This is a genomic window from Gordonia sp. VNK21, from assembly GCF_046098115.1.
GTDB lineage: Bacteria > Actinomycetota > Actinomycetes > Mycobacteriales > Mycobacteriaceae > Gordonia.
Map to the genome: position 1 here is coordinate 101,899 of NZ_JBJURU010000003.1, position 100,411 is coordinate 202,309.

At 70.4% G+C, this 100,411-nt stretch carries 91 protein-coding genes, 2 tRNA genes and 2 pseudogenes; 49 read left to right on the forward strand and 46 right to left on the reverse strand.

Annotation, left to right across the window (positions count from 1 at the left end; translation table 11 throughout):
• Positions 1-119: 119 nt before the first annotated feature.
• The 5 genes and pseudogenes from ACJMNC_RS05045 to ACJMNC_RS05065 all read left to right on the forward strand — a co-directional run.
• Positions 120-812, forward strand: a pseudogene (locus tag ACJMNC_RS05045) (pseudouridine synthase); the annotation flags it as partial.
• Between the two features lie 11 nt (positions 813-823).
• Positions 824-1,156: a hypothetical protein gene (locus tag ACJMNC_RS05050; RefSeq protein ID WP_408946854.1), complete on the forward strand. Its 333-nt coding sequence runs from the start codon at positions 824-826 to the stop codon at positions 1,154-1,156.
• A 23-nt stretch (positions 1,157-1,179) separates the two neighbouring features.
• On the forward strand, positions 1,180-1,542 hold the full coding sequence (locus ACJMNC_RS05055) for a YbaB/EbfC family nucleoid-associated protein (protein WP_408946855.1): 363 nt from the start codon (positions 1,180-1,182) through the stop codon (positions 1,540-1,542).
• An 18-nt stretch (positions 1,543-1,560) separates the two neighbouring features.
• Positions 1,561-2,172, forward strand: coding sequence for a recombination mediator RecR (gene recR / locus ACJMNC_RS05060; RefSeq protein WP_408946856.1), 612 nt, complete (start codon positions 1,561-1,563; stop codon positions 2,170-2,172).
• Positions 2,172-2,765, forward strand: coding sequence for a hypothetical protein (locus ACJMNC_RS05065; RefSeq protein ID WP_408946857.1), 594 nt, complete (start codon positions 2,172-2,174; stop codon positions 2,763-2,765). The genes recR and ACJMNC_RS05065 overlap by 1 nt, the downstream gene beginning before the upstream one ends.
• A 389-nt stretch (positions 2,766-3,154) precedes the next feature.
• Here ACJMNC_RS05065 and ACJMNC_RS05070 read toward each other — a convergent pair.
• From ACJMNC_RS05070 to ACJMNC_RS05085, 4 genes and pseudogenes are all read right to left on the reverse strand, one after another.
• A pseudogene (locus tag ACJMNC_RS05070) lies at positions 3,155-4,243 on the reverse strand (DUF222 domain-containing protein); the annotation flags it as partial.
• Between the two features lie 682 nt (positions 4,244-4,925).
• A complete protein-coding gene (locus ACJMNC_RS05075) occupies positions 4,926-5,255 on the reverse strand; it encodes a hypothetical protein (RefSeq protein WP_408946858.1) in 330 nt (109 codons plus the stop codon).
• A 142-nt stretch (positions 5,256-5,397) separates the two neighbouring features.
• Entirely contained in the window at positions 5,398-6,111 is a 714-nt protein-coding gene (locus ACJMNC_RS05080; protein ID WP_408946859.1) for a type 1 glutamine amidotransferase, read from the reverse strand.
• Positions 6,108-7,394, reverse strand: a complete 1,287-nt coding sequence (locus ACJMNC_RS05085; RefSeq protein ID WP_408946860.1) for a MurT ligase domain-containing protein — start codon at positions 7,392-7,394, stop codon at positions 6,108-6,110. Before ACJMNC_RS05085 ends, ACJMNC_RS05080 begins: the two co-directional genes overlap by 4 nt.
• 55 nt (positions 7,395-7,449) lie before the next feature.
• Between ACJMNC_RS05085 and ACJMNC_RS05090 the strand changes: the two genes are divergently transcribed.
• Both ACJMNC_RS05090 and ACJMNC_RS05095 read left to right on the forward strand, forming a co-directional pair.
• Entirely contained in the window at positions 7,450-8,517 is a 1,068-nt protein-coding gene (locus ACJMNC_RS05090; protein WP_408946861.1) for an alpha/beta hydrolase, read from the forward strand.
• Positions 8,518-8,552: 35 nt separating this feature from the next.
• Entirely contained in the window at positions 8,553-9,080 is a 528-nt protein-coding gene (locus tag ACJMNC_RS05095; protein ID WP_408946862.1) for a DinB family protein, read from the forward strand.
• 85 nt (positions 9,081-9,165) lie between these two features.
• Here the strand turns inward: ACJMNC_RS05095 and ACJMNC_RS05100 are convergent, their stop codons facing one another.
• From ACJMNC_RS05100 to ACJMNC_RS05125, 6 genes are all read right to left on the reverse strand, one after another.
• Positions 9,166-10,296 carry a thiolase family protein gene (locus ACJMNC_RS05100; RefSeq protein ID WP_408946863.1) on the reverse strand — a complete coding sequence of 377 codons (1,131 nt, stop codon included), beginning with the start codon at positions 10,294-10,296 and terminating at the stop codon, positions 9,166-9,168.
• Between the two features lie 215 nt (positions 10,297-10,511).
• Entirely contained in the window at positions 10,512-12,365 is a 1,854-nt protein-coding gene (gene leuA, locus ACJMNC_RS05105; protein ID WP_408946864.1) for a 2-isopropylmalate synthase, read from the reverse strand.
• A 174-nt stretch (positions 12,366-12,539) separates the two neighbouring features.
• The gene (locus ACJMNC_RS05110; RefSeq protein WP_408946984.1) at positions 12,540-13,106 is read right to left on the reverse strand and encodes a nitroreductase family protein; all 567 of its coding nucleotides are present in this window, start codon (positions 13,104-13,106) and stop codon (positions 12,540-12,542) included.
• Positions 13,107-13,181: 75 nt separating this feature from the next.
• Entirely contained in the window at positions 13,182-13,583 is a 402-nt protein-coding gene (locus tag ACJMNC_RS05115) for a hypothetical protein (protein ID WP_408946865.1), read from the reverse strand.
• A gap of 78 nt (positions 13,584-13,661) precedes the next feature.
• Positions 13,662-15,128 carry an MFS transporter gene (locus tag ACJMNC_RS05120; RefSeq protein ID WP_408946866.1) on the reverse strand — a complete coding sequence of 489 codons (1,467 nt, stop codon included), beginning with the start codon at positions 15,126-15,128 and terminating at the stop codon, positions 13,662-13,664.
• Between the two features lie 48 nt (positions 15,129-15,176).
• Positions 15,177-16,367, reverse strand: coding sequence for a hypothetical protein (locus tag ACJMNC_RS05125; RefSeq protein ID WP_408946867.1), 1,191 nt, complete (start codon positions 16,365-16,367; stop codon positions 15,177-15,179).
• 125 nt (positions 16,368-16,492) lie between these two features.
• Here ACJMNC_RS05125 and ACJMNC_RS05130 point away from each other — a divergent pair, with 125 nt between their 5' ends.
• The 10 genes from ACJMNC_RS05130 to ACJMNC_RS05175 all read left to right on the forward strand — a co-directional run bounded on the left by ACJMNC_RS05130 (position 16,493) and on the right by ACJMNC_RS05175 (position 25,834).
• Complete coding sequence (locus ACJMNC_RS05130; RefSeq protein WP_408946868.1) at positions 16,493-17,758, forward strand: aspartate kinase; 1,266 nt, start codon at positions 16,493-16,495, stop codon at positions 17,756-17,758.
• A gap of 13 nt (positions 17,759-17,771) precedes the next feature.
• The gene (locus ACJMNC_RS05135) at positions 17,772-18,797 is read left to right on the forward strand and encodes an aspartate-semialdehyde dehydrogenase (RefSeq protein WP_408946869.1); all 1,026 of its coding nucleotides are present in this window, start codon (positions 17,772-17,774) and stop codon (positions 18,795-18,797) included.
• Positions 18,798-18,884: 87 nt separating this feature from the next.
• Positions 18,885-19,679 (forward strand): dioxygenase, encoded by a 795-nt coding sequence (locus ACJMNC_RS05140; protein WP_408946870.1) that lies wholly within the window; start codon positions 18,885-18,887, stop codon positions 19,677-19,679.
• Between the two features lie 83 nt (positions 19,680-19,762).
• On the forward strand, positions 19,763-21,058 hold the full coding sequence (locus ACJMNC_RS05145; RefSeq protein WP_408946871.1) for a lipase family protein: 1,296 nt from the start codon (positions 19,763-19,765) through the stop codon (positions 21,056-21,058).
• A 70-nt stretch (positions 21,059-21,128) separates the two neighbouring features.
• On the forward strand, positions 21,129-21,803 hold the full coding sequence (locus ACJMNC_RS05150) for a hypothetical protein (RefSeq protein WP_408946872.1): 675 nt from the start codon (positions 21,129-21,131) through the stop codon (positions 21,801-21,803).
• A gap of 68 nt (positions 21,804-21,871) precedes the next feature.
• Positions 21,872-22,300, forward strand: coding sequence for an Ohr family peroxiredoxin (locus ACJMNC_RS05155; RefSeq protein WP_408946873.1), 429 nt, complete (start codon positions 21,872-21,874; stop codon positions 22,298-22,300).
• Between the two features lie 44 nt (positions 22,301-22,344).
• Positions 22,345-22,815 (forward strand): hypothetical protein, encoded by a 471-nt coding sequence (locus ACJMNC_RS05160; RefSeq protein WP_408946874.1) that lies wholly within the window; start codon positions 22,345-22,347, stop codon positions 22,813-22,815.
• Positions 22,799-24,286, forward strand: coding sequence for a hypothetical protein (locus ACJMNC_RS05165; protein WP_408946875.1), 1,488 nt, complete (start codon positions 22,799-22,801; stop codon positions 24,284-24,286). Before ACJMNC_RS05160 ends, ACJMNC_RS05165 begins: the two co-directional genes overlap by 17 nt.
• Before the next feature lie 52 nt (positions 24,287-24,338).
• On the forward strand, positions 24,339-25,685 hold the full coding sequence (locus ACJMNC_RS05170) for a DUF2252 domain-containing protein (protein WP_408946876.1): 1,347 nt from the start codon (positions 24,339-24,341) through the stop codon (positions 25,683-25,685).
• A gap of 75 nt (positions 25,686-25,760) precedes the next feature.
• Positions 25,761-25,834 (forward strand) — tRNA-Pro (locus tag ACJMNC_RS05175).
• A gap of 221 nt (positions 25,835-26,055) precedes the next feature.
• Here ACJMNC_RS05175 and ACJMNC_RS05180 read toward each other — a convergent pair.
• The 6 genes from ACJMNC_RS05180 to ACJMNC_RS05205 all read right to left on the reverse strand — a co-directional run bounded on the left by ACJMNC_RS05180 (position 26,056) and on the right by ACJMNC_RS05205 (position 31,483).
• Positions 26,056-26,865 carry a thioesterase family protein gene (locus tag ACJMNC_RS05180; protein ID WP_408946877.1) on the reverse strand — a complete coding sequence of 270 codons (810 nt, stop codon included), beginning with the start codon at positions 26,863-26,865 and terminating at the stop codon, positions 26,056-26,058.
• A 100-nt stretch (positions 26,866-26,965) separates the two neighbouring features.
• Positions 26,966-27,625 (reverse strand): PaaI family thioesterase, encoded by a 660-nt coding sequence (locus ACJMNC_RS05185; RefSeq protein ID WP_408946878.1) that lies wholly within the window; start codon positions 27,623-27,625, stop codon positions 26,966-26,968.
• Between the two features lie 11 nt (positions 27,626-27,636).
• Positions 27,637-27,780, reverse strand: coding sequence for a hypothetical protein (locus tag ACJMNC_RS05190; protein WP_408946879.1), 144 nt, complete (start codon positions 27,778-27,780; stop codon positions 27,637-27,639).
• Positions 27,767-28,045 carry a maltose acetyltransferase domain-containing protein gene (locus ACJMNC_RS05195; protein ID WP_408946880.1) on the reverse strand — a complete coding sequence of 93 codons (279 nt, stop codon included), beginning with the start codon at positions 28,043-28,045 and terminating at the stop codon, positions 27,767-27,769. Before ACJMNC_RS05195 ends, ACJMNC_RS05190 begins: the two co-directional genes overlap by 14 nt.
• Before the next feature lie 4 nt (positions 28,046-28,049).
• Positions 28,050-29,039: a metallophosphoesterase gene (locus ACJMNC_RS05200; RefSeq protein ID WP_408946881.1), complete on the reverse strand. Its 990-nt coding sequence runs from the start codon at positions 29,037-29,039 to the stop codon at positions 28,050-28,052.
• 20 nt (positions 29,040-29,059) lie between these two features.
• A complete protein-coding gene (locus ACJMNC_RS05205) occupies positions 29,060-31,483 on the reverse strand; it encodes a penicillin-binding protein (protein ID WP_408946985.1) in 2,424 nt (807 codons plus the stop codon).
• A 311-nt stretch (positions 31,484-31,794) separates the two neighbouring features.
• On the opposite strand from ACJMNC_RS05205, the gene ACJMNC_RS05210 reads away from it, so the two are divergent.
• On the forward strand, positions 31,795-32,136 hold the full coding sequence (locus ACJMNC_RS05210; protein WP_408946882.1) for a WhiB family transcriptional regulator: 342 nt from the start codon (positions 31,795-31,797) through the stop codon (positions 32,134-32,136).
• 75 nt (positions 32,137-32,211) lie between these two features.
• Here the strand turns inward: ACJMNC_RS05210 and ACJMNC_RS05215 are convergent, their stop codons facing one another.
• Together ACJMNC_RS05215 and ACJMNC_RS05220 are read right to left on the reverse strand one after the other, a co-directional pair.
• On the reverse strand, positions 32,212-33,306 hold the full coding sequence (locus tag ACJMNC_RS05215; protein WP_408946883.1) for an ArsA family ATPase: 1,095 nt from the start codon (positions 33,304-33,306) through the stop codon (positions 32,212-32,214).
• Positions 33,307-34,293, reverse strand: coding sequence for an ArsA-related P-loop ATPase (locus ACJMNC_RS05220; protein ID WP_408946986.1), 987 nt, complete (start codon positions 34,291-34,293; stop codon positions 33,307-33,309). It lies immediately after the preceding gene.
• A gap of 88 nt (positions 34,294-34,381) precedes the next feature.
• Here ACJMNC_RS05220 and ACJMNC_RS05225 point away from each other — a divergent pair, with 88 nt between their 5' ends.
• Genes ACJMNC_RS05225 through ACJMNC_RS05235 form a run of 3 tightly spaced genes read left to right on the forward strand, consistent with a single transcriptional unit; the run spans position 34,382 to position 35,863 of the window.
• Positions 34,382-34,546, forward strand: coding sequence for a hypothetical protein (locus ACJMNC_RS05225; protein WP_408946884.1), 165 nt, complete (start codon positions 34,382-34,384; stop codon positions 34,544-34,546).
• 4 nt (positions 34,547-34,550) lie between these two features.
• On the forward strand, positions 34,551-35,033 hold the full coding sequence (locus tag ACJMNC_RS05230) for a RidA family protein (RefSeq protein WP_408946885.1): 483 nt from the start codon (positions 34,551-34,553) through the stop codon (positions 35,031-35,033).
• The gene (locus ACJMNC_RS05235; RefSeq protein ID WP_408946886.1) at positions 35,033-35,863 is read left to right on the forward strand and encodes an MBL fold metallo-hydrolase; all 831 of its coding nucleotides are present in this window, start codon (positions 35,033-35,035) and stop codon (positions 35,861-35,863) included. Before ACJMNC_RS05230 ends, ACJMNC_RS05235 begins: the two co-directional genes overlap by 1 nt.
• Positions 35,864-35,958: 95 nt before the next feature.
• Here ACJMNC_RS05235 and ACJMNC_RS05240 read toward each other — a convergent pair whose 3' ends face one another.
• The gene (locus ACJMNC_RS05240) at positions 35,959-36,633 is read right to left on the reverse strand and encodes a Crp/Fnr family transcriptional regulator (RefSeq protein WP_408946887.1); all 675 of its coding nucleotides are present in this window, start codon (positions 36,631-36,633) and stop codon (positions 35,959-35,961) included.
• Positions 36,634-36,782: 149 nt separating this feature from the next.
• Positions 36,783-36,995 (reverse strand): hypothetical protein, encoded by a 213-nt coding sequence (locus ACJMNC_RS05245; protein ID WP_408946888.1) that lies wholly within the window; start codon positions 36,993-36,995, stop codon positions 36,783-36,785.
• Positions 36,996-37,167: 172 nt separating this feature from the next.
• Here ACJMNC_RS05245 and nth point away from each other — a divergent pair, with 172 nt between their 5' ends.
• The 4 genes from nth to ACJMNC_RS05265 are packed head-to-tail and all read left to right on the forward strand — an operon-like array spanning position 37,168 to position 40,559.
• Positions 37,168-37,854, forward strand: coding sequence for an endonuclease III (gene nth / locus ACJMNC_RS05250; RefSeq protein ID WP_408946987.1), 687 nt, complete (start codon positions 37,168-37,170; stop codon positions 37,852-37,854).
• Positions 37,851-38,546 carry a TlpA disulfide reductase family protein gene (locus ACJMNC_RS05255; protein WP_408946889.1) on the forward strand — a complete coding sequence of 232 codons (696 nt, stop codon included), beginning with the start codon at positions 37,851-37,853 and terminating at the stop codon, positions 38,544-38,546. Before nth ends, ACJMNC_RS05255 begins: the two co-directional genes overlap by 4 nt.
• Positions 38,543-39,349 carry an NUDIX hydrolase gene (locus tag ACJMNC_RS05260; RefSeq protein WP_408946890.1) on the forward strand — a complete coding sequence of 269 codons (807 nt, stop codon included), beginning with the start codon at positions 38,543-38,545 and terminating at the stop codon, positions 39,347-39,349. Before ACJMNC_RS05255 ends, ACJMNC_RS05260 begins: the two co-directional genes overlap by 4 nt.
• Position 39,350: 1 nt before the next feature.
• On the forward strand, positions 39,351-40,559 hold the full coding sequence (locus tag ACJMNC_RS05265) for a MarP family serine protease (RefSeq protein ID WP_408946891.1): 1,209 nt from the start codon (positions 39,351-39,353) through the stop codon (positions 40,557-40,559).
• A 9-nt stretch (positions 40,560-40,568) separates the two neighbouring features.
• Here the strand turns inward: ACJMNC_RS05265 and ACJMNC_RS05270 are convergent, their stop codons facing one another.
• The 3 genes from ACJMNC_RS05270 to acs form a co-directional block, all read right to left on the reverse strand.
• Positions 40,569-41,525: an alpha/beta fold hydrolase gene (locus ACJMNC_RS05270; protein WP_408946892.1), complete on the reverse strand. Its 957-nt coding sequence runs from the start codon at positions 41,523-41,525 to the stop codon at positions 40,569-40,571.
• Between the two features lie 3 nt (positions 41,526-41,528).
• Entirely contained in the window at positions 41,529-42,116 is a 588-nt protein-coding gene (locus tag ACJMNC_RS05275; RefSeq protein WP_408946893.1) for a phage holin family protein, read from the reverse strand.
• 103 nt (positions 42,117-42,219) lie between these two features.
• Positions 42,220-44,166, reverse strand: coding sequence for an acetate--CoA ligase (gene acs, locus ACJMNC_RS05280; protein ID WP_408946894.1), 1,947 nt, complete (start codon positions 44,164-44,166; stop codon positions 42,220-42,222).
• A gap of 233 nt (positions 44,167-44,399) precedes the next feature.
• On the opposite strand from acs, the gene ACJMNC_RS05285 reads away from it, so the two are divergent.
• Positions 44,400-45,155: an oxidoreductase gene (locus ACJMNC_RS05285; protein ID WP_408946895.1), complete on the forward strand. Its 756-nt coding sequence runs from the start codon at positions 44,400-44,402 to the stop codon at positions 45,153-45,155.
• A gap of 362 nt (positions 45,156-45,517) precedes the next feature.
• Here the strand turns inward: ACJMNC_RS05285 and ACJMNC_RS05290 are convergent, their stop codons facing one another.
• Positions 45,518-46,378: an HAD family hydrolase gene (locus tag ACJMNC_RS05290; RefSeq protein WP_408946896.1), complete on the reverse strand. Its 861-nt coding sequence runs from the start codon at positions 46,376-46,378 to the stop codon at positions 45,518-45,520.
• 206 nt (positions 46,379-46,584) lie between these two features.
• On the opposite strand from ACJMNC_RS05290, the gene ACJMNC_RS05295 reads away from it, so the two are divergent.
• The 3 genes from ACJMNC_RS05295 to ACJMNC_RS05305 all read left to right on the forward strand — a co-directional run bounded on the left by ACJMNC_RS05295 (position 46,585) and on the right by ACJMNC_RS05305 (position 50,455).
• Positions 46,585-47,508 carry an esterase/lipase family protein gene (locus tag ACJMNC_RS05295; RefSeq protein ID WP_408946897.1) on the forward strand — a complete coding sequence of 308 codons (924 nt, stop codon included), beginning with the start codon at positions 46,585-46,587 and terminating at the stop codon, positions 47,506-47,508.
• A 71-nt stretch (positions 47,509-47,579) separates the two neighbouring features.
• Positions 47,580-48,524 carry an esterase/lipase family protein gene (locus tag ACJMNC_RS05300; protein WP_408946898.1) on the forward strand — a complete coding sequence of 315 codons (945 nt, stop codon included), beginning with the start codon at positions 47,580-47,582 and terminating at the stop codon, positions 48,522-48,524.
• A gap of 41 nt (positions 48,525-48,565) precedes the next feature.
• Positions 48,566-50,455 (forward strand): FUSC family protein, encoded by a 1,890-nt coding sequence (locus tag ACJMNC_RS05305; RefSeq protein WP_408946899.1) that lies wholly within the window; start codon positions 48,566-48,568, stop codon positions 50,453-50,455.
• A gap of 19 nt (positions 50,456-50,474) precedes the next feature.
• Here ACJMNC_RS05305 and ACJMNC_RS05310 read toward each other — a convergent pair whose 3' ends face one another.
• Positions 50,475-50,873, reverse strand: a complete 399-nt coding sequence (locus tag ACJMNC_RS05310; protein ID WP_408946900.1) for a hypothetical protein — start codon at positions 50,871-50,873, stop codon at positions 50,475-50,477.
• A 225-nt stretch (positions 50,874-51,098) separates the two neighbouring features.
• Between ACJMNC_RS05310 and ssd the strand changes: the two genes are divergently transcribed.
• From ssd to ACJMNC_RS05345, 7 genes are all read left to right on the forward strand, one after another.
• Positions 51,099-52,157, forward strand: a complete 1,059-nt coding sequence (gene ssd, locus ACJMNC_RS05315; protein ID WP_408946901.1) for a septum site-determining protein Ssd — start codon at positions 51,099-51,101, stop codon at positions 52,155-52,157.
• Positions 52,154-53,332 (forward strand): TadA family conjugal transfer-associated ATPase, encoded by a 1,179-nt coding sequence (locus ACJMNC_RS05320; RefSeq protein WP_408946902.1) that lies wholly within the window; start codon positions 52,154-52,156, stop codon positions 53,330-53,332. The genes ssd and ACJMNC_RS05320 overlap by 4 nt, the downstream gene beginning before the upstream one ends.
• A complete protein-coding gene (locus ACJMNC_RS05325; RefSeq protein WP_408946903.1) occupies positions 53,329-54,108 on the forward strand; it encodes a type II secretion system F family protein in 780 nt (259 codons plus the stop codon). Before ACJMNC_RS05320 ends, ACJMNC_RS05325 begins: the two co-directional genes overlap by 4 nt.
• Positions 54,105-54,701 carry a type II secretion system F family protein gene (locus ACJMNC_RS05330; RefSeq protein WP_408946904.1) on the forward strand — a complete coding sequence of 199 codons (597 nt, stop codon included), beginning with the start codon at positions 54,105-54,107 and terminating at the stop codon, positions 54,699-54,701. The genes ACJMNC_RS05325 and ACJMNC_RS05330 overlap by 4 nt, the downstream gene beginning before the upstream one ends.
• A 69-nt stretch (positions 54,702-54,770) precedes the next feature.
• Complete coding sequence (locus ACJMNC_RS05335) at positions 54,771-54,992, forward strand: DUF4244 domain-containing protein (RefSeq protein WP_408946905.1); 222 nt, start codon at positions 54,771-54,773, stop codon at positions 54,990-54,992.
• The gene (locus tag ACJMNC_RS05340) at positions 54,989-55,441 is read left to right on the forward strand and encodes a TadE family type IV pilus minor pilin (protein WP_408946906.1); all 453 of its coding nucleotides are present in this window, start codon (positions 54,989-54,991) and stop codon (positions 55,439-55,441) included. The genes ACJMNC_RS05335 and ACJMNC_RS05340 overlap by 4 nt, the downstream gene beginning before the upstream one ends.
• Positions 55,404-55,784 carry an Rv3654c family TadE-like protein gene (locus ACJMNC_RS05345; protein ID WP_408946988.1) on the forward strand — a complete coding sequence of 127 codons (381 nt, stop codon included), beginning with the start codon at positions 55,404-55,406 and terminating at the stop codon, positions 55,782-55,784. The genes ACJMNC_RS05340 and ACJMNC_RS05345 overlap by 38 nt, the downstream gene beginning before the upstream one ends.
• 111 nt (positions 55,785-55,895) lie before the next feature.
• Here the strand turns inward: ACJMNC_RS05345 and ACJMNC_RS05350 are convergent, their stop codons facing one another.
• The 6 genes from ACJMNC_RS05350 to ACJMNC_RS05375 form a co-directional block, all read right to left on the reverse strand.
• The gene (locus tag ACJMNC_RS05350) at positions 55,896-57,497 is read right to left on the reverse strand and encodes an MDR family MFS transporter (RefSeq protein WP_408946907.1); all 1,602 of its coding nucleotides are present in this window, start codon (positions 57,495-57,497) and stop codon (positions 55,896-55,898) included.
• A 199-nt stretch (positions 57,498-57,696) separates the two neighbouring features.
• Entirely contained in the window at positions 57,697-58,677 is a 981-nt protein-coding gene (locus ACJMNC_RS05355; RefSeq protein WP_408946908.1) for an ABC transporter substrate-binding protein, read from the reverse strand.
• Positions 58,678-58,720: 43 nt separating this feature from the next.
• Complete coding sequence (locus ACJMNC_RS05360; RefSeq protein WP_408946909.1) at positions 58,721-59,605, reverse strand: ABC transporter ATP-binding protein; 885 nt, start codon at positions 59,603-59,605, stop codon at positions 58,721-58,723.
• Positions 59,602-60,702: a FecCD family ABC transporter permease gene (locus tag ACJMNC_RS05365; protein WP_408946910.1), complete on the reverse strand. Its 1,101-nt coding sequence runs from the start codon at positions 60,700-60,702 to the stop codon at positions 59,602-59,604. The genes ACJMNC_RS05360 and ACJMNC_RS05365 overlap by 4 nt, the downstream gene beginning before the upstream one ends.
• Positions 60,699-61,748 carry a FecCD family ABC transporter permease gene (locus ACJMNC_RS05370; protein WP_408946911.1) on the reverse strand — a complete coding sequence of 350 codons (1,050 nt, stop codon included), beginning with the start codon at positions 61,746-61,748 and terminating at the stop codon, positions 60,699-60,701. Before ACJMNC_RS05370 ends, ACJMNC_RS05365 begins: the two co-directional genes overlap by 4 nt.
• Before the next feature lie 216 nt (positions 61,749-61,964).
• The gene (locus ACJMNC_RS05375) at positions 61,965-62,570 is read right to left on the reverse strand and encodes a TetR/AcrR family transcriptional regulator (protein WP_408946912.1); all 606 of its coding nucleotides are present in this window, start codon (positions 62,568-62,570) and stop codon (positions 61,965-61,967) included.
• Positions 62,571-62,992: 422 nt separating this feature from the next.
• On the opposite strand from ACJMNC_RS05375, the gene ACJMNC_RS05380 reads away from it, so the two are divergent.
• Both ACJMNC_RS05380 and ACJMNC_RS05385 read left to right on the forward strand, forming a co-directional pair.
• The gene (locus ACJMNC_RS05380) at positions 62,993-64,267 is read left to right on the forward strand and encodes a hypothetical protein (protein ID WP_408946913.1); all 1,275 of its coding nucleotides are present in this window, start codon (positions 62,993-62,995) and stop codon (positions 64,265-64,267) included.
• Complete coding sequence (locus ACJMNC_RS05385; RefSeq protein WP_408946914.1) at positions 64,264-65,631, forward strand: lipase family protein; 1,368 nt, start codon at positions 64,264-64,266, stop codon at positions 65,629-65,631. The genes ACJMNC_RS05380 and ACJMNC_RS05385 overlap by 4 nt, the downstream gene beginning before the upstream one ends.
• Positions 65,632-65,706: 75 nt before the next feature.
• Here ACJMNC_RS05385 and ACJMNC_RS05390 read toward each other — a convergent pair whose 3' ends face one another.
• The 5 genes from ACJMNC_RS05390 to ACJMNC_RS05410 all read right to left on the reverse strand — a co-directional run bounded on the left by ACJMNC_RS05390 (position 65,707) and on the right by ACJMNC_RS05410 (position 73,253).
• Positions 65,707-67,584: a YhgE/Pip domain-containing protein gene (locus ACJMNC_RS05390; RefSeq protein ID WP_408946915.1), complete on the reverse strand. Its 1,878-nt coding sequence runs from the start codon at positions 67,582-67,584 to the stop codon at positions 65,707-65,709.
• Between the two features lie 84 nt (positions 67,585-67,668).
• Positions 67,669-69,087 (reverse strand): carboxylesterase family protein, encoded by a 1,419-nt coding sequence (locus ACJMNC_RS05395; protein ID WP_408946916.1) that lies wholly within the window; start codon positions 69,085-69,087, stop codon positions 67,669-67,671.
• A gap of 10 nt (positions 69,088-69,097) precedes the next feature.
• Positions 69,098-69,361 carry an alpha/beta hydrolase fold domain-containing protein gene (locus ACJMNC_RS05400; protein WP_408946917.1) on the reverse strand — a complete coding sequence of 88 codons (264 nt, stop codon included), beginning with the start codon at positions 69,359-69,361 and terminating at the stop codon, positions 69,098-69,100.
• Positions 69,362-69,402: 41 nt separating this feature from the next.
• On the reverse strand, positions 69,403-70,746 hold the full coding sequence (locus ACJMNC_RS05405) for a spinster family MFS transporter (protein ID WP_408946918.1): 1,344 nt from the start codon (positions 70,744-70,746) through the stop codon (positions 69,403-69,405).
• Between the two features lie 173 nt (positions 70,747-70,919).
• A complete protein-coding gene (locus ACJMNC_RS05410) occupies positions 70,920-73,253 on the reverse strand; it encodes a DEAD/DEAH box helicase (RefSeq protein ID WP_408946919.1) in 2,334 nt (777 codons plus the stop codon).
• A 337-nt stretch (positions 73,254-73,590) separates the two neighbouring features.
• On the opposite strand from ACJMNC_RS05410, the gene ACJMNC_RS05415 reads away from it, so the two are divergent.
• A complete protein-coding gene (locus tag ACJMNC_RS05415; protein WP_408946920.1) occupies positions 73,591-74,172 on the forward strand; it encodes a hypothetical protein in 582 nt (193 codons plus the stop codon).
• Positions 74,173-74,410: 238 nt separating this feature from the next.
• Positions 74,411-77,482: a type I DNA topoisomerase gene (gene topA / locus ACJMNC_RS05420; RefSeq protein WP_408946921.1), complete on the forward strand. Its 3,072-nt coding sequence runs from the start codon at positions 74,411-74,413 to the stop codon at positions 77,480-77,482.
• Positions 77,483-77,504: 22 nt separating this feature from the next.
• Here the strand turns inward: topA and ACJMNC_RS05425 are convergent, their stop codons facing one another.
• A complete protein-coding gene (locus tag ACJMNC_RS05425) occupies positions 77,505-79,079 on the reverse strand; it encodes an adenylate/guanylate cyclase domain-containing protein (protein WP_408946922.1) in 1,575 nt (524 codons plus the stop codon).
• Positions 79,080-79,184: 105 nt separating this feature from the next.
• Here ACJMNC_RS05425 and ACJMNC_RS05430 point away from each other — a divergent pair, with 105 nt between their 5' ends.
• The gene (locus ACJMNC_RS05430) at positions 79,185-80,456 is read left to right on the forward strand and encodes a DNA polymerase III subunit delta' (protein ID WP_408946923.1); all 1,272 of its coding nucleotides are present in this window, start codon (positions 79,185-79,187) and stop codon (positions 80,454-80,456) included.
• A 21-nt stretch (positions 80,457-80,477) separates the two neighbouring features.
• Here ACJMNC_RS05430 and ACJMNC_RS05435 read toward each other — a convergent pair whose 3' ends face one another.
• Positions 80,478-80,759 carry a response regulator transcription factor gene (locus ACJMNC_RS05435; RefSeq protein ID WP_408946924.1) on the reverse strand — a complete coding sequence of 94 codons (282 nt, stop codon included), beginning with the start codon at positions 80,757-80,759 and terminating at the stop codon, positions 80,478-80,480.
• Positions 80,760-80,920: 161 nt separating this feature from the next.
• On the opposite strand from ACJMNC_RS05435, the gene ACJMNC_RS05440 reads away from it, so the two are divergent.
• Positions 80,921-84,736 (forward strand): helix-turn-helix domain-containing protein, encoded by a 3,816-nt coding sequence (locus ACJMNC_RS05440; RefSeq protein WP_408946925.1) that lies wholly within the window; start codon positions 80,921-80,923, stop codon positions 84,734-84,736.
• A gap of 11 nt (positions 84,737-84,747) precedes the next feature.
• Here the strand turns inward: ACJMNC_RS05440 and ACJMNC_RS05445 are convergent, their stop codons facing one another.
• Positions 84,748-85,677, reverse strand: a complete 930-nt coding sequence (locus tag ACJMNC_RS05445) for an LLM class F420-dependent oxidoreductase (protein WP_408946926.1) — start codon at positions 85,675-85,677, stop codon at positions 84,748-84,750.
• On the opposite strand from ACJMNC_RS05445, the gene ACJMNC_RS05450 reads away from it, so the two are divergent.
• The gene (locus tag ACJMNC_RS05450) at positions 85,676-85,909 is read left to right on the forward strand and encodes a hypothetical protein (RefSeq protein WP_408946927.1); all 234 of its coding nucleotides are present in this window, start codon (positions 85,676-85,678) and stop codon (positions 85,907-85,909) included. The genes ACJMNC_RS05445 and ACJMNC_RS05450 overlap by 2 nt on opposite strands.
• Positions 85,910-86,035: 126 nt before the next feature.
• Here the strand turns inward: ACJMNC_RS05450 and ACJMNC_RS05455 are convergent, their stop codons facing one another.
• Both ACJMNC_RS05455 and ACJMNC_RS05460 read right to left on the reverse strand, forming a co-directional pair.
• Positions 86,036-87,082, reverse strand: coding sequence for an Rv2578c family radical SAM protein (locus ACJMNC_RS05455; RefSeq protein ID WP_408946928.1), 1,047 nt, complete (start codon positions 87,080-87,082; stop codon positions 86,036-86,038).
• Positions 87,083-87,200: 118 nt separating this feature from the next.
• A tRNA-Thr gene (locus ACJMNC_RS05460) sits at positions 87,201-87,276 on the reverse strand.
• A 132-nt stretch (positions 87,277-87,408) separates the two neighbouring features.
• Between ACJMNC_RS05460 and ACJMNC_RS05465 the strand changes: the two genes are divergently transcribed.
• Together ACJMNC_RS05465 and ACJMNC_RS05470 are read left to right on the forward strand one after the other, a co-directional pair.
• On the forward strand, positions 87,409-88,050 hold the full coding sequence (locus ACJMNC_RS05465) for a GntR family transcriptional regulator (protein WP_408946929.1): 642 nt from the start codon (positions 87,409-87,411) through the stop codon (positions 88,048-88,050).
• A 5-nt stretch (positions 88,051-88,055) separates the two neighbouring features.
• Positions 88,056-89,360 (forward strand): MFS transporter, encoded by a 1,305-nt coding sequence (locus ACJMNC_RS05470; protein WP_408946989.1) that lies wholly within the window; start codon positions 88,056-88,058, stop codon positions 89,358-89,360.
• 49 nt (positions 89,361-89,409) lie between these two features.
• Here the strand turns inward: ACJMNC_RS05470 and galE are convergent, their stop codons facing one another.
• Together galE and rfbB are read right to left on the reverse strand one after the other, a co-directional pair.
• Entirely contained in the window at positions 89,410-90,438 is a 1,029-nt protein-coding gene (gene galE / locus ACJMNC_RS05475) for a UDP-glucose 4-epimerase GalE (protein WP_408946930.1), read from the reverse strand.
• A 66-nt stretch (positions 90,439-90,504) separates the two neighbouring features.
• Complete coding sequence (gene rfbB, locus ACJMNC_RS05480) at positions 90,505-91,509, reverse strand: dTDP-glucose 4,6-dehydratase (RefSeq protein WP_408946931.1); 1,005 nt, start codon at positions 91,507-91,509, stop codon at positions 90,505-90,507.
• A 110-nt stretch (positions 91,510-91,619) separates the two neighbouring features.
• Here rfbB and rfbA point away from each other — a divergent pair, with 110 nt between their 5' ends.
• Positions 91,620-92,495, forward strand: coding sequence for a glucose-1-phosphate thymidylyltransferase RfbA (rfbA, locus tag ACJMNC_RS05485; RefSeq protein ID WP_408946932.1), 876 nt, complete (start codon positions 91,620-91,622; stop codon positions 92,493-92,495).
• Positions 92,496-92,530: 35 nt separating this feature from the next.
• On the forward strand, positions 92,531-93,118 hold the full coding sequence (locus tag ACJMNC_RS05490) for a dTDP-4-dehydrorhamnose 3,5-epimerase family protein (RefSeq protein WP_408946933.1): 588 nt from the start codon (positions 92,531-92,533) through the stop codon (positions 93,116-93,118).
• A gap of 6 nt (positions 93,119-93,124) precedes the next feature.
• On the opposite strand, the gene ACJMNC_RS05495 is transcribed toward ACJMNC_RS05490, so the two are convergent.
• Entirely contained in the window at positions 93,125-94,483 is a 1,359-nt protein-coding gene (locus ACJMNC_RS05495) for a M1 family metallopeptidase (RefSeq protein WP_408946934.1), read from the reverse strand.
• A gap of 88 nt (positions 94,484-94,571) precedes the next feature.
• Entirely contained in the window at positions 94,572-95,522 is a 951-nt protein-coding gene (locus ACJMNC_RS05500) for a hypothetical protein (RefSeq protein ID WP_408946935.1), read from the reverse strand.
• A gap of 174 nt (positions 95,523-95,696) precedes the next feature.
• Here ACJMNC_RS05500 and ACJMNC_RS05505 point away from each other — a divergent pair, with 174 nt between their 5' ends.
• A complete protein-coding gene (locus ACJMNC_RS05505; protein ID WP_408946936.1) occupies positions 95,697-96,161 on the forward strand; it encodes a hypothetical protein in 465 nt (154 codons plus the stop codon).
• Positions 96,158-96,847 (forward strand): hypothetical protein, encoded by a 690-nt coding sequence (locus ACJMNC_RS05510; RefSeq protein ID WP_408946937.1) that lies wholly within the window; start codon positions 96,158-96,160, stop codon positions 96,845-96,847. Before ACJMNC_RS05505 ends, ACJMNC_RS05510 begins: the two co-directional genes overlap by 4 nt.
• A 4-nt stretch (positions 96,848-96,851) precedes the next feature.
• Here ACJMNC_RS05510 and ACJMNC_RS05515 read toward each other — a convergent pair.
• Positions 96,852-100,411, reverse strand: a 3,560-nt coding sequence (locus ACJMNC_RS05515; RefSeq protein WP_408946938.1) for a Pls/PosA family non-ribosomal peptide synthetase, incomplete at its 5' end; no start/stop codon positions are given.

Below are 100,411 nucleotides of genomic sequence, written 5' to 3' on the forward strand. Positions count from 1 at the left end.
CGCGTCGACTACCCACGCCGGCCACACGCCGTGGTCGGCCATGAGTGGCTCGGGCAGGCCCGCGTGGGCGAGGTTCCACTACAGCGACTGGCGCAAGCCGCCCGGCGAGTGGTGGACGCTGGCGTCTAGCCGACCTGGTGGTGGTCGACAAGCCGCACTTTCTGGCGACCATGCCGCGCGGTACGCATGTCACGCAGACGGCACTGGTGCGGCTGCGCCGGGAGCTGGGCAACGATCAACTCGCTCCCGCGCACAGGCTGGACCGGCTCACCGCCGGCGTGCTGCTGCTGACCCAGCGTCCGGGCGTGCGTGCCGCCTACCACCAGATCTTCGCCCGCCGCGAGGCGCATAAGGAATACCGGGCGCTGGCACCGGCCGACGAGCGGCTGACCACCACGCTGCGGGTGAGCAACCGGATCGAGAAGGGGCCGGGGGATCTGCGGTCGCAGGTGGTGAGCGGCCCGCCGAACGCGGTCAGCGACATCACCTTGGAGCGGGTGCGCCCGGACGGGCTCGGTGAGTACCGGCTGGTGCCGCACACCGGCCGCACCCATCAGCTGCGCGTGCACATGGCCGGTCTGGGGCTGCCGATCGTCGGCGATCCGCTGTATCCGGAGGTGGATGCGGCGGCGCTGGCGGCGCCCGGAAACGGCGACTTCTCCTCGCCGTTGCACTTGGTGGCGGCAGTGCTCGAGTTCACCGATCCGTGCTCCGGCAACCGCCGCCGTTTCACCTCGGCTCGGGCCGGACGGGAGTTCGGGGCGCAACCGCCGCAGAACGCAGCGCTACTGCGGCCGGGCCCGGACCGGTAACGTCCACAGACATGACGATCGTCGGTTCGTACGAGCGGCACACCGACCTGGGGTGTGAGGCGCTGGTCTTCATGGACTCCGAATCCGACGCCTGCTTCCAGATCCAGCGGGATCTGCCCGGCGGCCCGCGACCGGGTGAATACTGTGTGACCACCGGCGCCGGCGCACCCGTCTACGGCGGAGTGGAGCAGTGGCGGCGGCGCGACGGCGACCGCTTCGAGTTCGCCCTCACCCGGCGCGCGGCGCTGCTCTTCGCCGATGAACTGCTCTCCTTCACGGTGCAGGCGGTCGACGGTCAGACGGTGGACGAGCTGGCCGAGCATGTCGACCGCCTGCTGAGTTGATCGCAGCGACTACCCTGGGTGTCGTGACTGATGCATTCGACCCGTCCGCCCTGTTCGGTGGAGGTTCCGACAATCCGATGGCCGGTCTGCTCGCGCAGGCGCAGGAGATGCAGAGCCAGCTGCTGAAGGCGCAGGACGAGATCGCGGCGAGCGAGATCACCGGTAGCGCCGGCAACGGGCTGATAACCGTCACCGGTAAGGGCACCGGGGAGGTGACCGCGGTGACCATCTCGCCGGATGTGGTGGATCCCTCCGACGTGGAGACGCTGCAGGATCTGGTCGTCGGTGCGCTCGCCGATCTGGCCCGCCAGCGTGACGAGCTGACCTCGCAGAAGATGGGACCGCTCGCCGGTGGCCTCGGCGGCGGCCTGCCCGGGCTGGGCTGAGCAGGCTGACGCGGCCACATGTACGAGGGACCGATCCAGGTACTGATCGACCAGCTGGCGAAATTGCCCGGGCTGGGGCCCAAGGGCGCCCAACGCATCGCGTTCGCGATGCTCGCCGGTGAGACCAGCGAGATCGACCGGCTGGTGGCGGCGTTGATCGAGGTGCGCGACAACGTCAATTTCTGCGCCGAATGCGGCAATGTGGCCGCCGACCGGCTGTGCCGGATCTGCGCGGACTCGCGCCGCGACGCCACCAAGATCTGCGTGGTGGAGGAGCCGAAGGACATCTACGCGATCGAGCGGACCAAGGAGTTCGACGGCCGCTATCACGTGCTCGGCGGGGCTCTGGATCCGCTCAACGGCATCGGCCCCGATCAGCTGCGGATCCGGGAGCTGCTGCAGCGGCTGGGCAATCAGGCCGACGGCGTGGACGTGTCCGAGATCATCATCGCCACCGACCCGAACACCGAGGGCGAGGCGACGGCCACGTATCTGCTGCGCATGCTGAAGGACTTCCCGGGGCTGTCGATGACGCGTCTCGCGTCGGGTCTGCCGATGGGCAGTGACCTGGAGTTCGCCGACGAGGTGACGCTCGGCCGGGCCCTGTCCGGACGTCGCGCCTTGGCCTGATGACGAGTCGGATGCCCGGTGGGGTGGCCGGTCTGGCCCGCCGCGTCGTGGCCGACGACGATCTGCGTGCCGGGATCATCGCGATCGACGGCCCGTCCGGTGCCGGGAAGTCGACCTTCGCCGATGCGCTGGTGGCCGAACTGGACTCCCGGCGCCGACGGTCGCTGCTGATCCGCACCGACCAGTTCGCCACCTGGGATGAGCCGGCCGCCTGGTGGGACGAACTCGAACGGGACGTTCTGGCCCCGTTCGCCCGCAGCCACGACATCGCCATCACGCCGCGCGTATGGACCGCCGGTGTCCCGGAGGTGGGGCCGCCGGTGCGGTACCGGTGGGAGCCTCTGCTGATCATCGAAGGGGTCACCGCCGCCCGGACAGCCGTCGCCGACCGGCTCGATCACGCCTACTGGCTCGACGGACCGGATCGGGCCGAACGGCTCGAGCGCAGCGTGGCGCGCGACGGCGAGGACCAACGGCCACAGCTCGAGGCGTGGCAGGACTTCGAGTACGGCTGGTTCGCCGTCGATGGCACCCGTGAGCGCTGCGTGGTGTTGGACGCTCCGCCGGTCGCAGAACGGCCGTCCGCGGAATGACTGGCCGGCCCGCGGGGGCGGGTCAGGGGTCGGTGGGTGGTGAGTGGGGACTGTGGGTGGTCCGGCGTCCGATGTGGTGCATGGGGTTGACGGTGTAGTCGTGTCTGGTGCCGGTGATGCGCCAGCCGACCCGGCCGGTGTGGGGGCCGTCGGTGATGATGGTGGTTTCCCAGTGGCCGGGGGGCTGTGCTGACGTGGCGGTTGTCGCCGCCGCAGGCGCCGCCGAGTTTGTTGATGTCGGTGGTGCCGCCGTCGGCGTAGTCCAGGTCGGCGTGGTGGGCCTCGCATTGAGCGAACGGTCTCGTACACCCGGGTCTGGTGCAGCCGCGATCCCTTGCGAACAGGGCCAGGCGTTGGGCTTTGTTGGCGAACCGTGACCGGCCCAAGTACAGCACTTCGGCGCTGTGGTGGGCGAACACGGCGAGGTGCCAGGTGGCGTCGGCGGCCATGTCGATCAGGTCGGGGACGGGGATGTGGGTGCCGGTGGCGGTGTACCCGGTCCCGGCCAACTCGGCCAGATCCTGGTGGTCGATGGTGACGACGAATTCGGCCGGCAACCGCGTGGGGTCACCGAGCGCCCCATGCCCGAGCGCGAAGCGGCACAGGGCGACCAGGGCGTCGTGGTTCCGTTGCCCGGCTGAGCGTAGGTCGCGCCGGCGGGCGGCGTCGAGCAACTCCGGATCCAAGCCGTCGGTGTCGACCGGTCCGGTGGGGCTGTCGGGGTCGTCGGGATTGTTCATGCCGGGTGCGGCCCATTTGGTCAGGACTACTTCGAGGAGGCCGCGCAGGGCTGGGGTGATCGCGCCGCGGAGTGTGGTCATCAACTGCTGATCCTGCGGCGACAACGTGACGGACCGGCGGCGTTGGCGGTCGGTGTCGTCGGCGAGTTCGCCGTCGGGGTCGAGGAGGGAGAGCAGACGGTGCCCGACCATCCGCGTCTGCTCCGGCGTCAACGTGACCGCAGACGCGGTCAGATCTGCCTCGGCGCGTGCACGTTGGTCCACATCAACTGAATGCGGCACTTTCTGCATGGTCTTGAAGATCTCGGTGACGTGGTCGGCGCCGATCGTCCCGGCACTCAACGCTTCGGCGGCGGTCGGGCAGCGTGGTGGGAGTGGTTCGCCGGTCATCGACGTGAACTGTCCGACGGCTTCGGCCAGGAGACGGCGTCGGCGGGCTTCGGCGGCGGAGAGGTGCAAGGTGCCGACGAGGTAGCCGCCCAGGCTCGCTCCACCGGCCTGCTGATACGAGCCGCGGTCGCTCATCTCGACGAGGAGGGGTGCGTCGGCGGCGCTGATGAGGCGGCGGGCGCGTTCGCGGTCTTCGGTGAGGTCGGTGAGCTGCCGGTCGGTGCAGCCGGTGTAGTCGGCGCGGGTCAACCGGGCTTGCTTGGCGACGGCGGCGGTGATCAGGGCTTGGAGTGCGATCGGATCGTCGGGCAGCACCATTGTGCTGGTGTCGTCGATGCTGGTCGTCATCGCGTGGTCACCTCCCCCGAAGTGCTGTGCCGACTATCTCGTTGTGCGTTGGTCGTGCTGGTCGGGCTGCGCTGTGCCCTGTCTTACTAGTTCAACGATGGTGTGATGTGTTCTGTTCCCGTATCGCTAAAATGTTCGAACTATTTTCTTGGTTTCAGAGTACGACTGACCTCTGACATCCTTACGGCGGTCGTGGTTCTTTGCGGCGGATGGTCGGAATTCCGCGCGGCGACCGGCCGAGAAGCACTAGAGCTGCAGGTGCAGGATGCTGGGGAGATGGTCGTCGGGCGCCCGTGATAGCCGCAGCGAGGGCGTCGAGTGTGATCGGATCATCGGGCAGCACCATTGTGCTGGTGTCGTCGATGCTGCTCGTCATCGCGTGCTCACCTCCCCCGAAGTGCTGTGTCGACTATCTCGTTGTGCATTCGCCGCTGTATTTCCGGGTATGGAGTTTCCTGCTCTCACCTGGTGAAACAGCCCGATCTGATGTTCTTGAGTTCAGAGTACGACTGCCCTACGACATTCGAGACGGACTCCGCCGAGTGAGATCGAAGCCCCCTTCATGCCATCTGAACGGAACACGTACTTCGCAATCGGTGGGACGTCCGCCGGCAACGGCGAGTGGACTGACTGACGCGGGGTTCCGGTCCGGGCGAGAACCCGGACCGGAACCCGAAGCGGCTCACTGATCCTCGTGATACATCCGGTCGAGCAGAGCCCGGATCCCGGCGGCCTCGGTGTGGTCGCCGCCGCGCAGCCGGATGGTGCCGGACTCGCAGATCCGGGTCCGCATTCCGTGCGGTCGCGGCCTGCGCTTCGGGCGCGGTTCGGCGGTGGCCCGCGGCGGAAGCGCGGCTTCGAGCCGCTCCCGGCTGATTCCGGCCCGGCGGGCGGCCACCAGCACCCAGTGGGCGCACTGTCCGCAACCGCAGCGCTTGTCGCCTGCGGCCCGGTGCGCAGCGGTACGGGCCTGGACCATCGCCACCGCCAGCTGAACTCGTCGATCGGTCATCCTGATCTCCCATCTCCTGTGGATACACCTCTCCTGCGAGGTGTCGTCCGGGAGTGAGATCAGTCAGCGATCGGGCAGCGCGGATTCCTTTCGATGGTGTGCGACGGGCTTGTCGGAAACCCCGTCGGCAACGTTACAGATGCTATCGGGCGGCCGCGAGGCGTTCCCGGCGCAGCTGCTCGACCTCGGGCAGATCGAGCGGGGCCAGCGCGGTGCCGGTGGCCTGCTGCAGCAGATGGTCCGCCAGCTCCGGATTCCGGGCCAGCAGCGGACCGTGCATGTAGGTGCCGATCACGGTGCCCTGCACCACCCCCTCGACGCGGTCGGAGGTGCCGTTGCCGACGCCGTGCCGGACGCTGCCGAGCGGCCGGGCCGAGGCGCCGAGAGCGGTGATGCCGCGGTGATTCTCGAAGCCGGACAGCGGCTGCGTCAACGCCTCCAGCAGCGGCGCGGTCACCAGTTCGCCGATGGAGCGCTCGGGGCCCGGGGAGGTGGTGACGTCGAACATGCCGATGCCGTCGACGCGTTCGCCGGCCGCGGTCTCGTACCAGTGGCCCAGGACCTGGATGGCCGCGCAGATGGCCAGCACCGGGCGGCCGCGTTCGGCGGCCCGCTGCATCCCCGGGTGCTCGGACAGATGCCGGGTGGCCAGCCGCTGGGCGAAGTCCTCCGCGCCGCCGAGCGTGTAGACGTCGAGCGAGTCGGGGACCTCGTCGTCGAGGGTGATGGAGACGATCTCGGCGTCGATGCCGCGCATCCGGGCGCGCTGCCGCAGCACCAGGGCGTTGCCGCCATCGCCGTAGGTGCCCATCACATCGGGCAGCACCAGGCCGATACGGAGAGTCGATTCGCTCATCGGCGGGGCTCCTGCTTCTCCGGGGCGGCCGCCGGATCGAGCGGCTGCGCGCCGGCGCGTTCGAGTGCGGTGTTCAGGTCACGGAAGGCGGTGTAGTTGGCCAGCACCTCCACCCGCCCGGGCGGGCAGGATTCGATCGCGGCGAGCGGATCGGCGACGGTGGTGTGCTCGGCGCCCGCGTACAGCAGCCGCACCCCCAGATCGGCGGCCCGCTCGCCCGACGAGATCACGTGCATCGTCTCGAAGGCCTCGAAGCGCACATCCCACAGCCAGGACAGATCCTCGCCGTCGGGCACCTGCCCGTTCACCGCGATCACCAGTGAGTCGGCGTCCTGATCGATCATCGACAGCGCCTCCTGCCAGCCCGCCGGATTCTTCGCCAGCAGCGTGCGGATCCGATGCTCGCCGAGCTGGTGACTGCCGTAGCGGCCGGCCACCTCGCCGACCGTCCCCACCGCGGTGACCGCGGCCGCCGGGTCGGCGCCCATCGCCACCGCCGCGGCCACCGCCTGGGTGGCGTTGCCGCGGTTCGCGCGGCCGGGCACCGCCAGGGTGAGCCGCGCCCGGAAACCGCCGGGGCCGTAGATGTTCTCGTCGTCGAACCACCACTGCGGGGCCGGTCGCCGGAAGCCCTCGTCGCCGGTCGAATACCAGTCCTCGCCGCGACGGACGATCGGTTCACCCGAGCGCGGGCAGCTCACCGAGTCGCCCACCCAGCCGCTGCCGGCCGCCACCCAGACCACCTCGCGGGCACCGAACGCCGCGGAGGTCACCAGCACGTCGTCGCAGTTGGCGATCACCACCGTCTCCGGGTGTGCCTCGATGCCGGCGCGCAGCCGGCGCTCGATCGCATTGATCTCCCCGACCCGGTCCAGCTGGTCGCGGGACAGGTTCAGCAGCACCAGTGCCTCCGGGGAGGTCGCATCGGCCACATGCGGGACATGCAGTTCGTCCACTTCGAGCGCGGCGATCGGTGCGCTTCGGGCCAGCGACAGCGCGGCGATGATGCCGGCATCCATATTGGCGCCGTCGGCCTGCGTGCACACCTCGCCGAGACCGGCGAGAGCCGCCGCCGCCATCCGGGTGGTGGTGGACTTGCCGTTGGTTCCGGTCACCAGCACGGTGCGCTTGCCGTCGGCCAGCCGAGCCATGATCGACGGGTCGATCTTGGCGGCCACCAGTCCGCCGATCATCGATCCCTTGCCGCGGCCGGCGGCTCGGGAAGCCCAGCGTGCAGCCGTTGCGGCGGCCAGTGCGGTGCGGGTTCGGAGAGGCAGAGGCATGCCAGTGAGTCTGTCATATGAAACATGACACCGGCTGATGGTAACGTCGGCCCCTGTGAGCCGCGCTACCACTGTGAACCTGTCCCTGCCTGATCGTCTGCAGCGGCGGGTGTTCCGTGCCGCCGGACTGCTTCCGCCGCCCGTGCTGCGGGCTGCCGGGAAGCTCGGCCCGGTGAACTCCGACGGCGAGCGGCTGGCAGCGGAGATGCTGCCCGTCACCGTGGCCACCGCCAGGGTGCCCGGCATGGCGCTGCACGACGGTCCGCCGCCGGTGGCGCGCAAACGCATGGACGTCACCGCGGCCGCCATGGCCCAGACCTTCCCGCCGTTCGCCGTGGAAGAGGATCTGACGATCGACGTGGCCGGCGGCACCATCGGCGCCACTCGGTACCGGGCCCAGGACGGCCCCTCGCGAGGGCTCGTCGTCTTCTATCACGGCGGCGGCTTCGTGCTCGGCAGTCGTGCCAGCCACGACTCGGCGGTGCGTGCACTGGCCGTGGCCTCCGGTGCCGACGTGCTGTCGGTGGACTACCGGCTGGCTCCGGAGTTCCCGTTCCCGACGCCGGTCGACGATGCGCTCGCCGCCTGGCGGTTCGCGGTGGACAAAGCGTCCGGATGGGGGCTCGACCGGCACCGGATCGCCGTCGCGGGCGACTCGGCCGGCGGCAATCTGAGCGCCGTGGTCAGTCAGCTGGTGCGCGGTGAGGACGTGACCCCGTGCCTGCAGTTGCTGATCTATCCGGTGACCGACCTGGGCGGCGAGTCGGCCTCCCGCGCCGAGTTCGCCGAGGGCTTCTTCCTCACCCAGGAGGGCATGGACTACTTCACCGACCACTACATCGAGGACCGCGCCTCGCTCACCGACCCGCGGGTCTCGCCGATGCTCACCGAGGACCTCTCGGGTCTGCCGCCGGCCTACGTGGTGGTGGCCGGCTTCGATCCGCTCCGCGACGAGGGCATCGCCTACGCCGAGAAGCTGCGGGCCGCCGGAGTGCCGGTGACCCTGCGGCGGGCGGGAAACCTGATCCACGGCTTCATCAACATGACCCTGATCAGCCCCAGCGCCCGGGAAGAGGTCGCCCGGATGGGTGCGGCGATCGTCGAGGCCATGCCGGTCGAGTGACCGCCTGAGCCGAATGACCGGCTAACCTGGGTGCCATGGCGATCGAGCCCGAGACGAAGGACTGGACCTGGGTGCTCGAGCGTCCGTGCGCCGACTGCGGTTTCGATGCCGCGACGGTCGTCTTCGACGAGATCCCGGCGGCGTTGCGCGCCAACAGTCGTCGATGGCAGCGTGTGCTCGCCGACGGCGGTGAGACGCTCACCCGGCGGCCCGACGAGGCGACCTGGTCACCACTCGAGTACGCCGCACATGTGCGCGACGTCTTCCGGATCATCCTCTCGCGCGTCGAGTTGATGCTGGTGATCGACGATCCACAGGTGCTCGACTGGAGCCAGGATGCGACACAGGTCGAGCAGCGGTACAACGCACAGTCCCCGGCGACGGTGTCCAGGGAACTCGGGGCCGCCGGCGAGGCGCTCGCCGTCGCGCTCGAACTCGTGTCACCGGGGCAGCGTTCGCGCCCCGGCCGGCGCAGCGACGGCGCCGCCTTCACGGTCGAGTCGATCGCGAAGTACTGCCTGCACGATGTGACGCACCACGCCTGGGACGTCGCCGCGCACTGACGCGCCCGCCCGAGTCGGATCGCCCCGACAGACAGCGCGGCCCGGCACCCTCGGGTACCGGGCCGCGACTGCGCGACTGCGACGATCAGAGCAGTTCGAGGATGGTGGCATTGGCCATGCCGCCGGCCTCGCACATGGTCTGCAGGCCGTAGCGGATGCCGTTGTCGCGCATGTGGTGCACCAGACGGGTCATCAGGATGGCGCCGGAGCCGCCGAGCGGGTGTCCCACGGCGATCGCGCCGCCGAGCGGGTTCATCTTCTCGATCGGGGCCCCGGTCTCGGTCTGCCAGGCCAGCGGCACCGGTGCGAAGGCCTCGTTCACCTCGAAGGCGCCGATGTCGTCGATCTTCAGGCCGGACTTGCGCAGGGCCAGCGCGGTGGCCGGGATCGGGCCGGTCAGCATGATCACCGGATCGTCGCCGGCCACCACCGCGGTGTGGATTCGGGCCATCGGCGACCAACCGTTCTGCTCGGCGATCTCGCTGGTGGAGATCAGCAGCGCGCCCGCGCCGTCGGAGATCTGCGAGGCGTTACCGGCGTGGATCACGCCGTCTTCCTTGAAGGCCGGCTTGAGCTTGGCGAGGCTGTCGGCGCTCGAGCCGCGGCGGATGCCCTCGTCGACCTCGAGGCCCGCGATCGGGGCGATCTGCTTGGTGAACGCTCCGGCATCGGTGGCCTGGGCGGCCAGCTCGTGCGAACGGGCCGAGTACTCGTCGAGGAAGGTGCGCGAGAAGCCCCACCGTTCGGCGACCATCTCGGCGCCGAGCCCCTGGTTGAAGCCGTCCACACCGAACCGCTCGAGCACGCTCGGCGGGTTGGCGTCACCGCCCTGCGAGGCCGCGCCCATCGGAACGCGGGTCATCGACTCCACACCGCCGGCGACGATGATGTCCGCCTGGCCGGAGATGACGGTGGCCGCGGCCACCGACACGGCCTGCTGGCTCGAGCCGCAGGCCCGGTTCATGGTGACCGAGGGGACGCTGGTGGGCCAGCCGGCGGCCAGGACGCCGGTGCGGCCGACGTTGATGGCCTGCTCGCCCACATTGCTCACGCAACCCCAGTGCACGTCTTCGACGATGCTCGGGTCGAAGCCGGTGCGCTCGGCCAGCGCCTTGAGGACGTGGCCGGACAGGTCGGCGGGGTGGGTCTCGGCCAGGGAGCCGTTGCGCTTGCCGATCGGGCTGCGGACGGCGTCGACGATGACTGCATCGCGCATGATTCATACCTCATATATGTAGGGACTGTGACGATGCGATCATGCCTCGCCGAACAAGCAATCGGTAGGGCTATCTATGGCCGGCAGGGGTCTTTGTGAGCTAGATCTCGGTGCGGTGGCGGGCCGCAGAGACGGCTGTAGCCCGGATTCCGGCGGTACCGGGATCCGGGCTACAGGATCGTGTGACGCCGAATCAGGCGATCACAGAGGGGCGGTCACGGAGCGTAGGTGCGGGCGCCTTCGGCGGCCTCTTCGACCTCGGCCTCACCGGTCACCCGGTGCGCCCGGTTCACCGCGGAGACCACGGCCCGCAGGCTGGCGACGGTGATCGACGACGCGATACCCACACCCCAGACGGTTTCGCCGTTCACCTCGGCCTCCACGTAGCTCGCGGCGCTGGCGTCGCCGCCGGCGGTCAGGGCGTGCTCGCTGTAGTCGAGGACCCGGACGTCGTAGCCGATGGTGCTCAGCGCGTCGACGAAGGCGGCCAACGGGCCGTTGCCGGAGCCGCTGATCTCCTTCTCCACCCCGTTCACCTTCACGGTGGCGGTGACGGCATCCTCGCCGCTGTCCTCCTCGGCGGCGTCCACCCGCTGCTTGATGCGTTCGATCGGGGTGGTCGGCAGCAGGTACTCCTGCGAGAAGACGTCCCACATCTCCTTCGGGTTGACCTCGCCGCCCTCGCCGTCGGTGATCTTCTGGATCTCCCGGGAGAACTCGATCTGCAGCCGCCGCGGCAGCTCCATGCCGTGGTCGGCCTTCATGATGTAGGCCACGCCGCCCTTCCCGGACTGGCTGTTGACCCGGATGACCGCCTCGTAGTTTCGGCCCACATCGTGCGGGTCGATGGGCAGGTAGGGGACCTGCCACAGGATGTCGTCGACGTCCTTGTCCTGCTCGTCGGCGTCGATCTTCATCTGGTCCAGGCCCTTGTTGATGGCGTCCTGGTGGCTGCCGGAGAAGGCGGTGAACACCAGGTCGCCGCCGTAGGGGTGGCGCTCGGGGACGTTCAGCTGGTTGCAGTACTCCACAGTGCGACGGATCTCGTCGATGTCGGAGAAGTTGATCTGCGGGTCCACGCCGCGGGAGAACATGTTCATGCCCAGGGTCACCAGGCAGACGTTTCCGGTGCGTTCGCCGTTGCCGAACAGGCAGCCCTCGATGCGGTCGGCGCCGGCCATGTAGCCCAGCTCGGCGGCCGCCACACCCTCACCGCGGTCGTTGTGCGGGTGCAGGCTCAGGATGATCGAGTCGCGGCGCGCCAGATTACGGCTCATCCACTCGATGGAGTCGGCGTAGACATTGGGGGTGGCCATCTCCACGGTGGCCGGCAGGTTGATGATCAGCGGCTTCTCCGGGGTGGGCGCGATGATCTCGGAGACCGCATCGCACACCTCCTTGGCGTAGCTCAGCTCGGTGCCGGTGTACGACTCCGGGGAGTACTCGTAGCGCCAGTTGGTGTCGGGGTAGTTCTTCTCGGTCTCCAGACACAGGCGGGCCGCGTCGGTGGCGATGGTGGTGATCGCCTCCGTGTCGGCACGGAAGACCACCCGGCGCTGCAGGATCGACGTCGAGTTGTAGAAGTGCACGATCACGTTCGGTGCGCCGTTGCACGCCTCGTAGGTGCGGGTGATCAGCTCCGGGCGGGCCTGGGTCAGGACCTGGATGGTGACGTCCTCGGGGATGGCGCCGTCGTCGATGATCTCGCGGACGAAGTCGAAGTCGGTCTGGCTGGCGGACGGGAAGCCCACCTCGATCTCCTTGTAGCCCATCCGGACCAGCAGATCGAACATCCGGCGCTTGCGGGCCGGGCTCATCGGGTCGATCAGGGCCTGGTTGCCGTCGCGCAGATCCACCGCGCACCACAGCGGGGCGCGCTCGATGACCGCGTCCGGCCAGGTGCGGTCCGGCAGGCTGATCTTCTCCACCTCGTCGGCGAAGCTGCGGTAGCGGTGCACCGGCATCGCCGAGTTGTGCTGCGGATTCCAGGCGGGCTGGTCGGCGGGAATGGGGCCCGCGGGGGTCACGATACGGCTCGGGCCGGAAGTGAAAGCGTCTGCTGCTGCCATGACAGGTCAATCTCCTACAGAGTGAGAAATCTGGGGTTGACCGGCGCGTCACAAGGCCCGCGACGGAGGGCCGGTCGGATCAGACCCCGCCGCGGCAACCGAGAAGGAGCGCACGCTGCATGGTGGCGATGTTACTCCTGGCCGGTCGGCTCGGCAAAGCGGAGGGCGGCACATTCACTCGGACAGAGGAAGTCCCCAGCGGCCGGTGTAGGCGATCTCGTTGAGCGGCAGGCGTTCTCGCGGCCAGGCGTCGCGTTCGACGATCTCCTCGGGGAGAGCCGACGGATCGGTGGCCAGCCGGCCCAGGGCCAGAATCACCATCGGCCGCTTGTCCTCGGGGATACCGAAGGCCTCCCGGGCGGCGGCCTTGCTGAAGCCGGCCATCGGATGCGGATTGAAGCCCAGGGCCTGCGCCTGGATGCTCATCTGTCCCAGCGCCAGACCGAGGTCGACGGCTCCGTACTCGTGCAGGTTCTCATCGTCCGGGTCGTTGCTGGTGCACAGCAGGACGAAGGCCGCCGCGTTGCCGGCCCAGCTCTTGTTTCCCCGGTTGAGGGTGTCGAAGAGCGCGCCGAAGGTCTCGTCCCCGCGGCGCCCGACCACGAAGCGGACCGGCTGGATGCGGCCCCAGGTGGCGGCCCAACGCCCGGCTTCGAGAACGGTCAGCAGATCCTCGTCGTCGATGGCGGCCTGCCCGTCGTAGCCGCGGGCGCTCCACCGACCCGCGATCAGCTCGTTCAGGTCGGTACCGGTGGTCACGTTCTCCATGGCTACCGAGGGTAGGCGGTACCCGGCGGGTGCGGCTGCGCGGGCGGCTCAGGCGCCGACGGCGTAGCCGGTCTGCTCGATCCGCCAGCGGGTGAGCCGCGGCACCACCCAGAACGAGTAGATGCCCAGCGTCACCACGATGAGCAGCAGCCACAGGCACCAGCGGCCGAACAGTCCCCAGGCCGAACCGTAGAACTGAAGCTGCCGGCCGTGCAGGTAGGTGTGCTTGGCGCGCCAGCGCTCCTTCAGAACCAGGGCGAACGGGTAGCAGATCCCCAGGGTGCAGACCGTGATCAGCAGTCCGAGGAGTTGCGTGCCGACCCAGGTGGCCGCTCCGCCGTCGAACCGGTAGAGCTGACCGGAGGGCGGAACGACGACGGCGACGCCGTCCATGCCCGGTGCGGGCTGGGCCGGTGCCGCCTGCGGCGGAAAGGGAGATCCAGATATCATGCACCACAACCTAGATGCGTGCTCGGACATCGCGCAGTCGGCTGGTCGAGCGACTGTCGGCGGTTCGGGGCCGGCGGTTCAGGACAGGCGGCGCAGCGCGATCGCGACCACGGCGGCCAGCACGACCAGCACCCCGCCGCTGACCCCGGCCGCCACATGCAGGCCGTCGACCCAGGCGCTGCGCGCGGCCTCGGCCAGGGCCTGCCCGGCCGGTCCGGCATCGCCGGCCCGGTGCAGGGTCTCGCCGAGAGAGTCGCCGAAGCCGCGGCCGTGGTCACCGGCGAGGAAGACCGCGGTGGCGACCGAGCCCAGCACCGCGAGCCCCATCGCCGTGCCCAACTCGAAGCAGGTCTCCGAGGTGCCGGCCGCGGCCCCGGACTGCTCGGGTGGTGCAGCAGCCACCACCACGTCGCTCACCAGGGCGAACTGCACGCCGTAGCCGATACCGGCCAGTGCCGTGGTCGCCAGGAAGACGGCGATCGGCGTGCCGGGGCTCAGGAACAGGAAGCCGAGATTGCCGAGCCCGGCCAGCAGCACCGCCGCAGCCAGCGCGGTGCGCACGCCGAGCAGACGTTTGACCCGGTCGGCGCCCACCGAGAAGACGGCAACGGTCACCGCCATCGGCAGCCCTGCGAGGGCGGCGGCCAGCACGTCGTGCCCGAGCACCGACTGCAGATAGACATTGCCCAGGTAGGCCATGCCGCCCTGGGCGAACATGCCGAAGAACGCGGCGGCCACCGCCGCCGAGAAGGCGGGATTGCCGAAGAGCGAGAGCTTGAGCAGTGGGTCGTCCACCCGGCGCTCCCAGCCGAGGAAGACCGCCAGCATCACCAGACCGACGATGCCCACGCCCAGCCGGGTCGGTGAGAAGCCCTCGGCGGCGATCGTTTTCACCGCGTAGACGGCCGGCAGGATGCCCAGCAGGGAGAACGCGACGCCGGCGACGTCGAAGCGATGGGTGGTGGCCGCGCGGAACTCGGGAAGCAGAACCGGTCCGGCCAGGAAGAGGACGGCCAGCACCGGCAGGTTGATCAGGAAGACCGAGCCCCACCAGAAGTGGTGCAGCAGCACGCCGCCGATCACCGGCCCCACGGCGGCCCCGCCGGCGAAGGCGGCCGTCCACACCCCGATGGCCCGCCCGCGCTCGCCCGGGTCCGGGAACATGTTGGCGATCAGCGAGAGCGACGACGGCAGCAGCGTGGCCCCTCCGACACCCATCAGAGCCCGCGCCGCGATCAGGAAACCGGCGCTCGGTGCGAAGGCCGCGAGCACCGACGCCACTCCGAAGACGGCGGCGCCTGCCAGCAGTATGCGGCGCCGCCCGATGCGGTCGCCCACATTGCCCATGGTGATCAGCAGGCCGGCGATCAGGAATCCGTAGATGTCGAGCACCCACAGTTCGGCGGTGGCCGACGGCTCCAGTGCCTCGGTGATGGTCGGCATCGCCAGATACAGGACCGAGAAGTCCATCGAGACCAGGATCACCGGCAGGGTCAGCACCGCCAGACCCCACCGGGGGTGTTCCCGGCGGACCGGTGCGGTCATCGGCACTCCTGACAGGGCGGCCCGGGCGGTCCGCCCGGCGGTGCCGGATCAGATCGCGTACGGGAAGACGGCGAGCATGTAGGCGCCGAACCAGGCGCTGAGCGCCACGATAGGCGCCAGCACGCCGGCCGCGGTAGCGGGCCTGGCCCGGGCCAGCAGCGCGGCGAACGGGATCAGCAGGACGAAGGCGGGCAGCAGCAGCCGCGGCCGGCTGTGCATCAGCCCGCTCGAGAGCAGTACCGAGGCGGTCACCAGCAGGCCGTACACCAGCACCGGCCACGGCAGTCGTGCGGCGATCGACCAGATCACCAGGCCCAGACAGCCGAGCATCACCAGGGCCGTGGCCACCGACGCGAAGTCCGGTGCCGCGGTGAGGGAGTCGTAGACGAACTTGCCGCCGGCCGCGCCGAAGTCGACGGTGGTGTCCCAGCCGTCGGTCTGCACGGTGAACCAGCCGGTGAGCGAGCCGGTCTGGGCGGCCACGAAGAGCAGGTACCCGAGATAGCCGAGCGGGGCCATCACCACGGCGGCCCAGGCGCGCGGCCCGCGGCGCCAGTCGGCCGCGGCGGCGATCATCACCACCACGATCACCGCGATACCGGTCGGGCGGACCGTGCCGATCAGCAGGGCGGCGGTGCCGGCCAGCAACCATCGGCGCTCGAGGACACCGACCAGCGCCCACGCGGCGAGCGCACAGAACAGGGCTTCCGTGTAGGCCATGTTCAGCACCACGGACATGGGGGTGGCGGCGAAGAGCACCACCAGGATCAGTCCGGTGCGCCCCGGGTCGGGGCGCCCGGCGCCGGCTCCGTCCGGCAGCAGTTCGGCGGTGCGCGCACCGAGCCGGGCCACCCCGGCCGCGGCGGCGCAGCCCGCGATCACGTTGACGATCATGGCGGCGGCGAAGACGCTCACCCCGGGCACCACCGCCACCGCGCCCACCACCTCCGGGAAGCCGGGCAAGAAGGCGTACGCCGTCACATCCGAGTGCACGCCCTGCGCGTCGGCCAGCGTCGACGGCACATCGCGGTAGCCGTGCTCGGCGATCGCGAGCATCCATTCGCCGTCCCATTTGCTCAGCAGCGAGCGCAGTGAGACGTCGTGCACGGCGCCGAAGACCGCCAGCACCGCCAGCCCCACCGTCCGGACGGCCAGGTACACCGGTACGGCGACGGCCGCCGAGGCGAGGCCGCCGGCGGTGACGGCGCCGCGCAGCGGGGAGGTCCGGATGGTGGTCATCGGGGTCCGATGGTAGCCAGCCGCAGGTGCCGCGGCGGAGGCGTGGTTCGGGTCCGGGCGGGCCGCCCGGTAGAGTCGTCCCGGAAGTCAGCACGTGAGAAGCACGAGTACAGGAAGGCCCCGACGTGGCATTGGTGGTCCAGAAGTACGGTGGCTCGTCGGTGTCGGACGCTGAACGGATCCGGCGTGTCGCCGAGCGCATCGTGGAGACCAAACGAGCAGGTAACGACGTCGTCGTCGTCGCCTCGGCGATGGGTGACACCACCGACGAACTGCTCGACCTCGCGGAGCGGGTGAACCCGGATCCGCCGCAGCGTGAGATGGACATGCTGCTGACCTCCGGCGAGCGCATCTCCAATGCGCTGCTGGCGATGGCCATCTCGTCGCTCGGCGAGGACGCGCAGAGCTTCACCGGCTCGCAGGCCGGTGTGATCACCACCTCGAGCCACGGCAAGGCCAAGATCATCGACGTCACCCCGGGCCGGGTGCGCAGCGCCCTCGACGAGGGCAAAGTGGTGCTGGTCGCCGGTTTCCAGGGTGTCTCCCAGGACACCAAGGACGTGACCACCCTCGGCCGCGGCGGCAGCGACACCACCGCCGTGGCGCTGGCGGCGGCCCTGGAGGCGGACGTCTGCGAGATCTACACCGACGTCGACGGTATCTACACCGCCGACCCGCGCATCGTGCCGAACGCCCGTCACCTCGATCAGATCTCCTTCGAGGAGATGCTGGAGATGGCGGCGTGCGGTGCCAAAGTGCTCATGCTGCGCTGCGTGGAATACGCACGCGCCTACAACGTTCCCGTACACGTGCGCTCGTCGTACTCGACCAACTCCGGAACGATGGTGTCCGGATCGATGGAGGACATCCCCGTGGAAGAAGCGATTCTCACCGGTGTGGCACACGACCGCAGCGAAGCCCAGGTCACCGTCTTCGGTATCGAGGACAAGCCCGGCTACGCCGCGAAGGTCTTCCGGGCCGCCGCCGACGCCGAGATCAACATCGACATGGTCCTGCAGAACATCTCCACCGTGGAGACCGGCAAGACCGACATCACCTTCACCCTGCCCAAGGAACTCGGGCCGCTGGCGGTGGAGAAGCTGTCCGAACTCAAGGACGAGATCGGTTTCTCGCATGTGGTGCTCGACGAGAACGTCGGCAAGGTCTCGCTGGTCGGCGCCGGCATGAAGAGCCACCCGGGCGTTACCGCCACGTTCTGCGAGGCGCTGAGCAACGCCGGGATCAACATCGAGCTGATCTCCACCTCGGAGATCCGCATCTCGGTGCTGTGCCGGGAGGACGAACTCGACGACGCGGTGCGCGCCCTGCATCAGGCCTTCGACCTCGGCGGCGAGGAAGAGGCCGTGGTCTACGCCGGCACCGGCCGATAGGAGGAGTGCAGCGATGGTGAACATCGGAGTGGTCGGAGCCACCGGCCAGGTGGGCGGGGTCATGCGCACCCTGCTCGCCGAACGGAACTTCCCGGCCGATCAGGTGCGGTTCTTCGCCTCGGCGCGGTCCGCGGGATCGACGCTGCCGTGGGGTGACGGCGAGATCGTCATCGAGGACGCGGCGACCGCCGACCCCACGGGTCTGGACATCGCTCTGTTCTCGGCCGGGGCCACCATGTCCCGGGTGCAGGCGCCGCGGTTCGCCGAGGCCGGCGTCACCGTGATCGACAACTCGTCGGCCTGGCGCAAGGATCCGGACGTCCCGCTGGTGGTCTCCGAGGTGAACGGTCACCTCGCGAAGAACCCGCCGAAGGGCATCATCGCCAACCCGAACTGCACCACCATGGCCGCGATGCCGGTGCTCGGCCCGCTGCACGCCGCCAAGGGGCTGCGCCGGCTGATCGTCTCGAGCTACCAGGCCGTCTCCGGTTCCGGACTGGCCGGTGTCCGGGAACTGCAGGGGCAGGTGGAGCGGGGCGCGCAGGGCGACCTCGGGCAGCTCGTCTACGACGGCGGCTCGGTGGACCTGGGCGAGCCCGACAAGTACGTCGCCCCGATCGCCTTCAACGTGGTGCCGCTGGCCGGGGCGATCGTCGACGACGGCTCGGAGGAGACCGACGAGGACCAGAAGCTGCGCAACGAGTCGCGCCGCATCCTCGACATCCCGGAACTGCTGGTGAGCGGCACCTGTGTGCGGGTGCCGGTGTTCACCGGACACTCGCTCTCGATCAACGCCGAGTTCGACGCGGCGATCACCCCGGACGAGGCGCGGGCGCTGCTCGCCGACGCTCCCGGCGTGCAGCTGGTGGATGTGCCCACACCGCTCGGCGCCGCCGGCGGCGACGTCTCGCTTGTGGGCCGCATCCGGCAGGATCCGGGTGCCCCGGAGGGGCGCGGCCTGGCACTGTTCGTCTCCGGCGACAACCTGCGCAAGGGTGCCGCTCTGAACACCATCCAGATCGCCGAGCTGCTCGTCTGAGCCGGACCGGCCGTCCCCGGAGACCTGTCGCACCGGGGCGGGGGACCGGCCCGGAATTAATCGGACCGCGGTCCGGTTGGGTGGGATATGAACGAGACGACCGTGGAGCGGATGCCCGCCCTATTCCTCAGCCACGGGGCTCCGCCGCTGGTGGACAGCGAACCCTGGGTGGCCGAACTCGGCGCGCTGGCCGGTGGCCTGCTGCCCCGGCCGTCGGCGATCCTGGTGCTCTCGGCGCACTGGGAGGCGGCACCGCTGACCATCGGCGCGACGGACCCGTCGGTTCCGCTCACCTATGACTTCTGGGGCTTCCCGGAGCGCTACTACCAGACCGTGTACTGGTCGCCGGGCGCGCCGGATCTGGCCGCGCGGGTCGCGGCGATGATGCCCGACGGTGCGACCGTCGCGCATGACGAGGGTCGCCGGCTCGATCACGGCGCCTATGTGCCGTTGACCGTCATGTATCCGGACGCCGACATCCCGGTGCTGCAGGTGTCCCTGCCCACGCTCGAGCCGGAGGCGCTGCTCGCGCTGGGCCGTCGCCTGGCGCCGCTGCGCGACGAGGGCGTGCTGATCATCGGCTCCGGATTCACCACCCACGGACTGCCGTACCTGCGCGACTGGAGCCCGGAGGCGACGCCGCCGTCGTGGTCGGTGGAGTTCGACGCCTTCGCCCGCGAGTCGCTCGCCGCCGGAGATCTCGAGTCCCTGATCGACTTCCGGCGCCGTGCGCCGGGCATGCCGTATGCGCATCCGACGGTCGAGCACTTCGCGCCGCTGTTCGTGGCCCTGGGCGCCGCCGACGATCCGGAGCGGGCGCCGGAGCAGGTGATCGACGGATTCTGGATGGGACTGGCCAAGCGGAGCCTGGTGGTCCGCTGACGCACCGGTGCGCGTATTCACGCTCTGAGCTGCAGTGTGGCCCAGACTACTCTTGAGTAACATTGTGTGCTACAGTGCTGCCCATGAGACTCAGTCGGGAATTCGTTTCAGCCAGGATCATGGGCCGTCGCCGCCGCGCGGGCGCCCTGGTCGTCACCGCGGCGATGGCCGCCACCACCGTCGCCACCGGAGCGGCGGCCGCACCGGCAGGCGCCGCCGGCGGCTTCTACACGCCGCCTGCCCGGTTCGCCGCCGACCCCGGATCGGTCATCCGCACCCAGCAGACCGAACTGCTCCTGCAGATCCCCGGTGTGAAGGGCCAGTGGCCCGGCACCGCCAAGCGGATGATGTACACCTCCACCCGCGACGACGGGAAGCCCGCCGCGGTGACCGGCTATGTGGTCGAGCCCACCGCGCCCTGGAACGGCAAGGGGCCGCGACCGACCGTCGTGATCGGTCCGGGCACCGTGGGCCAGGGTGACCAGTGCGCCGGCTCCAAGATGCTCTCGCTGCCGCTCTCGGTCGATCCCGCCAAACCCAGCATCGGTGTGAACTACGCCGGCCTGGAGATGAATCTGCTGCTGCTCAACGGCGTCCGCGTGGCCGTGACCGATTACATCGGCATGGGCACCCCCGGCATCCACACGTACGTCAACCGGCTCGAATCCGGCCGCGCCATGCTCGACGCCGCCCGCGCCGCGCTGAAGGTCGCCAAGGTGCCGGCGAGCAGCCCGGTCGGCTTCTCGGGCTACTCCCAGGGGGGCGGCGCCGCCGCCTCGGCCGCTGAACTGGCCGCCGGCTACGCTCCCGAACTGAATGTGAAGGGCACCTACGCCGGTGCCCCGCCGGCCGACCTGAACAAGGTGATCGACCAGATCGACGGCACCTTCATCTCCGGCGCCATCGGCTACGCCATCAACGGCCTGGCCGCGCGTCATCCGGAACTGGGCACGGTGGTCCAGAAGGAGACCAACGCCCACGGCAAGCAGGTCCTCAAGGCCACCGCCACCGAATGCATCGGTGACACCGGGCTGCTGCACGGCTTCGAGCGGAGCCGGCAGTGGACCCGCACCGGGACCTCCCTGTCGGCCGTCATCAAGCGCTACCCGGCGGTCCACGAGATCGTCGACGACCAGCGCATCGGGCGGCTCAAGCCCAACGCGCCGGTGCTGATCTCGACCGGCGTCGCCGACGACGTCATTCCGAACGGCCAGGTCAACCAGCTGTACCGGGACTGGCGGAGCCAGGGTGCGCGGGTGCAGCTGGCGACCGGCCACCTGCCGTCGATTCTGCCCGGCATGGTGATCAACCACGCACTGCCGATGCTCGAGTTCCTCCTCCCGGCGAGCAGCTTCCTGCTGAACCGGTTCAACAGCTGAACCCCGCATCGAGCGCCTCCGCCCGAACCATGTGTGCCGGGCGGGGGCGCCGGTGTGTTTGGATCGAGCCATGACTGATCCCGGACACCGGGGCGACCCGGACGACCCGGACCGCATCCCGACGCAGGCCGAACTCGACGCGGAGGACCTGGCCGAACTCGAACGCACCTCGCGCGATGCCGACATCGTCGACCGCTATCCGCGCCGCCGCGACGACCCGGGTCCGGCGCCGCGGGTGCTGGCTCACTCGGTCCGGGTGGTCTGGTGGATCGCCGCGGCCGCCGCGGCCGCCTACGTCGTCGCCGGCTTCGTCCAGCGCGGCACGATCACCGACCTGCTGGCCGGCCGCCTCGAACCGGGCCTGGCCGAGGTGAATGACGCCGATGCCGGCGACGCCGCCGACCGGGCACAGTCCATGGCGCAGTTCTGGCCGCCGGCCCTGCTGATCGGCATGGTGGTGCTGATGGCACTCAGCTACCCCCTGCTGGTGGGCATCGCCGGCCAGCACAGCCGGAACCTGCGCAGCATGTACGCCGCGGTCGTGGTGGTCGCCGCGCTGTTCACCCCGGTGATCGGCGACCTGCTCTTCTCCTACGACGAGATCAACGTGGTGGTGCGGGCGCTGCCGTGGGTGCAGTTCGCGGCGCTGCTGCTGACCCTGCTGATGGTCTTCCGGCGGGCGGTGAACCAGTGGCTGCCCACCAGTAACCGGGTCAAGCCCGGTCGCATGCTCGGCCGCGGCTGATCCCCGGCGGGTAGCGTGGGCCACAGACCGCCGGACCGACCGGCGGACTGTCGCAGAGAGGGAAGTCCATGAGCGATCCCATCTACACGGTGTCGTCCACCTCCACGGGAGGCGGCCGCGACGGCAAGGTCGCGTCCGACGCCGGGCACGTCGATCTGGTGATGGCGCCGCCGACCGAAATGGGCGGCAACGGTCAGGGTGCCAACCCCGAAGAACTGTTCTCCGCCGGCTACGCCGCCTGCTTCATGGGCGCGCTGCGGCACACCGCGAAGTCCAACGGCCACACCGTTCCCGACGGCGCGACGATCACCGTGAAGATCGGCATCGGCAAGGACGCCGCCGACGGCGGCTTCAAGCTGAACGCCGACATCACCGCGCACCTGCCGGGCGTCGACCAGCCGACCGCCACCGCGATGGCCGAGGCCGCGCACGCCTTCTGTCCCTACTCGAAGGCCACCCGCGGCAACATCGAGCACACGGTGACCGCCACGGTGTGACCGTGGTCATGTGACCGGCGTCAGGTCGGGTAGCGTGGGGAGCCGTGAACAACTGGGGAATTCTCGCCGCACTCGGCCTGATCGCCGCCGTCGCCGCCGTCGTCGCCTATGTGCGTAACCGGCAGCACGAGAACGCATCGCTGCTGCGCGACGCGGAGCTGGCCGAACGACTGCGCGCCCTGGCGTCCGGTGACCCGGTTAGGCTGGCGGCGGTCGACGAATTCGAGATCACCGTCTATCAGCGGCTCTTCTACGCGAACGCGGTGGGACCGCGGCTGCGCAGCGCCGCCTGGTCGCTGCTCGGGGTGGCGCTGACCGGAGCCGCGGCACTGCTGCTCGACGGTCTCGAGGGCTCCGTGGCGGTGACCCTCTGGGTGGTGGCGCTGGCGGCGGCCGTCGTCTTCGGCGTCGCCACCGTGATCCATCTGGTGCTGGCCGCCTTCGCGGCGGCGACCACGCCGCGAGTCTCCTTCGCCGATTCCTACGCGGCCGGCGAGGATGACGAGACCGACTGACGCTGCACCGCAGCCGCGACCGGCCAGCCGCTGGGCTGCGCTGATCGTGCTGCTGCTGGTTGCGGTGCTCACCACCGCGTCCGTGGCCGCCACTCCGGTGCGTTCGGTGGGCACCTGGCCGCGCACCGCACTGGCCGACGGTTCGGTCGAGGTGATCGCCGACGAGGACGTACCCGACGAGGTGCTCGTCTCGCGCACCCTGCTCGAGGCGGCCGACAGCGCACTGGTGGTGCCGGCCGACGCCTCGCCGGCGGTCCTGGGCCGGGCCGTCGAACTCAGCGCCACCCGGCGGGTGCCGGTGTACCGGGTGTCCGCGGCCACCGCACCGGCCGTGGCGGCCGAACTCGACCGGTTGCGCGTGCGCCGGGTGGTGACCGTCGGCGGTCCGATCCCGGACCTCCGGCGGCGCACCAGCGCTGACCCGAAGGAACTGATCGAAGGTCCGGCGCCCGCCGGTTCGTCGCCGGTGCTTCTGCTGTCGGGACCGTCGGCGGTTCCCGCGGCCACCGGCCGTGCGGCCGGGGCCACGGTGATCGTGCTGCCGGTTCCCGATCCGCGGGCCAGCGGGGCCGCGGTGGCCGCACTCAAGAGAGACGACTCGGCGGTGCGGGCGGTCGGTGCCGGCTTCGGCGATCGCGGCGTGCTGACCGACCGTATCCAGGCGGCCCGGACGGTGCCCGAACTGCCCGGCGGCGGTCAGTTGCTGTTCCCGTCGCGGCGGGTGGTCGCCCTCTACGGTTCACCGGACTCGCGCACGCTGGGACCGCTCGGCCGGCAGGACCTGCCGTCCACCGTTCAGCGCGCCAAAGAGGTTGCCGGACAGTACGGTTCACTCTCCTCGGTGCCGGTGATCCCGGGCTTCGAGATCATCGCGACGATCGCCTCGGAGGAGCCCGACTTCCGGGGCGCCTACACCCGGCCGGTACCGGTGAAGGTCCTCGAGCCGTGGGTGGACGCGGCCGAGAAGGCCGGCATCTACGTCACCCTGGATCTGCAGCCGGGCCGGATGGACTTCCTCGCGCAGGCAAAAATGTACGAGCGGCTCCTCGAACGGCCCAACGTGGGGCTGGCACTGGATCCGGAATGGCGGCTGGCCCCCGATCAGGTGCACCTGGCGCAGATCGGTGCGGTGCGTCCGGCGGAGGTCAACCGGACCGCGGCCTGGCTGGCGGATCTGGTGCGCCGCCGCAATCTGCCGCAGAAGGCCTTCGTGCTGCACCAGTTCGACGAGGCGATGCTCGGCGATCGCGCCCGGCTCGACACCGGGCATCCGGAGCTGGCGACGGTGGTGCACGCCGACGGTCACGGCGTGCCCGGGGTCAAACTCGACACCTGGCACCGGCTGATCACCGGTCTGCCGCCCGGGATCTGGATGGGCTGGAAGAATTTCTACACGGAGGACACACCGATCTTCTCCCCGGCGCGCACGATGTCGGTGAAGCCGAGACCGTGGTTCATCTCCTACCAGTGACATCTCAGGCGACAGTTCAGAACACTTCACTCCTATCGACGACGGGGACGCGATGACCATCCGGATAGAGGAGCTGGCCGCGGTGCCGGCCACCGCGCAGCGGCGCGACCCGCTCGAGATCCTCGACGAACAGGACGCGACACGGATTCCCGGCCTGGTGCCGGTGCGGCACGAGCGGATGGCGGCGACCGCCTTCACGTTCTTCCGCGGGGCGGCCGCGGTGATGGCCGCCGATCTGGCGGCCACCCCGTCGTCGGGAATCGACACCCAGCTGTGCAGCGACGCGCACCTGAGCAACTTCGGACTCTTCCGCTCGCCGGAGCGACGGATGGTCTTCGACCTCAACGACTTCGACGAAACCCACCCGGGCCCGTTCGAATGGGACGTCAAGCGGCTGGCCGCCAGCATCGTCATCGCCTCGCAGGCCAACGGCTTCGACGAGCGGGAGGTGAGCCGCTGTGCCCGCCGCTCGGTCCGTGCCTACCGCAAGGAGATGCTCGCGGCGGCCGGGCGCTCCCCGCTGGACAACTGGTACCGGCACGTCGACGCCGAGTCGCTGGCCGGGGAACTGGGCGATCGCCTCGACACCGCCACCGGCGACCGGATGGCCAAGCTGTTGAACAAGGCCAAACATCGGGACAGCAACCAGGCGCTGGAGAAGCTCTGCTACTTCGATCTGGCCGGGGCGCACATCCGCAGCGATCCGCCGCTGCTGATGCGGGCCGAGGAGATCATGACCCGGATGTCGCGGGAACAGCTCGCGATGGCCTTCACCGACCGGATCGCCGCCTACGCCCGATCTCTGCCCGAACAGGTGGCGAGCGTGCTCGCGCAGTACCGGTTCATCGAGGCCGCCCGCAAGGTGGTCGGCGTCGGCAGCGTCGGTACCCGCTGCTGGATCGTCCTGATGGGCAGCGAGGTGGGCGCGTCGCCGCTCTTTCTGCAGATCAAGGAGGCGGGGCCATCGGTGCTCAGCCCGTACGTCACCGCCCGCGCCGGCGACCATCAGGGGCGTCGCGTGGTGGCCGGGCAGCAGCTGATGCAGGCCTCCAGCGATATCTTCCTCGGCTGGGTCACCGCACCGAACTTCGACGGCACGCCGAACCAGTTCTATGTGCGCCAGCTCCGTGACGGCAAGGGGTCGGTGGTGGTGGAGGGGCTGCGGCCGGACGGCATGGAGTACTACGGCGAACTGTGCGGCCGGGTGCTCGCGCAGGCCCATGCGCGCACGGCCGCCTATGCGCCGATCGCGGCCCTGCTGAGCGGCTTCGGCAAGGCCTTCGACAGGGCCGTCGCCGACTTCGCCGTGGCCTACAGTCAGATCAACGAGGCCGACCATCAGCGATTGGTCGATGCCATCGCCGACGGGCGGATGAGTTCGGCGCCGCTGTCCGTCTGAGGGGCCGACCCGATTTCGTGAACCGAGAACCGTCGTTGTATTCTTGACGACGTTGCCTTCGAGAGAAGACGACACCGGGGTATGGCGCAGCTTGGTAGCGCGCTTCGTTCGGGACGAAGAGGTCGTGGGTTCGAATCCCGCTACCCCGACGCAATGGTTGAGATCGCAGTTGAGGCCCTGACCAGGGAAATCTGGTCAGGGCCTCACTCGTCTCACCGATACCGCCTGCTCCCCGCCACATCGAATCCACTACGCGACAGGAAAGCCGGAACGCGACACTGCGCAGGCGCGCGTATCGGTTTCGGTGTCGCGTTGACGCTGTACGCCTTCCGCGGCCGTACTCCCACCGACCGGCTCAGCTCAGCTCAGGTCAGGTCAGGTCGATGGTGCGCAGGGTGTTGACGACGGCGGTGACCGTCGCCGTGCCCAGAGGGCCGGAGCGGTCGAAGAGTTCGGCGGTGCCCACCGCGATGCCCTCGTGCTCGAGGCGATCGGTGGCGCGGACGCCCACCGAGGTGCTGTCCGGGCGGCGCACCAGGGCCAGTGAGACGTCCGTGTTGATGAACTCCACGCCCGCGGAGCCCCAGTTGCAGATCAGGTTGGTGATGTCGGCCAGCTGCGCGATCGCCTGATACGGGCTGGGCTCGTCGCCCCGCACGGCCGGGATCGCCGTCTGCCAGGTGGCGTGGCGGCCGGCGTTCTGGTGCCCGGCGAAGCCCACCGACCACGGATTCTCGCTGGCCACCATCGGCTCGGATTCGGGCGGCAGATCCTGGTCCGGAGGTGTCGCCCGGTCGTCGCTCGACCACACCGTGCCGGTCTGTGCCTGCGCGGTCTGCAGGAACGACGCGGTGGCCCGGGCCACCTGCTCGCCGTCCTGGCGGAGCACCGAATCGATCAGCACGATCCGGCGGCCGTTGCGCAGCACCGTCGCCTCCACCGAGGTCGGCGCCATCGCGGCCGGCCGGAAGAGGTCGACGTGGAACCGCGCCGGGCTCATATCGCTGCGGCCGAGCCCGGCCAGGGCGTGTTCGGCGCCGCGCGCCAGCAGGCCGCTGACCGCCACCCCGTGCATCTGCTGGGGATTCCAGTCGCTCTTGGCCAGGCTCAGCGGCCGGAACAGCTCGCCGTCGGGCTCGAAGTAGTGGTGTTCCATGTCGTCCCGCGTGATCAGCGCCATCGGGGTGTCCCATCGTCGGAAGGTGGTCGTGACGGGGACATTACCGGGGACGCTTGGACACCTGTCCACCGGTGTGCAGAATGCACTACAGCCGGTCGGTTCAGCCTTCGCCGACGGCCCGGATCATCGCCTCGCGCACCTCGCCGCGCGCCCATCGGGGCAGGATGAACACGCCCTCGGCCTCCACCGTCACCCCGTCGGCGGTGCTCACGGTGCCCTTGGCGAAGGACTTCACGCCCTCGACGCGGTCGAGCCAGGCGCTGACGGTGATCGGGCCCAGTCTGGTGCCCTGCCGATAGCGGATGGTCAGTGTTCCGGTCATCCCGGGAGCCCCGGCGCTCTCGGCCGCCGAACCCAGCGCCTGATCGAGCATGGCGGCGATCATTCCGCCGTGCACCAGACCGGCCGGCCCCTCGTACGCGGCGCCCATGTGGGCGGTCCCGGTCAGCTTCTCGCCGTCGTAGCTCATCTCCAGCGGCGGGGCGATCGGATTGCGCACGCCGCATACCGCATTGCCCCAGTTCCGTTTGCCCGCCGCCTCGGAGAACCGGACGCCGAAGGCGCCGTCGAGCTGCCGGCGCCGCAGGATCTCGGTGGCCGCGGCGATGTGCTCACGGGCCTCGGCGACCGCATCGGCGTCGACCTCGGTGCGCACCGTCGCATCCACCAGCGCACGCACCTGCCCGGCGAGCCCCTCGGCGACCGGGGTGATCCGGGCCAGTTCCTCGGCGGTGATCTCTTCGACGCTGTAACTGCTCATAGCAGTCATGTTTAGCAGTCGGCCGGCGCAGTGCCGGGAGTACTCCCCAGTTCCCGGATCACCCGCGCCGGATTGCCGGCGGCGAACACCCGTGGCGGCACATCGCGGGTCACCACCGAACCGGCCCCGATCACCGCGTCCTCACCGATCGTCACCCCGGGGCAGACGATCACTCTCCCGGCCGATCCGCACCTGTTCGCCGTAGTCGCAGCGCAGCGGCGGTACGATCCGCGAGTCCGGGCCGAAGGCCCCCAGCAGGCCGCGCAGGATCTCGCTGCGGCCGTCCTCGTCGTCGGCGTCGAGCGCGTTGAAGCGCTGCATCCGCCGCGCGCACTCGCGGCGCAGCGCCACCAGTTCCGGATCGCCGTCGGCGTACAACTCTCCGGAGAGCATCCGCTCCCGCTCGGTTCTGGCGGGCACCCGGTCAGCTCATCTGGTGTTCGAGCTGCGGCAGCTGCTGGTCCACCTCGGCGTCGCCGCCGCCGTTGCGGGTGGCGGTCAGGGTCAGCAGGGTGGCCTCCGGCCGGCAGCAGAATCGGGCCGGGGCATACGGTGACGTGCCCAGACCGGCCGAGACGTGCAGCTTCATCGTCGATCCCCAGTTGGAGACGCCCTTGACCCGGGACCGGTCGAGATGGCAGTTGGTGACCAGCGCGCCGTAGCCCGGCAGGCACAACTGTCCGCCGTGCGTGTGCCCGGCCATCACCAGGTCGTAGCCGTCGCCCGCGAACTCGTCGAGCACCCTGGGCTCGGGGGAGTGGGTCAGGCCCAGCCGCAGCTGGGCCAGCGGGTTGGGCCGGCCGGCGACCGTCTCGTAGCGGTCCCGGCCGATGTGCGGATCGTCGACCCCGGCCGCGGCGACCCGCACCCCGGCCACTTCCAGTTCGCGCACCGTATGCGTCGCATCGAGCCAGCCGCGCTCGTTGAACGCCGCCCGCAGATCCTGCCAGGGCAGCGGCTCGCCGTGGGTGCGCTTGTGGTTCTTCTGGAAGTACTTGAGCGGGTTCTTCGGTGTGGGTCCGAAGTAGTCGTTGGAGCCGAAGACGAACAGTCCCGGCAACGACAACAGGTCGCCGAGGGACTGCACCACCGCCGGCACCGCTCCCGGATGCGCCAGGTTGTCGCCGGTGTTGACCACCAGATCCGGTTCGAGCCGGGCCAACTCGGAGATCCACGCCTGCTTGAGCAGCTGGCCGGGGGTCATGTGGATGTCGCTGATGTGCAGCACCCGCAGCGGCGACGAACCGGGTTCGAGGACGGCCAGGGTGGCATGCCGCAGCGCGAAGGCGTTCCGCTCGATGACGGTGGAGTACAGCAGCCCGGCGGCAGCGGCACCGGCCGCACCGGCGGCCAGCCGCGCAGTGGAACTCGACAGCAGATCGGAGGGGCGGGCGGAGCCCGGGACAGCAGCCATGCCCTCGAGGATACGCGGGCTCAGCCCTCGGGGACTTCGATCACCACCGGGCCCACGCCGGGCACCTCGACGGTCTTGGAGGTGGTGCCGGCCGGCGCTCCGCCACCACCACTGCCCGTGCCCTTGCCGTTGCTCACGTACACCGCGATGGTGCTGCCCGGCATGGCGGTCTCGGCGGGAGCGGTGAAGACCACCGTGCCCTGGGGCCGGCTGCTGTCGGTCTCGAGCTCGTTGACCTTGAAACCGGCCTCCTGCAACCGTGCCGTGGCCTGACTGATGGGCAGACCGGTCACCTGCGGGATCCGGCCCTTACTGCTGCCGCGCACGTATTGCGGATCGTTCGCCGGCAGCCGCACCGGGCCGAACTTCGTGGCGACCGGCTTGATCGCCGCGAACCAGGTGCGGGCCGGCTCGAAGCCGCCGTAGACGTCGCCCTCACCGCACTGGCGCAGCGGGCTGGTGCAGATGCCGGCCGGGTTGGGGCCGTCGTTGTAGATGTAGGCCGCCGCGGCGAGCTGGTTGGTGAACCCGAGGAAGGCCGCCGACCGGTGCGCCTCGGTGGTGCCGGTCTTGCCGGACATCGGCAGCGACCAGCCGGCCGCCCGCGCCGCATCCGCCGAGGTGCCGCCCGGCTGATCGTCGTGGCTGAGCGCATTGGCCAGGGTGCTGGCCAGGCCCTTGTCCACCACCTGCTCGCACTTGGGCGGGTTGAACGGCACGGTGGTCATCGCCGGGGTGCCGTCCGGATCCATCACCGTGTTGTTGTACTGGTCGCGTTTGACCTGCTCGATCGCGACGACCGGATTCGGCGGGCACCAGACGCCGCCGGAGGCGATGGTGGCCGCCACATTCGACAGCTCGAGCGGGTTCACCGCGAACGGGCCCAGCGTGAACGAGCCGAAGTTGCCCTTCTTGATGTAGTCGGCCAGGCTCTGCTCGCTGAATCCGGACGAGCCCGGGGCCGCGTACGAGCGCAGTCCCAGCCGCACGGCCATGTCGACCGTCGGCTTGACCCCGACCTGCTGCAGCAGCTGCACGAAGGCGGTGTTCGGCGACTGGGCCAGGGCCAGCGGCATCGGCAGCGCCGCCGGGTAGGGGCCGGCGTTCTTGACGCAGTAGGCGCCGGGTGGGCAGCCGAAGGCGCCGTTGCTGTTGCCCATGCCGTACAGGGCGATGTTCGACGGGATGCTCAGGACCGTGTCGGTGCCCATGCCCTTCTCCATCGCCGCGGCGGCGGTGAACACCTTGAAGACCGAGCCCGCGCCGTCACCGACCATCGAGAACGGCTGCGGCTGGACCGTCTCACCGCGTTTGGTGTTCAGGCCGTACTTGCGGCTCGAGACCATCGCCAGCACGTCGTGCGACTTGTCGCCGGGCCGGACGATGCTCATCACATTGGCGATGCCGTCGACGTCGGGGGAGGCCTGCGCCTGGGCGGCGCGCTGTGCATTGCCCTGCACCTGGGGGTCGAGCGTGGTCCGGATGGTGTAGCCGCCGCGGGCGACGGCGGACCGGGAGATCCCGTTCTCGGCGAGGAACTGCAGCAGGTAGTCGCAGAAGAAGCCGTTGCTGTCGGCGGAGATGCAGCCCTGCTTGGGGGTCTGCGGGTCGGGCAGCACGCCCAGCGGCTGCTTCATCGCCTCCCGGATCTCGGGAGCCCGGTCCGGGAAGTTCTCGATCATCGTCTCGAGCACCGTGTTCCGGCGCGCCAGCGTGGCCTCGGGGTCGGTGTACGGGTTCAGCGCGGAGCTGGACTGCACCATGCCGGCCAGCATGGCCGACTGTTCGAGGGTGAGTTCCTTGGCCGAATGGCCGAAGTAGGTCTGGGCGGCGGCCTCCACGCCGTAGGCGTTGTTGCCGAACGGCACCAGGTTCAGATAGCGGGTGACGATCTGCTTCTTGGCGTCCTGCTTGGCGGCGTCACGGTCGAGGCCCTTGTCGTGCATGGCCTGGTCGGTGAGGGAGCGCTCGAGAGTCAGCGCCATCCGGACCTCGCGCAGCTTGCGCGCCGGGGTGGTCTCCACGGCGGCGTCGCGGTCGGCCTCGGTCTGGGCCAGCACCAGCAGCTGATAGTTCTTGATGTACTGCTGATCGAGCGTCGACGCGCCCTGCTGGACCTCGCCGGACGACGAGTTCTTCAGCGCCGCCCGGATGGTGCCCTTCCAGTCCACGCCGTCGTGCTCGAGGAACCGCCGGTCCTCGATGGAGATGATGGCCCGGACCATGTCCTGGGAGATGTCGTTGTAGCCGACCGGCAGCCGGTATTGGTCGAACAGCTGCGCGATCGGCGTGCCGTTGACGTCGGTGACCGTGGTGACCTCGGGAACGGTGCCGTTGAGCAGCTCGGACGAGCTGTTCTCCATCGTCGCGGCGGCCCGGTTGGACAGCACGGCCAGTCCGCTGGCGAACGGAAAGAGCAGTGCGGCCACCAGCACACCGGCCATGACGCAGGCCAGCGGCAGGCTGAGCAGCTTCGAAGTCTTGCGCACCCGGTCAGGATACGTGCCGAAGGCGCCGGGGCGGCGGAGCGCCGGTTCCCCCGGACCCGCCGCGTGTCGGTCCATCGTCTGATTTGCCGGGGCTGTGGCCAGTTTTCCGAACTGTGACTTGCACTTGTGAGGGCAATCTCAATAGATTGATTGTGGTGATACGGCTAACACTTCGACTGAAGTGCAAGACAAGTGTCACAAGAGATCTTATGCGCCCCCGAACGACGGGGAAGCGTCGATGGGTTTGCGAAAGGCGGAATACCGCAATGACTCTGGCCCCGTTGTCTACTGGTGATTCGGAAGCTCGACTGGCGTGGGTGTCGCAAGCGCGCTGCCGCGGCGGAGATCCCGACGATCTGTTCGTCCGGGGCGCCGCGCAGCGCAAGGCGGCGACCATCTGCCGGCACTGCCCGGTGCAGCTCGAGTGCGGTGCGGACGCACTGGACAATCGCGTGGAGTTCGGTGTGTGGGGCGGCATGACCGAGCGGCAGCGCCGGGCGCTGCTCCGCCAGCACCCGGAAGTCACGTCCTGGGCGGCCTTCTTCGAAGCCCAGCGGCGGCGACAGCGGGTGGCCGCCGTCCCCCAGCAGGGCACGGCGCGAGATTGACCGGCACGGCTCCTCACCATCGGGTGGGGAGCCGTTTTGCTGGGCCCGGCCGGCGCCGGAAAGTGCCGGCCCGGCTCAGCCGAGCCGGGTGATCTGTTCCCCGACCGCGCGCAGCGCCTGCGCATCGGCCACCTCGAAGGGCAGGGCGGGCACGCCGACGATCGGCACGCTCGGGTGCGACGAGGTGAACCGGCCCAGCAGATGCTGTTCGCGCTGCGCGGTGTCGGCGCGGTCCACATGCACCCGCAGCACACCGTGCGCCACCGGATCGTCGGTCCGCTCGAGCGCCGCATAGGCGGCGGGCGTGGAGACGCCGGTCAGGTTCGGGTGGGTCCGGTTGACGATCAGCCCGGTCAGCGGCATCGAGTCCTGGGAGAGGCGGCTGACGAAGAAGCCCGCCTCGCGGAGGGCGTCGGCCTCCGGCGCGGCGACCACCACGAACCGGGTGCCCGGCCGCTGCAGCAGCTCGTAGGTGCGGTTGGCGCGCTCCTGGAAGCCCCCGAACATCGAATCGAGCGACTGAACGAAGGTGGCCACGTCGCGCAGGATCTCGCCGCCGATGATGGTGGAGATGCCGCGCATGGCCAGACTCATGGCGCCGGTGACCACCCGGCCCACGCCGCGTCCGCCGCCGACCAGCATCCGCATCAGCCGGCCGGAGAGGAACGACCCGAGCCGTCGCGGCGCATCCAGGAAGTCCAGGGCGTTCCGCGACGGAGGCGTGTCGACGACGATCAGATCCCAGCGGTTCTCCTCGAGGAGCCGGCCGAGCTTCTCCATCGCCATGTACTCCTGCGTGCCGGAGAACGACGAGGCCACGGTCTGATAGAAGCTGTTGTTCAGGATCGCTTCCGCGCGTTCGGGTGTCGAGTGCTCGACCACCATGTCGTCGAAGGTGCGGCGCATGTCGAGCATCATCGCGTCGAGCGTCCCCGAGCCCTCGATGGGCACCGGCTGCGGCTCGTTGGTGAGCGCGTCCACGCCGAGGGACTGGGCCAGCCGGCGGGCCGGGTCGATGGTCAGCACGGCGACGGTGCGGCCGGCTTCGGCGGCGTGCAGCGCCATGGCGGCGGCCGTCGTCGTCTTGCCGACACCGCCGGAGCCGCAACAGATCACCACGCGGGTGTTCGGGTCGGACAGCACTGCGCCCATCTGCAGATCGGTGGTCATCTAGACGCCCGCCTCCTTGAGTACCCCGGCCAGCTCGTACAGCGCGCCCACATCCACCGAGCGCTCGATCTCGGGCAGTTCGATCTCGGGGACCTCCACCTCGTCGAGCTGGGCCTGCGCAAGCTGCTGAGCCTGCAGCCGCCGGGCGTAATCGACCGTCTCCGAGACCAATCCGGCCAGATCCGCCTCGCTGGTCTCCAGACCGGCCGCGGCCAGCGACTCGCGCAGCCGGGCGGTGTCGAGCTGGCCTTCGGCGATGTCGTCGAGCTGATCGTCGGGCAGATAGTGGGCGCTGCACCGGTTCAGCAGGATCACGCCCACGTGCAGGTCCTTGGAGCGCAGCTCCTCCACGGCCTCGACGGTCTCCTGCACCGGCATGGCCTCGAGCAGGGTGGTGAGATGCACCTGGGTCTCCGGCGAATGCAGCAGTTTCACCACCCCCTCGCTCTGGGCGCGGATCGGACCGGATTTGGCCAGATCCCGCATGGCCGCGGTGACGTCGAGGAAGGCGCCGATCCGTCCGGTGGGCGGCGAATCGACGACGATCCGGTCGTAGAGCAGGCCGCCGTCGGGGGCGGTGGCGATGACGCGTTCCTTGATCTTGCCGGTCAGCACCACATCACGCAGACCCGGCGCGACCGTGGTGACGAAGTCGATGGCCCCGACCCGTTTGATCGCCCGGCCGGCGAAGCCCAGGTTGTAGAACATGTCCAGGTACTCGAGCAGTGCGTGCTCGATGTCGATGGCCAGCGCCGAGACGCTGCCGCCGTTTCCGGTGGACTCGACGAGGGTGTCCACCGGAGGCAGCGGGGGAACGTCGAAGAGCTGCGCGATGGCCTGGCGGCCTTCGGTCTCGACCAGCAGCACCTTCTCGCCCTTGGCGGCGAAGGCGATGGCCAGCGCGGCCGCCATGGTGGTCTTGCCGGTCCCGCCCTTGCCGGAGACGAAGTGCAGCCGGGCCTGTGCGGCCGGGGTCGGCCAGCGCATGCTTACTGCGGTCGACGCATCTGTGCTCACGCGATCACCTTAGCGACTGCCGTGTTCAGGCCGTTCACCAACCGATAAGGTTGGACTCATGAGTGAAGCCACTGCCTGGGAGTACGTCACCGTTCCGCTGCTCACGCACGCGACGAAGCAGATTCTGGATCAGTGGGGAGGCGACGGCTGGGAGCTGGTCAGCGTCCTGCCCGGCCCCACCGGTGAGCAGCACGTGGCCTACCTGAAGCGGCCCAAGGGCTGAGCCGATGACCGCTGCAGCGAACAACGACTGGGCCGGCCGCCTGGCGGCGCTGGGCATCGATTTGCCGGCCGTCGCCGCGCCCGTGGCCGCGTACGTCCCGGCCGTCCGGCACGGGGATCTGGTGTACACCTCCGGACAGCTGCCCTTCGTCGACGGTGCGCTGCCGGCCGCCGGGAAGGTGGGCGACGGGCCGGGCCTGGTGTCCGCGGACGATGCGAAGACCGCGGCCCGGCAGTGCGCGCTCAACGCCCTGGCGGCCGTCGACGCACTGGTGGGGCTGGACGCGATCACCCGCATCGTCAAGGTGACCGGATTCGTCGCCTCGGCACCGGGATTCGGCGGCCAGCCGCAGGTGATCAACGGCGCCTCCGAGGTGCTCGGGGAGATCTTCGGCGACGACGGCGTGCATGCGCGCAGCGCGGTGGGCGTGGCCGAACTCCCGCTCGACTCGCCGGTCGAGGTCGAGCTGATCGTCGCGGTCCGCTGATGGCCGGGCACACCGATCCGGACGCGCCGGTTCACCCGGCGTACGAGACGCTCCGCCCGGTCACCGACTTCGCCTCGGTGCTGCTCTGCGACAACCCCGGGGTGATGGAGCTCGACGGCACCAACAGCTGGATTCTGCGGGCGCCCGGGCACGACGAGTGCGTGGTGGTCGATCCGGGGCCGCCGCGGCACAAGAAGCATGTCAAGGCGCTCGCCAGGCAGCCCGGTGTGGCGCTGGTTCTGATCACGCACCGGCACTTCGATCACACCGGCGGCATCGACCGGCTGTACCGGCGCACCGGCGCACCCACCCGGGCCCGGGCGCGTGAGTTCTGCCGGAATGCGCCGACGCTGCGCGACCGCGAGGTCATCGAGGCGGCCGGGCTCCGGATCACGGTGCTGTTCACCCCCGGCCACACCGGCGACTCGGTGAGCTTCCTGGTCGAGCACGACGGCCGGCGCGCGATGATCACCGGCGACACCATTCTGGGGCGCGGCACCACGGTGCTCGATCCGCAGGACGGCACCCTGACCGACTACCTCAACTCGCTTAACCGGCTGATCGTCGAAGGCGAGGACTGTGTGCTGCTGCCGGCGCACGGCCCCGACCATCCGGAGCTGATCCCGGTGGCGCGGTTCTACAAGGCGCACCGGGAGGAACGGCTCGACCAGATCGTGGCCGCCCTCGACCGGCTCGGGGTGTCGGCTTCACAGGCCAAGCCGAAGGCGATCGTGCGCGACGTCTACGCCGACGTCGACAAGAGTCTGTGGCCGGCCGCGAAGATGTCGGTCAAGGCGCAGCTGGAGTATCTGCGCCGGCACGAGCAGTAGCGCCACGCGCCGCCCGGCCGGTCGGCAGGCGAGAACGAAAGAACCCGCGGCACCCGCCGCGGGTTCTTTCGTGCGTTCTCGGGTCGGAGCCGGCCTCAGCGGGCCCGGCGGGCCAGCCGCTCGGAGTCGGCGATCAGCACGCTCTTGCCCTCCAGGCGCAGCCAGCCGCGCTGCGCGAAGTCGGCCAGGGCCTTGTTCACGGTCTCCCGCGAGGCGCCCACCAGCTGAGCGATCTCCTCCTGGGTGAGGTCGTGCGTCACGCGCAGCGCCCCGCCCTCCTGGGTGCCGAACCGCTGGGCCAGCTGCAGCAGCTGCTTGGCCACCCGGCCGGGCACGTCGGTGAAGATCAGATCGGCGAGGTTGTTGTTGGTGCGGCGCAGGCGGCGGGCCAGTACGCGCAGCAGCTGCTCGGCGATCTCCGGGCGGTCCTTGATCCACTTGCGCAGGGCGTCGCGGTCCATGGTGGCCACCCGCACCTCGGTCACCGTGGTGGCCGACGAGGTGCGCGGGCCCGGATCGAAGATCGACAGCTCGCCGAACATGTCCGAGGGGCCCATGATGGTCAGCAGGTTCTCCCGGCCGTCCGCGGAGCGGCGGCCGAGCTTCACCTTGCCGGAGAGAATGATGTAGAGCCGGTCACCAGGTTCGCCCTCGTGGAAGATGACGTGGCCGCGAGGGAACTCCGTCTCTTCGAGTTCGGAAGCCAGTGCCGCAACGGCAGCGGGCTCGACCCCCTGGAAAATGCCTGCCCGTGCGAGTACCTCGTCCACCTACGACCCTCTCTCCTTTGTCAACCCGCGGTCAGTGACCCACGCTACTGGAGAGAAGTGTAATTGTTGAAATGATCACAGGATGCAACGACTGGCCGTAAACGCCACGAGCGACGGGCCGGACGGGCTCCGCGGGCCGGTCGTCGAGGTCAGTTGGCGCGGCGGTTGCGCAGTTCGTCGAGCGCGGCGGGCAGGCCGTCCTTGGCCAGATTGTCCAGGTCGGTGGCGTCGGCGCCCTCCAGGAACTCCTCGACCTGCGCCGGACCGACGGACAGTCGATCCAGGCTCCCCTGAACCTTCTCCATCGCCAGAGCGAACAGCATCAGAAGGAACGGGAAGACGATCACGGCCAAACCCTGCATGGTTCCCCAGTATCCACACCCGCCGCCCGGAGCCGAAACCGGCGGTGTCGTCGTCATCGATTTGTGACCTGCCCGGTGCCGGGACCGTGTGGCGGCGCGGTCGGTAGCCTGGAACGTTGTGAGCAGACGCAAGCCGGAAACACACCTCGGTCTGGTCCGGCGCGCGCGGCGAATGAACCGGACACTGATCGAGGCCTTCCCGCACGTCTACTGCGAGCTCGACTTCACCGATCCGCTGGAGCTGTCGGTGGCCACGATCCTCTCCGCTCAGTGCACCGACGTCCGGGTCAACCAGGTGACCCCGGCGCTGTTCGCCCGCTACCGCACGGCCTGGGATTATGCCGGCGCCGACCGGACCGAACTCGAGGAGCTCATCCGGCCGACCGGCTTCTACCGCAACAAGGCCAACTCGATCATCGGGCTCGGGCAGGCGCTCGTCGAACGCTTCGACGGCCAGGTGCCCGGCCGGCTCGAGGATCTGGTGACGCTGCCGGGGTTCGGCCGGAAGACGGCGAACGTGGTGCTCGGCAACGCCTTCGGGGTGCCCGGACTGACCGTTGACACCCACTTCGGCCGGCTGGTGCGCCGCTGGGAGTGGACCGATCAGGAGGATCCGGTGAAGGTGGAGCGCGCCGTCGCGGAGTTGTTCCCACGTAAGGAGTGGACGGATCTGTCGCACCGGATCATCTTTCACGGCCGGCGGGTGTGTCACTCCCGCACGCCCGCGTGCGGGGTGTGCACGCTGGCCCGGGACTGCCCGTCGTACGGACTCGGCCCGGTCGACAAGGGGGCGGCCGCCGCCCTGGTCAAAGGTCCGGAGACCGAACATCTGCTGGCACTGGCGGGGGTGAGCGGGTGAACGCCCTCAAGACGCCCGCGGCCAAGGCGATGATCGCCTTCGTGGTGGTGTCGGTGGCCCTGGTGGTGGCGCTGTGGCCGCGCGGTGACGGCCCCACGGCGCCGGTGAGCACCACCGGTGCGGCGGCCTCGTCGACCCAGGGGATCTCCGACGAGCCGGTCACGACGGAGATGATGAGCAAAGCGCGCGCCGATGCCGCGCTGCCGCCGTGCCCGACCGGCACCGGTCCGGCCGCCCCGGGTGCCGTGCTGGCCGGGGTGCAGGCCCAGTGCCTGGCCGACGGCGCGACGATCGACGTCGGGGCGGCGACCGCGGGCAGGCCGACGGTGATCAATCTGTGGGCCGTGTGGTGCCAGCCGTGCCGCCGCGAGCTGCCGCTGTTCGACCGGCTCTACGCGCAGGCCGGCGATCAGCTGAACGTGCTCGGCGTGCACGCCTATGACGGGGCCCGCAAGGAGTACGCGATCCTCACCTTCCTCGCCGAGGTGGGCGTGCATCTCCCGGTGATCGCCGACGTCGACGGCACTGTCGCCAAAGCCCTGGGGGCGCCGCGGGTGTTCCCGTCGACCATCCTGGTCCGCGCCGACGGCACCGTCGCCGAGATCCTGCCGACGGTCTTCGACTCGTACGAGGAGCTCACCGGCGTCGTCCGCGACGAACTGGGCGTCGACCTGAACGGGGTGGGCCGATGAGCGTCTTCCGCCGGAATCCGGATCCGGCTCCGGTGCCCGGCCCGCTGGCCGAGCCCGCGCTGATCCCGCCCTGGCTGCGGATCGTGACCGACGATCCGCAGTCGGTGAACGAGAAGGTCCTCAACCGTGGGGGCGGCCGGGCGCGTGCCGCTGCAGCCTTCCGCGCCCAGCGCTCGGCCGCGGTGCTGGTGCTCTTCGGCGGCGCGTTCGACGCCGCACTCGATCATCCCGGCGGGCTGCCCGCCGACGCCGACGTGCTGCTCACCGAGCGTGCCCCGACCATGCGCACGCACAGCGGGCAGGTGGCCTTCCCCGGCGGCAGCCGCGACCCCGGCGACGACTTCCCGGTGGGTACCGCGCTGCGGGAGGCGCGCGAGGAGACCGGTCTGCTGCCCGACGGGGTGCGGGCTCTGGCCCAGCTGCCGGCGTTCCCGGTGCCCTCCGGATTCGAGGTGGTTCCGGTGCTCGGGCACTGGGTCACCGCCAGCGAGGTGGGCGTGGTCAACGCCGAGACCTCCCGGGTGATGCGCGTGAATCTGCGCGAACTCCTCGCCCCGGAGAACCGTTTCCAGGTGCGCCGCTCGCTGGCCGGGGCCACCGCCTACCAGGGCCCGGCCTTCCTCTACGACGGCATGCTCGTCTGGGGTTTCACCGGCGGACTGATCGCCGCGATCAGCGAGGCCGCCGGCTGGGACGTGCCCTGGGACACCGCCGATGTGCGACCGCTGGAGAAGATGATCGCCGCGACCGGGAACCGGCAGGTCTCCGGGTTCACCCTGCCGGAAGAACCGGGAGCGCCGTGACATGACCGGAGCACTGTGGGTGGATCTGATCGTGCTCGCGGTGGCGATCCTGGCCGCGTTGAGCGGCTACCGCCAGGGCGCCGCCGCCTCGGCCCTGGCCTTCATCGGGGTGCTGGTGGGGGTGCTGGCCGGGATCCTGATCGCCCCGCACGTGGTCTCCCGGATCGACGATTCGCGGCTGCGGCTGGTGGTGGCGCTGCTGCTGCTGGTGGGGCTGGTCATCATCGGCGAGATCGCCGGCATGGTGCTCGGCCGGGCCGCGCGCTCGGGGCTGCATTCGGTGCGGCTGCGCCGGGTGGATTCGCTCGTCGGCTCGGTGCTGCAGGTGGTCGCCATCCTGATGGCGGTCTGGCTGCTGGCGATCCCGCTGCGCAGCTCCCAGCAGCCCCGGATCGCCGAGGCGGTCACCGATTCGACGGTCATCCGGGCGGTCGACGCGATCGCGCCGCAATGGATGCGCGATCTGCCGTCGGACTTCACCGAGCTGCTCGACACCTCCGGCTTCAAGGAGGTGATGGGACCGTTCGGGCAGACCCAGGTGGCCAACGTCGACGCGCCCGATCCGGCTCTGCAGCAGCGGCAGTCCATCGCCCAGGTGCGGCCGAGCGTGGTCAAGGTGCTCGGGGTGGCGCACGACTGCGGGCAGGCGCTGGAGGGATCGGGTTTCGTGATCTCGCCGGAACGGGTGATCACCAATGCCCACGTGGTGGCCGGCACCGATGAGCTGTCCGTGCGCACCGTCGGCGGCCGCGAACTGACCGCCACGGTGGTCTGGTACGACTCGCGCGACGATGTGGCCGTGCTCGACGTGCCGGGGCTGCGGGCGCGTGCCCTCGACTTCGCCACCGACCGGGCGTCGACCGGCGACGATGCGATCGTGCTCGGCTATCCCGAGGACGGCCCGTTCACGGTGACCCCGGTGCGGATCCGCAATGTGGTGAACCTGGTGGGTCCGGACATCTACCAGAACCCGCACGACGTGCAGCGCAAGGTGTACACGGTGCGCGGGCAGATCCGCTCGGGCAACTCCGGCGGGCCGATGATCGACCCGGACGGAAAGGTCCTGGGTCTGGTCTTCGGTTCGGCGGTGGACCCGGCCGATGCCACCGGCTTCGTGCTGACCGCCGAGCAGATCCGCGACGACGTCGCCGAATCGGAGCAGCGCACGGCGGCGGTGGCGACCGGCGCGTGCATCGTCAACGGCGGCTGAGCGGTCCGGTCAGTGGGCGAGCAGGTCGAGCAGCCGGGCGTTGACCGCGGCCGGCTGCTCCTCGTGAACGAAGTGCCCGGCGCCGTCGATCACCCGGTAGCGCAGATCCGAGGCCCAGTGGGCGCTGTCGGCCATCAGTGAGCCGAGGATGTACTCGTCGTCCCGGCCGCGCAGGGCCAGCACCGGAATGTGCAGCCGGGCGTTCATCAGTTCCATGAAGCGGCGGCCGTCGCCGCGGAACTGGGAGCGGAACGCCCAGCGCCGATACTCCAGGCTGCAGTGCGCCACCCCCGGGATCTGCACGGCCATCCGGTTCCGGGTCAGCGCGTCGGCGAAGTCGTCGGTGCTCCGCCAGAGGGCGCCGGCCCGCTCGCGGAAGTACTCCTCGAGGTAGGCCCCGTCGTCGCGGGTGAGCCGTCGCTCACCCAGACGCGGCAGCTGGTTGTGCAGGAAGGGCGCCAGGAAGGCGGAGCGCTCTTCCGGGTTGCGCAGCACCGAGCGGCGCAGGGCCCGCGGATGCGGGGAGGAGAGCACCGCGATCCGGCGCACCGAGCGCGGATGCAGGGTGGCCGTCGCCCAGCACACCAGGCCGCCGTCGGCGTGACCGACGAGGCTCGCGTCGGTGTGGCCCAGCGCCCGGATCAGCGCGTGGGTGTCGCCGGCCAGGGTCCAGCCGTCGTAGCCGCGGGGCGGCTTGTCGGTGTCGCCGTAACCGCGCAGGTCCACGGCGACCGCGCGGTAGCCGGCCTCGGTGAGCACCTGCAGTTGATGGCGCCAGGACCACCAGAACTCGCCGAAGCCGTGCAGCAGCAGCACCAGTGGGCTGCCCACCGGCGCGGCCGGGGCGGCCTGCACGGCGTGAAAACGCAGTCCGTTGGCGCGGACGTCCAGGTGTTCCCAGGGCCCGTCGAACCGCACCAGGGTGGGATCCGGCGGGGTCGACGCGGCGAGTTCGCCGGTCGTCACACTTCAGCCCCGCTGCGGGCGGCCGACCGGTGCCTGGGCGGGCGGGATCTGGCTCGCCGGGTTCTGGGCCGGCGGGTTCTGGGCCGGCGGGATCTGCGGGTGCGCGAAGCCGCCCGCCGGCGGCTGGTCGCCGCGGTTGCCGGGCAGCACGCTCTTGACCTCGCGGACCGAGTCGATCGTCTTCTCCGGTTTCTGCAGCTTCTTGAACAGCAGATAGCCCACCAGGACCGCGGCGATCGCGATGAACAGCAGCAGCAGGAAGACGATCCCGAACGCCGCCCAGGCCGGCAGCCAGATGTCGAGCAGGAAGCCGAGGAAGACGAAGAAGAACAGGCTGGCGTACAGCAGCAGCACGCCGGCGACGATCATCAGACCGGATCCGGCGCCGGCCTTCTTCGCCTCGGTGATCAGTTCCGACTTGGCCAGCTTCACCTCGGCGCGCAACAGCGTCGAGACGTTGGCACTGGCATCCTTGACGAGGTTGCCGATCGTCGGCTGGCCGCCCGCACCGAGGTTGGCATCCGCCATCGGGATCGACGGGACGCGCGGACCCGACGGCTGGTTGGGCCAGGTGTCCTGATTGCCGCTCACGAAATCTCCCTTGGGTCGATTGTGGTGCCCCTCATGTTGCCATGCCGGTTTCACCGGTCGCAGCGGACCATCGGCCGGAGGGAGATTTCTTCGGGCAAAGCTCTCAACCGCGGCGGGCCCGGATGGCTTCGAAGACCGACGGATCCACCAGGGTGGAGGTGTCGCCGAGTTCGCGTCCTTCGGCGACGTCCTTGAGCAGCCGGCGCATGATCTTGCCCGACCGGGTCTTGGGCAGTTCGGGCACCACGTTGATCTCCCGCGGTTTGGCGATCGGCGAGATGTCGACCGCCACCTGGTCGCGCAGCGCCTTGATCAGTTCCTCGCCGGTGTCGGCGGCGCCCTCCATCAGGATGACGAAGGCGACGATGCCCTGGCCGGTGGTCTCGTCGGCGGCGCCGATCACCGCGGCCTCGGCCACCGCGCTGTGACTGACCAGCGCCGACTCCACTTCGGCGGTGGAGATGCGGTGACCGGAGACGTTCATGACGTCGTCGACCCGGCCCAGCACCCACAGGGCGCCGTCCTCGTCGTAGCGGGCGCCGTCGCCGGCGAAGTACCAGCCCTGTTCGGCGAAGCGCGACCAGTAGGTGTCCTTGAACCGCTGTTCGTCGCCCCAGATGCCGCGGAGCATGCCCGGCCACGGCTGGTCGAGCACCAGGTAGCCCTGTTCGCCGTCGGCCACCGGCACCCCGTTGTCGTCGACGACGTTGGCGCTGATGCCCGGCAGCGGGCGCATGGCCGAGCCGGGCTTGCAGGCGGTGACGCCGGGCAGCGGGGAGACCATGATGCCGCCGGTCTCGGTCTGCCACCAGGTGTCGACGATCGGGCAGCGTCCGCCGCCGATCACCTCGTGGTACCAGCGCCAGGCCTCCGGGTTGATCGGCTCGCCGACGCTGCCGAGCAGCCGCAGCGAGGACAGGTCGTGGGCGGCCGGGATCTCCCGTCCCCACTTCATGAAGGTGCGGATCAGGGTTGGCGCGATGTAGTAGGTGGTGACGCCGTACTTCTCGATCACCTGGAAGTGCCGGTGCTCGTCGGGCGAGTTGGGGGTGCCCTCGTAGATCACCTCGGTGGCGCCGTTCGAGAGCGGGCCGTACACCAGGTAGGAGTGGCCGGTGACCCAGCCGATGTCGGCGCCGCACCAGAAGACGTCGCGCCCCTCCTTGTGGTCGAAGACGTTGTGGAAGGTGTACGAGGCCTGGGTGAGGTAGCCGCCCGAGGTGTGCACGATGCCTTTGGGCTTGCCGGTGGTGCCGGAGGTGTAGAGCAGAAACAGCGGGTGCTCGGCGTCGAAGGCCTCCGGCTGGTGCTCGGGCGAGGCCTCGCCGACGGTGTCCTCCCACCACACGTCGCGGCCGTCCACCCACGGCAGTTCCGGGTCGTGATTGGTGCGGCGCACCACGATCACCTTCTCCACCGAGGGGGCGGCGTCGGCGCCGCTGCCGAGGGCCTCGTCGACCTGGGCCTTGAGCGGCGCGGGCGCCCCGCGCCGGTACTGGCCGTCGGTGGTGATGACCACCTTGGCCTCGGCGTCGTCCACGCGCGAGCGCAGCGCGGCCGACGAGAAGCCGGCGAAGACCACCGAGTGGGTCAGGCCCAGCCGGGCGCAGGCCAGCATCGAGATGATGGCCTCGGGAACCATCGGCATGTAGATGGCCACCCGATCGCCGGCCTGCAGCCCGATCCCGGCCAGGTAGTTGGCGGCGCGGCTCACCTCGTCCTTGAGCTGGCTGTAGGTGATGTCGCGGTGGTCGTCGATCGGCTCGCCCACCCAGTGGATGGCCACCCGGTCGCCCTTGCCTGCGGTGACGTGCCGGTCGACGCAGTTGACGGCCACGTTCAGCTTGCCGTCGGCGAACCAGCTGGCGAACGGCGCGTTGGACCAGTCGAGGACCTGGGTGAACGGGGTGTCCCAGTCCAGGCGCCGGGCCTGCTCGGCCCAGAACTCCTGCGGATCGGCCTCGGCCCGTTCGTACATCGCCGCCGTCGCGTTGGCCTGTGCGGCGAAGTCGGCGGAGGGCGGGAAGACCGTCTGGGCATTCGAGGACATCGTGTCGACCTTTCGGTGTCGGTTGTTCGGCTGTGGGGTTCGGGTGCCATCTCAATCTGCCGGTCCGGCGCCACATCTCCCTGTATCTGTGAGCGTAATCACTCAGGGATGTCAGTGTGCAGGCCGCGGGGTTGCCGCAGGGATGCACGCGACGAACGGTCGGTGCCGCGCGGCCGGTGGCGGGCGGGAAGGCCTGCCGGTGGCGGCCGAGGCCGGACTCGTACGCTGGAACGGTGACTGCTGATCCGTTGAGTCCCCTGGCCGACCTGCCCGGCGTGGCGCCGGCCGCCGAGGCGGCCCGCGAGGCGCTCGGCGCGGTGCATCGGCATCGGGTCAACCTGCGCGGCTGGGACAAGACCTCCCGGGAGGCGTCCTGGCGCGGCGGCCGGTCGTCGGCCGCGATGGAGGGCGCCACCACCGAGCTCAATCGCGAGCACGAGTTCGACGATCCGGTGATGGCCGGGGCGATCCGGGTGGCGCAGGCGCTGGACCCGGATTCGCTGGACCGGGAGGTGGCGGTGTTCCGGCGGGCGCCGGCGCAGTCGCTGGCGCGGCTGCACACGCTGGCGGCCGCCGACCTGGTCGACGATCCGGCGCTGCTCGGCCGTCCACGCGACGAACCGCACATCGGTCCGCGGCTCGAGGCGCTGGTGCAGCTGGTGGTCGCGCCGTCGTCGGTGCCGGCGCCCGTGCTGGCCGCGGTGGTGCACGGCGAACTGCTGACGCTGGCGCCGTTCACGGAGGGCAACGGGGTGGTGGCGCGGGGCGCGTCGCGGCTGGTCTCGGCGGCCACCGGACTCGATCCGCATCTCCTCGGGGTGCCGGAGGTGAACTGGCTGCGGCGGCTGGGGGAGTACCGGGAGGCGTCGGCCCTGTTCGGCACCGGCGATCCGGGGGCGCTGGCCGCCTGGATCGTGCTCTGCTGCGAGGCGATGGAAGCCGGTGCGGCCGAGGCGATGTCGATCGCGGAGGCGGCCCGGCCGAGCTGACTCACCGGCCGGACGCCGGTGCGGCCGGCTGCCGGGGTGCAGACATATATGCGGGCGGCGCCCGATCGGTGACGATCAGGGCTGCCGCCCGCAAGCACGGACGCAAGTTACCAAGCGTGCAAGGTGGGTTGTGGGTACCGCCTCGGCGACCGGATCCGGAAACGGAACCGATATCGCAGGCGCACAACGCTTTTTGCCAATGCGGCGAGCTCCGCGTGGGTACTAGCCGCCCGTGCTGGGAGTCGTGCCTCCGGGAGTTCGACCCTTCTCCTCCGGGTGGAACCTGGCCTTCGGTGACTCCGTACCTACTTTATATACCGTGATGAACATCACATCAAGGGGTTCGCGCAAACTGGCGGAGGTCAAGCCGCGGCCGGGCGGGGAAGGTGACGGTGGGCGGCGCCGTAGGCGATGAGGGCGGCGGCCACGGCGCCGACGCCGGCCGCACACCAGGCGGCCTTCGCCGGGCGCAGCCACTCGAGATGCGGTGCGGGATTGGGGAAGTCGAAGATCTCCCAGCCCTGGTCCTGGGCCGCAGCGCGCAGCGACTTGTCCGGGTTGACCACCGCCGGGTGCCCGACGGCGGAGAGCATCGGCAGGTCGGTGGACGAGTCCGAGTAGGCGTAGCAGCTCTCGAGGTCGTAGCCGTATTCGGCGGCCAGCTCGCGGACGATGTGCGCCTTCTCCTCGCCGTAGCAGTAGAACTCGATCTCGCCCGAGTAGTGGCCGTCGACCACCTCCATGACCGTCGCCCGGACCGCGTCCACGCCGAGCAGCTCGCCGATGGGTTCGACCATCTCCATGCCGGAGGCGGAGATCAGCACCACGTCGTGGCCGGCGGCCTGGTGGCCGGCGATCAGGTCGGCGGCCTCGGCGAAGATCACCGGGCGGACGGCTTCGTCGAGGGTTTCCGAGACGATGGCGCGGACGGTGCCGGCGTGCCAGCCGGTGCACATGTCGGTGACGTGCTTGCGGAGCTTCGCCACGTGATCGGGACCGGCCGAGGTGAGCAGGAGCTGGAGCTGAACGATGGCCGAGCGCAGCATTCCGCGCTTGGTGAGCAGGCCGCCGTCGTAGAAGTGGCGGGTGAAAATGAGCGTGCTCGAGCGCGCTATGACCGTCTTGTCCAGATCGAAGAAGGCTGCGATGCGGTGGGGTGACGTCGTGGCCACACAACTGACATTACTGCGTTCCGGATCGTCGGGCGAGGGTGTTGGAAACATCCGGAAACAGAGCGGAATTCGGCATTAGTTTGAGTTGCAATTGTCGCTCGCGCGCGTGTACCTTCGGGTTATCCGGCATTCGTGCTGGATGTGTGTTCAGCCCGACCCCCCGGGGCTGAACGCTGATGACCCCGGCCTCCTCCCCCCTGGCCGGGGTCATCGCCATTTCCGGGCATGAGGTCGGCCGTGGTGCTAACACTGATCTCGTGCAGTTCACGGGCTGGGGCAGACGACGGCGGGGCTGGCGCCGCCCCGCGGTGCGGGTGACGACGCTGCTGGTAGCCGCCCTGACGGTGGCGGCAGCCGGTGCCGGGCCGGTCGCCGCGGCCCCGCCGGATTCGCTCGTCGAGCCCCGCGGATTCTTCTCCGGCATCCCCTATGAGCTCGCGCATCCGGGCGGCAGCCTGCCGGGCACCAACGACTGGGCGTGCCGGCCCACCCCCGCCCATCCCCGGCCGGTGATTCTGGTGCACGGGCAGGGCGGTGGCCGGGTCACCAACTGGGGTGCCTACGGGGCGGTGCTGGCCAACCGCGGTTACTGCGTCTATGCGCTGACCTACGGTGCCGTCGACGGGCGGTGGCCGCTGTCGGCGCTGGGCGGGCTCGGCGAGATCCCGGGCAGCGCCGAACAGTTCGGCGACTTCCTCGATGCGGTGCTCGCCGCCACCGGGGCGGACTCGGCCGACGTCGTCGGACATTCACGGGGCACCTATGTGCCGGTCTATCACCTCAAGACGGCCGGCCGCCCGCAGCGGATCTCCACCCTGGTGGCGCTCGCACCGCTGTGGAACGGCAGCCAGACCGATCCGCCGCGGACCGGGATGCGGCCGGGCGGCGACGTGCACGAGGTGGTGTGGCGGGGCGGCAGCCCGTACCTGCCCGGGGTGACCCACGTGAACATCTCCACCCGCTACGACGAGATCGTGGTGCCCTACACCAGCGGCCAGGTGCCCGGCCGGCGCGGTGAGGACGTGACCAACATCGTCGTCCAGGACCACTGCCCCCAGGATTACAGCGACCACCTGGCGATCGCCGGGTCGCGTCGCACCGTCCTGATGGTGCTCAACGCACTCGATCCGGCGCATCCCGTGACGGTGCCCTGCGAGCCGGTTCCGCCGTTTTCCGGCTGACCGGCCGTGCGGCGCCGGGACGGTGCCTACACTCACAAGCCACAGCAACTGCTTGGTCAGGAGGCCGGGGGATGATCCGTCGAATGCTGGTGCCGGCGATGGCCGCACTGTTGACCGTGTGCGGGATGTTCGCCGCCGGGCCTGCTGCCGCGGCACCGCAGCAGCGGCTGCCGGAGAACTACAACTTCTTCGCCGGGATCCCGCCGGAGCTGGCGAATCCGGGCGGTGATCTGCCCGGCACCAACGACTTCGGCTGCACCCCGAGCGCCGCGCACCCGCGGCCGGTGGTGCTGGTGCACGGCACCGGCGGTTCGCGCACCACCAATTGGGGCGCCTACGCGCCGATGCTCGCCAACCGCGGGTACTGCGTCTATGCGCTCACCTACGGTGCCGTCCCCAACCTGCCGTGGCCGGTCACCGCGATCGGCGGCATGACCCGGATCGAGCGCAGCGCCGGCCAGCTCGACCGGTTCGTCGACCGGGTTCTGCGGGCCACCGGTGCCCAGACCGTCGACCTGGTGGGGCATTCGCAGGGCACGTACATGCCGTCGTACTACCTGAAGTACCTCGGCGGCGCGGACAAGGTCACCAACTACGTCTCGCTGGCGCCGCTGTGGCGCGGCACCGGGAACATCGCTCCGGAGGCGAAGTACTTCGGCCAGTTCTTCGACCGGGTGCCGCTGCCGGTGTGCGAGGCGTGCGGCCAGATGATGCCCGGCTCGGCGATGAACGAGAAGATCTGGCGCGGCGGCAGCCCGTACGTCAAGGGCGTCACCTACACCAACATCTCCACCCGCTACGACGAACTGGTGCTGCCGTACACCAGCGGCCAGGTTCCCGGCCGGCGCGGCGAGGACGTCACCAACATCGTCATGCAGGACACCTGCGCGCAGGACTACAGTGATCATCTGGCGATCGCCGGCTCGCGCCGCGCCGCATACACCGTTCTCAACGCGCTCGACCCCGCGCATCCGGTGACGGTGCCGTGCGAGTTCGTGCCGCCGTTCACCGGCTGATCGGCGCTCCCGCCCGGCCTGGACGAGAGAGGAACTGCGCCGTGACCGGCGACCCCGCCCACCCGTCGATCACCACCGATGCCCGGCCGGCATCCTGGCTGGCCGAGAACTTCCAGATCGCCCCGGCACCGCTGCCGGTGGGACATTCGATCCGGGCGGGTCTGAGTGTGGGAGTGCCGTTCGTCGTCGGCGCGGCCACCGGCCACATCCTGACCGGCATGTGGATCGGGTTGGCGACGCTCCTGCTGGCCGCCGGTGAACGGGAGGGCTCCTACCGGCTCAACTTCTGGATCATCGCGGTCTCCACGCCGATCGCCGCCTGCGGCTATCTGCTGGGTTTCGCGGCGGACTTTCCGCTGCCGGCGCTGATCGCGCTGATGGCGGCGGTGGCCTTCCTCGCCGGGGTGATCGCCGGCTTCGGCCCGGCGTTCTCCGTCGCCGGCATGCAGCTGCTGCTGGTGGCGGCGATCGCCATCGGCGTCCCGGACATCGACTGGTGGACCCCGCTGTGGCTGTACCTGGTGGGCGGCGCCGGATACGCGGTGCTGCTGGCGATCGAGATGCTGATCGATCCGCGCCGGCCGCAAAGGATCGTGGTCGTCGGGCTGCTCGAGGCGCTGGCCGGGCTGGCCGGGGCCCGTGCCGAGGGGCCGGCAGACGGCGGCGAGCGCACCGAGCAGGCCCGGCAGCGGGTGACGGCGGCGATGCGGGCCGCCGCCGGCCGGGTCAGCGAGCTGCCGGTGTGGCGGACGGGTTCGGCCGGCGATTGGGTCCTCGACGAGTCGGTGGTGACCGCGGCCGGCCGGGTACGGGCCTTCCTGCTGGCGGCGTCGAAGCCGGATCTGATTGCCGCGCAGCGGGATCTGTCCGGCCTGCGGGAGGCGGTGCAGGCCGGTGGCGCACTGCCCGCGACCGCGGGAGGGTCGCCGCTCGGTGATGCGGTGACCGGCCTGCGCAGCGCCCTCGGGAAGCGCCGGCGCCGCGGAGTTCCGGCCGAGCCGTTGATCACCCCGGTGATCGGCAGCGAGGTGCTGCTGGCGGCCTGCCGGCTGGCGCTCTGCTACGGCATCGCGGTCGGCGCCAAGGAGTACTTCCCGTACAGCCACTGGTTCTGGGTGCCGTTGACCGTCTGTCTGGTGATGAAGCCCGACTTCGGTTCGGTCTTCTCCCGGGCGGTGCTGCGGGTGGTCGGCACCGTGGTCGGGGCGGCGCTGGCGACGGCGGTGATCGCGTTGGTGCCCAAGGGCATCGGGATCGGCATCGCGATCGGGGTGCTGTCGGCGTGCGTCCCCTGGTTCATGATGCGCTCCTATGCGTTGCAGGCCGTCGCGATCGCCCCGGTGGTGATCCTGCTGGTCGACGAGATCACGCCGGGCGATCACTCGGCGAACTACTCCTGGCAGCGGATCTTCGCCACCCTGGTCGGCGGCGCGGTGGTGATCGTCTTCGGCTATCTACTCTGGCCGCATTCGAGGCGGGCGTGGGTGGCGCAGACCTTCGCCGTCGCGATGTCGGCCGTCGCCGCGCAGCTGCGGCTGGCCGCGAGTCCGATCCCCGAGGACCGGGAGGCGCGGGACCGGCGGCACGACCAGCTGGTGGCCGCCCGCCGGGACGCCTACCGGGCGCTCTCGGATCTGCAGGTGCGGATGACCCGGGCCCAGGCCGAGCCGCCGCCGGCGTCGACGGTTGCGCGGGCGTGGCTGCCGGTGGCCTCGGCGACCGGGCGGCTGGCCGACACCGTCAGCGGCTACGCGGCGGCCCGGCGGTCCGGATCCCTGCCTCCCGATCCGGAGGACGCCGGACCGCTCGCCGACCGGATCGAGGCGCTCGGCCGCGGCGCGGCGCAGGTCCCGGTCGAGGCCGGCCCGACCCGGCTCGAACCGATCGCCGTCGACGCCGACCGGGTGCGCGCGCTGCTCGCACAGGAATGAGCGGCCTGCGCCCGGCTGGTCAGTAGCAGGCGGCGGAACTGTAGAAGCTGTTCTCGTCGTTGGACTTCGCGACCACCCGGCCGTTGCGCCAGATGGTGCACGAGACGCTGCCACCGTTCTCGGCGGTGACCCAGACGCTGGCGTAGCTGCCGTACTCGTCCCGGACCGTGTAGTCGTAGAAACCGCAGCGAGCGCCGTTCTTCTGTCGCTTGAAGTAGATGTTCCGCTGCGTCGAGGTGTTGCCGTAGGCGTTGGTGTACTCGATGTCGACGACGGTGTCGGCGCACATCCGGTACCGGACCCGGTCGTTCTGGTCCAGGCCGACCGCCTGGGCCGACGGGGCGAGGACGGTCAGAGTGGCGCCGACGGCGGCGAGGGCGCTGCCCAGTGCCGCTGCGCGGCGGGTGCTGGCGTGCATGGTGATCAGTTCTCCATTCAGTTCGATCAGTGGGTGCAGTAGTCGTATCAGCGCCCTCGGACATCGAGGATCCGCAGGTCGTATCGGTTAATCCGTTTGGGGGACAAGGGATTTCTGGGGGGATGGACGACGGTCGCGGACCGGTTGGGGATAACCGGGAAGTGCGGGTGCTCCCTGTGGACAACGCGCTGGTGCCCGGCCCGGCCGGCGCGCACGCTGTGGGACATGGGGGATGGGTTGCTGGTGCTGACCGGGCCGGAACGGTTCGACGACGTCGCTCGCTGCGGTGCGGCGGCCGGGTACGCCATCGTGCGCGGGCACCCGGCCGACTGCCGGCGGGACTGGCTGCGGGCTGCGGCGGTGGTGGTCGACGGCGGCGCTCTGAACGAGCTCGGCCGTCGCGAGGCTCCGCAACGCGACGGGGTGCTGCTGGTCGGTGGCGCCGACGACGATCCCGCCGCCTGGCGTGCCGGTCTGCTGGCAGGCGCGCGGGGCGGATATGTGCTCCCTGACGAGGAGGCGGCGCTGGTGGCCGCACTGTCGGCGCTGCGCCGGCCCAGCCGGCACGCGGCGGGCACCATCGCCGTCGTCGGCGGGCACGGCGGTGCCGGGGTGAGTACCCTGGCCGCGGCGATCGCCCTGGCCGCGAGCCGCGAGCGGCAGCCGGCCCTGCTGCTCGATGTGGAGCCGGGTGGCGCCGGACTGGATCTGCTGCTCGGCGCCGAACAACGGTCCGGGTTGCGCTGGAATGCGGTCACCGGGCAGACCGGCAGCATCGGCGGTGCAGCGCTGGCCGCCGCGCTGCCGGCGGCGGCTCCGGGCGTCGGGGTGCTCACCCGGGCCCGCGACGACGGTGCGCCGCTGCCTGAGGAGACCGTGCTGGCCGCGCTCGATGCGGGCCGGACCAACGGCGACCTGGTGATCGCCGACGTCGGCCGGGGTACCGGGGGCGCGGCTGCGGCGGTCCTCGAATCGGTGGAGTTGCTGCTGATCGTGTGCATGGCCACGGTGCCCGCGGTCTCGGCCACCCGCAAGCTCGTCGCCCGGCTGCCCGAGGGTCCGCGGACGGTGCTGGTGGTCCGCGGCCCTGCGCCGGGCGGGCTGACCGCGGCGGACGTGGCTGCGGCGATCGGAGTGGAGCTGCTGGCCGGCCTGCGCAGCGAGGGCTGGCTGCCGCGGTGCTGCGAAGCCGGCGGGCTGCGGTACCGTCGGCGCTCGGCGCTGCATGCGGCCGCGCACAGCGCACTCACGCTGGCCCGTCGTTCGGGGCGGGTGCCGGCATGAACGCCTCGGCGAACGTCGACCCTGGCCTGCTCGAGAAGGTGCGGGCGCGGCTGGCCGCCGACGCCGGGACTCCCGACGCGCAGACCATCGCCGCCGCGGTCCGGGCCGAGGCCGGAGGCCTGCTCTCCGACACCGACCTGCTGGCGGCCCTGCGCTACCTGCAGACCGAGATGGTCGGTGCCGGAGCGCTCGAGCCGCTGCTCGCCGAGCCGGCCGTCACCGACATCCTGGTGACCGGACCCGACCGGGTGTGGGTGGACCGCGGCGCAGGACCGGTCCGTGCCGCCGTCTCCTTCGACGACGAGGCCGCCGTGCGGCGGCTGGCGGTGCGCCTGGCGCTCGGCGCCGGACGCCGGCTCGACGACGCGCAGCCCTGGGTGGACGGCCGGCTGCACGGTCTGGGCCGGCACGGCTACGGGGTGCGGCTTCATGCCGTCATTCCGCCGCTGGCGGCCGACGGCACCTGTATCTCGCTGCGGGTACTGCGCAGCGCCGCACAGGACTTCGGCTCCCTGGTGGCGGCCGGCAGCATTCCCGGAGCGCTCGCCCCTGTGCTGAGTGAGATGATCGCGCGCCGCCTGGCGTTCCTGGTGATCGGGGGCACCGGCGCCGGAAAGACCACCCTCCTCAATGCCCTGCTCGGAGAGGTGGACGCGTGGGAGCGGGTGCTGTGCGTGGAGGACGCCCCGGAGCTCGCCCCGGCCCACCCGCACGTGGTGCGGCTGATCGCCCGGGCCGCGAATGTCGAAGGGGCAGGCGAGGTTCCGGTCCGAGCTCTGGTCCGGCAGGCGTTGCGGATGCGGCCGGACCGGATCGTCGTCGGCGAGGTGCGCGGCCCCGAGGTGATCGACCTGCTCACTGCTCTGAACACCGGGCACGAGGGCTGCGCCGGAACGCTGCACGCCAATTCGGTGACCGAGGTGCCGGCGCGGATGGAGGCGCTGGCGGCCCTGGGCGGCATGGGCCGCAGTGCGCTGCACAGTCAGCTGGCCGCCGCCCTGCGATTGATCGTCGGAGTCGCCAGGCTGCCCGGCGGCGGGCGGGGCGTGAGCGAGCTCGGCGTGGTCCGCGCCGGTACCGACGGATTGGTGCGGGTCGTCCCGGTGTGGCGCCGCGGCACAGGACCGGACCGGTTGAGCGTCGACCAGATCCTGGCGGCGGAGTCCGGGCGATGAGCGCCGTCTTGTGCCTGCTGGGGACCGCACTGCTGGTGTGGCCGTCGACGGCCGCCACGGAACGGCTGCGCGCTCTGGCCGGCACGGAGACCCGGCCGCGGCGATGGTCGCCTGCCGGACGGCTGCCGGTACTCGGGGCCGCACCGGTACTCGCACTGCTGGTCGGCGTCGGTCCGGCCGTGGCAGCGGGTCTGCTGGCGGCGACCCTCGCCCACCGCGGTGCCGGGCGACGACGCCGCACCGCCTCGGCCCGCGACGACGACGATCTGCGGCGGGCGCTGACCGTGATGAGCGCCGACATGCGCGCCGGTGCGCCGATGGTGCACGCCTGCCGCTCGGCCGCCGACGAGCTCGGCCCGTCCGGCGGCATCGGTGCGGCTTTGCGGACCATGGCCGCCGAACTGGAACTCGGCGGGTCACTCGAGGCCGACCCGGATCGGCACCCCGGCCTGCAGCGTCTGGTCCGGGCGTGGACCATCTCATCGCAGGCCGGCCTGCCCATGGTCGCACTGCTCGACGAACTGCGCACAGATCTGGTGGCGCGCAGTGACTTCCGCTCCCGGACACAGGCGAGCCTGGCCGGTCCGCGGGCCACGGCGGCTGTGCTGGCCGGACTGCCGGTCCTCGGCATCGGGCTGGGGCAGTTGATGGGTGCGGCCCCGCTGCGGGTTCTGATCGACTCGCCGGTCGGCTCGGTGCTGCTGGTGATCGGCGCGGGCCTGGTCTGCGCCGGTCTACTCTGGTCCGAGGCGATCACCGGCTCGGTGCTGCGATGATTCCGTCCGCCGTCCCCGTCGCCCTCGTCGCAGTCGCCGTTGCCGCACTGCTGTGGCCTGCGCCGGGGCGGCTGCTGCTGCGGGTGGTCGAGCCGCCGGCGCGCAACCGCGAGCCGAGATGGCTGCGGCCCCGCGCCCGCGTCGACCCGTTCGACGTCGCGGCCGGTTACGACCTGTTCGCGGTGTGCCTGCAGGCCGGACTGCCGGTGCCGGACGCGGCGCTGGTGACGGCACCGCACTGCCCGGCCGGGCTCGGGACGCCGCTGCGCCGCGCGGGCGATTTGCTGGCACTGGGCGCCGACCCGGTGCGGGCCTGGACTGTGGCCGCACAGGAGCACACCGATCGCGGCTTCTCCGAACTGGCTGCACTGGCCCGGCGGGCCGCCGCCTCCGGCTCGGGACTGGCCGACGCCGTTGCCGCACTGGCCCGCGCCACCAGGGAACGGGCCGAGAACCAGGCGACCGAACGGGCCGAGCGTGCGGGCGTGAAGATCAGCGGACCGCTGGGACTGTGCTTTCTGCCGGCCTTCGTCGTCCTCGGGATCGTGCCCGTCGTGATCGGTCTGGCCGGTGGAATGCTGCACCAGCTGTGACCGGTGAGGAGGCCGCCAGACCACACGAGTGGAAGAAGAACAGTGGAACAGAAAGTCAGGGGGAAAGTCATGCAGGACAAGAGATTCACCGTATTCGGCGGAACGTGGACTCCGGCCGGATGGGAACGGTTGCGCACGGACGAGTCAGGAATGAGCACTGCCGAATACGCCATCGGGACGATCGCGGCGGCCGCGTTCGGCGCCATCCTCTACACCGTGGTCAGCGGCGACAACGTGGTCAGTGCGCTGACCGGGATCATCGCCAAGGCCCTGAGCACCTCGGTGGGATGAGGTTCTCGTGGCGGCGACGGCTGTGGGCGGAGCAGACCGGGATGGTGACGGTCGAGGCCGCGTATGCGCTGGCGGCGATCGCGGCCTTTCTCGTCGTCGCCGTCGAGGTGGTGGCCGGAGTGGCCGCGTACATCCGGTGCACCGATGCGGCGCGTGAAGTGGCCCGGCTGGCCGCCGCCGGCGACGACGGCGCCGGCTCGGTGGGCGCGCAGCTCGCGCCGTCGGGGGCGCGGATCGAGATCAGCAGCGGCGGCGAGCGGGTCACCGTGGTGGTGTCGGCGTCGTTGCCGCTGTTGCCGATGGCCTCCGTCTCGGCCACGAGCATCGCGGCCCGGGAACCCGACGGCGGTGACCTCGGAGGTGGCGGCCTCGAGGCCGGGGACCTCGGGGCCGGGGACGGGGAAGGAGGGGATCGGGTCGAGGCTCCGGAGACCGGGGTGGCCGGCTGACCAGAACGGTTACGCCACGATCACCGCCGCAGCGGTGATCGTGGCCCTGGCCGCGCTGCTGATCGCGGTGGTCGTCGTCGGCGCGGCGGTCCTGGCCCGGCATCGGGCCGCCGCGGCGGCCGATCTGGGTGCGCTGGCCGGGGCCGCGGCGGCCGCCGGCGGGGACGGTGATCCGTGTGCGGCGGCCCGCACCATCGTGATCGCCCAGCCCGGCGCTGCGCGGCTGCAGGACTGCGAGGTGCTCGGCCGGGACGTGCGGATCCGGGTGAGTGTGCCGGTGCGGCTCGGTCAGTGGGGTGTGCGGGAGGCACACGCCCGTGCCCGGGCCGGGCCGGCCGGGTGAGGGCACAGGCCTGAGGCGCCGATCAGGACCTTCGAGCAGGTGGTGGACGACCTCCTGACGGCGGCGCTACGGGGCCGGCGGGTAGCTCTGAACGTGCACGTGAGCCGGCGATCACCCGGAGGCGAGCGACTCCCCGCGCGCCTGCAGGCCCGCCTGGGTGGAGAGTGCCTTGTCGCGCAGGAACAGCGACAGCACGAAGCCGACGGCGGCCACCGGCACCAGATACCAGAAGGTCGGTGCCATCGCGTCGACGTAAGCGTTCACCACGTCGGTGTGCAGCGGCTCGGGCAGATCCTTGACCATCGACGGCGTGAGGTCGTTGGCATGCATGTGCTCCGGCAGAGTGCCCTTCGGGATCCGGTCCATCACCGAGTCCAGATTGCCGATCAGCCGGCTGGTGAAGACCGTGCCGAACACCGAGGTACCCACCGCGGCGCCGATCTCCCGCAGGAAGTTGTTGGTCGACGTCGCCGTGCCGACCTCGGACGGGTCGACGGCGTTCTGCACGGCGATGACGATCGTCTGGATCACCAGACCCATGCCGAAGCCGAGGACGAAGATCATCGCCCCGAACAGCACCATCGACATGCTGCCGGTGATGAAGGTGAGCCAGACGATGGCCCCGGTGGCCACCGCCATACCGATCATCGGATAGAGGCGGTAGCGGCCGGTCTTGCTGATCAGCAGACCCGAACCGATGCTGGTGATCATCATGCCGGCCATCATCGGCAGCATCAGCAGACCGGAGTCGGTGGGGCCGACCCCGCGGGCCATCTGCAGGAACGTCGGAAGATAGGACAGGGCCGCGAACATCGCGATGCCCAGCAGCAGGGCGACCGACACCGATACGGAGAACACCGGATCGCGGAACAGGCGCAGCGGGATCAGCGGCTCGTCGACCCGCGTCTCCCACCAGACGAACAAGGCGAAGGCCACCACCGTGCCCACCAGCACCAGGATCAGCCACGGGCTGGACCAGTCGTACTTACGGGTGGGGCTGACGGTGGACCAGCTGCTGAGCAGCACGATGCCCGAAGTGGTGAGCGTCAGCAGGACGGTGCCGAGGAAGTCGAAGCGTTTGGTGCTCGACTGGGACGGCAGCTTGAGCGTGAAGAAGGCGACGATCAGGGCGATCGCAGCGATCGGCACGTTCAGCCAGAAGCACCAGCGCCAGCCGGGGCCTTCGGTGAACCAGCCGCCGAGCAGCGGTCCGACCACCGCGGCGATGCCGAAGATCGCGCCCATCGGCCCCAGGTACTTGCCGCGGTCCCGGGCCGAGACGATGTCGGCGATGATCGCCTGCGAGAGGATCACCAGGCCGCCGGCGCCGAGACCCTGGAAACTGCGGGCGGTCACCAGCATCTCGAACGACGTCGACAGCGCCGAACCGAGCGAGCCGAGCAGGAAGATGGTGATCGAGACCAGGAACGGCCAGCGGCGGCCGAAGAGATCGCCGATCTTGCCGTAGATCGGCATGACGATCGCGATAGCCAGCAGATACGCGGTGACGATCCAGCCCTCGTCGGCCACCGCTCCCAGATCGCCGACGATCGTCGGCAGTGCGGTGCTCACCACGGACTGGTCCAGCGAGGACAGGAACATCGCGGCCACCAGCGCCGCGAAGATCACGTAGACGACCCGCTTGTCGAGGGCTACGGGGGCCTGATCGTCGGCCGGATCGGTGGCCGGCGCGACCGGAGAAGAACTGCTCACATCCGCACCATAACGCGACCTATGGCGGGCGCGAGCGCACGGCTCTTCCGGTGTCACAGACCGACCGGGGCCGGGCGCGATCAGGGCGGTTTTGCCGCAGAGTCACCCACTAGAATGTGTTCCTTCGCACTCGGGCGAGCGCCCGGGCCGGTCCCGCCGGATGACGGGGCCGCACCCGGGTGCCTCTGAAGAACGGTGGTCAGCGGTTCGCGGCCGCCGCCAGCTGCGGGGCCACCCGGTCGAGGGCGAAGCCCAGCGAGACCGGGGTGCCCGCGGAGAGGGCCTGCACCGTCGGATCGGTGTCGGGCAGCCGCACGGCGCGGTCGTCGCGGACCACCGACAGCGAGTTCAGCCGCTGATCGTTCTCCAGATCCGAGAACGGCAGCCCGATCGTCGACAGCAGCGCCACCTGGGCGTTCAGGTCGCCGACCCGCTCGACCGGGACATTGGCGAAGAAACCCGAGCTCTGCAGCGAGAGGATCGGCGGATTCTGCGTGAAGCCCAGCTCGGCGAAGACGTCGAAGCGGGCGTCACCGGCCAGGTAGGCGCCGTAGGCGGTGCCGAACTTGACCCCGTAGACGAAGGTCTTGCCGTCGAACTGCGGGTTGGCGGACTTGATCCGGGCGATCGTCCCGTCGGTGTCGGAGATCAGCGCGTCGGCCGCCTCGCTCTTGCCCAGCGCCTTACCGATGAGCTGGGTCTGCACCCGCCAGTTCACCGCGAAATCACCGCTGCCGGCCGGAGCGGCCACCACCGGTGCGATCTGCCGGAGCCGGTCGGTGACCTTGGTATCGCTGGACCCGCGCACATTGAGGATCAGATCCGGATTCAGCTCCTCGATCTGCTGGTAATTGAAGTCGCCCTGGCTCGCCGCCGAGATCAGCGTCGGCGAATCGTCGCCGAACTTGGCGGCATCCCATTCGCCGACGCCCTTGGTGGCCTCGCCCAGACCCATCCAGTCGTAGATCGCGACCGGTTTGACGCCCAGCTCCAGAGCGATGGCGCCGTCGGACCAGCCGAGCGCCACCACCCGCGCATCGTCGCCGACCTCGAAGCCGGGGGAGGCCGACGGATCCGAGTACACGGGGTGCTCGGAGGAATCGGAGTTCACGCAGGCGGTCAGCGCCAGCAGGACGGCGGCCAGCGCGGCCAGCAGGGCGGTCAGGCGACGGAGCTTCATGAGACTTCCTTCAACGACGGGACGATCGGACGGGAGAGCGGGGTCATTCGGGTTCTCCGGCACGGAGATTGGCGGTGTCGCCGGGCAGATCGCCCAGACTCACCGGGTCCACGGCCAGCGGCACCACCATCGGGGTGCCGGTCTCCGGGTCGGGCACCACGCGCGAGCGCACCCCGAAGACGCGTTCGACGAGGCCCTCGGTGAGGATCTCGGCCGGCGAGCCGGTCGCCAGGATCTCGCCGCTGCGCATGGCGATCATGTGGCTGGCGAACCGGGCCGCCTGATTCAGGTCGTGCAGCACCGCCACCAGCGTGGTGCCCTGGGCGTTCAGATCGGCGCACAGACTGAGCACCTCGAGCTGGTGGGCCAGATCCAGATAGGTGGTCGGCTCGTCGAGCAGCAGGATGGGGGTCTCCTGGGCCAGCGCCATCGCGATCCACACCCGCTGGCGCTGACCGCCGGAGAGCGCCTCCACCGGCCGCGTCGACAGATCGGTGAGCCGGGTGACGTCCAGGGCGCGGTCCACCGCGCGCTGATCGTCGTCGGTCCACTGCTGGAACATCTTCTGGTACGGGAACCGGCCGCGGGAGACCAGATCGATCACCGTGATGCCCTCCGGTGCGATGGACTGCTGAGGCAGCAGACCCAGCTCGCGGGCGAACTCCTTGCCTTTGAAGTCACGCACGGACCGGCCGTCGAGCAGGACGTCTCCGTGCTCGGGCGCCAGTAGCCGCGACAGCGCCCGCAGCAGGGTCGACTTGCCGCAGGCGTTGGGGCCGACGATCACCGTGAACGAGCCGTCGGGGATCAGGACGTCCAGGTCGGCGATGATGGTCCGCTGGCCGTAGCCCACGCGCAGACCCGAGCCGGTCAGGCGTGCGGCGGTCTCGGCCGGCCGGTCGCCGGCGACGGGATCCGTGGCGGTCATGGGCGGGCCTTCCGGGATTGGGCGAGCAACAGGAACAACAGGTAGGCGCCGCCGAGGGCGGTGGTCACCACCCCCACCGGCAGCTGGGTGGTCGGCGCCAGCAGGGTGCGGGCGATGGCATCGCTGGAGACCAGCAGTGCCGCTCCGACCGCCGCCGAGGTGACCAGCGGGATACCGGCGCTCGGGGTGAGCCGGGCTGCGAGCTGCGGGGCGACCAGTGCGACGAAGGCGATCGGGCCGGCGATCGAGGTGGTGGCCGCGGCGAAGCCGACCCCGATCACCAGCAGGATCAGCTGGGTGCGTTCGGTGTCGACGCCCTTGCTCTGCGCCGAATCCGGGCCCAGCTCGAACATCCGCATCCGCGGGGCGAAGGTGACCATCGCCGGAATGAGCACGGCCAGGGTGATCCACACCGGGATGGTGTCGGCCATGGTGATGTTGCGCAGATTGCCCATGCCCCAGGCCGCGGCGACCGCCGCGTTCTGCTGGTTGGCGTTGGCGATCAGATAGCCGTTGAACGAGACGAGCATGGCCGAGATGCCGATGCCGACGATGATGAAGCGGTAGTTGCCGGTGCCCCCGCGCATGCCCAGCAGATACACCGCCATGCCCGTCACCAGACAGCCGATCAGCGAGCCGATGGTGGCACCGCCGCTGCCGAAACCGAAGACCAGCATGGCGATCAGCGCGCCGGTGTTGGCGCCGGTGGTGAAGCCGATGATGTCGGGACTGCCCAGCGGATTGCGGGTCATGGTCTGGAAGATCGCCCCGGACAGTGCCAGCGAGATGCCGCCGAGGACAGCGGTGCGTACCGCGGGCAGGGCATGCGCCACCCGGTCGGCGGGGGCGCCGCCGATCTGCCCGGTGAGCACCTGCAGGGTTTCGGCGAAGCCCAGATTCGGTGAGCTGGTGGTGCTCACGCCCAGGGAGACCACTGCGATCGCCGCCGTCGCGATGACCAGCAGCACCGTCACCGTGGTGGCGACGATGTCGATGCGCACGCTCAACGGGCCCAGCCGCAGGAAGCGGATGCGGCCCGGCCAGCGGGCCGGGCGCGGTGCGCCGGCCCCGATCCCGGAGGTGGCGCCCGCGGTCACAGCTGCGCTCCCGTCTCCCGGCGGGCCAGCCAGATCAGCAGCGGCGCACCGAGAAAGGCGGTCACCATGCCCACCGGCAGCTCACTGCTGGTGGCCACCCGGGCGATCAGATCCGAGCCGACCATCACGATCGGGCCCACGCACATGCTCACCGGGATCACCCACCGGTTGTCCGGGCCGACGAACATCCGCACCGCATGCGGGACCATCAGGCCGACGAAGGTGATCGGCCCGATCGCGGCGGTCGCCGCACCGCACAGCACCGTCAGCGAGACGAAACCGGCTGTGCGCACCGTGCCGACCGGCACGCCGAGAGCGGCAGCGCGGTCGTCGCCGAGGGCGAGCGCGTTGAGATAGCCGACCAGCGCGAGGGCCAGCACCAGGCCTACCAGTACCGGGATCCAGGCCAGTTTCAGTTGGTCCCAGCCGCGGCCGTCGAGCGTGCCGATGAGCAGGCCGCGGATCGCGTCGAACGACTTCGGGTGGATCATGGTCAGTGCGAAGGCGGTGCCGGAGAGGATCGAGGCCACCGCGACGCCGGTCAGCACCAGCTTGGCCGGGCTGGCCCCGCCCAGGCCGCGTGAGCCGACGAAGTAGACCAGCACCGCGGCGCCGAACGCCCCGGCCAGCGCCCACCAGGTGTAGTCCGCGCCGGCCGCGCCGAAGGCCACCGAGCCCAGCACCATCGCGAAGTAGGCGCCCGCGTTCACGCCCAGGATGCCGGGATCGGCGAGCGGGTTGCGGGTGATGCCCTGCATCACCGCGCCGGCTACCCCGAGGGCGACGCCGACCAGGGCCGCGAGCAGGGTGCGCGGGATCCGGTCGTTGCGGATGATGGTGACCGTCGTCGGATCGCCGTTGCCCCACAAGGCGTTCCAGGCCTGCGAGATGGTGAAGTCGCCACTGCCGATGAACAGCCCGAGCAGCAGCAGAAGCACCAGGACGGCGAGCAGCCCGAAGGTCACCGCGCTGCGCGTGACGCCACCGCGGCGTTGCGGTGACGCGGGCGCGGTCGACGGCCCAGGTGCGTTCAGGGTTCCGGTCACGGAAGTCCTCACCAGTTGCAGCTGAAATCAGTGAGGCAAGCCTAGCCTCGGCGGACCGTGATTGTCCCGCGTTGAGCGGGGTGTGCCGAGGCTGGGTCTCCTCGGCCTGGGCCGATGGATCAGCGCATGCTCTATATGACAGAGCGTAATTTGCGACGGTGCGGTCATCCCCGTCGACGGCGGTGTGACCGCCGTGGGTTGAGCCCGCCGCTGGGGTCAGTGATCGATCCAGCGGGTGAGGTCTCCCATCAGAATCGACACGAAGTGGTCGACGATCGTGTCGAGGCTCATGTCCGGCCGGGTGAGCCACCAGTGGCCCAGGCGTTCCCCGACTCCCGAGACGGCGTGCGCCGTCGCCTCGATACGCTCGCCGGGTGCGGCCGGCGCCGAGCGGCGCAGCAGATCGGCGATCACCTCGATGTGCTCGAAGCGCAGGGCGGTCAGCTCCTTCTGATGCTCGCCGGTGAGCACCGATGCGCTGGTGAACAGCATGAGCCAGCGGTCCGTGTTGTGGGTGATCGACGAGAAGTAGAACTCGGCGCCGGCCCGCAACTGGTCGACGGCGGGGGCGTCGGGATCGATCGTCTGCAGTAGTGCAGCGTTGTAGACCTCGTAGTTCCGCCGGATGCAGGCGATGTAGGCGCCCTCTTTGGTGGTGAAGTGGTTGTAGACGACCGGGCGCGTGACGTCGGCGGCGCGCGCGATGTCCTCCATCGAGACCAGCGCATAGGCGCGTTCGATGAAGAGCTTCTCCGCCACGTCCAGCAGCTGGCGGTGACGCTCGTCGTAGGACATGCGCCGTCGGGGCGACGCTGAACTCATGGCGCGCGACCTTCCTGTCAGGCGGACGGGGCGGTGGGATTCCCCTGCTGAGTCTGACCGAGAGCCTGCCGGATCCGCTACCTCGATCGGGCGCTGGGTCCGAGGCAGAGCGTGGCGTTGGCGAGCACGAGTGGGTGCCGGCGGGTGAATGGTGCCGGCGCGTGCGATCTGCGATTGCGGGTGTGGTCTGTTCGGACCATTCCGGTTGAGACGCCCATCACGGCGGCGTCTCATGTCGGTGATCCTGGAAGTGCTGTCGGCGCCCCGGTCACGCTGCGCGTATCGGAGATCGGACGCCGGCGACGACGATCAGAGCCTTCTGACTTTCGAGTAAATACGAAGTGACCAGGGCATTACGGCTGTGGTGTACTTACCGCCGCGTCGGGGAGGACAGCCTTCCATCGTCGTACCCAGAGGACCCCATGTCATCGATCAGCCCCGGTGGCCGCAGCGGACTGTTCCGCAGCGCCGCCCTCGCTCTGGCCGCAGCCCTGGCCATCGGCGTCGCTGCCGCCACGGCCTCGCCGGCCGCCGCCGCCCCGCTGCAGCAGTACCTGAATCTGCCGACCGTCAACCGGGACGCCGCGCACGGCCCCGGTGGCATCCATCCGGCGTTGCCCACCGACGTGCCGACGCTGAAGAAGCTGCTCGATCAGGCGCGCAGCAGCGGCGTCGCGCCCACCTCGTACCGCGCGCTGCTGCTGCAGTACTGGCTCGCCGACACCACCCGCGCGGCCGGCATCGACCTCGAGTCGTGGAACCCGCGGGCCGGCGTCACCGCCAACCGCGGCAACCTGATCAAGTCGTACCGTTACTACGAGGATCTGCAACTGGCGCACCGCGAACTGCAGTGGGCGGGTATGGCCGGGATGGTCGGCGCCGACTTCGGCGGCGGCCTGGCCGACTTCGAGCTGGCCACCGACGTGTACCAGTTCGCGCGGTTGCAGCCGATCGCCAATGCGATCGTCACCGAGACCAACCGCACCCTCGGCCCGGTCTTCGTCGACAAGCTGCCCACCGGACTGCGTGCACTGGCGCGGGTGGGCGCGGTGATCTCGGCCGCCGACCTGCGGCATGTGCAGGCCGACATCCTGGTCATGCAGAAGAACATCTTCACCGACCTCATGCCCATGCACCGTGCTTACGTGCGCGGCGGTCTGCCGGCGCTGCGCGAGATGCACACCGCCGGACTGATCGGTGACGAGATCCTGCAGGCCTGGGAGCAGATCGCCTCCAAGGAGCCGGCCGCGGTCGCCGCCGGCAACGCCCGACTGCTGCAGCGCGAACAGGGCGAGGTGATCAAGGACCAGTGGGATGCCGTCCGCGGCTACAAGGGCGACGTCGGCGAAGCGCTGACCTACGCGACCACCATCGCCGGCTCGCCGTCGGTGGCCGGGGTGGTGCCGCCGCGCTCGTTCCGGTCGCTGCAGGTGAGCGGAACCGGGCCCGACGGCCGCACCGCCACCCTGACCCTGCCGCTGGCCGACTGGAACTGGTCGGTGTATCCGGAGCGCTGGGACTACATCACCTCCGAGCTGCTCCCCAAGTACAAGGACCTGGTGGACCATCACTGGGGAACCCTCCGCGCCCAGCTGCAGGTGCCCTATGAGCAGCAGTTCGAATCGCACCGTCCGATCTGGAACATCGCCCCGACCCTGCAGTCGGCGCTCGAGACCATGAAGGTGACCTACCAGTGACCAGCACCCTGCACACCCGCGCCCGCGGACTCGTCCTCGCGGTGACCGCCGCGCTCGCCCTGACGCTGGCCCTGGTGCCGTCCGCCGCCCCGGCTACGGCCGCACCCAAGCAGCCCAACCGCACGCCGGGTCTCGACGAGGTCTTCAACGGCTACGTGCTCAGCACCCTGCGCGACGGCCGGATCGCCGGACCCGACGAGATCATCGAACCGCTGCGCAACGACGATCCGTTCTACGCCGAGCCACGCCTGAAGGCGTCGGACACCCCCGGCACCCTGCTCAAGGCGAAGAAGGTCAACGTCCAGTTCACCGGAGTGCAGCCCGCCCACCTCGATGCGTGGAAGACGATGTTCGTCACCACCGACCTGCAGGGCGAGCGGGACATCAGCACCGGCGTGGTGATGATCCCGCGCGACGGCCGGAAGAACAAGCAACGCAAGGTCATCGGCTATCAGATGGCCAACGACAGCGTCGGCGCCTACTGCCATCCGTCGGCGATGTGGACCGGCTCCGATCCGCTCGACGGCGCATCGTGGTCGGCGCTCGGACCGCTCGCACTGCTCTTCGACCGCGGCTATGCCGTCGTCATCTCCGACGTGGGCAACAACGCCGACCCCAAACCGCACGGGGTCTTCGCCGGCAAGTACAACGGCATGACCACGCTCGACGGTCTGCGCGCATCGATGAACGCCCCGGCGATCGGACTGTCCGCGGATGCCCCGGTGGGACTGTTCGGCATCGCCGGAGGCGGGGTGGGCACCGGCTTCGCCTCCGAACTCGCCGACGGCTACGCACCGGAACTCGACATCCGTGCCTCGGTGCTCGAGGGCATGGTGCCGAACTACAAGAACTTCATCGCCACCGCCGACGGCTCGGTGGGCTCGGCCTTCGCACTGGCCACCATTCTGGGACTGGAACCGCACTATCCGGAGATGCGGGTGGACGAGCACCTGACGCCGGCCGGCAAGGCCATCGCCGACGTCTACCGCACCCAGTGCCAGAGCCCGGCGTACTTCACGCTGCCCTTCGTGCCGATGTCCACCCTGTTCAAGGGGCAGAACCCGGCCGACATCCCCGCCTTCCAGCGTGCCTACCGGGACAACGTCCTCGGCCGGACCGGGGTGCCGCCGGCCAGGAGCCGGACGCTGATCGCGTCCTGCCGGGCCGACGATTCGCCGATGTCGCTGGTGCCGGCCGCCGACTCGCGCACCCTGGTCCGCAACTGGCGGGCCAAGGGCGCCCAGGTGGACTACCAGCCCACCGACTGCAGCATGGTCAAGTTCTTCACCGACCTCTACGGCTGGGGCACCGACCTGCTCGGCATGCAGACGATCGACTGGCTCGACGCGAACCTGAAGAACTGAGTCCGCTCTCCTGATTCCGGAAAGCTGTGGGGCGCACCGCGGTAGCGGTGCGCCCCACAGCCGTCATGCCGTCGGTCAGGCGGGTTCGGGCACGCTCTCGTCCGGGGCCGCCTCCTCGGCCGCGAGCCCCGACTCGTATAGCCTGCGGGCCGCCGCCACCGCCAGCAGATTGACGACGGCCGCCGCGGCGCCGATGCCGATCAGGGTGAGAAAGGCGCTGCCGAAGCCGGGTGTGCCGTTGAACGCGGCGATCATGCCGTCGCGCACATAGGTGAGCGGACTGATCGGATGGAGGATCCGGAACACCGCGGGCAGTGTCTCGACCATCCAGATGCCGCCGTAGGCGAAGATCTGCAGCATCAGACCGGCCAGCGAGGTCACCGCGCCCCCGACGTAGCCGAACACGGTGAACAGGATCGATGTCAGGGTGACGTTCATCAGCGTCGCCGCAGCCGCGATCAGGATCACCTGGCCCAGAGACGCCGGCGACGGGGAGGGGCTCAGCGTCAGCCAGAGCACGCCGCCGACGACGGCCATCGCGGCCAGTGAGACGGCGCCGACGGCCGCGGCCCGGCGCAGCACCGTCGCGATGGTCGGCGGGGCGTCGTCGTCGGTCAGGTAGCGGTGCGCGCGGAACGACAAAAAGACCGCGATCACCACCAGACCGGACGCGAAGATCAGCATGGTCGGGGCCCCGCCGGGGCCGTTGTTCTGCGCCACCGCGAGGTTCGTGGAAGTACTCGTCACCGGGGTGCTCAGCAGACTCGCCAGCGACTCGCGGGTGGCGTCGTCGCTCAGCTCCGGAGCCGAGGCGGCACCCGTGGCCAGGCCGTCGTGCAACTGGTTGGCGCCGTCGTCGACCTGGTGGATGCCGTCACGGAGGCGGTCGGTGCCGTCGGTGAGACTCACTGCGCCGTCCTCGAGCTGGCGCAGGCCGTCGGTCAGCGTACCGGTGCCGGCGTGCAGTTTCTGGCTGCCGGTGACCAGTTGGTCGACGCCCGAACGGTAGCGCGCTGAGGGATCGGTCAGTTCGGTGGCGATCTGCCGGCTGCCGCTGCGCAGCTGTTCCAGGCCGTCGAGCACCGCCGTGATGGTGCTGAAATCCATTCCCGGAGCGGCTTTTTGCGCCTGGTTCAGGGCCGTGGTGAGCGCCGCGACATCGACCGAACCCACCAGCGACTCGATGCCGTCGGCCAGCTTCGTCGCACCGGCGCCGAGGGTGTCCGTGCCGGCCTGCAGTGCCACGGTACCGTCGGCGAGCTGCCCGGCGCCGTCGTCGACCTGCTCGGAGCCGCGGGCCGCCGAGCTGATGCCGGGGGCGAGCTGGGTGGCCACGGAGTCGGCGAGTTCGTCGGCGCCGCTGCGGAGCTGGCCGGTGCCGTCGGCGAGGGTGCCGGAGCCGTCGGCGGCGGTGCGCAGACCCCCGCCGAGTGCGTCGACGCCGTCGAGGACGGTGCCGACGGTGGTGCTCGAGACGCCCTCGAGGACCGAGGCGCTGATCTGCGACATCGCCGCCGCGCCGATACTCGACGCCTTGAGGGTGTTGTTGTCGTTGTAGGTGACCGTGATCAGCGCGGGCGCCACGGTGGCGTCGCCGATCTCCGACAGCGTCTTGCTGAAGTCCGCGGGGATGTCGATGGTGAAGTAGTAGTCACCGTTGCGCAGTCCCTCACCGGCCGTCGCGGGATCGACGATCTCGAAGTCGAGGGCACCGGACTTGACCAGGTTGGCCGCCACATCGGCGCCGGCCTGGACCTTCTCGTCGCCGTCCCCGATCGGCTGGTCGGCGTTGACGATCGCCACCGGCATGTGCTTGACCGTCTTGGTCGGATCCCACATCACCCACATGTAGAGGGCGGCGAAGGCGAGGGGGACGACCACCACGATCGCCAGCAGCAGGCGAGCGAGGCGGGATCGCTGAACGCGCGACCCCCGGCTGTCACCAGTACTCATGTCGTTCGTCACCTTTCCGGGGTGCAGTCCTGTGTAAACAGGGATATTTCAGATCGCTTCAGAGTAGAGGCAGCATGACGTAAGTTACAAGTCGGTACGAATGTGAGGGCCGATACCAGAGAATCGGACATTCGTCACTCGGGCCGCGGCGGGTTCGTGCACCCGGAATAGTCCGTCGATCTCGCGGGGAGTCTGCCCGTTCCGGGCGAAGTCGGCCCACATCCGCCGCAGCAGCCGCCCCTTCTCGTGCACCTGCGTCCACGACGATCCGGCCAGCAACGGGGTTGCGCGCCAGGCGGTCTCGTCACCGAGCAGAAACGGAAGCTCCGTGCCGTGGGCCGATCGGAGCGGATTGCGGCGCGGCCCCCAGGCCACGCGGTAGCGGACGACCCGGCCACCGGCCCGCCGGTGGATCCGGGCGAGCCGGTCGATACCGCGGTCGTAGATCAACTGCCCGCCGGCGCCGACCACCGCCGCGGTGATCGCCCGCCCGAGTAGCGGAATCCGTTCGGCCCGGCGCAGCACCGGCACGGACTGCCGGATCTCGTCGAGCAGGAACGCCGCCTCGCGGGCCGTGGAGCCGATCAGCAGATCGATCGCGGGGGCGACGGCCCGGTGGGCGGTGCCGGCCTCGCCGGCCGCGGGGAGCGGATGCGCACCGAACTGCGGCCGCATCGGCATGCTGCCGATGAGCGGCCCGAACTGCGCGGCGGTCTCGGTGACGGTGCCGTACCCGGCGAGAACCTCGTCGACGGTGCTGCCGGAGTCGAGATGCGCAGTCGCGGCTGCTGCGGCGCGGCTCATCTCCGGCCGGTCCCAGGGGATGCCCAGTGGCGGGCTCTGAAGGATCGCCCGGCGGAACAGCCCGGCGGTGCCGTCGGCGATCATCAGCCGGGCGATCGCCTCGGCGCCGGCGGAGTGGCCGAACAGCGTGACATTGTCGGGGTCGCCGCCGAACGGGGCGATGTTCGCCGCGATCCAGCGCAGACCGGCGATGAGGTCGAGCAGGCCCAGATTGGCCGGTCTCGGCCCGGTGCTGTCGAGATCGCCGAGGAAGCCGAACAGGCCGAGGCGATACTGCATGTTCACCACGACCACCTGCTGTTCCTCGACCAGGCGGATGGGGCGGTACATGGGCAGGTCGGCGGAGCCGTTGACATACGAGCCACCGTGCACGAAGACCATGACCGGCAGTGCGGCCGGTGGGATCTGGGGTCGGTGCGGCGCCGTGACCGACAGGCGCAGACAGTCCTCGCTCTGCGGTGTCGACTCCGTGCTGCCCGGGAACATGGCGTCCAGATGCGCCGCCGGCGGCTGCGGGCAGGGCGGCGACGAGGTGAGCGCGCGGATCGGCTCGGCCGACGCCGGCAGGGGTGTCGGTGCGGCGAATCGGTCCGCCTGCGCGTAGCGGATCCCGGTGGCGCGCACGCACTCTCCGGCGACCCTGCCGATCACGGTGCCTGCGGCGGTGTGGAACTCGACGGTCTCGGCGTCGTCGATCATCGGCGGGTCCTCATGTCAGCGCCGTCGCGACGAGGCGGTCCAGGTGCTGCGAGGCGACACGGGCCTCCGGGGCCAGTGGATACTGCGGGACGATCACCTCCACGCCGTGCCGGTCGCCGATGCCGGCCAGGAACTTCCAGTGCGCCGGGGTGAGGTCGCGGACGTACGCGCCGCCGTGCAGATACACGATGCGGGCGTCGTCGCTCCCCGGGTAGGGGCTCCGCAGGCGCAGGGCGATGTAGCGGGTGCTCGCGGCATGGCGCAGGCTCGGCATCGCGGCTCTCTCCTTCGTCGGTGGGGGATCGGGGCGGTGGCTCACTCGGCGCGGGCGGAGATCCGTGCCCGGTCGCGGTCGACGGTGCGCGCGGCACCGAACAGTCCGAGCGCGGCGATCAGCAGGGCGGCCGGGAGGACGAACAGCAGGGCGCGATGCAGACCGTAGGCGTCGGCGTTCACTCCGTGACCGGAGGCCTCGAGTGCGTCCGAGAGCATGCCGGTCAGGACCGGCCCCAGGGCGCCGCCGAGCAGGTAGAACGCGGCGAAGAAGATGGCGACCGCCGAGGCGCGGAGCCGGGCCGGATTCACGTCGGCGACGGCGGGCAGGGCCGACGTGTGGAAGAAGTACTGCAGGAACGACACCGCCGAGAGTAGGACCACGAACAGGGCGAGCTGATCCGGCCGCAGGGTGAAGCCGGCGTAGGCCAGCGGGACCGAGATCAGCAGGCTGACGGCGCCGACGAGGATCCTGCCGGAGGCCGACCGGCGGCTCATCCGGTCGGAGACGATGCCGCCGACCACCAGGCCGAGCAGTGCGGCCGCGCCGACGATGATCCCGGAGTAGAGCGCGGCGGTGGTCAGCTCGAGGTCGTAGTAGCGCTGCAGCAGCGGCACGACGAATGTGGTCAGCCCGTACGCCGCCACCTGCACGCCGACGCCGCTCAGCACCAGCCAGCGCATGGTCGGCACCGACAGCACCCGGCGCCAGGCGCTGCGCGGATCGTCGTCGGCCGACTGCTCGGCGGCCGCCATCTCGGCGGTGTCGGCGGCACCGCGCTCGGGTTCTCTGATGCGGAGCAGGAACAGGGCCAGGATCAGGCCGGGGATCGCGGCCACCAGGAACGGGGCACGCCAGGTGCCGAAGGCATCCATGATCGCGCCGGTGGTGACGAAGGCCAGGATGGTGCCGAGCGGGATGCCGAACTGCAGTACCGCCACCGCGCGGGAGCGTTTGGCCGCGGGATACAGGTCGGCGATCAGCGAATTGGCGGCCGGACCGTACGCGGACTCGCCGATTCCCACGCCGAACCGGACGAGCAGCAGCGAGGTGAAACTCCAGACACCGGCGCTCAGTGCGGTGAACAGGCTCCAGATGATCAATCCGACGCCCATGATGACCTGCCGGCGATGGGTGTCGGCGAGGCGGCCGAGCCAGATCCCGGCGACGGCGTAGACGACGATGAACGACGCACTGACCACGCCGACCTGGGTGTCGCTGAGTCCGAACTCGTCCTTGACCGGCTCGATCAGGATGGCCGGCAGCGCGCGGTCATAGAAGTTGATCGTGTTGACCGCGGCCAGCAGAGTCAGAACCCGCCCGGCGTTCGGGGCCTGCAGACCGCTGCGTCCGGCGGTGTCGCTCAGAGCGGTGGTCGGCGTCATCGACCCTCCTCGGTGGTTCGCGTTCGCAGGCGATCAGTGGGTGTGACTCAGATCAAGCAACTTACAAGCCGTAAGATACATCACGTAGGTTGCGGTGGGGGTGAAACGTGGCGGACGATCGCGGCAGAGTCGGCGACCCTGCAAGCGCGAACCTGAGTCGCGACCGGACTCGGTCAGCCGGAGGTCGATCCCGAGAGTCGCTCGATCAACCGCAGCACGGTGATCGCCCCGGCCTTGTCCAGGGGCTCGTTTCCGTTGCCGCACTTGGGGCTCTGTACGCACGACGGACAGCCGTCGCGGCAGCCGCAGGACTCGACGGCGTCGGCGGTGGCGCTGATCCAGTCGCCGAAGGCCTCGAATCCCCGATCGGCGAAGCCGGCCCCGCCGGCGAAACCGTCGTAGACGAAGACCGTCGGCAGACCGGTGCCCGGATGCAGATCGGTCGACAGGCCGCCGATGTCCCAGCGGTCGCAGGTGGCCACCAGGCCCAGCATGCCGATCGCCGCGTGCTCGGCGGCGTGCAGGGCGCCCGGGAAACCCTCCTCCTCGACGCCCGCCGCGATCAGCGCATCCGGAGTGAGGGTGTACATCACCGCGCGAGTGTCGAGCTGGTCCTCAGGCAGATCCAACGGCACCGCATCGAGGATCTCGCCGGAGAAGGCCTTGCGCAGGTAGCCCACCACCTGGCTGGTCACCTGGACCCGGGCCAGGGCCACGGTGAGCGGTCCGTGCCGGCGCTGAGCGAGGGTCTGGGTGATCAGTACCTCGCTCACCTCGCGCGGGGAGGTGGTCCAGTCCGGATCCTCCGGATGGGCCAGCGCCAGCTGATCGTCGAGGTCGAGCTGATCGATCACGAACGACTCGCCCTGGTGCAAGTAGACCGCCCCGGGGAACACCGAGGTCTTGGCGCGGGTGCCGTCGACGGTGCCCAGCAACCGGGAGGTGGTGGTGTCCACGATCAGCACCTGCCCGCCGATCCCGCCGCGGATGTCGATCTGACCGTGCGGATCCAGGCCCGGCGCCGGATACCAGCCGGCCTTGCGGCGCTTGAGCTTTCCCTCCGCGGTGAGCGCCGCCACCAGGTCCGCGGCGTCGAAGGCCGCCACATCGGCCGCGGTGAGCGGAGCCTCGGTGGCCGCACACAGCAGATGCGGACCCAGCACGTACGGATTGGCCGGATCGGTGACGGTGGCCTCTACCGGGCGCTCGAGCAGAGCCTCCGGATGGTGCACCAGGTAGGTGTCGAGCGGATCGTCGCGGGCCACCATCACCACCAGCGAACCCTCGCCGCGCCGCCCCGCGCGCCCGGCCTGCTGCCAGAACGAGGCGACCGTCCCGGGGTAGCCGCCGACGATCACCGCATCCAGTCCACTGATGTCCACGCCGAGTTCGAGCGCATTGGTAGTGGCCACCCCGAGCAGCTCGCCGTCGGCCAGGGCGCGTTCGAGCCGGCGCCGATCGTCGGCCAGATATCCCGCGCGGTAGGCCGCCACCCGGCCGGTCAGGTCCGGGGCGCTCTCGGAGAGCAGCTCCCGGGCCCGCACCGCGGTCACCTCCACCCCGCGACGGCTGCGCTGGAAGCACAGCGTGCGGGCGCCTTCGACGACGAAATCGGCCAGCAACCGGGCGGATTCGACTCCGGCCGAGCGCCGTACCGGTGCATCGTTCTCACCGGTGACCGCCGGACTGAAACCCGGCTCCCACATCGCGACGGTGCGCTCCCCGTGCGGGGACGCGTCCTCGGTCACCGCGACCACCTCGTCGCCGATCAGCCGGGCCAGCGACTGCGCCGGATTGGCGACGGTGGCGCTGGCGCCGATGACCACCGGATCGGCCCCGTACGACCGCGCGATGCGCAGCATCCGGCGCAGAACCAGCGCAGTGTGCGAGCCGAACACCCCGCGATAGTGGTGGCATTCGTCGACGACGACGAAGCGCAGCCGGGCGAAGAACTGCCGCCACCGCTGGTGCCCGCTCAGAATCCCCACGTGCAGCATGTCCGGGTTGGTGAAGATCCATCGCGAATGCATGCGGGCCCACTGCCGCAGCTCGCTGTCGGTGTCGCCGTCGTACATGCACGGCTGCAGATGGGAGAACACAGTCCGGCCGGCGATGGTGCGGCTCACCGACCGCAGCTGATCGGTGCCGAGCGCCTTGGTGGGGGACAGGTACAGTGCGGTCGCGGCAGGGTCTTCGGCGAATCGGGTGAGGATCGGCAGCTGGTAGGCGAGGGATTTGCCGGACGCGGTGCCGGTGCAGATACTCACGTGCCGGCCGGCGGCGGCGTGCTCGGCGGCGGTCACCTGGTGCTGCCACGGCTGACTGATTCCCAGGTCGGTGAAGGCCTGGACCACCTCGGGATGCGCCCACTGCGGCCACGACGCGAATGTCGCGGCCCGGCTGGGAATCACCGACAGGTGGGTGAGCGGACTCGGCTCGTCGGCATCGGTACCGGCGAGCGTCCGCTCGAGGAGCTCGCTGCCGTAGCTGCGTTGTCCGGAATCCATCTGCCCTGCCGCCTGTTCGTTCGCCGACGCGATTCTACGTGCGTCGGATGCCGCCGCAGGAAGGCCTCGATACACCCACCATGAGCGGGTGTGCCTTTGTTGGTGGCCGCGTGCCGCCTGAGGTACGAGGGCCGACCATGGGCGGGTGTGCCTTTGTTGGTGGCCGCGTGCCGCCTGAGGTACGAGGGCGGTGTATCGAGGCCCCCGCCGATGCTGCGCCGGGTCTCGATGCGCACCGTCTAAACAGGCGTGACGCCGATATAGAAGCGTCGAGACCTCCCCGGGGAGGCTGTGTCGCCGGACGCGCCGAGCCGTGCGGCGTCGTAAGGTTCTACAGATGAGCCAGCTGTCGTTGTTCTCCGCGGAGACGGAGGACCCTGCGATCGCGGACCTGGCTGGACTGCTTGCCGCCCAAGGCCAGTCGGTGCACACCGCGACCGGCGCCCGCGTCTCGGTGGTGGTGCCCGCCGCGTGGCGCGCCACCGCGATCTGCGCCGAGATCCTGCGCACCGGGCTGGCCGCCGAGGACACGGTCTCCGAGGAAGGCACCCCGATCGCCCGCAGCGAAGTGACCCCGCGGCTCACGGCGCTGCACCGGCAGTGGTCGTCGGGTGCGGTCAAGTCGGTGCCCGAGGGCTGGCTGCCCAGCCCGCGGGCGCTGCGGCTGTGGGTCATCGCCGCCGGCGCACCCGACGGCGTGCACTATCAGCTGGGTCTGGACCCGAGCGCCCCGGACACCCATGCGCCGCTGTCGACCGCACTCATGCGGGTGGGGATCGCCCCCACGCTGGTGGGGGTGCGCGGGGCCAATCCGGCGCTGCGCATCACCGGCCGCAAACGTCGGACCCGGCTGGTCGAGACCGTCGGCGAGCCGCCGGCCGGACTGGACGCGGCCGCCGCCTGGCCGACCCCGGACTAGGGTCCGGCCGCCGGCGACACGGCGAGATCCGAACCCGGTCATCGCGCGCCGGGGCAGGCTAACGATGCAGGTGGGATGCATAGGGACCTATGCCCCTAGTCGTATCGAATGAATTCGAACACCGATGTGCAGAAGCAGCGTTACATAAGGTACAACGGCAACGAGAAGTACTTACGTACAGGCAGCAAGCAGTACTACGTACGGGCAACGAGCAGCGAAATCTATCCGAAGGGCACCAGTGGCCGCCACCGACACCGATTCCCCCGCCGTGCGGCGTCTCGTCATCGTCGAGTCACCGACCAAAGCACGCAAGATCGCGGGCTACCTCGGCGCCAACTACATCGTGGAATCCTCTCGCGGGCACATCCGCGACCTGCCGCGCGGCGCCGCCGACGTGCCCGCCAAATACAAGGGACAGCCGTGGGCCCGGCTCGGTGTGAACGTCGACGAGGGCTTCGAGCCCCTCTACGTGATCTCCGCGGACAAGAAGTCCACCGTCTCCGAGCTCAAGGCCCTGATGAAGGACGTCGACGAGCTCTACCTGGCCACGGACGGTGACCGCGAGGGAGAGGCCATCGCCTGGCATCTGCTCGAGACCCTCAAGCCCAAGATCCCGGTCAAGCGGATGGTCTTCCACGAGATCACCGAATCGGCCATCCGGGCCGCCGCAGAAAACCCCCGTGAACTGGACATCGACATGGTCGACGCCCAGGAGACCCGCCGCATCCTGGACCGGCTCTACGGCTACGAGGTCTCCCCGGTGCTGTGGAAGAAGGTCATGCCGAAGCTCTCGGCCGGCCGCGTCCAGTCCGTCGCCACCCGCATCATCGTCGAACGTGAACGCGAGCGGATGGCCTTCGTCTCCGCCGACTACTGGGATCTGGCCGCCACGCTCGACGCCGGCGCCGACGCCAGCCCGCGCACCTTCGGATCACGCCTGGTCTCGGTGAACGACGACCGGGTGGCCACCGGTCGCGACTTCGGCCCGGACGGCAGACTCCGCAAGACCGACGGCGTGCTGGTCCTGGGCCGCGAGCAGGCCTCGGCCCTGGCCGCCGCCCTCGAAGGGGCCGCTCTCTCGGTGACCTCCGTCGAGGAGAAGCCGTACACCCGCCGCCCGTACGCGCCGTTCATGACCTCGACCCTCCAGCAGGAGGCCGGCCGCAAGCTGCGCTTCTCGTCGGACCGCACCATGCGCATCGCGCAGCGGCTCTATGAGAACGGCTACATCACCTACATGCGAACCGACTCGACCACACTGAGCGAGTCGGCCATCTCCGCGGCCCGCTCCCAGGCCCGGGACCTCTACGGCGCCGACTACGTGCACCCCACCCCGCGCCAGTACACCCGCAAGGTGAAGAACGCGCAGGAGGCGCACGAGGCGATCCGCCCGGCCGGCGACAGCTTCCGCACCCCCGGCCAGGTGGCCTCGGCCCTCGACACCGACGAGTTCCGGCTCTACGAACTGATCTGGCAGCGCACCGTCGCCTCCCAGATGGCCGACGCCAAGGGCACCACCATGAGCCTGCGGATCGGCGGCACCGCCACCACCGGCGAGCAGGTGGTCTTCGCCTCGTCCGGCCGCACCATCACCTTCCCGGGCTTCCTGTCCGCCTACGTCGAAACCGTCGACGATCAGGCCGGCGGGCAGGCCGACGATGCCGAGAACCGGCTGCCGAATCTGGTGCAGGGGCAGGCGCTCACCGCCCGCGAGCTCGTCGCCGACGGGCACAGCACCAATCCGCCGGCCCGCTTCACCGAGGCCTCGCTGGTCAAGGTGCTCGAAGAGCTCGGCATCGGCCGGCCGTCGACCTATGCGTCGATCATCGGCACCATCCAGGACCGCGGTTACGTGGTGAAGAAGGGCAACGCCCTGGTCCCGTCGTGGGTGGCCTTCGCCGTCGTCGGACTCCTCGAAGGCCACTTCGAATCGCTGGTCGACTACGACTTCACCGCCTCGCTGGAAGACGACCTGGACCAGATCGCCTCCGGTCACGCCGACCGCACCCGCTGGCTCAGCGAGTTCTACTTCGGCGGCGACGGCTCCGACGCCGGTGACGACGCCGCCGGCGCGATCGCCCGGGTCGGCGGCCTCAAGAAGCTCGTCGGCGTGAACCTCGAAGGCATCGACGCCCGCCAGGTGAACTCGATCCGGCTCTTCGACGACTCCGAGGGCCGTCCCGTGTTCGTCCGGGTGGGCCGCTTCGGCCCGTACCTGGAACGGAATGTGGCCGCACCCGACGCCGAACCGGACCTGCAGCGCGCCAACCTGCCCGCCGACATGACCCCGGACGAGTTGACCCTGGAGGTGGCCGAGAAGCTCTTCGCCACTCCGCAGGAGGGGCGCGTGCTGGGCAACGACCCGGTGACCGGCCACCAGATCGTCGTCAAGGAGGGGCGCTTCGGCCCGTACGTGACCGAGATCCTGCCGTCCGAGGACGACGACGAGGGCGACGGCCCGGCCAGTCCGGTGCCGACCATCCCGGCCGGTCCCACCCCGCGCGACCCGGAGGGCGGTGCCGCCGCCGGCGGCACCGGTGATCAGGTGGTGCCGCTCGACGACCTGCCGGCCGCCGGCGGTGTCGCGACCGCCAAGAAGGCGCCGGCCAAGAAGGCCGCCGCCCGGAAGGCGGCGGCGAAGAAGGGCCCCAAGCCGCGCACCGGTTCGCTGCTGCGCTCGATGGACATCGCCACCGTCACCCTCGACGATGCGCTTAAACTGCTCTCTCTGCCGCGGGTGGTGGGCACCGATCCCACCTCCGGCGAGGAGATCACCGCCCAGAACGGGCGCTACGGCCCGTACCTGAAGAAGGGCAGCGACTCGCGGTCGCTGGCCACCGAGGAGCAGCTCTTCACGGTCACCCTCGACGAGGCCCTCAAGCTCTACGCCGAGCCCAAGCGGCGCGGCCGGGCCGCGGCGGCACCGCCGCTGCGCGAGCTGGGCAACGACGAGGCCAGCGGTGCGCCGATGGTCATCAAGGACGGGCGTTTCGGTCCGTATGTGACCGACGGCGAGACCAACGCCAGCCTGCGCAAGGGCGATGAGGTGGCCACCATCACCCCGGAGCGGGCGATGGAACTGCTCGCCGATCGCCGCGCCAAGGGGCCGACCAAGAAGCGCGCCGCCAAGAAGACTGCCGCGAAGAAGACGGCCGCCAAGAAGACGGCGGCGAAGAAGACGACCGCGAAGAAGACGGCGGCCACGAAGACCACCGCCACGAAGACCGCGGCGAAAAAGACGGCGGCCAAGAAGACCACCGCCAAGAAGACTGCGGCCAAGAAGACGGCGGCCAAGAAGACCGCGGACTGACCGGACCGGCCGCGTGGCCGGTTCAGCCGGCGGGATCGTCGTCGAGCGTGTGCAGCAGCGCGTGCGGATCGGGCGGCGGCACCGGATCGTCGAGGATCGGCCGGGCCAGCAGCGTCTCGATGCCGCGGCCACGCAGTTCCACGCCCTCGCCGACCAGCCAGTGATCGGCCTCGTCATCGCCGGCCAGGAACACCGCCCGAGCCGAACCGAGGACCCGGGACTGTTCGTCCTTGGCCAGTTCGGTGAGCCGGGCGGCCTCGTTCACCGGGTCGCCGATCACCGTGTACTCGAGGCGCTGCTGGGCTCCGATGTGACCGGCGACGGCCTTGCCGGCCGAGACGCCGATCCCCATGTCGACGTCACCGAGCCGGCGGGCAAGCTCCACCCGCAGTTCGCGGGCCGCCGCGAGCGCATCGCCGGCGAAGTCCTCGCTGTCGAGCGGGGCGCCGAAGATGGCCAGTGCCGCATCGCCCTGGAACTTGTTGACGAAGCCGTTGTGCCGGCCGACCACCTCGACCACGATCTGGAAGAAGTCGTTGAGCAGACCGACGATCTCGCGCGGCGGGCGGCTCACCGCCAGCCGGGTGGAGCCGACGATGTCGACGAAGAGCACACCCACGTAGCGTTCCTCGCCGCCGAGCTCGGTGCCGGTCTCGATGGCCCGGCGCGCGACGTCCTCACCCACATAGCGGCCGAACAGGTTCCGCAGTTCCTGCCGCTCGCGCAGATCGTCGACCATCTCGTTGAAGCCGGCCTGCAACAGCCCCAGATCGTTGCCGTCGAAGACCTTCACCGCCACATTCAGATTGCCGGCCCGCACCTGGCTCAGCGCCATCCGCATCTGCTTGATCGGATCGGTGATCGAGCGGACCAGCCGGACGAAGGCGAGTAGCCCGAAGATGATCGCGGCCACCGCCATCCAGAGGATCGGCCGCTGCAGCTCCTCGGGCGTCGCCTGGATGAAGTGGGTCCGCTGGAGGCTGATCAGCAGGATGATGACCAGCATCGGGACCGCCACCGAGACCGCCCAGAAGACCCCGATCCGGGTGGTCACACTCGGCGCCGACGCGGTCGCCGGGTCGTTGGCCATCGCCGTGACGGTGATCGGCCGCAGCACCTTCTCGGCCTGCATGAAGCCGAGCACCGCGGTGACCACCGCGCCCACGGCGCTGGCGATCGCCACGATCACCGCCTCACGGTCGGAGTTCTGCAGGGCCAGCAACGACAGCAGAACCCCGCCGATCGTCCACAGGCTCAGGTTGACGACGGTGAGCAGGGTCGGCAGCTGCAGAGCGCGTTTGCGGGCGGCCTTGTCGTCGGGCCGCGAGCGCCGTCTATGCCAGATCAGCACCGGCAGGGTCAGCCGGATCGAGGCCCAGCCCCCCATGATGATCGCCAGCACCAGATAGGCCAGGAACGCCGCCTGGACGTCGAGGTTGATCTGATTGAGCGCGATCGCATCCGACTGCGGCATGCCGAACCGCAGAAAAGCGGCCGTGAAGAGCGCGCCGATCAGGTTGGCCCGCAGCATGTCCAGCGCGAGGATCGGCCACGGCGTATGCAGAAGCCAGCGCATCGTGTGCACTGTCCTGGCCATCCGCGAGCGGTTCCTCACCACAGATCCAAAGTACCGGGGTGCTTGCAAGAGTTAAACGTTTTGCGGGTGGCGGAGAAGTCTGAACTGGGGCTTAGGCTGGGGGATGTGACAAATGTCTTCGACCGGCTGATCGGCCAGCGCGCACTCGCCGACGACCTGATCGCCGCCGCTGCCGCGGCCCGCACGGTGGCCGCCCGGTCCGACGAAGCCGCCGCCGGTGCGGTGTCGATGTTCGGCGACGACGAGGTCCCGGTTCCCTCCGGGTCGGCGATGACCCACGCCTGGCTGTTCACCGGGCCGCCCGGCAGCGGTCGCTCGGTGGCCGCCACCTGTTTCGCCGCCGCCCTCGAGTGCACCGACCCCGAGGAGATCGGCTGCGGCCGCTGCCGGGCCTGTACGACGGTGATGGCCGGAACCCACGGCGACGTGCGGCACATCGTGCCGGAGGGGCTGAGTATCTCGGTCAAGCAGATCCGCGACATCCTGCAGGTCGCCGCCCGCCGCCCCACCACCGGCCGCTGGCAGATCGTCATCGTCGAAGACGCCGACAGGCTCAGTGAGAGCGGGGCCAACGCCCTGCTCAAGGCGGTCGAGGAACCACCCGAGCGCACCGTGTTCCTGCTCTGCGCGCCGTCGGTGGCCCCCGAGGACGTCTCGGTGACCATCCGGTCGCGCTGCCGGCACGTCTCGCTCACCGCTCCCGACACCGCCGCCATCGCCGGGGTGCTGATCGAGCAGGACGGGATCGACGCGGACCGTGCCCGGTGGGCGGCGGGCGTGGCCGGCGGGCATGTGGGCCGGGCGCGGCGTCTGGCCGTCGACGAGACCGCCCGGCACCAGCGGGAGCAGGCGCTGCGGCTGGCGCGTGCGGCCACCCGGGAGTCGGAGGCCTTCGCCGCCGCCCAGGGGCTGCTGGCCACCGCCACCGAAACCGCCGCCGCCATGGCCGCCGAACTGAACGAGCCGGAGAAACAGGAACTGCTCACCGCGCTCGGCGCCGGCGGCACCGGCAAGGGCACCGCCCGGCCCCCGCGCGGCACCGCCGGGGCGATCAAAGAACTCGAATCCCGGCAGAAGGCGCGGCAGACGCGGATGAGCCGCGACGTGCTCGACCGGGCGCTGGTGGACCTGGCGGCCCTGTTCCGCGACGCGCTGGCGCAGTCGATGGCCGCGCCGGTGACCATGATGCATCCGGACGTCGCCGACGATCTGGCCGCGCCGATGGGCCGCTATGCCGGCCCGGAGCGGATGCTGCGCTGCATCGAGGCGGTGCTGGTGTGCCGCGAGGAACTGGCCACCAACGTCAAACCGAAGTTCGCCCTCGACGCGATGATGGTGCGCCTGGGCCGGGAACTGCGCCAGCGGCCGGCGAGCTGACCGCCGCCGGCCGGGTCGCGGTCACCACTCGTCGAGACTGGTGTAGCCGTCCTGGACGGCCCGCGCGAAGAGCGCCGACTTGCTGCTCGCCGCACGGCCGACGGCGGCGTACTTGGTGCGGATCCGGACGATGTGCGTACTCACCGTCGACGCGCTGATGAACAGCTCGCGCGCGGCGTCCTCCTTGGACTCGGCGCGCAGCCACGCCATGAGCACCTCCACCTCCCGGGGGGAGAGTTCGGGGCGGTTCTGGCTCCACGCAGAAACGTGGTCGGGAACGGGCCGGGGAGCGGTGTCGATCATGGCGGAACCTCTTCAGTGCGAAGGATTGTCGTACAAGTGGATGAAGTCAGCCTGATACCTCGGGTCCGCGCGGTCATGTGAGAACCGCCCGGAATGGAAAGTCGATACAGTTTCCGATACGCCGACCAGCGCAAATGTCCCAGAGAGAGGATGCCGGTCGAATGCATCTCGACGACGTCGACAGCCGCGAGGACCTCGGCCGCGCACTGACCGAACTGAGGCTCGCCCAGGGGCTGAGCATCCGTGACGTGGCCGCCGAGGCGGACGCGTTGCAGGGCACCGTGGCCGGCTGGTTCGCCGGCCAGCACGCTCCCACCCGGGCCAGCCGGGAGATGTTCGACCGGGTGCTGGCCGTGTGCGGGGTCGGCGACGCCGACCGCGACCGCTGGTGGCAGGCGGTGGGCCGGACCACCCGCCGCGGCGGACGGCGCCGCAACCGGCCCGAGGCTCCCTACCGTGGATTCGACTCCTTCGGTCCGCAGGACCGGGACCGGTTCTTCGCCCGGGACGCCCTCGTCGACCGGCTGGTGAGCCTGGTGATCGAGCAGGGCTCGCAGATGATGGCCGAGGCGGCCGACCGGCAGCCGGTGGCGCGATCGGTGATGGTGGTCGGACCGTCGGGCGTGGGCAAATCCTCCCTGGTGCGGGCCGGACTGCTGCCGGCCACCGAACCGGGCGGGCGGCTCGCCGGCTGGGCGTCGGCGGTGCTGGTCCCGGGCGACGACGCACTCGCCGCCCTCGAGACGGCGCTGGCCGAACTCCCGGATCCGGCCCACGACCGCCGGCCCTGCCTGCTCGTCACCGATCAGCTCGAGGAGCTGTGGACACTCAACTCGGTGGCGGTCCGGCAGCGTTTCGGCGCCCGGGTCACGGCAGAGATGCAGGACCGGACGCTGGTGCCGGTCGGGGTGCTGCGCGCCGACTTCTACGGGCTGGCCATCGCCTCCCCGGCCTGGTCGGAGGATTACGCGCAGGCGCAGATCGTGGTCCCGCAGATGACCGCCGAGCAGTTGCGCGAGGTGATCGTGCGGCCGGCCGAGGCGGTGGGGGTGAGCGTCGACGACGACCTGGTGGAACTGCTGCTCGACGACACGCTCCCCGGGGCGGGCGGCCGCGAGCAGGCGGCCAGTGTGCTGCCGCTGCTCTCGCACGCCTTGCGCGCCACCTGGGAGGTCTCCGACGGCCGGCGGCTGACGGTCGCCGACTACGTCAAGACCGGCCGGATCGACGGCGCGGTGGAGGTGACCGCCGAAGAGGCCTATGCCGCGTTCAGCGCCGAAGAGCAGCAGGTGGCCCGGCGCATCCTGCTGGATCTGGTCAACGTCGACGAGGAGACGGTCACCCGACGCCGGGTGAAGCTGGCCGATCTGGGACTCGACACCGACGATCCGGAGCTCTGGTCGTCGGCCAAGGGCCGGGTGATCGGGGAGTTCGCCGACACCCGGCTCCTGACCGTGTCCGCCTCGCATGTGGAGGTGGCACATGAGGCGCTGCTGACCGCCTGGCCGCGGTTGACCGACTGGATCGACGGCGACCGGGAGCGCCTGCTGCTGCAGCGACGGCTGCGCAGCCTCGCCGAGCCGTGGGAGGCCGACGGCCGGCCGGAGGATCTGCTGCCCGGGCGGGCCCGGCTGGAGATGTTCCGGCCACTGGCCGAGGCAGGACCGGACGAACTGGACCGGACCAGCGCGGACTTCCTCACCGCCGGCCGGGCCCGGCTGCAACGGCAGGAGACTGCGGAGCGGGCGCGCACGGCCACTCTGCGCCGGTTCGCGGTGGCGGCCACGGTCTTCGGGGTGGTGGCCGTGCTGGCGGCGGTCGCGGCGGTGGTCGCCGGGATCACGGTCGCTCATCAGCGCGACGCCTCGGAGAACGCCCGTCGGGAGGCGCTCAGCCGACAGCTGGCGGTGCAGGCCAACCAGCTCGCCGAGCGCAGCCCGTCGCTGGCCGCCGAACTGGCGATGGTCGCGTACCAGCAGGCCCCCACCGTCGACGCGCGGTCGACCCTGGTGGACATGCTCTCGAATCCGGTGCCGACCCGGTTCGTCGGTCCCGGTGCGCCCCAGCTGCTCAGCCGTTCGGGTCCGCTGCTGGTCGCGGCCGGCGGCACCGCGCCGGTGCGGTTGTTCGCCGTGGGGGATCAGGGCATCGGGCGCGCGCTGGGCAGTTTCTCCGTCGAAGCGGAGATGGGCTCGGTGGGCGGGGTGGCGGTCCTGCCGGGCGCCACCCAGATGCTGCTCAGCGGCACCGGGAAGATCACCGTCTGGGACATAGCGGACCCGGCGAACGCGGTGCTGCGCGGTGAACTCCCGGGCGCTCGCGGCAAGGTGAACGCGCTGGCCGTCAGCCCCGACGGGACGCTGGTCGCGGCCACCGGCGAGGAGGAGGGCCTGCAGGTGTGGCGCGTCGCCGGCGACGGCTGGCGACCGGTGCGCATCGACGGCCCACTCGGTGATCTGGCCGGCGCGGTGGCCTTCTCTCCGGACGGAGGCACCCTGGTCTCGGGCACCGAGTTCAGCAAGGTCCAACTCTGGCGGGTGGGGCCGGAGGCACTCACTGCGACCGGGGCGATCGAGCTGGACGGCCCGCGCAATCAGCTGGCCAATGCGCTGGTCTACACCCCCGACGGCAGCCGGCTGCTCGCCGGACTGCGCAGCCGGCAGCTCGCAGTGATCGACGTCTCCGATCCCACGGCGCCGCGGCGGGTCCACGACTTCGGCGGCTTCGACAGCTACGTCGTCGCCGCCGCTGTGGACGCACAGGGCCGCTACGCGGCCGGGGCGGCCTCGGACAACACGGTGCGGATCTTCGACCTGACCGATCCGGATGCCGCACCGCGCATCCTGCCGGTCAGCGCCACCTCGGCGGCGGTGGACTTCGTCGGCGATCACGTGGTCATCGGCCTCGGCGACGGCTACCTGCTGGATTGGTCCCTCACCCAGCCCGCACTGGTCAGTCCGCGGTCGGTGTTCCAGATCCCGGCGAGCGCCGACGGACGGCGGGTGATCGCCGCGGACACCCTCCATGAGGGCACCCTCACCCAGTGGCGCCGGGACGGCACCGAACTGACCCGGGTCGGGGCGCCGGTGCCGCCGCCGGACGGCGACGTCTTCTCCGGCGCGGTGGTGCTGTCCCCGGACGGCTCGACAGCGGTCAGCGGCTCGGTCAGCGGCACTGTCTCCTTCATCGACGTCGCCGACCCGGACCGGCCGCGGATCGTCGGGAAGGCGCCCGCGCAGGAGAAGCTGAACGAGACCGTCGACTACAGTCCGGCGTCCGGGCTGGCCGTGACCGGCGGCACCGAACTGTCCGCCGTCGCGGTGATCGATGCGGAAAGGCTGAGCGCTCCGCGCACCGTGTCGACGATCGACGCGGGCAGCGGCGTGTGGTGGACCTCGCTCAGCCCGGACGGCCGGCTCGCGGCGATCGCCACCTCCTCGGGCCGGGTCCGGCTGGCCGACCTGAGCGATCCCGCGCGGCCGCGGCTGCTGCCCGACCCGGTGACCTTCCGCAACGGCACTGCGATGAGCGTGCGCTTCTCCGCGGACGGGAGGCGGCTGGTGGCGACCTCCGAGGGCGGCAGTGTGGCGGTGGTGGACGTCTCCGACCCCGAGCGTCCGTCGACCGTGGCGCAGATGAGCGGGCCTGCCGGCCAGCTCTACAGTGCGAGCTTCTCACCGGACGGGCGGCGGGTGGCCGCCAGCGGCGGCAATTCCGAGGTGTGGGTGTGGCGCATCGACGGCGGCCGGGCCCGCCAGGACGTGGTGCTGCGCTCGTACCCGGGCATCGTCTACGACGTGCGTTTCGCCGACGACAGCACACTGCTGGCCGCCGGTGCGCTCGGCGAGATCAAGAGCTGGACGCTCGACCCGGACGGGCTGATCGAGCAGATGTGCCGCCGCCCCGGCGACCGGATCACCCGCGACGAGTGGAGTGCCTACGCACCCGGACTCGACTACAGGCCGTCCTGCGGCTGACCGGGCCGGGGTCAGGCCAGCGCCGGCATGACCGATTCGGCGACCAGGGCGAGCTGGTCGAGGTCGGTCAGGTCGAGGGTCTGCAGGTAGATGCGTCCGGCACCGATCTCCCGGAAGGACTCGAGGGCGGCGATCACCTCGTCGACGGTGCCGGCGGCGCCGTTGGCCCGCAGCTCGTCCGGTTCGCGGCCGATGGCTGCGGCCCGGCGGACGAACTCCTCCTCGGTGCGTCCGCAGCACAGCACCAGGGCGGCGGAGTAGATGAGATCGTCGCGGCGGCGGCCCGCGGTCTCGCAGGCGTCGCCGACTCGCTCATAGAGGTCGGCGGCCTCGGTGCGGCCGACGAAGGGCACGTTGAACTCGTCGGCGTAGCGTGCGGCCATCGCCGGGGTGCGGGTGCGGCCCTTGCCACCGACGATGATCGGCGGGTGCGGGTGCTGCGTCGGTTTGGGCAGGGCGGGCGAGTCGACGATGCGGAAGTGCTCGCCGGTGTAGTCGAAGCTCTCGCCGTCGGGCGTGGTCCACAGCCCGGTGACGATGTCGAAGGTCTCCTCGAGCCGGTCGAAGCGCTCGCGCAGGCCCGGGAACGGGATGCCGTAGGCGGCGTGCTCCTCGGCGAACCAGCCGGCGCCGAGCCCCAGTTCGATCCGGCCGCCGCTCATCTGGTCGGCCTGGGCCACCTGGATGGCGAGCTGTCCGGGATGGCGGAAGGTGGCCGAGGTGACCAGCGTGCCGAGCCGGATGCGCTCGGTGGCGGTGCCCAGGGCCGCCAGGGTGAGCCAGGCATCGGTGGGGCCGGGCCGGCCGTCGACGTTCATCGCCAGGTAGTGGTCGGAGCGGAAGAAGGCGTCGAAGCCGAGGTCTTCGGTGGCTCGGGCCACCCGGAGCAGATCGTCGTAGGTGGCACCCTGCTGGGGTTCGGTGAAGATGCGCAGATCCATGCCGACCATGATGCCCGGCTCCGGCCGGTCCGGTGACACCGAGTCGTACGCTGAACGATTGTTTGCGAAGCTGCTGCGCTCCGAAGGCATCACCGGCTGGGTCGAGCAGCTCCCGATCGCAGGCTGGCGCATCGACTGCGCCTGGCCGGAACTGCGGCTGGCGGTGGAGATCGGCGGCTGGGCCTATCGCAGCGGTCTGGACTCGTTGCAGGCGATCCAGCGCGACAGCTGAGCTTCGCGAACGGCAGGAGTGTCGAATCGACCCGCACATACCGGGTCGATTCGACACTCCTGTTCGTCAGAGGCAGCTCAGAGGCGGACGGTGAGCAGGACCGCCGAGTCCTCCGGCAGCGGCGGCTCAGAACAGAGTCAGTGCCGGCTGCGTCGCGGTGGCCGCCGCGGTGGGAGCGGGCGAGCCGGCGGCCGCGGGGACCGCGACTCCGTGCTCGGGTTCCGGTGCCGGCCGGCTCAGGCCGTGCCTGGCGACCAGTGGGGCCATCCGTGTGCGCAGCCGCGACGAGTAGTCGGGGTGGACGTAGGCGCCGCGGCTGTAGAGCAGGCGGTAGCGGCGCTGCAGGGCCGGATGGTGTTCGGCGAGCCAGTCGAGGAAGACGCCCCGGGTCGAGCCGCGCAGGTGCAGTGGGATCGCGGTGACCCGGGCGGCGCCGGCCTCGGCGAGCGCCTGCAGCAGCGCGTCGAGCTGGGCCTCGTCGTCGGTCAGGTGGGGTACGACCGGCGCGATCATCACGTGCGGGGCCAGCCCGGCCTCGGCGAGCGCCCGGATCAGCTCGAGCCGCGCACGCGGCGACGGCGCACCGGGATCGAGCTGTCGGCGCAGGTCGTCGTCGAGCATCGCCAGCGAGACGCCGACCTGGACGTCGACCGACGAGCGGGCGGCTCGCAGCAGCGGCAGATCACGCCGCAGCAGGGTGCCCTTGGTGAGGATCGACATGCCGGTGCCCGATTCGGCCAGGGCCCGGATCACCCCGGGCATCAGCCGGTAGCGCCCCTCGGCGCGCTGATATGGATCGGTGTTGGTGCCCAGCGCCACGGTCTCGCGCTGCCACGACCGGCGCCGCAGCTCCCGGCGCAGCACGGCGGCCACATTGAGTTTGACCACCAGCTGGGAGTCGAAGTCCTCGCCGGGACCCAGGTCGAGGTATTCGTGGGTGGGGCGGGCGAAGCAGTACCGGCAGGCGTGGCTGCAGCCGCGCATGGTGTTGACGGTGTACCGGAACGGCAGGCCGGAGCCGTCGGGCACCTTGTTCAGAGCGCTGCGGGCGAGCACCTCGTGAAAGGTGATGCCCTCGAACTCGGGTGTCTGCACGGTCCTGACCAGGCCCGCCCGGCTCAGTCCGGGCAGGCTGCCGTCGTCGGCATCAGCCGCCTGGTCAGCCCATCGCATGCCATCATCCGAACACATGTTCGGATAGTGGTCAAGTGACGGCGGCCGACGATGTCGGGGGTGGAGACGACTGCGGGCCGTGACATCGTCAAAAACGATGTCACGGCCCGCGTGCGCCTGGAGCCGCCTAGGAGAATCGAACTCCTGACCTATTCATTACGAGTGAATCGCTCTGCCGACTGAGCTAAGGCGGCGTCGCTGTCGTCAGACAGCGCTGTCGATGGTACCGAGCGGCTGCTGGTCAGGGCAAAACGGGGCCGTTCATGGGCCGATCGCCCGATTCTTCCGGGTTGGCCGGACGACGCCGCGGTTCTAGAATACATCTTGTGTCTAAGACGTATTCAGCTGCGGACCGGGTGTACGACGAGGTCAAGGAACTGATCCTGAGCTGCGATCTGCCCGGCGGCGAGCTCATCAGCGAGGGTGAGATCGCCCAGCGGTGCGAGGTCTCCCGCACCCCCGTCCGGGAGGCCTTTCTGCGGCTCTCGGCCGAAGGCTGGATGCGCCTCTACCCCAAACGCGGTGCACTGATCGTGCCGGTGGGGGAGCGCGAGGCCCGCGACGTCCTCGAGGCCCGGTTGCTCGTCGAAGGGCACGCGGTGCGCGGGCTCACCGAGGTGCCCGGCTCGGCCGAGGCGCTCGTCGCCCGGCTGAAGGAGAACCTCGAACGGCATCGCGCGGCCGATCCCGGCGACGCCGAGTTCGCCCGCGCCGACGCCGAGTTCCACCGGCTGATCGTCGCCGCCGGCGGCAACGGACTGCTCGACGCCTTCTTCGCCTCACTCGGCGAACGGCATCGCCGGATGACCGCCGCCGTCGTCGACCGGGACCGCGAACTCGTCGCCAGGATCCTCTCGGATCACGCCGAACTGATCGAGACCATCGCCGCCGGCGACACCGACCGGTTCGACCGGCTGCTCTTCGATCACCTGTCCGGCGTCCACGCTCAGCCGGAGGTCCGCCGGTGACCACGATCAGGAGAACCCCCGCCACCGCCGGCCCCACCACCGGAACCGCGTCGGCCGCTTCCGGATTCGGCTGGGCCGGCGTCTCACTGGCCGTGTTCACCGCGGCCTGGGGCGGCAACGAGTTCACCCCGCTGCTGGTGATGTACCGGCAGTCCTCGCATCTGTCGGCCGTCGTGGTCGACACCCTGCTCTTCACCTACGTGCTCGGCATCGTCCCGGCGCTGCTGATCGGCGGTCCGCTCTCCGACCGCTTCGGCCGCCGCCCGCTGATGCTGCCCTCGCCGGTGATCGCCGCCGCCGGTTCGGTGCTGCTGGCCGCCGGTCCGCAGTCGGTCACCATGCTCGCCCTCGGCCGGGTGCTCAGCGGAGTGGCCCTGGGGCTGGCGATGGCCGTCGGCGGGACCTGGATCAAGGAGCTCTCCGACCGGCAGAGGGCCTCGGTGACCGCCGGCGCCCGCCGCGCCGCGCTGTCGCTGACGGCCGGTTTCGGCGTCGGCGCCGGGGTGGCCAGCGTGCTCGCCCAGTGGGCGCCGTGGCCCGAGCAGCTCTCGTACCTGATCAACATCGCCTTCGCGGTGGTGTCCCTGGTCCTGCTGCTGCGCACCCCGGAGACCCGGTTCGCCGATCCCGGTGCACGCAGCCTGCGCGACGACCTCGCCATCCCCGCCGCGCGCAAGCCGCGCTTCTGGCTGGTCGTCGCCCCCACCGCGCCCTGGGTCTTCGGCACCTGTGCGGTGGCCTACGCCGTCATCCCGGCACTGCTCACCGAGTCCACGTCGAGCTGGCCGATCGTCTTCGCCGGTCTGTGCTGCGTGCTCGGCCTGACCGCGGGATTCTTCGTCCAGTCTCTGGGCAAGCGGATCGACCGGCCCGGCAGCGTCCGGGCGATGGTGACCGCCATGCTGCTGGTGGCGCTGGGCATGTGCCTGGCCGCGATCGCCGCAGACATCGCGACCATCCCGATGGCGCTGGTGGCCGCGACGGTGCTCGGCTGCGGCTACGGCATGACCCTGATCTCCGGGCTGCTCGAGGTGCAGCGGCTGGCCGGGCCGAACGATCTGGCCGGTCTGACCGCCGTCTTCTACGGCCTGACCTACATCGGCTTCGCCTCACCGGCGGTGATGGCCGCGATCGACTCCGGAGTGACCGGGGCGAGCTATCCGATGATGCTCTACGTCGGCGCCGGTGTGGCCCTGCTCTGCCTGGTGATCGTGGTGCTCGCGAACCGCAGCTCGATCGCCGGACCGCACACCACCGCTACGATCGGCCGCGAGCAGCCGGTGACGCTCGACGGCGACCCCGCCGCCTGACCATCGCCTGACCGGGGGCGGGGAGCTCAGGCGGATCGGCGGGCAGACCTCAATCGGGGTAGCCGTCGGGGTTCTGCGACTGCCAGCGCCACGAGTCGGCGCACATGTCGTCGAGGGTGCGGGTGGCCCGCCAGCCCAGCTCCCGGTGGGCCTTGGCCGGATCGGCCCAATTGGCGGCCAGATCGCCGGGACGGCGCGGTGCGATCCGGTAGGGGATCTCCCGGCCGCTCGCGGCGGCGAAGGCCGCCACCATCTGCAGCACCGACACCCCCGAACCGGTGCCCAGGTTCCACACCGACCAGGGGGCGTCGATCTGGCCGAGCCGCTCGAGGGCGGCGATGTGCCCTGCGGCCAGATCCTCGACGTGGATGTAGTCGCGCACTCCCGTGCCGTCGACGGTGTCGTAGTCGTCGCCGAACACCGAGAGCTCCTGCCGGCGGCCCACCGCCACCTGTGTGACGAAGGGCATCAGATTGTTCGGGAAGCCGCTCGGGTCCTCGCCGATCCGTCCGCTCGGGTGCGCGCCCACCGGGTTGAAGTAGCGGAGCACTCCGATCCGCCAGGAGTCGTCGGCCACCGCCAGATCGCGCAGGATCTGCTCGATCATCACCTTGGTCCAGCCGTACGGGTTGGTGGCGCTGGTCGGCATGTCCTCGGTGCGTTCGCACACCGGGTTCTCCCCGTATACGGTGGCCGACGACGAGAAGACGAAGGTGCGCACCCCGCCGGCCCGCATCGCCTCGAGCACCGACAGCGTGGTGTCCAGATTGTTCCGGTAGTAGTCCAGCGGCTTGTCCACCGACTCGCCGACCGCCTTGAATCCGGCGAAGTGGATCACCGCATCGATGCCCTCGCCCTGCTGTTCGGCGGCGATCAGCTCGGCCGTGGCCGGATAGTCGCTCAGATCCACGCGGTGCACCGGAATCGACACTCCGGCAAGCTCTTCCAGCCGTCCGATCACCGACGGTTTGGCATTGGAGAAGTCGTCGGCGATCACCACCGAGTGCCCGGCGCCGAGCAGCTGCAGGACGGTATGGGAGCCGATGTAGCCGGCGCCGCCGGTCACCAGGACACGCACGTGGGGATCTCCTTGTCTCACAGGCGGATCTGCCTAGCCGAAAGATCTGCCTAGCCGAAAATCTTCTCAGTCGAGGATCTGCTGGGTCGTCGCATACGAGGCTTCCACCCCGTCCTTGTAGGGGGCCCACCACTGGCTGTGAGTCCGGTACCAGTCGACGGTGGCGGCCAGCCCGGACCGCAGGTCGGTGTACTGCGGGCGCCAGCCGAGCTCGTCGCGCAGCCGGCCGGCATCGATGGCGTAGCGGCGGTCGTGCCCGGGCCGATCGGTGACGAAGTCGAAGGCATCGTCCGGCTGTCCGAGCAGGGTGAGCACCGTCTCGACGATGGTCCGGTTGTCGGTCTCGCCGTCGGCGCCGATCAGATAGGTCTCGCCCAGCCGGCCGCGGTCGATGATCGCCCACACCGCGTCGTTGTGGTCGTCGACGTGGATCCAGTCGCGCACATTGCGCCCGTCGCCGTAGAGCTTGGGCCGGATCCCGGCGAGCACGTTGGTGATCTGCCGCGGAATGAACTTCTCGATGTGCTGGTACGGCCCGTAGTTGTTGGAACAGTTGGACAAGGTGGCGGCCACCCCGAACGAACGCACCCAGGCGCGCACCAGCAGGTCGCTGCCAGCCTTGGTGGAGCTGTACGGGCTCGACGGGTTGTAGGCCGTGGCCTCGGTGAACCGCGTGGGATCGTGCAGATCCAGGTCGCCGTACACCTCGTCGGTGCTGACATGGTGCAGCCGCACGCCGTGCCGGCGCACCGCCTCGAGCAGGGTGAAGGTGCCCACCAGGTTGGTCTGCACGAAGATCGACGGATCGGCGAGCGAGTTGTCGTTGTGCGATTCGGCGGCGAAGTTCACCACCAGATCGCTCTGCGCCACCAGGGGGTCGACGGTCTGCGCGTCGGCGATGTCGCCGCGCACCACCTGCACCCGGTCCGCGACCGGTTCGAGGGTCGCCGGATTGGCCGCATAGGTGAACTTGTCGAGGACGGTCAGCTGCACGTCCGGCCGTTGCGCCAGTGTGCGCAGCACGAAATTGGCTCCGATGAAACCGGCGCCGCCGGTCACCAGTACTCGCATCCGGTGCTGCTCCCTCGTGTCGTCGCCGGTGATCGGTCGCCGTCGGCGCGGTGCGGCGACCGCGGACGGTTCGGCGAACCGGTGACCAACTCTACAGATAGGGTTGCCTCATGCGCGGAATCATCCTGGCCGGGGGCACCGGCAGCCGCTTGCACCCGATCACCCTGGGGGTGAGCAAGCAACTGGTGCCGGTCTACGACAAGCCGATGATCTACTACCCGCTCTCGACGCTGATGCTCGCCGGCATCCGCGACATCCTGGTCATCACCACCCCGCAGGACAGGGCCGCCTTCGAGCATCTGCTCGGCGACGGCAGCGCCTTCGGGATCGAACTGAGCTACACCGAGCAGGCCGAACCGAACGGGTTGGCGCAGGCCTTCGTGCTCGGCGCCGAGCACATCGGCGACGACTCGGTGGCCCTGGTCCTCGGTGACAACATCTTCTACGGGCCCAGCCTGGGCAGCCGGCTGAGCGGCTTCGGGAACGTCGACGGCGGTGCGATCTTCGCCTACCGGGTCGCCGATCCGTCGGCCTACGGGGTGGTCGAGTTCGACGACGAGGGCCGCGCGGTCGCGCTGCACGAGAAGCCGCAGCGGCCGGTCTCCCGGTACGCGGTGCCCGGACTGTACTTCTACGACAACGACGTGGTGGAGATCGCCCGGGCGCTGGAGCCGTCCGCGCGCGGCGAATACGAGATCACCGACGTCAACGCCGAGTACCTGCGCCGCGGCAGACTGCACGTGACCGTGCTGCCGCGGGGCACCGCCTGGCTCGACACCGGCACCTTCGACAGCCTGCTCGACGCCGGGAACTTCGTGCGGACCGTCGAGCAGCGGCAGGGGCTCAAGATCGCGGTGCCCGAGGAGATCGCCTGGCGGATGGGCTATCTCGACGACGACGGGCTGCGCGCCCGGGCGCGCACGCTGAGCAAGTCCGGCTACGGGGCGTACCTGCTCGATCTGCTCGAGCGCGGCCCCGAACTCTAGAACCGATCCTCACCGACATCAGGAGCAATTCACCCATGCAGGTCCGACCGCTGGCCATCGACGGCGCCTGGGAGTTCGTCCCGACGATTCACGGCGACGATCGCGGCAGCTTCCTCGAAGCCTTCACCGCAGCCTCCTTCGAGGAGGCCGTGGGACATCCGATTACCGTCGCGCAGGTGAACACCTCGGTCTCCGCGGCCGGGGTGATCCGCGGCATCCACTTCGCGGACGTGCCGCCCGGACAGGCCAAGTACGTCACCTGCACCGTCGGTGCGGTGCTCGACGTGGTGGTGGATCTGCGGGTCGGCTCACCGACCTTCGGGGAGTGCGATGCGGTGCTGCTCGACGACATCGACCGCAAGGCGATCTATCTGGCCGAGGGACTCGGCCACGGATTCTGCGCCCTCGCCGACGATTCGGTGGTCACCTACCTGTGCTCGACCGGCTACAACCCGGCGGCCGAGCACGGGGTGGATCCGCTCGATCCGGGACTGGCGATCGACTGGCCGTCGGTGGGCCGGGACGGCGCCCCGCTGACCCGGCTGCTGTCGGACAAGGACCGGGCGGCGCCGAGCGTGCTCGAGGCCAAGGAACGCGGCCTGCTGCCGGTCTACCAGGACTGACAGGTCTCAGCGCGGTCCCGGGAAGGCGGGGAGGTCGGGCTCGAAGAGCCACTCGCGCCACAGATCGCCCAGCGAATCGTCGGTGTAGGTGCCGGCCAGCGCGATGAAGTCCTCGGTGGTGGCCGCCCGGTAGCGGTACTTGTCGGTCCACCGGTGCAGCAGGGCGAAGAAGTCGCCGTCGCCCAGCCTCAGCCGCAGCGCGTGCAGAGTGATCGCCCCGCGCTTGTACACCCAGTCCTCGAACATCTGCTTCGGGCCCGGATCGGCCAGGGGCACCGACACCGGGGCGGCCTCGAGCCGGGCGTAGTAGTGCCGGGCCCATTCGTCGGCCGAGCGGCCGCCGCTGCGCTGGCTCCACAGCCATTCGGCGTAGCAGGCGAAGCCCTCGTGCAGCCAGATGTCCCGCCAGCGCGCCAGCGTCACCGAATTGCCGAACCACTGGTGCGCCAGCTCGTGAGCGATGAGCCGCTCGTGCTGGTCGGTGCCGTCGCAGTGATTGGCACCGAACGTCGAGAAGCTCTGCGCCTCGAGCGGAATGTCCAGGTCGTCGGCGGTGACCACGGCGGTGTACTGCGGGAACGGATAGGGGCCGAACAGCTCGGTGAAGACCTCCATCATCCGCACCTGCGGGGCGAAGGTGCGGGTGAAGTGATCGCGCAGCTCCGGTGTGGTCAGACCGTAGATCGGCACCGGTGAATCGGCCATCCGACGATGCTCGTACTGGCCGATCTGTATCGAGGCCAGATAGGTCGACATCGGCTCGACCTGTTCGTAGACCCAGGTGGTCTGCGAGGACTTGCGGGTCTTGTCGATGAGCACGCCGTTGGCGAGCACATAGTAGGGGCTGTCGGCGGTCACCGTGATCAGGTACGCCGCCTTGGCCTCCGGGTGGTCGTCGCACGGGAACCAGCTCGGTGCGCCGTTGGGCTGGTTGCCGACCAGCGAGCCGTCCTCGAGCTCTTCCCAGCCCACCTCGCCCCATCGGCTGCGCACCGGCTTGGGGTTGCCGGAGTAGCCGATGACGATGGTCATCGCACCGCCCGGCGGAATGGGCTCGGCGGGGGTGATGATGATCTTGCCGGCTCGGTGGGCATAGCGGGATCGCTTGTGGTTCACCGTGACCCGGCTGACCCGCATACCGCGCTCGAGGTCGAGGGTGAACCGGCTCAGCTGCTGATAGCTGGTCGCCGTGAGGGTGGCGGTGGCCGACAGCCGGTTGGCCGCCACCCGGTAGGTGAGATCGAGGTCGTACCGCGAGATCCGGTAGCCCAGGTTGCCGTTGTCCGGCAGATACGGGTCCAGTTCATGAGAGGTCCCGGACAGTACGGGGGCATGCGCCTTGTCCTTGGCTGACTTGGCCCGCAACAGGTGCCGTCCTCTCCGCTTCGACCACCGTCTTCGAATGCGTCCAACCCTACCGGGGCGAGGTCGGCGGCGCGCGGCGGCGAGCCGGTCAGCCGGCCGGCGGCGGCAGCCGCAGCGCACGGGTGGCCGAGGAGGTGGGGCCCGGAGCGGCCCGCGCGGCCGGATCGGGCGGCACCGGAGCCGCGGTGGCGATCGGCTCGGCGACCGGTGGCCGGGTGCGCGGCGGCGGGGGAGGAGGCGGTGTGCCGACCGGCGGGCGCGGCGGGGGAGGCGGCGGGGTCAGCGGTACCCGCGGGGAGACGGTCCGGGGAGCCCCGAAGGCCGGCCGGTGCTGCGGGGCGGCCCGGGCGATCTGCGGCTGATCGGGGCGGTGGGAGGGTGGGCGGTGAGGAGCCGGCGGGAGTGCCGCCGGCCGCGGTCCGGCCGCGCCCGCCGCCGGGCCGGCGCCGTGCACCAGCCCCTGCGCCTGCGCGTGCTTGTGCGGGATCAGCACCATGCCCGGATCCCGCTTGTAGATCACGTCGAGCGCCCACTCCGGGATGGTCTCGATCTGCGCCTTCTCGATGTCGGCCGGATCGTCGGGAATGGTCAGCCACAGGAACGATCCACGGGTGCCGCTGCCGTGCGGCGAATACCGGATCTCGAAGACGTAGTCGAGTCGCCCGGTGTGGTCGTCGGTGCTGCCGTCCTCGAGCGTGATCGTCACATCGTCGGCGTAGCCCACGCCCACCCGGAACAGCCCGGGTTCGTCGGCCAGCAGCTGCACCTTGTTCATCGGGGAGAACCCGTCCGGGACGAAGATGCCGCGCCAGAGATCTGCAGCGGCCGCGGGCGGCAGTGTGGTGGTGAAGTGCTTGGGCAGACGCTCGAGTCTGTCGGCGTGGTTGCCGATCGCGCGCCAGGCCGCGCGGAACGGCCAGGTGATCACCCACAGGGCGCCCATGATGATGTTCCCGAGGAGGTCCTCGGCGAAGTCCATCACCCAGCCCGCGATGATCAGGACCGCGAACACGGCGACGAAGATGAGTACCGCTGTCATGCGGGTCAGTGTGCACCGCATTGCGGCGCAGAAGCGGGGCCCGAGTGAGGTTCCACGGTTTACGGAGGCGAATTCAACCGACCGGTGGACGGGAACGGCCGGCCGGCGGTGTTAGTTTTCGCTGAGACCCGATTCCCGGCCACCACACTGCAGCGCCCGACGGCGGAGGACATCATGCACCCTCAGCACGATCCCACGCCGGCCGGCCGTCCACCCGGTGTCCCGGCGCCTACCGCCGGCCCCGGCGGCGCCGGCCCGGTCGCGCTGCTCACCCGGATTCCTCCGCTGCCGGCGGTGCTGGGCCTGCTGCTCATCATCGGGGTGATTCTGGGGCTGACCGGTGGAGGCAATGCGATCTACTCGCTGACGGCGAGCTCCACACGCGGTGAACTGTGTTCGGCGTACTCGGCGATGGACTCCACCTTCGACCTGCCCGACATCACCAGCAGCACATCCTTCGACGACTATCTCGACGACGTCGACGCCACCGAGGAGCTCTCCAGGCTGGTGAAGGTGGCCGAGAAATACGACGACGCCGGAGTCGAGAGCGATGCGAAGGAGCTCGACGGCCTCTCCGGGATCTTCAGTGCGTACCAGTTCCATCAGGCCAGCCGGCACATCGCCGAGGAGTGCTCATGACGTCGTCGGCCGCCGGGAGGCCGGCACCGCGCCCGCAGTTCAGTGCCCACCACCGGGCCTCGGCCCAGCGCGCCGCGCTCGGGGCGGGCACGGCGGCTGTGGTTGTGGGGGTGCTGATGATGCTCTTCGGCTCGATCGTCGTCGGCGTGCTGGGCATGCTGATCGGCGCCCTGTACGCGGTCCTGCTGTTCAAGGGCATGCCGCCGCTGGCCGACGGTCCGCAGACGGTGCGGGCTCTGCGCGATCTGCTGGGAGCGGGGCCGCCTCCGGCGTCCCCCGTCGGCGGCCGCCCCATCGCCGGTCCTCCGCCGCAGCAGCCGCGACCCGGGCCGCAGATCCGGGCGTCGCATCCGGGGGCGCACGGAGCCTCCCGCCCGGACCTCTCCCGTCCGGATCTCTCCCGTCCGGATCTCTCCCGTCCGGATCTCTCCCGTCCGGATCTCTCCCGGGCCGAGCCGGAGACCACGTCGATCCCGATGGCGCGACCGGTCTACACCGAGACGATGGCCGCCGATCCGCAGACTCCGCCCGCGACCCTCAATGCGATCGCCGGGAGCTGCCCGCATCTGTGGCCGGCGCTCGCCCGCAATCCGGCCACCTACCAGGACCTGCTGATCTGGCTGGCCGGGCTGGGGGATCCGGCCGTCGACGCGGAGCTGGCCCGGCGCGGCCCGCCCACCCGCTGACTCGCTACCCGGTCTTCTCCGGCCGCGGCCACGGGGCGATCGGATTGCCCTGCCAGCGTGAGTAGTCGGGCACCCGGTCGCCGCGCATCACCAGCGACGCCGGCCCCACTGTGGCCGCCGCGCCCACCGCGGACGCCGGCAGGGCCACACACTGCGGTCCGAGCGTGGCGCCCGGCGCGAGCTCGACGCTGTCGATGGCCATCACCCGATCGTGGAACAGATGCGTCTGCACCACGCAGCCGCGCTGCACGGTGGCCCCGTCGCCGAGGGTCACCAGATCGGCCTCGGGCAGCCAATACGATTCACACCACACGCCGCGGCCGATGCGCGCGCCGAGGGCGCGCAGCCACCAGTTGATCACCGGCGTACCCGCGGCGGCGTTGGCGAACCAGGGCGCGGCCACCGTCTCGACGAAGGCATCGGAGAGCTCGTTGCGCCAGATGAACGAACTCCACAGCGGATGTTCGCCCGGCCGCACCCGGCCCACGACCAACCACTTGGCCGCCGCCGCGATGGCCCCGGCCGCCACCCCGGCGGCGAGCAGGATCAGCCCGGACACCAGGGTCGCCGCCCACGCGCCGGTGTCCACCGCCACGGCCTGCAGGCTCAGCAGCACCGCGGTCCCGATCAGGAAAGAGACCATCACCGCGATCAGCCGCAACGTCTCGATCAGCGAGCGCGCCACCCGCAGCCGGCGGCTCGGTGCGAAGGTGCGGCCGATGTCGGTGTCGGTGGCGGTCCGGCGCAGCCGCTGCGGCGGCGAACCCAGCCAGCTCGACCCCGGCTTGGCCTTGGGCGGTGCCGCGGACAGGACCGCCACCAGACCGCCCTTGGGAACCTTGCGCTGCGGCGCCACCATGCCCGAGTTGCCCAGGAACGCGCGTTTGGCCACCCGCGCCGGCCCGATCCGCATCCAGCCGCCGCCGAGTTCGTAAGAGGCCACCATCGTGTCGTCGGCCAGGAAGGACTGATCGCCGACCTCGGTGAACTTGGGAACCACCAGCGCCGTGGAGATCTCGGTGTCCCGGCCGATGCGGGCGCCGAGAGCCCGGAACCACCACGGGGTGAGCAGGCTCGCATACAGCGGGAACAGATAGGTGCGGGCCGCATCCATGGCCCGTTCGGTGAGCCACATCTGCCAACCCACACGCGAGCGCACCGGATGGGTGCCGGCGGTCAGGCCGATCGCCGCCAGCCGCACGATGATCAGGGTCAGCAGGGCGAACACGGCGAAGGCGGTCAGGGCGCCGGCCGGGGCCAGGGCCACCGCCCGCCAGGCCGCGTCGCCGAGCCGGTCGGCCGAGAGCGCCCAGCTGAAGGTGACGATCAGTCCGGCGGCCAGCGAGGTCAGCGGAACTCCCGCGAGCAGCAGGGCGGAGCCGGCGTACACCGGCACCCAGCCGCGTCCGGCCGGCGGACGCCGGTCCGGCCAGGACCGTTTGGCCTTGCCCAGCTTCACCGCCGGCGAGCCGCCCCAACGCTGGCGGGCCTTGACCTTCCCCAGCACCGCCGAACCCGGCTCGACGATGGCGGAGCGGCCCACCACCGCGCCGGGCAGCAGGGTCGAGCGGGCGCCGATCACCGCATCGCGTTTGATCTCGATCCGCCCCACGTGCAGCACGTCGCCGTCGATCCACCAGCCGGACAGATCCGTCTCCGGTTCCACGGCGGCGCCGTCGCCCACGGTCAGCAGTCCGGTGACCGGGGGCAGCGAATGCAGATCGACGTGCCGTCCGACGGTGGCGCCGAGCGCCCGGGCCAGCGTGGGCATCCACGGGGCGCCGGATGTGTTGTAGGCGCCGGAGGCCTCCATCAGACGTTCGGCGATCCACAGTCGCAGATGCACCGAGCCGCCGCGCGGATACGAGCCCGGACCCACCCCGGCCAGCAGCAGCCGGGCCCCGCCTGCGGCGATCAGCAGCCGGCCGAACGGGGTGACGAAGATCAGGAAGGCGGCCAGCAGCACCCACCAGTTCACGGAGATCAGCCACGGGGCGGAGTAGCCGAGGGCGGCGGCGATCGCCCGGCCGGCGTTGTTGGCCACCCCGAGCCAGGTCATCCAGGCCACCCCGGTGAGGGTCGCGAGCGGGATCGCCGCCGCGCACTGTGCCAGTCCGGTGCGCCGGCGGATGGGGAGGACGTCCCGCGGTGCCGCCGCCCCGGCCGGTTCGCTGCCCTCGAGATGTTCGGCCAGCGAGCCGAGCCGCGGATGGTCGTACAGGTCGGCCACGGTGATCTGCGGATAGCGTTCGCGCAGTGCGCTGACCAGCTGCGCCGCCGACAGCGATCCGCCGCCCTCGGCGAAGAAGTCGGTGTCGGCGCTGGTCACCTGTACGCCGAGCATCGCCGTCCAGCGCTGCGCGAGCCACTCCTGTGCCGGGGTCAGGTCCCCGGCCGCGCCGTCCTCGTCGCCGGGCAGCGGCCAGGGCAGCGCATCGCGGTCGACCTTGCCGGAGGTGCGGGTGGGCAGCTCGTCGACCAGGACCAGCCGCGGCACCAGCGCCGCCGGCAGCTCCTCGCGCAGCCGGGCCTGGGCGGCGGTCAGATCGAACGACGGATCGGACGATGCCAGGTAGCCGACCAGCAGCGGGGTTCCGGCGCCGGTGGTGCGGACCACCGCCGCGCCGCCGGCCACGCCGGGCAGCCCCTGCAGCGCGGCATCGATCTCGCCGAGTTCGATGCGACGGCCGCCGATCTTCACCTGATCGTCGGCGCGGCCGACGAACAACAGTCCGGCCCGGTCCAGCCGGACCAGGTCGCCGCTGCGATAGGCGCGGTCCCAGCCGAGACTGGGCATCGGCGCGTACTTCTGCGCGTCCTTCTCCGGATCCAGATAACGGGCCAGCCCCACCCCGCCGATCACCAGCTCCCCGGTCTCGCCGTCGGCGACCGGCAGACCCTCGGCATCCACGACGGCCAGATCCCAGCCGTCGAGCGGCAGCCCGATGCGCACCGGCTCGTTGCGATGCATCCGTGCCGCGCAGGCCACCACCGTGGCCTCGGTGGGACCGTAGGTGTTCCACACCTCCCGGTCGCCGGTGGCCAGCCGGTCGGCCAGCTCGGGTGGGCAGGCCTCGCCGCCGAAGATCAGCAGCCGGACCGGCTCGATGGCTTCGACCGGCCACAGGGCGGCCAGCGTGGGGACCGTGGAGACCACGTTCACGTCCCGCTTGACCAGCCACGGACCCAGATCCATGCCGCTGCGCACCAGCGCCCGCGGGGCGGGCACCAGGCAGGCCCCGTGCCGCCAGGCCAGCCACATCTCCTCGCAGGAGGCGTCGAAGGCCACCGACAGGCCGGCCAGCACCCGGTCGCCGGGCCCGAGGGGCTGACTCTGGCAGAACAGCCGGGCCTCGGCGTCGACGAAGGCCGCCGCATTGCGGTGGGTCACCGCCACCCCCTTCGGGGTGCCGGTGGATCCGGAGGTGAAGATGATCCACGCATCGCCGTCGGGCGTCACCGGGGAGTCGTCGACGATGACCGGCGCCGCGGGTGATCCGGCCGCGGTCGCCGGCCCGGTGGGGAGGTGGGGTGGCCCGGCCGCTGGCGCCGGCCTAGTGGGCG

Excerpts from the sequence above, each read along its gene's own strand:
- ACJMNC_RS05050 (WP_408946854.1), top strand. The coding sequence starts at position 824 with ATGACGATCGTCGGTTCGTACGAGCGGCACACCGACCTGGGGTGTGAG.
- recR (WP_408946856.1), top strand. The coding sequence starts at position 1,561 with ATGTACGAGGGACCGATCCAGGTACTGATCGACCAGCTGGCGAAATTG.
- ACJMNC_RS05065 (WP_408946857.1), top strand. The coding sequence starts at position 2,172 with ATGACGAGTCGGATGCCCGGTGGGGTGGCCGGTCTGGCCCGCCGCGTC.
- ACJMNC_RS05075 (WP_408946858.1), bottom strand. The coding sequence starts at position 5,255 with ATGACCGATCGACGAGTTCAGCTGGCGGTGGCGATGGTCCAGGCCCGT.
- ACJMNC_RS05080 (WP_408946859.1), bottom strand. The coding sequence starts at position 6,111 with ATGAGCGAATCGACTCTCCGTATCGGCCTGGTGCTGCCCGATGTGATG.
- ACJMNC_RS05085 (WP_408946860.1), bottom strand. The coding sequence starts at position 7,394 with ATGCCTCTGCCTCTCCGAACCCGCACCGCACTGGCCGCCGCAACGGCT.
- ACJMNC_RS05095 (WP_408946862.1), top strand. The coding sequence starts at position 8,553 with ATGGCGATCGAGCCCGAGACGAAGGACTGGACCTGGGTGCTCGAGCGT.
- ACJMNC_RS05100 (WP_408946863.1), bottom strand. The coding sequence starts at position 10,296 with ATGCGCGATGCAGTCATCGTCGACGCCGTCCGCAGCCCGATCGGCAAG.
- leuA (WP_408946864.1), bottom strand. The coding sequence starts at position 12,365 with ATGGCAGCAGCAGACGCTTTCACTTCCGGCCCGAGCCGTATCGTGACC.
- ACJMNC_RS05115 (WP_408946865.1), bottom strand. The coding sequence starts at position 13,583 with ATGATATCTGGATCTCCCTTTCCGCCGCAGGCGGCACCGGCCCAGCCC.
- ACJMNC_RS05120 (WP_408946866.1), bottom strand. The coding sequence starts at position 15,128 with ATGACCGCACCGGTCCGCCGGGAACACCCCCGGTGGGGTCTGGCGGTG.
- ACJMNC_RS05125 (WP_408946867.1), bottom strand. The coding sequence starts at position 16,367 with ATGACCACCATCCGGACCTCCCCGCTGCGCGGCGCCGTCACCGCCGGC.
- ACJMNC_RS05135 (WP_408946869.1), top strand. The coding sequence starts at position 17,772 with ATGGTGAACATCGGAGTGGTCGGAGCCACCGGCCAGGTGGGCGGGGTC.
- ACJMNC_RS05140 (WP_408946870.1), top strand. The coding sequence starts at position 18,885 with ATGAACGAGACGACCGTGGAGCGGATGCCCGCCCTATTCCTCAGCCAC.
- ACJMNC_RS05145 (WP_408946871.1), top strand. The coding sequence starts at position 19,763 with ATGAGACTCAGTCGGGAATTCGTTTCAGCCAGGATCATGGGCCGTCGC.
- ACJMNC_RS05150 (WP_408946872.1), top strand. The coding sequence starts at position 21,129 with ATGACTGATCCCGGACACCGGGGCGACCCGGACGACCCGGACCGCATC.
- ACJMNC_RS05155 (WP_408946873.1), top strand. The coding sequence starts at position 21,872 with ATGAGCGATCCCATCTACACGGTGTCGTCCACCTCCACGGGAGGCGGC.
- ACJMNC_RS05165 (WP_408946875.1), top strand. The coding sequence starts at position 22,799 with ATGACGAGACCGACTGACGCTGCACCGCAGCCGCGACCGGCCAGCCGC.
- ACJMNC_RS05170 (WP_408946876.1), top strand. The coding sequence starts at position 24,339 with ATGACCATCCGGATAGAGGAGCTGGCCGCGGTGCCGGCCACCGCGCAG.
- ACJMNC_RS05180 (WP_408946877.1), bottom strand. The coding sequence starts at position 26,865 with ATGGCGCTGATCACGCGGGACGACATGGAACACCACTACTTCGAGCCC.
- ACJMNC_RS05185 (WP_408946878.1), bottom strand. The coding sequence starts at position 27,625 with ATGAGCAGTTACAGCGTCGAAGAGATCACCGCCGAGGAACTGGCCCGG.
- ACJMNC_RS05200 (WP_408946881.1), bottom strand. The coding sequence starts at position 29,039 with ATGGCTGCTGTCCCGGGCTCCGCCCGCCCCTCCGATCTGCTGTCGAGT.
- ACJMNC_RS05205 (WP_408946985.1), bottom strand. The coding sequence starts at position 31,483 with ATGGCCGGTGTGCTGGTGGCCGCACTGCTCTTTCCGTTCGCCAGCGGA.
- ACJMNC_RS05210 (WP_408946882.1), top strand. The coding sequence starts at position 31,795 with ATGACTCTGGCCCCGTTGTCTACTGGTGATTCGGAAGCTCGACTGGCG.
- ACJMNC_RS05215 (WP_408946883.1), bottom strand. The coding sequence starts at position 33,306 with ATGACCACCGATCTGCAGATGGGCGCAGTGCTGTCCGACCCGAACACC.
- ACJMNC_RS05220 (WP_408946986.1), bottom strand. The coding sequence starts at position 34,293 with ATGCGCTGGCCGACCCCGGCCGCACAGGCCCGGCTGCACTTCGTCTCC.
- ACJMNC_RS05225 (WP_408946884.1), top strand. The coding sequence starts at position 34,382 with ATGAGTGAAGCCACTGCCTGGGAGTACGTCACCGTTCCGCTGCTCACG.
- ACJMNC_RS05230 (WP_408946885.1), top strand. The coding sequence starts at position 34,551 with ATGACCGCTGCAGCGAACAACGACTGGGCCGGCCGCCTGGCGGCGCTG.
- ACJMNC_RS05235 (WP_408946886.1), top strand. The coding sequence starts at position 35,033 with ATGGCCGGGCACACCGATCCGGACGCGCCGGTTCACCCGGCGTACGAG.
- ACJMNC_RS05245 (WP_408946888.1), bottom strand. The coding sequence starts at position 36,995 with ATGCAGGGTTTGGCCGTGATCGTCTTCCCGTTCCTTCTGATGCTGTTC.
- nth (WP_408946987.1), top strand. The coding sequence starts at position 37,168 with ATGAACCGGACACTGATCGAGGCCTTCCCGCACGTCTACTGCGAGCTC.
- ACJMNC_RS05260 (WP_408946890.1), top strand. The coding sequence starts at position 38,543 with ATGAGCGTCTTCCGCCGGAATCCGGATCCGGCTCCGGTGCCCGGCCCG.
- ACJMNC_RS05265 (WP_408946891.1), top strand. The coding sequence starts at position 39,351 with ATGACCGGAGCACTGTGGGTGGATCTGATCGTGCTCGCGGTGGCGATC.
- acs (WP_408946894.1), bottom strand. The coding sequence starts at position 44,166 with ATGTCCTCGAATGCCCAGACGGTCTTCCCGCCCTCCGCCGACTTCGCC.
- ACJMNC_RS05290 (WP_408946896.1), bottom strand. The coding sequence starts at position 46,378 with ATGTTTCCAACACCCTCGCCCGACGATCCGGAACGCAGTAATGTCAGT.
- ACJMNC_RS05300 (WP_408946898.1), top strand. The coding sequence starts at position 47,580 with ATGATCCGTCGAATGCTGGTGCCGGCGATGGCCGCACTGTTGACCGTG.
- ACJMNC_RS05310 (WP_408946900.1), bottom strand. The coding sequence starts at position 50,873 with ATGCACGCCAGCACCCGCCGCGCAGCGGCACTGGGCAGCGCCCTCGCC.
- ssd (WP_408946901.1), top strand. The coding sequence starts at position 51,099 with ATGGGGGATGGGTTGCTGGTGCTGACCGGGCCGGAACGGTTCGACGAC.
- ACJMNC_RS05320 (WP_408946902.1), top strand. The coding sequence starts at position 52,154 with ATGAACGCCTCGGCGAACGTCGACCCTGGCCTGCTCGAGAAGGTGCGG.
- ACJMNC_RS05325 (WP_408946903.1), top strand. The coding sequence starts at position 53,329 with ATGAGCGCCGTCTTGTGCCTGCTGGGGACCGCACTGCTGGTGTGGCCG.
- ACJMNC_RS05330 (WP_408946904.1), top strand. The coding sequence starts at position 54,105 with ATGATTCCGTCCGCCGTCCCCGTCGCCCTCGTCGCAGTCGCCGTTGCC.
- ACJMNC_RS05335 (WP_408946905.1), top strand. The coding sequence starts at position 54,771 with ATGCAGGACAAGAGATTCACCGTATTCGGCGGAACGTGGACTCCGGCC.
- ACJMNC_RS05340 (WP_408946906.1), top strand. The coding sequence starts at position 54,989 with ATGAGGTTCTCGTGGCGGCGACGGCTGTGGGCGGAGCAGACCGGGATG.
- ACJMNC_RS05355 (WP_408946908.1), bottom strand. The coding sequence starts at position 58,677 with ATGAAGCTCCGTCGCCTGACCGCCCTGCTGGCCGCGCTGGCCGCCGTC.
- ACJMNC_RS05360 (WP_408946909.1), bottom strand. The coding sequence starts at position 59,605 with ATGACCGCCACGGATCCCGTCGCCGGCGACCGGCCGGCCGAGACCGCC.
- ACJMNC_RS05375 (WP_408946912.1), bottom strand. The coding sequence starts at position 62,570 with ATGAGTTCAGCGTCGCCCCGACGGCGCATGTCCTACGACGAGCGTCAC.
- ACJMNC_RS05380 (WP_408946913.1), top strand. The coding sequence starts at position 62,993 with ATGTCATCGATCAGCCCCGGTGGCCGCAGCGGACTGTTCCGCAGCGCC.
- ACJMNC_RS05390 (WP_408946915.1), bottom strand. The coding sequence starts at position 67,584 with ATGAGTACTGGTGACAGCCGGGGGTCGCGCGTTCAGCGATCCCGCCTC.
- ACJMNC_RS05395 (WP_408946916.1), bottom strand. The coding sequence starts at position 69,087 with ATGATCGACGACGCCGAGACCGTCGAGTTCCACACCGCCGCAGGCACC.
- ACJMNC_RS05400 (WP_408946917.1), bottom strand. The coding sequence starts at position 69,361 with ATGCCGAGCCTGCGCCATGCCGCGAGCACCCGCTACATCGCCCTGCGC.
- ACJMNC_RS05405 (WP_408946918.1), bottom strand. The coding sequence starts at position 70,746 with ATGACGCCGACCACCGCTCTGAGCGACACCGCCGGACGCAGCGGTCTG.
- ACJMNC_RS05410 (WP_408946919.1), bottom strand. The coding sequence starts at position 73,253 with ATGGATTCCGGACAACGCAGCTACGGCAGCGAGCTCCTCGAGCGGACG.
- ACJMNC_RS05415 (WP_408946920.1), top strand. The coding sequence starts at position 73,591 with ATGAGCCAGCTGTCGTTGTTCTCCGCGGAGACGGAGGACCCTGCGATC.
- ACJMNC_RS05425 (WP_408946922.1), bottom strand. The coding sequence starts at position 79,079 with ATGGCCAGGACAGTGCACACGATGCGCTGGCTTCTGCATACGCCGTGG.
- ACJMNC_RS05435 (WP_408946924.1), bottom strand. The coding sequence starts at position 80,759 with ATGATCGACACCGCTCCCCGGCCCGTTCCCGACCACGTTTCTGCGTGG.
- ACJMNC_RS05440 (WP_408946925.1), top strand. The coding sequence starts at position 80,921 with ATGCATCTCGACGACGTCGACAGCCGCGAGGACCTCGGCCGCGCACTG.
- ACJMNC_RS05450 (WP_408946927.1), top strand. The coding sequence starts at position 85,676 with ATGCCGACCATGATGCCCGGCTCCGGCCGGTCCGGTGACACCGAGTCG.
- ACJMNC_RS05445 (WP_408946926.1), bottom strand. The coding sequence starts at position 85,677 with ATGGATCTGCGCATCTTCACCGAACCCCAGCAGGGTGCCACCTACGAC.
- ACJMNC_RS05455 (WP_408946928.1), bottom strand. The coding sequence starts at position 87,082 with ATGCGATGGGCTGACCAGGCGGCTGATGCCGACGACGGCAGCCTGCCC.
- rfbB (WP_408946931.1), bottom strand. The coding sequence starts at position 91,509 with ATGCGAGTACTGGTGACCGGCGGCGCCGGTTTCATCGGAGCCAATTTC.
- rfbA (WP_408946932.1), top strand. The coding sequence starts at position 91,620 with ATGCGCGGAATCATCCTGGCCGGGGGCACCGGCAGCCGCTTGCACCCG.
- ACJMNC_RS05490 (WP_408946933.1), top strand. The coding sequence starts at position 92,531 with ATGCAGGTCCGACCGCTGGCCATCGACGGCGCCTGGGAGTTCGTCCCG.
- ACJMNC_RS05500 (WP_408946935.1), bottom strand. The coding sequence starts at position 95,522 with ATGACAGCGGTACTCATCTTCGTCGCCGTGTTCGCGGTCCTGATCATC.
- ACJMNC_RS05505 (WP_408946936.1), top strand. The coding sequence starts at position 95,697 with ATGCACCCTCAGCACGATCCCACGCCGGCCGGCCGTCCACCCGGTGTC.
- ACJMNC_RS05510 (WP_408946937.1), top strand. The coding sequence starts at position 96,158 with ATGACGTCGTCGGCCGCCGGGAGGCCGGCACCGCGCCCGCAGTTCAGT.